Raw genomic sequence first — 111,048 nt, 5'->3', positions numbered from 1 at the left:
CCTCGTCTCCAACGCGGCGCGACACGCCAGCACGGTTTCGATCACCGGCCACCGCGATCACCGCTACCTGACGGTGACGGTCGATGACGATGGCCCGGGCATTCCTGCCAACATGCGCGAGGAAGTGTTCAAGCCGTTCCTGCGGCTCGACGATGCCCGCAACCAGGACGAAGGCGGCACCGGCCTGGGGCTCGCCATCGCCCGCGACATCGCCCGCTCGCATGGCGGCGACATCACGCTCGGCGACAGCCCGATGGGCGGCTTGCGCGCGGCAGTAAGGGTGCCGGTGTAGGTCCCAGCCTACTTTGCATGGGGTTGTTTTCGATATTTTGTGTCGGGACCCTGCGGCGTACCACCGAAGCCAACGGCGGGTCCCGATCCGCTCTGGATTACTGCTTCGCCGGTGCCTTCGGAATCAGCGCCTTCAGCTTTTCCATGTCCTTGATGTTCATCTTCATGCCGCCGGGCATCATGATGTCGCCGACCTTCTGGTCGGGCTTGCAGGCGCCGAGCCATTTGGCCTCGATCGTCGTGGTTCTGTCGCGCCCCGCGCCGGCCGCGCCGCCTTCGCTGTGCGAGGTCGATTTCACGCTGTAGGCGGAATTGAAGTCGCCGGTAATCTCGGCATGCGACTTGATCGTCATGCCGGCGATGCCGCAGACGGAATCGGTGACATAGCCTGCTGACGTCTTCTGGATATCCTGCTTCGAGCACATCTCCTTGGCCATCGGCGAGAACGCGGTGCTCATGTCCTTGTCGGTGGTCTCGTCGGTGCATTGCTGCATCGTCATCTCAGGTGATGGCGCGCCTGTGCTCAGCACCTTCATCTCCCACAGTCCGGCCTTGCGGATCGGCAACTCCACGGCGACGGCGCCGCTGACCGGCAACAGGGCAAGCAGACCAACGGCCGAACAAGACACAAGAAGCAGTCGTCTCATGGGTGAGCTCCCCTGGTTTCTTCCACAACATCGTGGCGCGCGAAGTGAACACACGCCTCGCGTGGCAAAAACATGTCCAGCCGGAAAACCAGGGTAGCGGCTACGCTCAGTAAAGCGTGCGCAGCGGCCGCTCGGCGGCGCCATAGGGCACCCAGCGGCAGGCAAAGGAAACGTAGCCGCCGTAGTATGGCTGCACGCCGAGGAATTTCACCACCTTGCCGTAGCGGGCGCAGTGGTCGACGGCGAGCTGGCGGGCATCAGCCTGCGTCGCGAGCGTATAGGCGACGATGCCGCCGGTGTCGTTGCCCTTGAACGCCGGCACCGTGTCGATGTCCAACCACTGCGCCTGCGCCGGCGCGCCCGCCAGCATTCCGCCCATGGCAATCAGGCTCGCGGCCACAATTCTTCGCATCGCAGACTCCGTTTCGCTCGAAGCCCACCATAGTGTGCGCCGAAGGCCATGGAAAGAATGGGTTGCATCACGAGGCGGACTTGGCTGTCAGGTGTTGCCGCGCTGCACTTGACCTTGTCGGGGCTTCGCGGCACCGTCCCTTGCGTTGATTTACTGGCGGATTCCCCATGCGCAACCTGTTCAAATCCTTGAGAGCACTCGGCCCGATGGCGGCGGCGGTCGCCCTGCTGGTCTCCAGCCATGCCGCCCAGGCCGCCAATCCGTTGGAGCTGAATTTCGGCCTGTTCGGCCCGAAGTATGATGGCCGCGTCGCCGAATGCGAGCGGGCGCTGTCGACGATCACATCGCAGTTCCAGGAAAAGGAAGGCAAGTTCTGGAATTCGGCGCTGACGATCACGGCCTATAGCCGGATCCACGAAACCGCGTTCCGGCCCTGGCAGTCCGACAACATTCCGCGCCGCTATTGCAGCGGAGACGTGATGCTGAGCGACGGCAAGATGCGTACCGTGCACTTCTCGATCATCGAGGATGGCGGCTTTGCCGGCTTCGGACAGGGCGTCGAATGGTGCGTGACCGGGCTTGACCGCAACTGGGCCTATAGCCCCGGCTGCCGGGCAGCCAGGCCCTGATTCGCTCAGTCCGCGCCGATTGAACCTACCCTCCACGCCGGGCTTTCGCGGTCGCTTAATTTTGTTCTTGAAATGTTCCGTCTCCCTGCTAGGCTCCCGGTAGTCGAGTAGAGGGGCGTTCGATGCACCGATCCGTTATTATTTCGCGGCTTCTGATTTCGCTGGCGCTTGCTGTCGTCTCCGCCGGGATGGCGTCCGCCCAGGACCGCCGGCAGAACACGCCGGGCGAGTTCGATTTTTATGTCCTTGCCCTTTCGTGGTCGCCCTCGTTCTGCGAGGCGTCGGCCGAGCGCGGCAATAGCGGACGCTCGCAAGTCCAGTGCGAACGGCCCTATTCCTTCGTCGTTCACGGCCTGTGGCCGCAATATGAGCGCGGCTTTCCCGAATATTGCCAGCGGCCGTCGCCGCGGCTCGATCGCAACATCATGACCTCGATGCTGGACCTGATGCCGGCGCCCGGCCTGATCTTCAACGAGTGGGACAAGCACGGCACCTGTTCGGGGCTTGGCGCGCGGGCCTATTTCGAGAGCGTCCGCAAGGCGCGCGCGGCGGTGAAGATCCCCGAGGAATTCCTGCAATTGTCGGAACAGAAGACCATCGCCCCGGCTGATCTCGAAGCGGCCTTCATCAAGGTCAATCCGGGCTTGAGCAGCTCGGCGATTTCGGTGACCTGCTCCAGCCGGCGCCTCAGCGAGGTACGGATCTGCCTGAGCAAGGACATGCAATTCCGCGCCTGCGAGGAACTCGACCGCCGCGCCTGCCGCCGTGACGACGTGGTGATGCCGCCGGTGCGCGGCGGCTGAAGATCCGCTTCCGCCATGCCAAGGGCAATATACCCAAAGCATGGTTGCCCGCCTTTGCGCAGACTGCCCAGAGTTGTCTGCGTCCCCGGTCATCCACGGCCTATTGTCGTCTGCAAGGTACGTGGATGGCCGGGACCCTTCTACGCCGGCGCTGCGTCAGGCGCGAATGTCCACGCTGCTATGATCGGCGAAGCTCAGTCGTGCCGATCCATTGCTGCCGAGATCGAAAACGAGGGAATCGTTCGAGCCCTTGAAGTTTACAGTGGCCCTGCCGTACTGCTGGGTGATGACAACATCATTCAGCGAATAACCACTGATCGAGAAATCAACGCTGTCGCTGCCGTTGTCGAGCCGAACGACATCGTTGCCATCACCCTTGGCAAAATTGATCGTGGAATTATCACCCGTTACCTTGATGTAATCGTCACCGGCGCCGCCCGTCACGGTCGAAGATCCGCCGACCTGGATCATATCGTTGCCAGCGCCCCCATCGACGACAGAATTATCATAGGTCCGAACGTGGTCATCGCCGTCGCCGGCCGACACGGTCGCATGCGAGTATGTGCGGACGGTGTCGTCACCGGTACCGGCGTCGACAACCGCATGGTCATAGGCGTCGATGAAATCGTTGCCCGCGCCGCCGCTCAGGTTGGCGTGATCGTAGGCACTGAGGCTGTCGTCGCCGGCGCCGCCGTCAAGGGTGGAATTGCCGTAGGTTTTGAGCCTGTCGTTGCCGTTGCCACCCGAAACGCTCGAATACCCATAGGTGTAGATGTGGTCATCGCCGTCACCGCCGGTTACCGTCGAATGATCATACGTGCTGACAAAATCATTGCCGGCGCCGCCATCCACGGTCGAATGGCCATAGGTCCTGACGAAATCGTCACCCTCGCCGGCGACGACGTTGGCCCGGCCATCGACATCGATCACATCGTCGCCCGCGCCGGAATCGATCGTGGCGTTGCTGGCCTGAACCCTGATGCTGTCGTCACTGGCTCCGGTGATAATCTCGAACAGATCCATGCCGACCGACAGGCCGTTGTTGGTACCGCTGCTGCGAAGCGCCGCCGCCGACCCGCCGGTGCGAAAGGCATCGAGCTGTGCATGCAGCTGATCGACCACGGATCGTTCTGCCGACGCCCGCGCCAGCAACAGCTTGGCGCGGTACGAGATGCTGACCGTGGTGACCGAGACATCGAGCGTCGATGACGAGGCCCGGCTGAATACACTTGCCGTGCTGACCTTGGTGCTTGAATCCGCTGCCGCGGCGCCGACCTGCGAAAGGGACCAAGTGGTGTACGATGAATAGGCGGCAGCAATCACACTCATGGGTCACTTCCTGCTATGTCACGGTACTAGAATACACATACACCCTTGAATAGAAGGTTAGCGACTGCCTGCATTTTGCAGTCATCCGCTGAAATGCAATGGTTTTGGCCGTCTCTATGAGTGTACGACCTAAAATCATCTCGCGATGAGGCGGCGCCTCGCCAACGCAATTGGAGACGTCGCCCGCCGCACGCATGTTCGACGATATGGGTTACTTTCCTCGCCCCAATGTCGTAACCCCTGCCACCATGAACTACCGACACGCCTTCCACGCCGGCGGCTTTGCCGATGTCATCAAGCACATCGTGCTGGTGCGCATGCTGATCTATCTGCAGGAAAAGCAGGCCCCGTTTCGCGTCATCGACACCCATGCCGGCGCCGGCCGCTACGATCTCACAGGCGACGAAGCGCGCCGCGGCGGTGAATGGCTGACCGGCATTGCAAGGGTGCTGCAGGCGCGGTTTTCGGAAAACACGCTGCCGCTGGTGACCCCCTATCTCGACATCGTCAGGGCTTTCAACGCGCCGGGCAAGCTTGAGGCCTATCCGGGATCGCCCCTGATCGCCCGCGCGCTGCTGCGGCCGCAGGACCGTCTCACGGCCTGCGAAATCGAGCCCGGCGCCCGCCGGCAACTGATCGATGCGCTGCGCCGCGACAGCCAGGCGCGGGTGGTCGATCTCGACGGCTGGACGGCGTTACCGGCCTTCGTGCCCCCCAACGAGCGGCGCGGCCTGGTGCTGATCGATCCCTCGTTCGAGCAAAAGGACGAATTCGAGACGCTGGCCGGCGGGTTCGCCGAAGCCTATGCGAAATGGCCGACCGGCAGCTATCTGATCTGGTATCCGGTGAAGAGCCGGCGGGCCGCCGACACCCTGGCGCGCCTTGTCGCGGGCGCTGCCGCCGCCAGCAAGCCGACAGGCAAATGTCTGCGGCTCGAATTTTCCGTCGCGCCGCAGGCGTCGGGCGGCCCGCTCGCCTCCACCGGGCTCCTGATCGTCAATCCGCCGTGGACGCTGGGGGGTGAGTTGAAGACAATTCTGCCCGAACTCGAAAAACCGCTCGGCCAGGGCGGGGCCGGCCGGTTCAGGCTCGAGACGCCCAAGCCCTGAATACCCCGGCGCACGCGGTGAAAAGTGCGAATCGCCATAGGCAATTCGCGCAAATCCGTATTATGCTCAGGCCGTTGGGACTGGCTTTACGTTCCGCTTCCGCGAATGGTTGCGGCGGAGTGATCAAGGCCTAATAAAATCCAGGCCGGTCGGCGGCATTAACCCGATCGGCCCAGGTGGCCAAGCTTCCGGCAGCGAATGTCCGGTCGGCTGATACGCGAGATGCGCGTAGCGGCAGAGCAATACGGGGGAGGAGTTTCCCGATGGCCATGACTGGAACAGTCAAGTTCTTCAATGGAGAACGCGGCTACGGCTTCATCAAGCCCGATGATGGCGGCCGCGATGTGTTTGTGCATATTACCGCTGTCGAGCGGGCCGGATTGAAGGATCTGACAGAAGGACAGCGCATTACGTTCGAGGTCGAACCGGACAAGAAGGGCAAAGGCCCCAAGGCGGTCAACCTGGTGATTTCATCGTAAGCTTGCGCTCGCGCCGGACCTTGGATTGAGTTTTTGGTTGTGAAGATTGCGCCGGGCACGGCATCGCCGTCCAGAGTGTTGGGGCGTGCGGCGCCCGCGCGCGTACCCCCGAAACGAAGGCAAAAAAATCCCGGCGGCTTGCTGCCGCCGGGAGATGATAGCCGACAGTTTCTTTGTTCTCAGAAGCGATAGTTCACGCCGGCCCGGATCAAGCCGAACCGATAGCCATTTGACGCCCCTGTAATGACGAAGTTGCTGTTGGCCAGATCGACATAGAGATATTCGATCTTGGCGCTCCAGTTCGGGGCCAAGCCCATTTCGGCGCCGGCGCCGAGCGTCCAGCCCGCATTGGTATGGGATTCCGATACGCCGAAAGTGGTGGCGCGCAGTTCGCCAAAAGCGAGACCGCCGGTGCCGAAGAACAGGATGTTGTTGAACGCGTAACCGGCGCGGCCGCGAACCGTGCCGAACCAGGGGTTGGAAAATTTCCACGGGGCGAAGGTTTCTTCAGCGCCCGTCGCCTGGATGTCGCCTTCCAGGCCGAACACAAAAGCTCCGCTCTGCCAATTGTAGCCGGCCTGGACACCCCCCACGAAACCGGACGGCTTGGTCGGATTGTTGGCGACCGAGCCCCAGGCATAGCCGAGGTTGACGCCGAGATAGGGACGGGCCCAGCTAAAGCCGTCGAACAGCTGGTTGCCGGTATAGGCCGGGCGTCCGTAATTGAGGTCGGCGGCCTGCGCCGACGTGGTCAAGCCTGCAGCGATCAGCGCCAGCGTGCCCCACACAAACCTGCTCATCACGCAACTCCACGCAACCGCCGCGACCAAGCCGGGCGAGACGCCGGTTTGGTTACGGAACTCCAACTTTTCCGATAAGATTTATCGAGAGTTTCAAGTTAAAGGGTTGTTAAGCCGGGTTACCGCCCGCTCATCATTCTTAATAATGCGTTACCGGCGCCTCTCCCCGGCAAGGCGTGCCGCGAGCGCTGGCGATGCCGCCCCGCAGCGCTTAATTTAGGCCCATGGATCACGATTCTACCGACCATCCGAAGCCTCCGCGCAAGGCGCGACGGGGTTCCCAGCCGGATTTGCCGCCACAGGACCTGACCGCCGCCGACGTCGATCCCGCGACATCCGCCGCCGAGGAGGACGACGAGGCGCGCCTGCCGGAAGCCGCTGAGGACGCTGGTGAGGAAGCTGCCGAGGCGATCGCCGAAGGCCCGCTGGCGGTCGGCCACGCGGCCATCGAAAACGCGGTGCGGCTGGCGCCGACCTCTCCCGGCGTCTACCGCATGCTCAATGCCGCCAGCGACGTGCTGTACGTCGGCAAGGCGAAAAACGTCCGCAAGCGGCTTGCTTCCTACGCCCGCGTCAACGCGCCGCTGCCGGCGCGCATCCTGCGGATGATCGCTGCGACCGTGACGGTCGAGATCGTCTCGACCACGACCGAGACCGAGGCGCTGCTGCTGGAAGCCAACCTGATCAAGCAGCTCCGGCCACGCTTCAACGTGCAACTGCGCGACGACAAGTCGTTTCCCTATATCCTGATATCAGGCGACCATTGGGCGCCGCAGATCCTCAAACATCGCGGCGCGCAATCAAGGCCGGGACGATATTTCGGGCCGTTCGCATCCGCCGGCGCCGTCAACCGCACCATCACGGCGCTGCAGCGCGCCTTCCTGATCCGCTCCTGCACCGACGGCTTCTTCGAGAGCCGCACCCGCCCCTGCCTGCTCTATCAGATCCGCCGCTGCTCGGGCCCCTGCACGCGCGAGATCGACTTCCCCGGTTATACCGAGCTGGTGCGCGAGGCGACCGATTTCCTGTCCGGGCGCAGCCATGCCGTGAAGTCGCTGCTCGCCGGCGAGATGGAAAAGGCATCCACCGAGCTCGAATTCGAGACCGCGGCGCTGTATCGTGATCGCCTCGCCGCGCTGTCGGCGATCCAGTCGCAGCAAGGCATCAATCCGCGCACGGTGGAAGAAGCCGACGTGTTCGCCATCCATCAGGAGGGCGGCTATTCCTGCGTCGAAGTGTTCTTCTTCCGTACTGGCCAGAACTGGGGCAACCGCGCCTATTTCCCGAAGGCCGAGAAGTCGTTCACGCCGGAAGAAGTGCTGGCCTCGTTCCTCGCGCAATTCTACGACGACAAGCCGCCGCCGAAGCTCATCCTGCTGTCGCATGAGATCGAGGAAGCAGCACTGCTGGCCGACGCCCTTTGCGTGAAGGCCGGCTACAAGGTCGAAGTCTCGGTGCCGAAGCGCGGCGAGAAAAAGGAATTGGTCATGCATGCGCTGACCAACGCGCGCGAGGCGCTTGGCCGCAAGCTCGCCGATACGGCGACGCAGAGCCGGCTGCTGGAAGGGATGGCCACCACGCTCGGACTGCCGCAGGTGCCGAAGCGCATCGAGGTCTACGACAACAGCCACATCCAGGGCACCAACGCCGTCGGCGCGATGATCGTGGCCGGGCCGGATGGCTTCATCAAAAACCAGTACCGCAAGTTCAACATCAAGTCCGAGGGACTGACGCCGGGCGACGACTACGCGATGATGCGCGAGGTGCTGGAACGGCGCTTCAAGCGGCTGTTGAAGCCGCCGGAGGGCGATGCCGTCCAAGGAAAACCTGGCGCGAAGGCCGACGATGATTCGTTTCCGCAATGGCCCGACCTCGTCATCATCGACGGCGGCCGTGGCCAGCTCAATGCCGTCAGGGAGATTTTCGAGGGTCTGGGACTTGCCCAGGTCTCCCTGATGGCCGTGGCCAAAGGCCCGGACCGCGATGCCGGGCGGGAGACCCTGTTCATGCCGGACCGCGAAGCCATCAAGCTCGAACCGCGCGATCCGGTACTGTATTTCATCCAGCGGCTGCGCGACGAGGCGCATCGTTTCGTGATCGGCTCGCACCGCAAGCTGCGGAAAAAAGACATCAGGGAAGCGGGCTTGCAGGAAATCCCGGGCATCGGCCCGTCACGCAAACGTGCCTTGCTGCATCACTTCGGAACGCTGAAGGAAATCGAGCGGGCCTCGATCGCGGACCTCGGGAAGGTTCCAGGCGTTAGCGCCGAAAGCGCCCGCAAGATTTTCGAGTTTTTTCATGCACAGCCGGGCTAGGGGGACTTCGAGTCGAAGGCTTGTCATTTGGGCGTCGCCTGCGACAGATGATCTAGGTCCGCACGGTTGACCTTCACGCTCCAGCGGTATTGGTAAGACGGATGAACATCGCAACAGCCAGGGGACAGGGCAAAACCCTGTCCCTGCCGAATATCCTGACCTACGCCCGTATTGCCGCCATTCCGGTGGTGGTCGGCTGCGTTTTTGCCCAGTCCATCCTGGACGGCCCGCTGTGGCTGCGCTGGGTAGCCCTGGCCGTCTTTATCGCCGCCGCGGTGACCGACTACCTCGATGGCTACTATGCACGAATCTGGGATCAGCAGTCCGCTTTTGGTCGCATGCTCGATCCGATCGCCGACAAGCTCCTGGTGGCGTCCTGCCTGTTGATGCTGGCAGCCGATAGCAGCATCCACGGCTGGACCCTGTGGGCCGCTATCGTGATCCTGTGCCGCGAAATCCTGGTCTCGGGCTTGCGGGAATATCTGGCGGCATTGCGGGTCAGCGTGCCCGTGACCAAGCTGGCGAAATGGAAGACCACGATCCAGCTGGTCGCGATCGGCTTTCTGATCGCGGGCGAAGCCGGTGAGCAGATCCTGCCCGCGACCACCCTGATCGGCATCGTCCTGTTGTGGATGTCGGCGATCTTCACGATCTACACCGGCTGGGACTATTTCCGCGCCGGCATCCATCACCTCATCAAGGAGGATGAGGGATGAAGGTGAAATATTTCGCCTGGGTACGCGAGCGGGTCGGCATGGCGGAGGAGACCGTCGAGCCGCCGGCCGATGTGCGCACGGTGAACGATTTGATCGGCTGGCTGTCCAGCCGCGGCGAGGCTTACGCCTACGCCTTCGAAAAGCCGAAGGTGATCCGCGCCGCCATCGACCACGCCCATGTCAAGCCCGACGCTGCGATCGCTGGCGCGCGCGAGATTGCATTCTTTCCGCCGATGACCGGCGGTTGAGCTTCACATGTCTGTCACGGCGACCATTCGCATCCAGGAAGCGGATTTCGACGTCGCGCAGGAAATCGCGGCGCTGAGCAAGGGCCGCACCGATGTGGGCGCGGTCGTCACGTTCAGCGGCGTCTGCCGCGGCAGCGAGAACGGCGAACCGATCGCCGCGCTGACGCTTGAGCATTATCCCGGGATGGCCGAGGCCGAGATCGGGCGCCATGCCGACGAGGCGCTGTCGCGCTGGCCTTTAAAGGGCCTCACCATCATTCACCGGTTCGGCCGCATCGCGCCGGGCGAGAACATCGTGCTTGTCGTGACGGCGTCGTCGCATCGCCAGGCAGCGTTCGAGGCGGCGGAATTCCTGATGGACTATCTGAAGACCAACGCGCCGTTCTGGAAGCGCGAGGAAAGCGAAAAAGGCACGAGCTGGATCGAAGCGCGCGACCATGACGACGATGCCGCCGCGCGCTGGACCAAACCCTGATGGCCAAACGGACCAAGCCGGCAGCGAAGCACGGCCAGACCATTTCGACACCGCAAAAGGTCGGCGCGGGTGAATTGCTGACGCTGCTCGATTTCGTCCGCTACGCCGTCAGCCGCTTCACCGAGGCCGAGCTGGTGTTTGCGCATGGCACCACCGATCCGGTTGCCGAGGCCGCCTTCCTGATCTGCGAGGCACTGCATCTGCACCCTGACCAGTTCGAGGCGTTCGCCACCGCGCGCGTCACGACGGCCGAAGGCAAGAAGATCCTCGATCTGATCGCGCGCCGCGTCACGACGCGAAAACCGACGGCCTATCTCGTCAACAAGATCTACATGCGCGGCCTGCCGTTCTATGTCGACGAGCGCACCATCGTGCCGCGCTCGTTCATCGGCGAACTGCTGGAGCAGCATTTCGGCGGCGACGGCGATGAGGAGGCCGGCTCGCTGATCTCGGACCCGGGCGTGGTCGAAAGCGTGCTCGACCTTTGCACTGGCTCGGGCTGCCTTGCCATCCTGGCCAGCCGGACTTTTCCGAATGCCGAAATCGACGCGGTGGATATTTCAAAAGATGCGCTCGACGTCGCCGCGCGAAATGTCCGGGATTACGGGCTGACGAACAGGCTGACGCTGTACCGCGGCGATCTGTTCAAGCCGCTGGACGGCAAACGCTACGACCTCATCATTTCCAATCCCCCCTATGTCGATGCGCAAGGCATGGCCGGCCTGCCGCGCGAATGCCGCGCCGAACCGAAGCTTGCCTTCGATGGCGGCGCCGACGGGCTCGACATTGTCAGACGGATCCTCGACGAGGCAGAAGCGCACCTGACGCCGCAGGGTGGGCTGCTATGCGAAATCGGCCGCTGCCGTCCGCAGCTCGAAGCCGCCTATCCGGAACTGCCGCTGCTCTGGCTCGATACCGAGGATTCCGAGGGCGAAGTGTTCTGGATCGCCGCCGCCGATCTTTGAGCCCCTGGTCGGGGCTCCATTTTTTGCTTTGACGCGTTTTCTTCACGCGAACCGGGAGCCACCCCCGGATCAAGTCCGAGGGCATGCTTCGCTCGAAACGCTATGGCGTATTGCGCGGAAATATCACGGCCTGTTGGCGTTCCTGTATCGCGGCGAAGCTGATACTTTGGGGCCAATCCGACGTTCAAAACAGAAAAGAGGCCGCCCATGCTGGACAAGAGCCCCCGCCCAACCCCCGTCGCGGTTCCGAACGATCTCGCCGCGCACTGGATGCCATTCACCGCGAACCGGGCGTTCAAGAAGAACCCGCGACTGCTCGCCGGCGCCAAGGACATGCATTACTTCACCGTCGACGGCCGCAAGATCATCGACGGCGCCTCGGGCATGTGGTGCACCAATGCCGGCCACGGCCGTACCCAGATTTCGGCGGCGATCGCCAAGCAGGCCGAGGCGCTGGACTATGCGCCGCCGTTCCAGTTCGGCATCCCGCAGGCGTTCGAACTTGCGAGCCGCATCGCGGAACTGGCGCCCGCAGGCCTCGACCACGTATTCTTCTGCAATTCCGGCTCGGAGGCAGCCGACACCGCGCTCAAGATCGCGCTGGCCTATCACCAGATCAACGGCCAGGGCAGCCGCATCCGCCTGATCGGCCGCGAGCGCGGCTATCACGGCGTCGGCTTTGGCGGCACCTCCGTCGGCGGCATTGTCGGCAACCGAAAGATGTTCGGCTCGCTCTTGACCGGCGTCGATCATTTGCCGGCGACCTACGACCGCGACAAGCAGGCCTTCAGCAAGGGCGAACCCGAATATGGCGCGCATTTCGCCGACGAGCTCGAACGCATCGTCAACCTGCATGGCGCCAACACAGTTGCTGCCGTGATCGTCGAGCCGATGGCGGGATCGACCGGCGTGCTGCCGGCGCCGAAAAACTATCTCAAGCGGTTGCGCGAGATCACCCAGAAGCACGGCATTTTGCTGATTTTCGACGAGGTCATCACCGGCTATGGCCGGCTCGGCTTCGCCTTTGCCGCCGAACGCTATGGCGTGACACCCGACATGCTAACGTTCGCCAAGGGCATCACCAATGGCGCGGCCCCGATGGGCGGCGTGCTGGTGCGCGACACCATCCATGACGCCTTCATGAGCGGCCCGGAACATGCGGTCGAACTGGCCCATGGCTACACCTACTCGGCCCATCCGCTGGCCTGCGCGGCGGGTCTCGCCACGCTTGACATCTACCGCGACGAAAAGCTGTTCGAGCGTGCGAAAGAACTCGAGCCGAAATTCGCCGAGGCTGTGATGTCGCTGCGGAAGGAGCCTGATGTCGTGGATATCCGCACCGTCGGCCTGACCGCCGGCATCGATCTCGCGCCGGTCGCCGACGCGCCGGGCAAGCGTGGCTTCGCCGGGCTCAACAGCGCTTTCCACGACAATGATCTGATGGTGCGGGTGGCCGGCGACACGCTGGTGCTGACCCCGCCCTTGATCATCACCGAAGACCAGATCGGCGAGATCATCGAAAAAGTCACGAAGGTGATCCGCGCGACGGCGTAAGCGCGCTTAGGAACATTCGAAACAACGAAGCGTTCATTCCGGCGGCAGAGGCGATCATGTCTCTACCGCTGGAGGAAATGCAGAGATGCTCGCGCCTTCGAGCGACCTGCTGCGCGCCGGGATCGGACTGAAACTCAACCAGATCAAGCTGGCGACGCGGTCGTATCTGCGTGACCGGACCAACCAGGCGACCGGGACCATGGCATCCTATGCCGTCGCCGCCGCGCTGTTCACCGCGGCCGGCATTTTCCTGATCGCAGCCTGCCTTGTCGGCATCACCGCGCTGTTTCGCTGGATCGAAATCCACTACGGGCAATTTTGGGCGTTCGGTGCGATCGGCGGACTGCTTGCCGCCATTGCCGCCATCTGTGGCGGGCTCGGTGCCGCAAGGCTCAAGCCGTCGCCGCCAAATTTTCCCTCGCTCACCAGCCGCTTGCGCGTGGCGATCAAGTCCAATCCGCTCGAGCCGAACCAGATCGAAGCCGCCCGAGATACCGCAGCTTCGATCCTGCTGGCACCTTCAGTGCCACCGTCGGGAATTCGCGCGCGGCGATCGCGAGCGGCGCGGAACAACAGGAATATTCAGGCCGGCCTGATCGTGATGGCGACGCTACTCGGGTGGGCCGCCACGCGACGGCGATCGCAGGCCCGTCAAACGGACGCCTGATGCCCCGCCCCCGCTCCGAGCAGCAGGATAATCTTCTTCTGATGGCGGCTACTGCCATTCTTATCCTGACGGCGCAGCACTTCTTTCAGGCTGGCACGAGAGCTGGATCGACGGGATTGCCGGCTGCGCCCGCCGGCCCTCTGCCGCACCAACACAGCGCGCGATCCGACAACCTTCGCACGGTCCGGCAGGCGAACTGGAAGACCATCCTGTGGCGTATCTACGAGCGCTCCAATGATGACCGTTTGCCCGCCACCGCGGCCGGCGTCGTGTTCTTCGGGCTGCTTGCGGTCTTTCCGGCGGTGACGGCGCTGGTCTCCTCCTATGGCCTGTTCACCGATCCCGGAACCATCGGCGCCAACCTGGAAACGCTGGCGCTGATGCTGCCCGAGGGCTCGTTCCAGATCGTCCAGGATCAGATCGCCCGCGTGCTCGCCCAGGGCCCCGCCGCGCTCAGCGGAGCGTTCCTGTTCGGCCTTGCGCTCGCCCTCTGGAGCGCCAATGCCGGCGTCAAGGCGATCATCGACGCGCTTAACGTCGTCCATGAGGTGAAGGAAACGCGCAGTTTCATCCGGCTCAACCTGCTGTCGCTTGCGTTTACAACCGGCGGCATTGCGACGCTGCTGCTGATGGTGAGCGCGGTGGTGGCGTTTCCGCTGGCGTTCAATCATATCGGCCTGAGCCCCGAGGGCCGCTTCATCCTTGGCCTGGCCCGTTGGCCGCTGTTGTTTGTGATCCTGCTCGTCGCGCTGAGCGTCCTGTACCGGTTTGGACCGAATAAGCCCGCAGCGCGGTGGGAGTGGACGGGGGCCGGCACGCTCGCTGCGGCTCTGCTCTGGATCGCCGGCTCTGTCATGTTGTCCTGGTACCTCTCGAATTTCGGCAAGTACAACGCGACCTACGGCTCGCTTGGCGCCGCCATCGGCCTCATGATGTGGATGTGGATGTCGGCCACGGTCGTGCTGTTCGGAGCCGAGCTTAATTCGGAAATCGAGCGTCAGACCGCGGCCAGCAGCGCACGCCCCCGATTGGCAGGACAGCCGTCGCGCGGAACTGCTTAGGTTGGTGCGGCCAATTCCGGCCGTGTCCAAAGAACATTAGCTCTGCGAATCAACATTGGTGCTAAGGTTGCGCTGCTCGGGGAGCGCAAGGTGGACCGTGCCTGAAATCTCCGTATTTTCCCGGGTGAATACAGTTCCGACCTGAGGGCGTAGCGCGCGACATGATTCGCATTTCGACGATTTTCATCGCCATCTGCATGGTGCTGGTTGCAGCCTCCCTCGGCCTCGTCCTGCATGCGGTGGCCGGCTTCAGCGGCACCGATTCCGCGATCGTGGCGCTCACCGCGCTGACCTTCCTGATCCTCTACAACGCCGTGTCGATGCGGCTGCGCGACCGCTCCGACGTCGGCGGCCAGATCGCCGATCTTTCCCGCGGCACCGCCGACCTCGCCCGCCAGGTCGCCGAATTCGGCCGCCGGCTCGCCGCGGTCGAGGGCCGGGTGGTGTCGGCGAACTCTGCAAGCTCCGACCGCATCCAGGCCGTCCTCGGCGAGATCAACGAGCTCGGCGGGCTGGTCAAGCAATTGGCTATCTCGGTGGCGGGCCATGAGGAACTGCTGGCCTCAGGCGCGGCGGCCGCGCCTCCTGCCTCGGCGGGCAGGCCGCATTCCGAACCGCCGGAACAACTGGAGATCGCCCCGGAGCAAGCGGCGCCCGCCGTCAGGCCCGCGCCGGTTGCAGCTGCAAGGCCGGCACCTTCAGCGATCACCGCCGAAGCCGCTTCGCCCTCGCGCAGCCAGCCGCAACTGCTTGCCGCGGTGAAAAATGCCGTCGAGGAAAGCCGGCTCGACATCTACCTGCAACCGATGGTGACGCTGCCACAGCGCAAGGTGCGTTTCTACGAGGCGGTGACGCGGCTGCGCGACGAAAAAGACCAGATACTCGCACCCGATGATTTTATCGCCACCGCCGAAGCCGGCGGGCTGATCGGCAAGATCGATCACATGGTGATGCTGCGCTGCATTCAGGTGTTACGCCGCCTGATGGTGCGCAACAAGGACGTCGGCGTGTTCTGCAACGTCTCGGCGGCGACGCTCGGCAATCCCACCAATTTCGCGCAATGCCTCGACTTCCTCGAGGCCAACCGGGCGCTGGCGCCGTCCTTCGTACTCGAATTCAAGCAGGCGACATTCCGCCGCCTCGGTCCGATCGAAATCGAGAATCTCGCCGCATTGTCGCAGCGCGGTTACCGCTTCTCGATCGATCACGTCACCGATCTGCGGATCGAGCCGCGCGACCTCGCCGACCGCGGCGTCCGGTTCATCAAGGTGCCGGCGGCATTGTTGCTCGATCCCAAGCAGAGTTCGACCTCGGACATCCACCCTTCCGATCTGTCCGACCTGCTCGGCCGTTTCGGCATCGACCTGATCGCCGAAAAGATCGAGGGCGAGCGCGCGGTGGTGGATCTGCTCGACTATGACGTGCGGTTTGGACAGGGCTTCCTGTTTGCGCCGCCACGGCCGTTGCGGCCCGAGGGGGCATCTGCTACCGGCGGGGCGACAGCGAACAAGGAATCCGGCACTCCCAATGGCTCCAGCAACACCGTTCCCATCGCCGGCCCGGCCGCAGAGCCCGCGATGCGGTCGACCGGCAATGCCGCGCTGGCGCGCCGCGCCGCGGGACCCGGCTAACAGGCTTCCGCAATCATGACCTCATTGCGTTTCGCGGAGCGGCTGAGCGACCTCGTGGACGGCGTGGAGGTGATCCTCTCAGACATCTGGGGCGTGGTGCATAACGGGCTGGAGTCCTTCCCCGAAGCCTGCGAGGCCCTGCACACCTACCGCCAGCGCGGCGGCACCGTCATCCTGATCACCAACGCACCGCGGCCGGCCGATTCCGTGCAGCGCCAGTTGCGCAAGCTCGGTGTCGCCGACGAGACCTACGACGCCATCGTCAGTTCAGGCGACCTCACCCGGAATTTCGTCGCCGACCATCCCGGCAAGAAGATGTTCTGGATCGGTCCAGATCGGGATTCGTCGATCCATCGCGGGCTCGATGCCGTGATGGCGCCGCTGGAGCAAGCCGACTACATCGTCTGCACCGGCCTGTTCGACGACGAAATCGAATCGGCGGAAGACTATCGCGCGATGATGCTGCAGGCGCGCGAACACAAGCTGCCGTTGATTTGCGCCAACCCCGACATCGTCGTCGAACGCGGCGACCGCTTGATCTATTGCGCAGGCGCCGTCGCCGAGCTCTATCGCGAACTGGGCGGCGAGGTGATCTTCTACGGCAAGCCGCATCGGCCGATCTATGAACGCGCCATGGCGCTCGCCGCCGAACGCCGCGGCAAGCCGACCCCGCTCGATCGCGTGCTGGCGATCGGAGATTCGGTACGCACCGATCTCACCGGCGCGCTCGGTTTCGGGATCGATTGTCTTTTCCTCACCCGCGGCATCCATTCCGAGGAATTCGAGGGCATCGACCAGCTCGACCCGGCCTCGGTGAAAGAGCTGTTCGGCCACCCGCCCCGCGCGCTGATGCGCGAGCTGCGGTGGTAGGTGCATCGCTGCACCGGACTCAAAATTGCGAAAACAACCCCATGCAAAGTAGGAATGGGCGTCACGTCATCCGAAAACGCAAGACCTGGTAGGACGTAGACTCATCAGAGCGCAGCAGGCCCGGGATTGAGGCCGCACCGCGAGAATTGGAGCGAGTTGGAGACCAGGCGCCTTAGGCCGTCGCCATGTCCGGGAAGACCGCCTCGATCTTGGTCTTCAGCGTCGCCGCGTTGAACGGTTTGACGATGTAGTTGTTCACGCCGGCCTTCTTGGCGGCGATCACGTTCTCGGTCTTGGATTCCGCCGTGATCATGATGAAGGGCGTGGTAGCCAGATTGGGGTCGGCACGGACTTCCTTGAGCAGGTCGTAGCCGGTCATCGGCTCCATGTTCCAGTCGGAGATCACCAGCCCGTATTTCTTGCCGCGCATCTTGTTCAGCGCCGCCGAGCCGTCGCTGGCATCGTCGATGTTGTCAAAGCCGAGCTGCTTCAGAAGATTTCGGATGATGCGGATCATGGTGCTGTAGTCATCGACCACCAGAACCGGCATGGACAAATCAACCGCCATCTTTCCCCCACTCAATGCTTACGTCACAAATTATCGGCAGGCCTGCGCGACCCGCAGTCCTCCCCTGAAGCACTAGCACCTGCCGTTAAACAGCGCGTTAATCGGGCGATAGCGGATTGCATGCGTTTTGGTCCAACCCGCCCCGCTTGACTTCGGCGGGGGCACCGCGTCACGGTCCCGGCCGCGCCGAGACCCAAGAATCTCTGAAAAATCCCTGAAGAATCCGTGCAGAACCCTGAAATGACCACTGGTTTTACCGTTATCCGAGACAGCACCCCTGCCGCCGAGATCCCCCGCGGAGCCGTGGTCGCCATGGGCAATTTCGACGGCGTCCATCTGGGGCACCGGGCCGTGATCGATGCGGCCTTACGGATGGGCCGTGCCCATGGCAAGCCGGCGTTCGCCGTTACCTTCGAGCCGCATCCGCGCAGCTTTTTCAGCCCGAACAGCCCGCAATTCCGCCTCTCCGACGAGGCCAACAAGCTGCGGCTGCTGGCCGGGACCGGGCTGGACGGCGCGGTGGTGATGACCTTCGACAAGACCCGCGCCGGAACCTCGGCGCAAGATTTCATTCACTATGACCTGATCAAGCGCCTCGGCATCAGCGGCATTGCGGTCGGCTACGACTTTCATTTCGGCAAGGGCCGTGCCGGCTCGCCGAGCCTGCTGGTCAGCGAAGGGCCGCGGCTCGGCATCGAGGTCGACGTCCAGGCCCATGTCGATATCGAGGAGCGACCGGTGTCCTCCAGCGCGATCCGCATGGCGCTGGCGGAGGGCCAGATCGACCAAGCCACCGCCATGCTGGGCGGGCCGTGGTTCGTCAGCGGCGAGGTGATCCATGGCGAGAAGCGCGGCCGCGATCTCGGCTACCCCACCGCCAACATTCGCCTCGACAAGAATTGCAGCCTCAAGCACGGCATCTATGCGGTGCGGGTCGGCCGTGGAGCCGAGCGCTTCGATGCGGTGGCGAGCTTCGGCCGCCGCCCCACCTTCGATAATGGCTCGCCGCTGCTCGAAGTGTTCCTGTTCGACTTCAAGGGTGACCTCTATGGAGCCGTGCTCGACGTCGCCTTCATCCGTTTCATCCGTGACGAGCTGAAATTCGACACCATCGAAGCGTTGATACGCCAGATGGATGACGACAGCGCCAGGGCGCGCGCGGCACTGGCCGCGGCGCCGGACGCGTTTCCCAGGCTCGGAGCGATTGGTTGAACAAAACTGAAAAAGAAAAAATGCTGGCCGGCGAGTTGTACCGCCCAGGCGATCACGAACTGCAGGCGGACGCCGCCGCGAACAAGGCCTGGCTCGCACGCTACAATGCGGCGCTCGCAGCCCCCGTGGCCGAGCGTCACGCGCTGCTCTCGGCCCATTTCGGACATGTTGGCGCCAGCGCGGTGATCCGTCCGCCGTTCTTTTGCGACTACGGCTACAACATCCGGCTCGGCGACGAGGTGTTTCTCAACTTCAACTGCGTCATCCTCGACGTGGTCGAGGTCACGATCGGCGACCGCACCCAGATCGGGCCGGCAACGCAAATCTACGCCGCCGACCACCCGCGCGACGCCGAGACACGGCGGACCGGCCTTGAATTCGGCCGCCCGGTGCGGATCGGCAGCGACGTCTGGATCGGCGGCGGCGCCATCATCCTGCCCGGCATCACCATCGGCAATGGCGCCGTGATCGGTGCCGGCAGCGTGGTGACGCGTGATGTCGCCGCCGGCCACATAGTCGCCGGAAACCCTGCCCGGCCCCGTTCGGGGTGAATTCGCCCTTCATGCCGCCGGGCTTTGCGATTTTTCCGGTTGGCTGCTATGGAAAGCTCCATGTTTGCGCGGCGCACCATCAGCATTAGCGGCCCGGCTTCCGCCTGAGCGTTCTGCTCGGCGCAAGACCGGGTTTTCCTGCTCAGCCGCTTTCCCCACGTTTCAGCGCCGTTTACGAGCCAAACCAGAGCGTTCATGTCCCAAAATCCACAAAAGTCCGAAGCTGCCGACTATTCCAAAACCTTGTTCCTGCCGCAGACGGAATTCCCGATGCGCGCCGGCCTGCCGCAGCGCGAGCCGGAAATCCTCAAATACTGGAACGAGATCGACCTCTACGAAAAGCTGCGCCAGGACGCCGCCGGCCGCGCCAAATTCGTGCTGCATGACGGGCCGCCCTACGCCAACGGCAACATCCATATCGGCCATGCCCTGAACAAGATCCTCAAGGACGTCGTGACCAAGAGCCAGCAGATGCTCGGCTTCGATTCCAACTACGTGCCGGGCTGGGACTGTCACGGCCTGCCGATCGAATGGAAGATCGAGGAAGAGAACTACCGCTCCAAGGGCAAGCCGAAGCCGGATTTTCGCGACTCCACCGCGATGGTGGCGTTCCGGAAAGAGTGCCGGGCCTATGCGACGCACTGGATCAACGTGCAGCGCGAGGAATTCAAGCGGCTCGGCATCATCGGTGACTGGGACCATCCCTACGAGACGATGAGCTATCCGGCGGAAGCACAGATCGCGCGTGAGCTGATGAAGTTCGCCGCCAACGGCACGCTCTATCGCGGCTCCAAGCCCGTGATGTGGAGCGTGGTCGAGAAGACCGCGCTGGCCGAAGCCGAGGTCGAATACGAGGACTACACCTCCGACATGGTGTGGGTGAAATTCCCGGTCACCTCGCCGGCGCATGGCGCGCTGGCCGAGGCTTCCGTGGTGATCTGGACCACGACGCCATGGACGCTGCCCGGCAACCGCGCCATCTCGTTCTCGCCGAAGATCGCCTATGGCCTCTACAAGATCACCGACGCGCCCGCTGACAATTGGGCGAAGACCGGCGATCTCCTGATCCTCGCCGATGCGCTCGCAGGCGAAGTCTTCAAGCAGGCGCGCGTCACCGCCTATGAGAAGGTGCGCGACCTGCCAGGCGACACGCTCGACGCGGTGGAATGCGCCCATCCGTTGAAAGGCTTTAGCGGCGGGTACGAATTCACAGTGCCGCTGTTGCCCGGCGACCACGTCACCGACGACACCGGTACCGGCTTCGTGCACACCGCACCGGGCCACGGCCGCGAGGACTTCGACGTCTGGATGGCAAACGCGCGCGAGCTGGATGCCCGCGGCATCAACACCGCGATCCCCTACACCGTCGACGAGAACGGCGCCTTCACAGACCATGCCCCGGGCTTCACGGGAAAGCGCGTCATCAACGACAAGGGCGAGAAGGGCGACGCCAACGAGGCCGTGATCAAGGCGCTGGTCGAGGCCGGCAAGCTGCTGGCGCGCGGCCGGCTCAAGCATCAATACCCGCATTCCTGGCGCTCGAAGAAGCCGGTGATCTTCCGCAACACGCCGCAATGGTTCATTGCGATGGACAAGGACATTGCGGACAACGGCAAGGCCAAGCCCGGCGACACGCTGCGCGCCCGCGCGCTGCATGCGATCTCGGTGACGCAATGGGTGCCGCCCGCCGGACAAAACCGCATCAACGGCATGATCGCCGGCCGCCCGGACTGGGTGATCTCGCGCCAGCGCGCCTGGGGCGTGCCGATCGCCGTGTTCGTGCGCGAAAAGGGCGACGGCTCCGCCGAGATCCTGCAGGACGAAATCGTCAATCAGCGCATCGTCGAAGCCTTCATGGAGGAAGGCGCCGACGCCTGGTACATGGACGGCGCGCGCGAGCGCTTTCTCGGGGAACGCGCGGCCGAGGAATGGAAGAAAGTCGACGACATCTGCGACGTCTGGTTCGATTCGGGTTCGACGCACGCCTTCGTGCTCGAGGACCGCCAGAATTTCCCCAATCTCGGCAACATCGTCCGCAAGATCGATGGCGGCGACGATACCGTGATGTATCTGGAAGGGTCGGACCAGCATCGCGGCTGGTTTCATTCCTCGCTGCTGGAAAGCGCGGGCACCCGCGGCCGCGCGCCGTATGACGTGGTGTTGACGCACGGCTTCACGCTGGATGAGAACGGTCGCGCGATGTCGAAGTCGCTCGGCAACGGCGTCGAGCCGCAGAAGGTGATCAAGGATTCCGGCGCCGATATCCTGCGTCTGTGGGTCTGCGCCACCGACTATGCCGACGACCAGCGCATCGGGCCGGAGATCCTCAAGAACACCATCGAGACCTACCGCAAGCTGCGCAACTCGGTCCGCTGGATGCTCGGCACGCTGCATCATTTCCATCCTGCCGATGCGGTCGCCCACGCTGACATGCCCGAGCTTGAACGCTTGATGCTGCATGAGCTGGCGAAACGCGCCTCGATCGTGCGCCAGGCCTATGCCGAGTTCGACTACAAGACGGTGGTCGCGACGCTGGCGGCGTTCATGAACACCGAATTGTCGGCGTTCTATTTCGACATTCGCAAGGACGCGCTCTATTGCGATCCGCCGTCCTCGGTCACGCGCAAGGCGGCGCTGACCGCGATCGACATCATCTGCGATGCGATCCTGCGCTGGCTGGCGCCGGTGCTCAGCTTCACCTGCGAAGAGGCGTGGCGGATGTACCGACCGGACGCCGAGCCGTCGGTGCACCTGACGCTGTTTCCGGAAAGCTTCGACCAGTTCCGCGACGATGCGCTGGCCGCGAAATGGGAAATCATTCGCGATGTCAGGCGCGTGGTTACCGGTGCACTTGAGCTCGAACGCGCCGCCAAGAACATCGGCTCCTCACTGGAGGCTTCGCCTTTGATCCATGTGTCGGACACGAACATCTTCAACACGCTGTTCGACGTCGATCTGGCCGAAGTCTGCATCACTTCGAACGCAATGGCGACCAACGACGACGCGCCGGCCGGCGCGTTCACCCTCCCCGACGTTCCCGGCGTCGCCGTCGTGGTCGAGAAGGCGGTGGGCACCAAATGCGCCCGGTCGTGGAAGATCCTGCCGACCGTCGGTGAAGACGCCGAATATCCCGACGTCTCCCCGCGCGATGCACAGGCCTTGCGCGAATGGAGGGCACTTGCCGAAGGCGAGAAGCCGGTTGATGCCGTCGAGGAGCCCGCCGCACCTGTCGCCTTGATCGAGCAGCAACACGTCAAGCAAGAGCAGCAATTAGAGGAGCCGCTTGCGCAAGCCGGCTCGGAAAACGTGACGGCCAAGCCAGACAGGAAGGTCAGGGCCAGGAAGACTTCAGAAGGCACGGAGCCTGACCAGACCAAGAGTCCCGTCAAAGCCAAGAGGGTCGCCGCGGCCAGGAAGGCTGTCGAAGCCGAGAAGGCCATCGAAGCCGAAGCCAAGAAGCCCAATACCGAGAAGCCCAAGACCAAAAAGGCCAAGGCCAAGAAAACTGTAGCGAAGAAAGCTGCTGCCAAGAAAAACGTAGCCAAGAAAGCCAAGGCCAAGAAGGCTGCCAAATCCAGGAAAGCTTCTTCGGCAACGAAGGGAGTCAAGAAGGCAGCTAAAAAGACGGCGGCCAAGAAGGCGAAGAAGAAAAAGACGGCCAAGAGGCCGCCGCCTGCGACCAGGCAGAAAAAGAAGAAAAAGAAGGCCAGATAAGTGTCTGGCCTAGAACACTCACGTACCCCTCATCTCCACGCCGGCGCCCTTGCCGCGATCGTCACGCTGGTGATCGACCAGGCCTCAAAGCTCTGGCTGCTCTACGCGTTCAACCTCGCCGATCGCGGCGTGGTCAGGGTCACGCCGTTCTTCGACCTGGTGCTGGCCTGGAATGTCGGGATCAGCTTTGGCTGGTTCCAAACCGACAACCAGCTCGCCCAGGTCGCGCTGATGGCGATCAAGGCGATTGCGGTGATCGTGCTGGGGATCTGGATGGCACGCTCCAGCACGCTCGTGGCCACGCTGGCGCTGGGCCTGATCATCGGCGGGGCGGTGGGCAATGGCATCGACCGCTTCCTGCATGGCGCGGTGGTCGATTTCGCCCTGTTCCATATCGAGATCGGCGGTAAAACCTACAATTGGTATGTGTTCAATCTGGCCGATGTGGCCATCGTTGCCGGGGTGGCGGGCCTGTTGTATGACTCGTTCCTGGGGGTATCGGCCGCAAAAGCGCCCTGATCCCGGTCGATACGGACCATTGCGGTACGGTGCCACAATGCGTCCTCAAACCGGCCCCCCGCGTGTTGCAGAAATTGTGAATGGGAACAGCGCGATGCGCGAGACCGAAGCCCGCTTTTGGATGCTGCAGACCAGCTCGCTGAGCCGGGCCCTGCGGTTTGCCGCCATTGCCCTCGGCGTTGGCCTGGTGATGGCCGCCGGCCCGGTGCGCGCGGGTGACGACGAGGACGAGGACGACAAGACCTTCGAGGAAAAGATCATCGAAGGCATCATGCGCGGCATCGGCGGCACCAACATGGAAAACCGCGGTATCGAGTACCGCGAGCGTTCCCCCCTGGTGGTTCCCCCCAAGCTCGATTTGCCGCCGCCGGCCGGGACCGCCGCCGACGTGAAGACGCCGAACTGGCCAAAGGATCCCGATGAGCAGCGTCGCAAGGCTGCCGTCGCCGCGCGCAAGAAAGAGAACAAGGACCCGCGCGAACAGGCCCGCATCCTGACGCCGGCCGAGCTCGCGGTGGGCAAGACCGCGGCGCCCTCGCGCAAGGACAACGATCCGGTGCAACCTGGTACCTCGAACAACAATCCGATCCTGAGCCCGTCGCAGCTCGGCTACAGCGGTGGCTTCAGCGGCCTGTTCGGCGGCAACAAGAGCGAGACGGCGCCCTTCAAGGGCGAGCCGACGCGGGAATCGCTGACCCAGCCTCCGCCCGGCTACCAGACGCCTTCGTCGAACTTTGCCTACGGCACCGGGCCGAAGGAATCGCTCAACAAGGAATACAACCCGGCCAAAGGCCAATATGGCGAATAGTTAAGCCCATCTCTCGCCTTCGTGACGATTGTTGGTACCGGCGCGGTGTACGATGCCGCAGCTTGATCCCGAACGGTTTGGTCGGGTTACTTCTAACGTTTGCGCGAAATCCTATCGCAGGACCGGTCACCGGTTTTGCGGCATGCGCGCCAGATAGGTCATGATGTCCTCACACCGTTTTGCCGCCCCGTTCGTTGCAGCCCTCATCTCAACGTTTGCTTTCTCCGCCGGTAGCGCGATCGCCCAGACCACGGTCACGTCGGAGCGTCCCGCCAGCTTCACCCTCGACAATGGGCTGCAAGTGCTCGTGATCCCCGATCACCGCACGCCCGTCGTCACGCAGATGATCTGGTACAAAGTCGGCTCCGCCGACGAGACGCCGGGCAAATCCGGACTGGCGCACTTCCTCGAACATCTGATGTTCAAGGGGACGGCCAAACATCCCGCCGGTGAATTCTCCCAGACCGTGCTGCGGATCGGCGGTAACGAAAACGCCTTCACCTCGCTCGACTACACCGGCTATTTCCAGCGCGTGCCGCGCGAGCAGCTGGCGAAAATGATGGAGTTCGAGGCCGACCGCATGACCGGCCTCATTCTCAAGGATGAGAACGTACTTCCCGAGCGCGACGTGGTGCTGGAAGAGTTCAATATGCGCGTCGCCAACAATCCGGACGCGCGGCTGACCGAACAGATCATGGCGGCGCTGTATCTCAACCATCCCTATGGCCGCCCCATCATCGGCTGGCGCCAGGAGATCGAGAAGCTCGACCGCGAGGATGCGCTGGCGTTCTACAAGCGTTTCTACGCGCCGAACAATGCGATCCTGGTAATCGCGGGCGACGTCGACGCCAAGGAAGTCCGCCCGATGGTGGAAAAGGCCTATGGCGCCATTCCCGCCCAGCCGGCGATATCAGCACATCGCATCCGTCCGCAGGAGCCGGTGCCCGCCGCGCCGCGCACGGTGACGCTATCGGATCCGCGCGTCGAACAGACCGGCCTGCGGCGCTATTATCTCGTCCCCTCCTCCACGACGGCTGCGGCCGGCGAAGGCGCAGCGCTCGACGTGCTCGCGCAATTGATGGGCGGCGGCTCCAACTCCTATCTCTACCGCGCACTGGTGATCGACCGTCCGCTCGCGATCAGCGCCGGCGCGGGTTACCAGGGCACTTCGCTGGATCCCTCGCAGTTCTCGATCTCGGTTTCGCCAAAACCCGGCGTGGAGTTTTCGCAGATCGAGCAGGCGATCGACGGCGTGATTGCCGACGTCATCCAGAATCCCGCCCGCGCCGAGGATCTCGAGCGGGTCAAGACCCAGTTGATTGCTGAAGCGATCTACGCCCAGGACAATCAGGCCACGCTGGCCCGCTGGTATGGCGGCGCGCTGACGACCGGGCTTTCCATCGACGATATCAGGAGCTGGCCGGACCGGATTCGCGCCGTTACCGCCGAACAGGTCCGCGACGCCGCACAGAAATGGCTCGAAAAGAACCGCTCGGTGACCGGCTATCTCATCAAAGACGCCACGCCGAAACGCGAGGAGAAGCGCTCGTGAACTATTTTCAAATGGGCGCGCAGCGCTTCGCCTCCATCCTTGTCGTCGGTGTAGCGCTACTGTCGGTGGCCGCAACGCCGTCGCACGCCGCGGCAAAGATCCAGCGGCTGATCTCGCCTGGAGGCATCGAGGCGTGGTTCGTGCAGGACGCCACCGTGCCCCTGATTGCGATGGAATATGCCTTCGGCGGCGGCGCCGCCCAGGACCCGTCAGACAAATCCGGCGTCGGCAACATGGTCGCCGGCCTGCTCGACGAGGGCTCCGGCGATCTCGACTCCAAGACGTTTCACGAGCGCCTCGAGCGCCGCGCCATCGAGCTCAGCTTCTCCTCGACCCGCGATACCTTCCGCGGCTCGCTCCGCATGCTCAAGGACAACAAGGACGAGGCCTTCGATCTGTTGCATCTGGCGCTGACCTCGCCGCATTTCGACGCCACCGACGTCGAGCGCATTCGCGCACAGGTGCTCTCCGGACTGCGGCGCGACACCACCAACCCGACCTCGCTCGCGAGCCGCAAATTCCTCGAAGTCGCCTTCGGCGATCATCCCTATGGCAGGCAGGGCAACGGCACGCTCGACAGCGTGCCGAAGATCGACGTCGCCGACATGAAGGATTACGTTCGCCGCGTCATCGCCAAGGATACCTTGCGCATCGCCGTGGTCGGCGATGTCGATGCCGACACACTCGGCAAGCTCCTGGACAAGACCTTCGGCGCACTGCCGGCCAAGGCCAGTCTGACGGCCATCGCCGAGGTCGAAGCCACCAAGCCGCCGCAGCGCGCGTTCGTGCCACTCGACGTGCCGCAGACGGTCGTGACGTTCGGCGGCCCCGGCGTTCGCCGCCACGATCCGAATTTCATGGCCGCCTATGTCGTGAACCACATCCTCGGCGGCGGCGGATTGTCGTCGCGGCTCTACAAGGAAGTGCGCGAGAAGCGCGGCCTCGCCTATTCGGTCTATGAATCGCTGCTCTGGATGGATCGCTCCGCCCTGTTCATCGGCAATACCGGCACCCGCGCCGACCGCGCCGGCGAGACCGTCGACGCGATCGAGAAGGAAATCCGCCGCATGGCCGAAGAAGGCCCGACCCAGAAGGAACTGGACGAGGCCAAGTCCTACCTCAAGGGCTCGCAGATGCTGGCGCTCGACACTTCCTCGAAGCTCGCCCAGGCGCTGCTGCAGTACCAGCTCGACAAGCTGCCGATCGACTACATCGAGAAGCGCAATGCCCTGGTCGACGCCGTGACGCTCGACGACGCCAAAAAGGCCGCGCAGAAGCTGTGGGGCCAGGGCCTGCTCACCGTCATCGTCGGCCGCGCCCCGCAGGCCGCCGCCCAGCCGGCTGCGGCGGCGCCGAAGGCGAATTAAATAGGTGGCCTCAGCCGTCATGGCCGGGCATAGCCGTCCGAAGGACGGCGTCGCTTCCGCTGGCCTATGTCCCGGCCATCCACGTTTCCTTTTCTTCAGACACTGGTAAGACGTGGATGCCCGGGACATCTGGCGCGAAGACGCGCTTCTGCCCGGGCATGACGACTACCGGTGAACGCCATGCTGCGGGTTTCCCGCGACCTCACGATCGACGAGAACGATATCGAGATCGGCTTCGTCCGCGCCTCCGGCCCGGGTGGGCAGAACGTCAACAAGCTCGCGACTGCCGCGCAGCTCCGCTTCGATACGCGGAAGATCACGCTGCCGGAGGACGCAGCCCTGCGGCTGAACCGGATTGCCGGCCAGCGCATGACCAAGGAGGGCGTGATCGTGATCCACGCCCAGCGCTTCCGCACCCAGGAACGCAACCGCGCCGACGCCATCGACCGCCTGCTCGAAATGCTGCGCGAAGCCATGGTAAGGCCGATCCCGCGGCGCGCCACCAAGCCGACCTTCGGCTCGAAGCAGCGAAGGCTGGAAGGCAAGAAGCGCCGCAGCGACATCAAGGCGAAGCGCAACACCGCACGCTTCGACGATTGAGCTCCGCTCAATCCCGCACCAGATACTCCCGGATCATCAATCGCGCGCGGTGAATGCGGGCCTTGACGCTTTCGCGCGTCAGGGCGAGGACACCGGCGATCTCGTCGATCGACAGTTCCTCGATATCGCGCAGCAGGATCACCTCGCGATAATGGTCGGGCAAGGACTGGATGGCGCGGCAAAGATCGATGCGAATGTCCTCGGGCGCGAGATGCGACAAACGCATTTCCACGTCGTCAGCCGGAGCCTCAGCTATTCCCGCCGACCGACGCAGCAGGCGCAGGCAGGCGCGGCGGGCGACCGCGAACAGCCACGCCGAGAACGACGTCACGGCGCGCAATGTTCCGACCCGCCGGTACAGCAAGAGCAGCGTTTCCTGCACGGCGTCGTCGATGTCGGCCGCGCGGCAGTTGCGCGCGGCATAGCGGCGGATGTCGGGCTGGGCGGCAGCGATCAGCGACCCTAGCGCGTCGGCGTCCCCGCCGCGGGCCGCCTCGATCAGGGAAGCATCGCAACGGCTTGCTCGAGCCAACACGGTCATGGCGTGGCCTGCCTCATGAAGAAGGCAGCCTCCGGCCTATCATGGCGCACATCGGGCAAAAGCCGAAAAATCCCGTCATGATGGCAGTCACACCGGTGGCCGCGACCACATAGCCGCCAATCGTCTCCGGCATACCGAGTAGTCCGTATGCAATCATCACGACACCTCCGGCCGATCGCATGACCCGCTCCCAGCTCGGCAAATTCTTGCGATAAAACATAACAGCTCCTTTTGTTTCAGCGAGAGAACCTTCAAACGTTCTCATCGAATAGAGCCACCCGGCCACGCTTTCGGTTCGCGAGCCGCCGCCCCAAACGCAAAAAACTCCGGCCGTGGCGCGGCCGGAGTTTCTGTTTTGGCGAGCAACCCCGCGGAGGGCGCGGGTTTCCTCTCGTGATGGTTTACCGGCCCGTTGCTGGAGCCATCGCCCCACCGGTGACCTTTCCGCTGCCGGCTCCCACGGTGCCCTTCGTGCCGGTCTTCGCGGTCGCGCCAGCCTTGCGGCCGGCGCCGCCCGCGTCGACATCCTCGTCGGCGCTGCCGGATGCCCCGCTTTGCATCTGGGTTTTGCCCTGCGCGCTGCCACGGACCTTCGCATCGGGCGAGGCGCCTTGCGCCAGAACAGGACCGGCGAGCAGGGCCGAGATTGCAACGGCAATCGCCGAGGTTTTCACTAGTTTCATCCATGTCTCCAGGTTTGGTTGACGATGAGCGGTTCGGCTTCACGCGCCGTTCGCACCGAACATGCTCATCGCCGGATCACGCGTGGGGCGGACGGCGCATTCGCCATGCAACCCGCGCGATGTGGTGATCGTGCAGGGATTTCGGGGTCATTTTGCGAATGCTTGGCCACGGACCGACCGCATATGCGGCGAGTGGAACTTCGCACATGCGATGTGAAGATTGGGAGCCCGTTCCGGCCACTTTTGTTCTGTCGTGAAACAGCCCGCTACTACCACCGCCTATTTTCCGCGACTTACAGTCTGCGCACGTCAACGGTGAAGCACATGACGAAGCTGCGCACGATATGGGCGATCGGGCTGGGATTTTGCGCCGCGCTGCCTTTCGTGACGATGGCCGGCGCGCAGATACCGCTGCCGGCCGCCAAGCCACCTGACGGTGCGACGCTGTTCAAGCAGCAATGCGCGACCTGCCATACCACCAATACATCCGACCCGGCCCGCCAGGGTCCGTCGCTGTTCAAGATCGTCGGCAGGACGGCGGGCAAGGCGGACGGCTTCCACTACTCCGCCGGCTTCGCCAAGGCCGACTTCGTCTGGGACGACACCAGGCTTGATGCCTATCTCGCCAATCCGCAGGCGATGGTTCCAGGCTCCATCATGGCCTACCGCCAGTCCAAGCCGGAGACCCGCGCCGCCATCATCGCCTATCTGAAGGAGCTGAACTGAATGGCAAAGCCCGTTCACTCAATGGTCCGCATATTCGACGCGGCGAAATCGCTGGACTTCTACGCACGCGCCTTCGGGCTCGAGGTCGCCGACCATCTCAAGTTTGCGGATTTCGCGCTGATCTATCTGCGTCATCCCTCCTCGCCGTTCGAGGTCGAACTGACCGTCAATTTCGATCGCAAGGAGCCCTACGCGCTGGGTGACGGCTACGGCCATCTTGCCGTCGTTGTCGATGATGTCGACGCCGAACACGCGAGATTTTCGCGCGAAGATCTCGCGCCCGGGCCGCTGCGCGACTTCAAGCATGACGGCAGGACGCTCGCGCGCTTCTTCTTCGTCTCCGACCCCGACGGCTACAAGATCGAAGTGATTCAACGAGGTGGCCGCTTCGGTTAATCGCAATCAACAAGCATCTAATGGAGGACACAAATGAGAGAAGTCGATCGTCGAAGCAAATATGATCGCCGCGTCTTCCTGAAGGGCGCAGCCACGGCCGTGCCGACCGTCGCGATCGCGACAAGTGCGGGCCTTACTGTCAGCGACGCATGGGCCGACGACGCCACCACGCTGACGCCGGCGACGCTCAAGACGCTGGTGAAGGTCGCGCGCGATATCTATCCGCACGACTTCCTGGGCGACAGCTACTACATTACCGCAATCAAGCCGTGGGACGGCAAAGCGGCGAAAGATCCTGCCACCAAGGCGCTGATCAATGACGGCGTCGCGCGTCTGGATCAGGAAGCCAATGACCGCCACAAGATGCCTTACGCCCAGGTGGCGTGGGAAAATGATCGCGTGGCGTTGCTGCAGCGCATCGAGCAGACCGCCTTCTTCCAGAAGGTTCGCGGTGACCTCGTCGTCTCCCTCTATAACCAGAAAGAGCTCTGGCCGAAATTCGGCTACGAGGGCTCCTCCGCCGAACACGGCGGCTACATCAAGCGCGGCTTCGCCGACATCGATTGGCTCCCGAAGGCGTAAAGCGCCACCGGCAACGAACCCTCAGGGAGGAAACCCACATGGCAAAATTCGATCTGAATGACAGCGGCGTGGTCGTGATCGTTGGCTCCGGCGCGGGCGGCGGAACGCTCGGCAATGAGCTTGCGCAAAAGGGCGTCAAGGTCGTGATCCTTGAAGCCGGTTCGCGCATCGAGCTGCAGGACTTCGTCAACGATGAATGGGAGAGCTTTACCCAGCTCGCCTGGTCCGACATGCGCACCACATCGGGAAGCTGGCGGGTCGCAAAAGATTTTCCGAACCTTCCGGCGTGGATCGTGAAGGCGGTCGGCGGTTCGACCACGCACTGGGCCGGCGCCTCGCTGCGCTTCGACGAGCACGAGTTCAAGGACAAGAGCACCTACGGCAACATCCCGGGCGCCAATCTGCTGGATTGGCCGATCACGCTCGCCGAGATGGAGCCGTGGTACGCCAAGGCCGAGGACAAGATGGGCGTCACCCGCACCAACGGCATTGCGGGACTGCCCGGCAACAACAATTTCAAGGTGATGGAATCCGGTGCGAAGAAGCTCGGCTACAAGGAGGTGCACACCGGCAACATGGCGATCAACAGCGCGCCACGTGACGGGCGCGGCGCCTGCCAGCAGATCGGCTTCTGCTTCCAGGGCTGCAAGTCGGGCGCGAAATGGTCGACGCTTTATACCGAGATCCCCAAAGGCGAGGCGACCGGCAATCTCGAGGTACGCCCCAACAGCATGGCGATCAAGATCGAGCACGACGCGTCCGGCAAGGTGACGGGCGTGGTCTATGCCGACCAGAGCGGCGCGATGCAGCGCCAGAAGGCGCGCGTGGTGGCGGTCGCGGGCAACTCGATCGAGAGCCCGCGGCTATTGCTCAACAGCGCTTCGACCATGTTCCCCGACGGCCTTGCCAACGCGTCCGGGCAGGTCGGCCGCAACTACATGCGGCACATGACCGGCAGCGTGTACGCGGTGTTCGAGAAGTCGGTGCACATGTACCGCGGCACCACCATGGCCGGCATCATCCGCGACGAAGCGAAGAACGACCCCAAACGCGGCTTCGTCGGCGGCTACGAGATGGAGACGCTGTCGATCGGCGTGCCCTTCATGGCGGCGTTCCTGAACCCCGGCGGGTGGGGACGCTCCTTCACGTCAGCGATGGAATCCTATCCGCGCATGGCCGGCATGTGGCTGGTCGGCGAGGACATGCCGCAGGAAACCAACCGCATCACGCTGGATCCGAAAGCCAAGGACAAGTTCGGCATGCCGGTGGCGAGCGTGCATTTCGACGATCACCCCAACGACGTCGCGATGCGCGATCACGCCTACAAGCAGGGTGCCGCGGTCTACGAGGCCGTCGGCGCCACCGTTACCTATCCGACGCCGCCCTACCCGAGCACGCATAACCTCGGCACCAACCGGATGAGCGAAAAGCCCAGGGATGGCGTGGTGAACAAGTTCGGCCAGGCCCACGACGTCAAGAACCTGTTCATCTCCGACGGCAGCCAGTTCACCAGCGGTGCGGCCTGCAATCCGACGCTGACGATCGTCTCGCTGGCGATCCGGCAGGCCGACCACATCGCCGGCGCGATGCAGCGCAAGGAGATCTAACGCCTTGTCTGCCTCAGTGGCGATCTCGAACTGATTCGCGTAGGCCTCAAGCAGGTCCCGGAATCGGCGTTCGGAGCGTCCGCCGGTAGGCACGTGCTCGAAAAGCTTCTTGCCGTTCGCTATTTTCGATCTTGCTTGGGCCGTGGCCCTAGCTGTCTGGTGTCTGAGGCGCATCTTTCCCGCCTATCGGACGGAGTGAGAGCGCGGCTTGTTCCTTTTTCTCGTTATTTCAGGCGATGCCGCTCTCAAGAGGGTGCCGGATTAGACCTAGGGTGTACTAAAGGCACGAATAATCAGCGTGCGGTCTCGCGAGAGCGTAAGGCCCATCTTTGTATTTGAAGGACTCGATGATGTCGGTCCTTACAGTGTTTGGGTTGGACGGTGCAACGACTCAACTGCCTTTGAGCCGCTGCCAGCGAACGGAAAAGATCAGATACTTCTGTTCAGAAGTAACGTTCGGCCTCACGAAACCTACCTTCGTTTAGGTATTTACTTCTTTCTCGACCGCGACTTTGATGATCTGAAGGGATACGCAACAGGACCAGATCTATTCCTGACCGAGATGTATTCTATCGAGAATTACCTCGCCTCAGAACGCGTTCTTGAGAGCATTCTAGTCGATGAATTAAAGTGCGCAGGAGAGCCGATTGATCGTGCCCTTTCCCTCTTTCATGCTGCCATGGAAAGCTTTTTTGCAGCCATGTCGCCCGCCAACAGGCGCGTTTTCCATGCGCGTCGCCTCTCAATCGGATTGAAGGGCAGCGGAATTGAAAATCGAATCGCGAAATATGTCGTCGCCGAGCTTGAGTCGGCTAGAGCCATTACGGATTCTGACAGTCTTAAGATTTTGATCCCGCTCGAACGCGAACCCGATACCGGGGAGACGACGAATATTGATATCGAATTCGAGGAGTTAGACCCTCACTCACGACATCGTGGGAAATTTATTCTGGCGTTCTTCCTGAAGTGGCTTGATCTGCTGGCTGAGGAACGATCTGCTGCAAGGAAGGGAATTTTCGATACCTCTGTTCGACCGCGCTTTTCAGCACAGCAGCTTAGTCGGCCGTGAAGAATCCTGGATTTTCAGGCTGGATTGACCCGGGGAAGGTGGCGATGATTTGCCACAACAAGAGCCTGAGCCAGCAGATCAGGCGGCGGAAGTTATAGCCGACGGCGGCGAGGACGGCGTTGATGGCGTCGCCTTCACGATGCCAGAGGTAGTTGCGGCCCATGCGGTGCTCGGATTTGAGGTGGCCGATGACCGGCTCGACGGCGGAACGCCGTCGCAGCTGGCGCTTGATCTGTGGCGTCACCCGCCGCTTCTGTCCTGAGATGAACACCCTGAACTTGTAATCGGGCGGAGCGTTGTGGCCGCGATAGCCCTTGTCGAGGAGCGCGCGCTCGATGGTGTTGCCGATCAGCGCCTCCATCTCGGGGATGACGGTTGCAAGTGTGTGGCCGTCATAGGGGTTGCCGGGCAGCGCCTTCACATGGCTCACGAACTGCCCGCCCTTGGCGTGCGCCAGCGTAGTGGCGACCGAGACCTTGACGCCGAACTCGTAAGGCCGGTGCGCCTTGCCCTTGCCGATGCATTCCACCTCCGGCGCGTGCAGCGAGTAGAGCTTCGGGCCACGCTGGCGCTGCTTCTGCTCGAGCACTTGTCGCGCCCGCGCCAGCATGCGCTCCAACACGACCCCCCCGAGCAAGTCGGCGTTGCCGCCGAGTTTGCGGCCTATGTCGCGGATGATGCGGCCGAGATAGATTTTGAGCTTCTTCAAGGCTCTGTTGGCGCGCTTGAACTGCTTGGCGTGGGCATAACGCTGGTGCTTGATCAGCGCGAACTTGCCCACCCTGGCATAGGACTGGCGCAGCTTGACACCATATCGCTTCGCCAGCCGGACCAGGATCTCGCGGGCGCGGTTCAGCAGCCTGGCATCGGTCGGGAACATCACGTTCTTGGGCTGCACCGTCGTATCAATGATGACCCGATTAAGATCGGCCGGTTTGATCGCCTCGGTCTTGCTGGCCACCGCAAGGCTCTCCTGCAGCAAGGCCTGCAACTTCTCCTCGCCCATCCGCTGTCGCCAGCGCGTCAGCGAAGAGCGATCGAACACCAACCGGTGCTGGAAGAACTCCTCGCCGCAGAAGAACTGGTAATAGGGGTTCTCCACCCAGCGCTCGCACAACACCTCATCAGAGAGGTCGTAGGTGTGCTTGAGGATCGCGAGTCCCGCCATCAGGCGGGTCGGTAATGGCGGCCGGCCCGGCTTGTCCTCATAGACCGCCCCGAACCGCTGCTCCAGGAACGACCAGTCGATCGTCTGTGCCAGCTTCACCAGCGGGTGGCCCATGTCGATGATCGCGTCCAGCCGCGAGCGCAGAAGATCGGCTTGTCCCGTCTCTCGTCGTTCCCTTGGTCGCATCGCTCCCTCCGATGCGATGACGGAATCACGGCTCGCGATTCGACGGAATCCTCAAAAATGAAATTGCAAGCTTTTGGGCAGTCAAAGCCCCAAAGCTTGCAATCTCAAAGCCAATCTCGCCCGGAAAATCGATTCTTGATCAACCGCTTGGATGGTTCTTCACGGACGACAGCTTACTTTGCGTTCACTCGCGACAAGGTCCGAGATCCCGAATGGTCTGCAGGATTTTATTACACAGCCGACCGGCGTTCTTATCATTCCAACTACTAGCTGAAATTGCCTGAGATCTCTCTAGGTCATTTTCGTATCTTGTTGGCGCAACCGCTTTACATCGGTAGACCGACGTCCCGCGTACGAATTGGCGGGGCCGGGTTACCGACCTGTAGAGCACCACCTATCGACGGCGCTACCTAGTTCCCACAAATGGAAGCGGCCCGATCCGAACGGGTCGAGCCGCTTTGGATTTTCTGATCGATGGAAACCTATTCGGCCGCGTCGAGGATGGCGGCGGCACCGCCGCGAAATTCCGGAACGGGAACCGCACTCTTGGCGCGATAGATCAGGCACGAGCAGCGCAACAGCGAGGCAAAATTCTTGACCTCGCCGTGGTGGTCGAGGACCTCGTCGTGCAGCGTGGTAAGGAACTTCGCGAGGCTCATCCCCTCCTTCGCCGCGATCTCCTCCAGCGTGTCCCAGAACGACATTTCCAGCCGGATCGAGGTGGAATGGCCGCCCATCCGCAGCGATCGGGTCTGCGATTCATAGTCGCGTTGAGGCTGGTGCGCGAACAGATGGCACATGGCGTCCCTCCCGTCAGATTATAATTTTTCTAAACGATATACCGACGAAAGCGACCTCACAATCCCAAGTCCAATCTCTGGTCCCGGCGGCCCGCCGAGAACGAACCTGAGCATCTTCAAGGCGATAGTCTTATTTCATCCCCAGCCGGGCATGGCTTCGGCTTCTTCCCATGCATTTGCCGCCCCTAGCGCCTACAATGGTGGTTCAGCCTCGAATCGACGCATCAGCCCCCGCCCCATGCCCGTCCGCCAGCTCCCCGAACAGGTCGTCAACCGCATCGCCGCCGGCGAGGTGGTCGAACGTCCCGCGAGCGTGGTCAAGGAACTGGTCGAAAACGCCATCGATGCCGGCGCCAGCCGGGTCGACATTTTCACCGATGGCGGCGGCAGGCGGCGGATCGGCATCACCGACGACGGCAGCGGCATGACCCATGCCGATCTCGCGCTCGCGGTCGACCGCCACGCCACCTCCAAGCTCGACGACGAGGATCTGTTGCGCATTCGCACGCTCGGGTTCCGCGGCGAGGCGCTGCCCTCGATCGGCGCGGTTGCGAGGCTTGGCATCACCACGCGGCATGCCACCGAGCCGCACGCCTGGTCGCTGTCGGTCGAAGGCGGCGCGAAATCCGACATCATGCCCGCGGCGCTGTCGCATGGCACCCGCGTCGAGGTCAGCGATCTCTTTTTCGCGACGCCGGCGCGACTGAAATTCCTCAAGACCGACCGCACCGAGGCCGAAGCAATCCGCGAAGTGGTGCGGCGGCTGGCGATGGCGCGGCCCGATATCGCTTTCACGCTCGCCGGCGAGGAACGCGCCCCGGTGACCTGGGCCGCGGCGCTGCCGGGCGCCGCCGGCCGGCTGACGCGGCTTGGCGATATCCTGGGCCACGATTTCCGTTCAAGCGCGATCGAAGTGCGCGCCGAGCGCGAGGGCGTTGTGGTCGAGGGCTTTGCCGCAGCCCCCTCGCTGACGCGGGCCAACGCGCTCGGGCAATATCTGTTCGTCAACGGCCGCCCGGTCCGCGACAAGCTCATCCTCGGTGCGGTGCGCGCGGCCTATTCGGACTACCTGCCGCGCGACCGTCATCCTGTCGTGGCGCTGTTCGTGACGCTGGAGCCGCAGGAGGTCGACGCCAACGTGCATCCGGCCAAGACCGAGGTACGCTTCCGCAACGCCGGCCTCGTCCGCGCGCTGATCGTGCATGCGCTGAAAGACGGTCTCGCCCGCGAAGGCAGGCGCACCGCCGCCAATACCGACGGCGCGGCGCTATCGGCGTTCCGCCCCTCCTTTGCGCCACGTCCGAGCAACTGGGACTGGCGGAGTTCGCCGGCCTATCCGGTCAACCCCGCGCCTTCATTCGGAGGCGCGATGGCATCTGCGCTCGCCGAAGCGGGGCAAGCCGCCTTCGATGTCGGCACGCCGACCGCCGACGTGCGCTTCGAGGCGCAGCCCTCCGCCGACCTGCTCGACCGCCCGCTGGGCGCGGCGCGGACGCAGATCCACGAAACCTACATCGTCTCGCAGACCCGCGATGGCCTGATCGTGGTGGACCAGCATGCCGCGCATGAGCGCATCGTCTATGAGAAACTGAAAGCGTCGCTGGCCAAGAATGGTGTGCAGCGGCAGATATTGCTGATCCCCGAGATCGTCGAGCTGGATGAAGCCACCGTCGAGAAGCTGCTCGCGCGTGCCGACGAACTGGCGTCGTTCGGGCTTGCAATCGAATCCTTCGGCCCCGGCGCGGTCGCGGTGCGCGAAACACCGTCGCTGCTCGGCAAGGCCAATGCGGCGGCGCTGCTGCGCGATCTCGCCGAGCACATGGCCGAATGGGACGAGGCGCTGCCGCTGGAGCGCCGCCTGATGCACGTCGCGGCCACCATGGCCTGCCACGGCTCCGTCCGCGCCGGGAGACGCCTCAAGCCGGAAGAGATGAACGCGCTGTTGCGCGAAATGGAAGACACGCCGAATTCCGGCCAGTGCAACCACGGCCGGCCGACCTATGTGGAGTTGAAGCTGAGCGATATCGAGAAGCTGTTCGGGCGACGGTAGTCGATTCTGCGCACTCATCTGTCATCACCCGCGAAAGCGGGTGATCCAGTATTCCAGAGACGCGAGCATTTGAGCCGATAGGCCGCGGCGTACTGGATCGCCGGTCAAGCCGGGCGACGACAGTTGTGGTTGCGGAAAGCAGCGCGGTCACCTGCTCCGCAAAAACACAAACTCCGTATCGTCATATGCCCGCCGCTCCAGCTCCTCGAAACCATCGGGTGCCGCAAACGCCGCAGCCTTCGCTTCCTCCACCACCAGCAGCGCGCCCGGCGTCAGCCAGCCGCCATCGCGCAGCGAAGCCAGCGCCTTCTCCGCAAGACCCTTGCCATAGGGCGGATCGAGGAAGGCCAGCGAGAACGGTTCCATTGGATGCGCCGGGCCGAGATTGGTGGCGTCGCGGCGATAGACTTTTGTCACGCCGCCCAGGCCCAGCGCCTCGACATTGTTGCGCAACAGCGCGCGGGCCTCGGCCCCGTTGTCGACGAACAGCGTGAAGCTCGCGCCGCGCGATACTGCCTCGATGCCGAGCGCGCCGGTGCCGGCAAACAGATCCAGCACGCGCGCGTCTTCGATCGGGTCGTCGTAGGCGTGGACCAAAATGTTGAATACGGACTCGCGCAGGCGGTCCGCCGTCGGGCGGATCGCTTGCGAGGAAGGCGAGGCCAAGTTACGGCCCTTCAATCGTCCGCCGACGACACGCATTGCGCCTCTACTCGTCCCGTGGCGTCAGGTCGCGCTTGCCGTGATAGCCGCGCTTGGGGCGGCGCGGCGGGCCGTAGCCGTTGGCCTCGTCCTCGTTGCGGGCTCGGGCCTCCTCGCTGCCGGTGCGCTGCACCAGCACGCGGCGGCCCTTGCGATCGGCGATCAGCGCGCTTTTTCCCGCCGGCTTGAACGGCTTCTTGCCGCGCGGCGCTTCGGCCTCTTCGTCGTCGGACCTTTCGCCCGGCATCGGCCGGTTGAAATCGGCACCGGCAAGGCTTGCGATCTTCTCGCCGAGTTGCTCGCGCAGCACGCGGGTCTTGACCTCCTCGACCGTGCCCTCGCTGAGTTCGCCGAGCTGGAACGGCCCGTAGGAGACGCGGATCAGCCGGTTCACCTCGAGGCCGAGATGCGCCATGACGTTGCGGACCTCACGGTTCTTGCCTTCGCGGATCGCAAACACCAGCCAGACATTGGCGCCCTGGTCGCGCTCCAGCGTCGCGTCGATCGAGCCGTATTTGACGCCGTCGACCTCGACGCCCTTCTTCAGTTCATCGAGCTGCGCCTGCGTGACCTCGCCATGGGCGCGGACGCGATAGCGCCGAAGCCAGCCGGTGTCGGGCAGTTCGAGCGCGCGCGCCAGACCACCGTCATTGGTCAGCAGCAGAAGGCCTTCGGTGTTGAAGTCGAGCCGGCCGATCGAGATCAGCCGCGGCAGGCCTTCCGGCAGATTGTCGAACACGGTCGGCCGCCCCTCGGGATCAGCGTGGGTGGTCATCAGGCCGCGCGGCTTGTGATACATGAACAGCCGCGTCCGCTCGCGCGGCGGCAACACCTTGCCATCGACGGCGATGGTGTCGTTGGCGGTGACGTCGAGCGCGGGCGAGTTGATCACACGGCCGTTGACCGTGACGCGGCCCTGCGTAATCCACTCCTCGGCATCGCGGCGCGAGGCGAGACCCGCACGGGCCACCACCTTGGCGATGCGCTCGCCGGCCTTTTTCGGCTTCGGCTCGGGACGGGCTGCGCGCTTGTCGAAATCAGGCGTGCGCTCGCGGTAGGCGCCGCGGCCGCCAAAGGCGGGGCGCTTTGCAAAGATCTTGCTGTCGTCTTCATTGTCGCGGCGGGGACGATCGCCTTCGCTGCGCGGATGCTCCTGCCAATCGGTGCGGCCGGCCGGCCTCTCCCGGGGACGATCGAATTTCGGTCGATCCTCGCGCGAACGCGAAAAGCGCGGACGCTCCTCGCCGCCGCGGTCGTCGCGCGCAAAGCGCGGCTTGTCGAAATTGCGTGCGCCGTCACGGGCGGGACGGGAGTCACGCTCGCCGCGATCCTCACGCTTCTGCCACGGCTTCGAATCGCCGCGGTCGGTGCCAAAATTCTTGCGCGGGCCGCGGTCGGGCGCGCCGCGCGAGAACTTCTTGTCACCGCTAAATTTTCTCTCAGGCCGATCGCCGCGTGGACGATCGCCATCTCGCGACGGCCGGGCATTGAAGGGCCGATCGCCACGCGGACGGTCGCCGTCTTTACGAAAACCTTCGCCACGCGGCGTGTAGGGCCGTTTCTCGCCACCTTCGCGCGGCGTATAGGGCTTCTTGTCGCCAAATTTCCGATCGGAGAAACGTCCAGCCGGACGCGCATCATCGCGATCCCCAGGGTCGCCCTTGCGATCCCGGCGCGGGGGGCGGTCGTCGCGATTAAAATTCGGCCGGTCGCCGCGCGGCGTGTACGGACGCTTGTCGCCACCACGATCTTCGCGCGGCTTGAATGAACGCTTTTCACCGTCGTCACCGCGTGACGGACGGCCAGCAAATGGCCTATCGCCGCGCGGACGATCCCCGGTGTCACGATTGCGATCCCCGGTGTCGCTCTTGCGATCCCGGGTAAACGACCGATCGCCGCGCGGGCGCGGCGCGTCGCCAAAATCCCGGCGCGGCGGACGATCATCGCCATCGCGCTTGCCGGCATAAGGTTTTCCACCGCCGGAATAAGGCTTCTTGCCAAATGATTTTGCGCCGTCGGATTTCCCGGCATAGGGACGCCGCTCGCCGTCGTCCTTGCCTGCAAATCCACGCTTGGCGAATTTCTTCTCAGGTCCCCTCGCCGCCCCCGAGCGGCCCTTGCCTCCGTCGGCGCGGCTCTTGCCGTCGCCGGGACGGTCCCGCCGGCCGCGGGAATCGTTGTTTTTGTCGTTGTCGCGGGGCATGAATGGTCTCTCGGGTACAGATGAATTGGCTATCAGGCCGATGCGGATGGGCTGTCAAAGCGGTAACGCGCGCGCGCTTCGCTCAAGGCGCATTCTCACGCAAAACCGGCATCCACGTTTGCTGAAGGCGCAGCTAGTAGCAGGTTTCTTCCGATGATACGAGGCATGACTGCCCCTTCTTTCATGGATTTGGCGCTGAAAACCGCCGAAAACGCCGGAAAAGCCGGTGAAGTTCCGATCGGATGCGTAATCGTCAGGGGTTACGAGGTGATTGCCACGGCCGGCAACCGGACACTGACCGACCGCGATCCGACGGCACACGCCGAGATTCTCGCGATCCGGCAGGCGGCCGAGGCCATCGGGACCGAGCGACTGGTCGATTGCGACCTCTACGTCACCCTGGAGCCCTGCACGATGTGCGCGGGCGCGATCTCGTTCGCCCGGATCCGGCGGCTCTATTACGGCGCCGCCGATCCCAAGGGCGGCGCGGTGGATTCCGGCGTACGGTTCTTTGCACAGCCGACCTGCCACCACGTGCCGGAGGTTTATTCGGCGGTAGGCGAGACCGAGGCGGCGACGCTGCTCAAGGAGTTTTTCAAGGTGAGAAGGTAGGCCCACGCGCCTCACACACCGCTGTCATCATCCGCGAAAGCGGATGATCCAGTATTCCAGAGACAGTCGTGATCAATCGAGGGGCCGCGGCGTACTGGATACCCGCCTTCGCGGGTATGACGAGCGGTGTGCTGGTTAAGGCGCCAGGAAAAACTCGCGCAACAACTTCGCCGTCACATCCGGATTCTCTTCGGGCAAAAAATGTCCGGAGTCCACCGGCGCACCGCTTACATTGGTCGCCCATTTCTGCCACGTATCGAGCGGCGTCGTTGCCGCAGACGCAACCCCGGCGTCGCCCCACAGCGCCAGCATCGGGACCGTGATCTTCTTGCCCGCATCGAAATCTTTCTTGTCGATCTCGTAGTCGGCATAGGCGCCGGCGCGATAGTCCTCGCACATCGCGTGCACGCGGGACGGATCGCGGAATGGTGTGAGGTAATGTTGCAGCGCGCGCGGGTCGATGGCGTCGAGCGTCTTGCTTTTGGTCTGGCTCGCCATCTTCTCTTTAAGGAAATACTCTCCATGGCCCGAGATCAGCGTCTCCGGCAGCGGGTATGGCTGCGCCAGAAACGCCCAATGGTAGATCTTCAGCGCGGAGAGCCGGTTCAGCTTCTCCCAGTAATCATAGGTCGGCGCGATATCGAGCACCGCGAGTTTCGACAGCCGGCCGGGATGATCGAGCGCCAGCCGATACGACACCCGCCCGCCGCGGTCGTGACCGGCGAGTGCGAAATGCACATGGCCGAGCTGCTCCATCGCCTCTACCATCGCTTTCGCCATCGCGCGCTTGGTGTAGGGCGTATGGTTGTCGTCGCTATCAGGCATGTCCGACCAGCCATAGCCCGGCAGGTCGGCGATGATCAGCGTGAACCTGTCGGCCAGTTGCGGCGCCACCTGGTGCCACATCACATGCGTCGACGAAAAGCCGTGCAGCAGCAACAGCGGCGGCCCCTTGCCGCCGACGCGGGCAAAGATGCGGCCCGACGAGGTGTTGATCCATTCGGAAGCGTATCCGGGAAACAGATCGGCAAGATCGGGCATGGGCGCTCCTTCCTGGGCCACGGCGCTTGCTTCAAACTTTGTTTGTGTTGCCGCTGGCAGACCGCAGGTTTATGCCATCCGCGAAGCCCGACCAAGAGCAACAAGACGCGAGGAGACCACCGATGTCGATCGATTTCGAAATCCCGTCTGAGGCCAAGGCGATCCGCGAAAAAGTCCGCCAATGGGTGCATGACGAGTGCATCCCCGCGGAAAAGGAACTCGATACCAAGCCGCTCGCCGAGGTGCTCGGCCCGCTACGGGCCAAGGCCCGCGCGCGCGGCCTGTGGTGCCCTTGGGTGCCGAAGGAATATGGCGGCATGGGCCTGGGTCCGCTGGCGAACGCACTGGTGCAGATGGAGCTCGGTGAGAGCATGCTCGGGGCGCTGTCGATGAACACGCAGGGCCCCGACGATGCCTCGATGATGACGATCCTCGCCCACGGCACGGAATATCAGAAAGAAAAGTTCCTCAAACCCCTGCTCAACGGCGACAAGCGCATCTGCTTCTCGATGACGGAAAAGGCCGCCGGCGCCGACGCCACCGGCATGCAGACCACGGCGGTAAAGGACGGCAACGAGAATTACGTTCTGAACGGCGAGAAGTGGTTTTCCTCCTCCGCCAGCGTCGCCGACATGGCGCTGGTGATGGCCAAGACCGATCCGAACGCGCCGCGGCAGAAGCAGTATTCAACCTTCCTCGTCGAACTGCCGAACCCTGGTTACAAGATCAAGCGCAATGTCGCCAACATGGCGATCGAGGGACCGCATGACGATGTGATCCACGGCGGCCACTCCGAAATCGAGATCAGGGACCTGAAGGTGCCGGCGGACAATCTGGTCGGCGGCGAAGGCAACGGCTTTGCCATGGGACAGCACCGCCTCGCCTATGGCCGCCTGCGCCATGGCATGCACAACGTCGCCAAGGCGCAACGCGCGCTCGACATGGCGGTCGCCCACATCACCAAGCGCTCGACCTTCGGCCAGTTGCTGTCCGACCGCCAAGCGGTGCAGTTCATGCTCGCCAACTGCGCCGAGCAACTCTATATCGGCCGCCTGATGCTGCTGCACATCGCCTACAAGGCGGAAAAGGGCCTCGATATCCGGCAGGAGAACTCGATCGCAAAAATCTTCCATGCGCATATGGTGCACAAGGTGATCGACACCGCGATCCAGCTCCACGGCGCGCTCGGCTTCAGCCAGGATACGCCGCTCGCCAAATGGTACACCCAGGTGCGCGCGCAGCGGCTGGTCGATGGTCCGGACGAAGTGCACAAGTGGAAGATCGGCAAGAATGTCATCAAGGCGTTCCGCGAGCATGGCACGACGGCAAGCGCCGTGGGCGGGGATTTGCTGTAGTCGTCATCGCGAGCGAAGTGAAGCAATCCATAGTTCCAGATAACGGATTGGATTGCTTCGGTCGCTTCGCTCCCTTGCGTAAACGCTTCGCATTTGTCGCAGGCAATGACGGAGGAAAGCATCTTCGGCACAGGATAAGTCACGCCCGCTGACCTTTCCGATCGGTGGCAGTGCCGCAGGCGCTGTGGCAACCTCATCCCGTTGTGTAGGGTCCTAACCGGGAGAACGGCCATGGCAACCTATGTGGTGCTGGGGAATTTCACGGATCAGGGAATCCGAAACGCCAAGGAGTCGCCGAAGCGAGCGGAAGCCTTCAAGGCAATGGCGAAGACGTTCGGAGTGACAGTGAGAGAAATCTTCTGGACGCAGGGGCGATATGACATTGTGACCATCCTCGATGCGCCGGATGAATCATCCTTCATGTCGCTCACGCTGAGCCTCGGTGCGCTCGGCAATGTTCGCTCCGAATCGCTACGTGCCTTTTCTGCAGCCGAGATGACGAAGGCCGTCGGCAGCATGCTTTGAGGGGTGCGCTGGCTTGACTGGCAGTCTGCAGCGAGGCTGGCGGAATTTGCGGTAGCTTAAGTCGTCATTCCGGGGCGGCGCGCAGCGCCGAACTACGGTGCGCAATTGCGCACCTGAGAATCCAGTGGTAAGGGCCACAGGCGCCAACCAACTGCGAGATTCCGGATCGACGCGCGTGGCGCGCCGTCCGGAATGACGGGTTGGACCTACTGCGCCCGCTCGCTCTCCACCGCCTGCCAGGCAATGTCATGGCGGCAGAAACCGTCGGGCCATTTGATGCGATCGACGGCCTGGTAGGCACGCTGCTGTGCCTCCAGCACGGTTTTGCCCATTGCGCACACGTTCAGCACGCGGCCGCCATTGGCGAGGATGGCACCGTCCTTTGCCACCGTGCCGGCATGAAAGATTTCGACGCCCTCGATCTTGGCGGCGTCCTCGAGGCCGTCGATGCGCGTGCCCTTCTGGTAATCGCCGGGATAGCCCTTCGCCGCCATCACCACGGTCAGCGCGGGCTCCTGATACCAACGCAGGTCGAAATGTTTCAGTTCTCCGTCACAGGCCGCCAGAAACGCCGGCACGATGTCGGACATCATCCGCAGCATCAGCACCTGGCATTCGGGATCGCCGAAGCGAACATTGTACTCGAACAGCTTTGGCCCCTGCTCCGTCAGCATCACGCCGGCGTAGAGCACGCCGCGAAACGGCGTGCCGCGCTTCTTCATGCCCGCGACGGTCGGCAGGATGATCCGCGACATGATCTGCTCGTGCACCTCAGGCGTCACGAACGGCGTCGGCGAATAGGCGCCCATGCCGCCCGTATTCGGGCCCTCATCATGATCGAACACGCGCTTGTGGTCCTGCGCGGAGGCAAGCGGGATCGCGGTTTCGCCGTCGCATAGCGCAAAGAAGCTGATCTCGCGGCCTGCGAGAAATTCCTCGATCACGACTTCAGTGCCGGCCGAACCGAACGCGCCGTCGAACATCATGGCGATCGCCGCTTCGGCTTCATCAAGCGTTTTGGCGACGACGACGCCCTTGCCGGCGGCCAGGCCATCCGCCTTGACCACGATCGGCGCGCCCTGCTTGCACACATAGGCCCGCGCGTCGTCAGCCGTCGTGAAGCGGCCATACGCGCCGGTCGGAATGTTGAACTCGGTGCAGAGCGCCTTGGTGAAACCCTTGGATCCCTCGAGCTGCGCCGCCTGCTTGCCTGGTCCGAACGCCTTGATGCCGGCTTTCGCGAGATCGTCGACGATGCCGGCAGCGAGCGGCGTCTCCGGGCCGACCACGACAAGATCGACAGCGTTGCGTTGGCAGAAATCGATCACCGCGGCGTGGTCGCCAATATCGAGCGCGACGCATTCGGCCTCGCGCGCGATGCCAGCATTGCCCGGCGCACACCACAATTTGGTCAGGAGCGGGGACGCGGCGATCTTCCATGCGAGAGCGTGTTCGCGGCCGCCGGAACCGAGCAGGAGAATGTTCATGACTGAAGCCAGATGCAGGGACTAGATGCGGCCTCGGTTGCACAAAACTCCCCCTCGCCGCAAGGGGATATCAACAGCGGTCATTCCGGGGCGGCGCGAAGCGACGAACCCGGAATCTCGATATTGTTTTGCACTGGCCCAAATCAGCTCGGGATTCCGGGGTTCGATGCTCCGCATCGCCCCGGAATGACGGCGACTATTTGGCACTTGACCCGGCGATAATCTCCTGCAGCGTGGCGACATGGCGGGCGAAGGCGCCGCGGCCGGCCGCAGTCGCGGTTACCGTGGTCTGCGGCTTCTTGCCGACAAAGGCCTTTTCCACCGCGACATAACCGGCCTTGGCCAGCGTCTCGATATGGGCGCCAAGATTGCCGTCGGTGGCGCCGGTGAGTTGCTTCAGTTTTGGGAATTCCAGCCCGGTGCCGACCGGCAGCGCGTTCAGCCCCGCCATGATCCGCAGGCGCAGCGGTTGATGGATGATATCGTCGATCTCGGCCATGGCGCTAGCTCCGGCGCATCCACCAGCCGCCGAGCATCAGCCCGCCGCCATCGACAAAGGCCATCCACAGGTCGAACCAGTCGCCGACCAGGAAGTATCCCACCAGCGCCAGTGCGCTGATGCAAAGGCCGATCACGACAAAGGCGTGTCCGAACCAGAGTCCGGCGATGATGTAGAGCAGCATGAAGTAAATTGGCCAGAACGTGCCCATCTGGCGCGGCGTGAAGTGGCCGAGCACGCTCGTGCAGAGGAAACCAAAGGCGAAGAACAGCACGAACGCGATCAGCATCCTGAAATCGAAGGTGCGGATGCCTGTCTTGCGATATCCGAAGGCGCTGATCGCAAACGATCCCGCGACGCCCGCGGCGTTCAGCGCCGCCCAGAAATAGCCGGCCTGGCGCGGCAGCAGAAACGAGCCGAGATAGCCGGCAAATACCAGCGCACCCCACATGATCAGCATCAGGCTGGCGAGATTGTAGATCCGCGATTGCCGGACGCGGCGCGTCATCTCGTTGATTTCAGCGAGCGCCTCGGAGGCCTCGCGGCTGTCGATCATGTTGCCCATCCCCGCCCCATCGCCGCTATGAGCCCGCCATGGCGCGCGTGGCAACATCTTCGGCGACGATGGATACCGCCTTCGGCGCGGCGACGATGCCCATGTGGTTGATGCCGTCGAGCACCCTGACGTCGACCGCGACCTTCGCGCCACGCACGGCTTCGGCGTATTTGTCCGAAAACATCAATTCGTCGTCGGCGCCGGAGATGATCGTGAGCGGTCTCGTCGCCGCGGCGAGATCCCGGCGAAAATCGCCCCGCACCGCAAAGTTGCGCATCAACCGGTCGGTATAGGTCGACACCAGCGTCTTCTTGGAGTTCGCTGGCACCGCGAGCGCCAGCACCGGCAGCGCCTCACAGCAGTTGACGCCGATTGCGCGCAGCGCCTCCAGGCCGAGGATGCGGGGGATATCGGCGCGGGCCCAGCCACCGGAACTCGGCCGGGTGGAGGGAGCATCGTAGCCGAGATAGGGCGCGAGCAGCACGAAACGCTCGAACAGGTTTTGAATCGGCGAGCCGGCCACGCGCATCGAAAAGCCGCCGCCGGCGGAATGGCCGATCAGGGTCAGCGGCGCTGACGGCACGGTTGTGCGCAACACCGCGACGAAATCGGCGAGATCGTCCTCCAGCTGGCCGACATAGCCGATATCGCCGCGCGTGCCTGACGTGCCGTGGCCGCGCATGTCGACCGCAAAGGTTTCCACGCCGTGCGCAGCCAGTGCCTGCGACAGCGCGTGGATGGTGCCGCCGCTGGACCCGGAGGAGCCATGGATAACGACTGCCACGCGCCCCGTCGGCGCGCCACCCGCGCCATAGTGGCGAAAGCCGAGCCATGTGCCGTCGCGGGCCTGGAACCGCTCAATCGCAGGCAGGCTGGTAAGATCGACGGTGGCTCGCGCCCGCGAGATCGATTGCAGTTCCGGCACGGGCTGCAGCGGCGTTGCCAGCAACGCCAGCACCACCAACGCCAGCACGCCGATGCCGCACAGGACCCATTTCAGGAGGCTCACGGAGCCACGTATCAGGGATCTGAACATCGATCTCGCCTCGCCAAAATGAAATACAGAGAACTCTGTATCATAGAGTATATGAGTTCCACAAGAGCCGGATTGGCGGGGACGGCCAAAAATCCCTACGTTGCGGCAACGCCTCCAACGCCCGAATCAGTTGCCTATGCCTACTGCCGAAAACCTGATCAACGCGCCCGAATTCACCGTTTCCGAGCTGTCCACTGCCCTGAAACGGACGGTGGAGGACGCCTATGGGCATGTCCGCGTCCGCGGCGAGATCTCCGGCTTCCGCGGGCCGCACTCCTCCGGCCACTGCTATTTCGCGCTGAAGGACGAGAGCGCCAAGATCGAGGCGGTGATCTGGAAATTCGCCCACGCGCGGATGCGGTTCAAGCCGCAGGAAGGGCTCGAGGTCATCGCCACCGGCAAGCTCACGACCTATCCGGGCTCGTCGAAATACCAGATCGTCATCGAGGCGCTCGAGCCTGCCGGCATCGGGGCGCTGATGGCGCTGATGGAGGAGCGCAAGCGGAAGCTTGCCGCCGAGGGCCTGTTCGACGAGGCGCGCAAGCAATTGCTGCCCTGGCTGCCGGAGGTGATCGGCGTCGTCACCTCGCCGACCGGCGCCGTGATCCGAGACATCCTGCACCGGCTGCAGGATCGCTTTCCCCGTCGCGTGCTGGTGTGGCCGGTGAAGGTGCAGGGCGAAGGCTCCGCCGAGCAGGTCGCCGCCGCCATCCGCGGCTTCAACGCGCTGCCCGAAACGGGAAAGATTCCGCGGCCGGATCTGTTGATCGTCGCGCGTGGCGGCGGTTCGCTGGAAGATCTGTGGTCGTTCAATGAGGAGATCGTGGTTCGCGCCGCCGCTGACAGCATTATCCCGCTGATTTCGGCCGTCGGTCACGAGACAGACATCACGCTGATCGATTTCGCCGCCGACAAGCGCGCCCCGACGCCGACGGCCGCCGCCGAAATGGCGGTCCCGGTGCGCAGCGAATTATTCGTCGAGGTCGAAAGCCTGGCGCGGCGCACGATGGTGTGCTGGCAGCGGGGCCAGGAAAGCCGCCGCAATGAATTGCGCGCCGCCGCGCGTGCGCTGCCGGGTTTAAGCGAACTGCTCGCGATCCCGCGGCAGCGGCTGGATCATCTCGGCGCCGCCCTGCCCCGCGGATTGAAGGCCAATACGCACGCCCATCACCGCCGCTTTTCACATCTCAGCGCCGGCCTGACGCTGAAGGTTTTGCGCGGACAGGTTGCCCAAGCCAATCACCGCCTCACGGTGTCGGGCGAACGCATCCGGCTGTCCGCCCGCGCGCTGCTGCGCAGCCGGCGCGACCGCTTTGCCGGGCTGGAGGTCAGGCTAAAGGCCTCAAAGCTCTCCAACGCCCAGGCGCAGCGCCATGCCATCGCGCGCGACCGCGAACGCACGCAACGGCTGGCCGAGCGCGCCCGCCGCGCGCTCGAGACCGCCATGCAGCGCCTCGACGCGCGCGTCGCCCATAGCGGCCAGCTGTTGTCGGCGCTGTCCTATCGCGGCGTGCTCGCGCGCGGCTTTGCCCTGGTGCGCGATGAACGCGGCCACGCCGTCCATGCCGCCGCCGCGGTCGGGCCGAGCGCGCATCTCTCGATCGAATTCGCCGACGGCCGCGTCGGCGCCACCTCGGATGCCGATCGGCCGCAGGCCACGGCGCCCGCCGCGAGCACGCCGAGAGCCGCGCCGCACGAGGCGAAGCCGGCGACGCCGAAGCGCGTCGTCAAGCCGGTCGATCAGGGCAGCCTGTTCTAGAGCCTCGTTCCGACGGGATCGGAACGTGGCTCTAGATTTTTGTTTTGACGCGTTTTCTTAACGCGAACCGGTCGCCACTTCGCTGGAAAACGCTCATCTAGCGCGCCAGCCATTCGGTGACGCGCCGCTGCGCGTCCCTGCGCGCGTCCGCGTCCGTGCCGATATGACCGCGTTCGGGCAACGCGGCGTCGGAGCCTGCGATCGACCGCAGCGGCAGGTTGGCGCGGTCGAAATCGTGGGAGGCCCCGGGATAGACCACGATCTGCGCCAGCGCGCTGCGGCCGCGGGCCCCCTCCACCATCTGGCGGCAGGCCGCCGGCGAACTGACGTCGTCCTGCGCGCCGATCAGCAGCAGCGTCGGCACCCGCGTGCTCCAGCCGAGGCCGGACGAGATCCGGCAATCCGGATAGAACGCGATGGCCGAGCGGAAATCCGGTTCAGCGCTGCGCGACGCCAGTTGCGGACGCACCGCCCACAGCACCGCGCTGGCGCCGTTCGCCCATCCCATCAGGCTGATGCGGTCACGCGCGGCCCAGGGCTGCTGCAACAGCCATTGCCGCGATGCGTTGACATCGGCCACCCGCTCGCGGCGGGCGAGCACACGGCGCTCCTTGTCGCGGCATTGCGGGCCGAACTCCCGCGAACCGTAACTGTCCGGCAGCAGCACCGCATGGCCGGTCTTCAACAGCTGTTCCGCCCAGTCGCGGTAGCGCGGCTGCACGGGCTCGGACTGCCCACCCAATCCGCCGCAGGCGTGCAGCGCGATCACGGTGGGAAACGGGCCGTCACCATCGGGCTTGTAGAGCTGGGCATGCAGGGTCAGACCGCTCGCCGGGATATCGACCTGATGCGGGGCCGGCAACGGCGCGGCATAGGCCGTGCAGGCCGCAGCAAGGAGCGTCAGGGATAGCGTGGCTGACAACAGGCGCATCGGTCTCTGTCGGATCGGTATGACGCTGCGGACACGGTAAAATTCACGCTATCATGCAGGTCGGCACAAAATCATCACAAGTAGGTCAGTTTCCGGGGCGGACAGTACGACCTATTTATGATAGATCGAATTTGGAAAATATACTTAAGGCCAGCCCGCGCGCGGCCAATCGGAGAGTTTTACAGTGCTGAATAAATTCGGTCCCTCGGGCCATGGCGAAGCGCAGGTGCAATATCTGGACGGCGATTTCCGCGTGATCTCGCCCGGAACCTATGTGCGCTGCGCCATCACCGACGTGCGGATCCCGCTCGACGAATTGAAATACTGGAGCGTCGATCTGCAGGAGGCCTATTCGCTTCCGACCGCCGTGCTGCAGCGGCACTTTCCGGGCGCGCTGAAGACGCAGGGCTAGGTTTGCCTGGTAGCCCGGATGGAGCGAAGCGCAATCCGGGGTCAGCGCCGCGCGATTTCCCGGATTTCGCTTCGCTCCATCCGGGCTACGGTTCTTTACTCGCGCGCGCTTTGAACAACCGATCAGTCACGAATTTCCGCAGCAGCGCCGGATCGTCGAATTCGAGCGTCACAGGGAACGGCACGATTTGCTGCGACCAATCCCGCAACCGCGCCAGGTCTTTTTCCGTCGTCACCGGCGTCAACGCGTCGCGCCTGGCCTCGGCGATCAGGCTTTCGATCTCGGCTTGCGAATACGCATGATGATCGGCGAAGGCGCGCTGTCCGGCCACTTCGATGCCACTGGTGCGCAGCGTGTTGAAGAATCGCGTGGGATCGCCGATGCCGGCAAACGCCAGCACGCGCTTGCCCCGAAGCTGTGCGACCTGCGCCTCATCCGGCTTCAGATGCGCTGATAGCACCGGCTTACCTTGCGCGCCGATCTCGGCTGCCACCGTTTCCGCAGCACTGCCGTTGCCGACGATGATCAGCGCGTCGGTGCGCGCCAGTTGCGGCCGCAGCGGCGCACGCAGGGGGCCGGCGGGAAATACCTGCCCGTTGCCGAGCCCGCGCACGCCGTCGATGACGATCAGGGACGCATCCTTAACGACCGCAGGATTCTGAAAACCGTCGTCCATCAGGATCACGGTCGCGCCTTGCGCCCGCGCCAGCGGCACGCCATCCGCGCGCTTGCGCGACACTACCACCGGCAGCGCGGCTGCCAACATCAAGGGCTCGTCGCCGACATCGGAAGCCGTGTGCCTGACAGGATCGACCCTTACCGGGCCGCGTAATTTTCCACCATAGCCGCGGCTGAGCACGACCGGCGTCTCGCCAAGCTCGCGAAGCAGCTTGGCCAGCGCCAACACGGTCGGCGTCTTGCCGGCGCCGCCGACGTGATAATTGCCGACGCAGAGCACCGGAATGCCGGCATTCAATCCCTCGCGCCGCAGGCGCTTTGCGGCGATGGCGCCGTAGAGGGCGGCGAGCGGTTTCAGGAGATGCGCGTTGAGCGAGGCCGGGCCGTGCCAGAAGCCCGGCTCACGCATTGGCGGCTCCCATCTCGATCCGCAATTGCAGCAAATACGGCTCGAGTGCGCTGAGCGTTCGCTCCAGCGCGCCGCCGAGCTGCCCGACCACACGCTCGGACGCGGTCAGCACGGCTTCGCGCGCCCTGGGATCGGCGAGCATCTGGCCGAACTGCTTGACCAGCGCTTCCTGCGTATCGGCCCGCCGCGCGCCGCCGGCGGCATCGAGGGCTTCATAGACGTCGGTGAAATTGAAGACGTGGGGGCCGTGGACGACCGACGCACCGAGCTTGATCGCCTCGATCGGATTCTGCCCGCCATGCTCGACCAGCGAACCGCCCATGAACACGATCGGCGCCAGGCGGTAGAACAAGCCCAATTCGCCCATGGTGTCGGCGACATAGATGTCGGTCGTGGCGGTGGGCAAGTCCTCGTGCGAACGGAGTGTCGGATTGAGGCCGGAAGCCGCGATCATGCGCGCGATGGCCTCGCCGCGATCGGGATGTCGCGGCACGATCACAGTCAACAGGCCTGGAAAATAGCCGGCAAGCGTCCGGTGCGTTTCCGTCAAGATCTCTTCTTCGCCGGGATGCGTCGAGGCCGCTACCACGACCGGGCGCCCGCGCGTCATCGACATCAACATATCCAGCTTGTTCGCATCGGCCGGCGGCGCGGGAACGTCGAGCTTGAGATTTCCCGTAACCACGACATTGCGGCTGCCCAGCGTCGCAAAGCGATCCGCATCGGTCTGCGACTGCGCCAGGCAGACGTCGAACTTTTCAAGCAGCGCCGAGATGGTCCCTTGCACCCGCTGCCACCGTGGAAACGAGCGCTGCGACATCCGGCCGTTGATCAGCACCATCGGCAGCCGCCGCGCGGCGCTCGAGAGGATCAGGTTCGGCCACAGGTCGGATTCGATGAACAGCGCCAGCGAGGGCCGCCAGTGATCGAGAAACCGCGCGACGTAGCGCGGCGAGTCGTAGGGCACATATTGATGGATGACGTCGGGCGGGAACCGCTTTGCGACGATGGCCGCCGAGGTCACCGTGCCTGAGGTCAGGAGGATGCGCAGGTTGAGCGCCCGCAGCCGCTCGATCAGCGCCGCCGCTGCCAGCACCTCGCCGACACTGGCGCCATGAATCCACACCAGGGGACCTGCAGGGCGAACGTCGGCGCTCATGCCGCGGCGCTCGCCGAAGCGCGCCGGGTCTTCCTTGCCGAGCTTCAACCGGCGGCTGATCAGCGCAGGCGACAACGGCACCATCGCGTACGACAGTTTCCGGTAGACGCGCAACGTCATCGGCAGCGAATTAGCCAAGAGCGGCCTCCGGACGCCCGACCGCCTTATAGGCGCGACGAGTCGCTTCGTTCAGATAAGATTCTACCTGAAGACGCAACTTTTCCATAGTCTCGGCATCGGCATCCGGCGGCACGTATACATGTTCAATGCCTACCAAGGCGCCGCGGCCGAATGGCAAATTGATGGTGGTAGAGTCCCAGTTCTTCAACCGGATGAACCTGGAGGTCACCATCGCGAAGGGCATGATCGGCCGTCCGGACTCCCGCGCCAGCATGATGACGCCGAGTCCTACGACGCGCGCGCGCTTCGGCACATCGGCTGTGGTCGCGACGTTCCAGTTCTCCTCCAGCGCCTGCACCATCTCTCGGAACGCGCCGACGCCACCCTTGCGGTGAAAGGCGCCACCATGATCGCCGGAACCTCTGATGGTTCCAATGCCGAGCCGCTCGGCGGCGATGGCGTTGAACTCGCCGTCGCGATGCCGCGAGATCAGCACCTTGGCGCGGTAGCTCTCCTTGGTCTTGATGAATGGCGTCATGAAATGCTGGCCGTGCCAGAACGCGAAGATCGCCGGCATCTCCGGTTCGACCCGCTCGTAGACGTCGGCCGGGTGGTAGCTGAAGCGGTTGGTCAGCCAGACCAGCCGCAGATATTCGGCCGCGAGCACACCCAGCGCGCGCTGAACCCAGCTGCTGCGCAGCAAATCGCGAAGGAATCGTTTCAACTGCAGGACTTCTTAACTGGAGGACTTCGTGTCTTGACCTGGATCGAGCAGCCGGTGGAGGTGAACCACGAAGTAGCGCATGTGAGCGTTGTCCACGGTCTGCTGCGCCTTCGCCTTCCAGGCCGCGTGAGCGGATGCATAATTGGGATATACGCCGACGATATCGACCTGGTCGAGGTCCTTGAACGTGATGTGTTCGAGATCGGTCAATTCGCCGCCGATGACGAGATGAAGCAATTGCTGCGGGGCACTATCTGGCATGATGGTCTTTCCTAATGAGATGCCCGGCAAGCAAGAGCGACAGCTGATATCGCGGCGTGGACGGGATGAATTGTGGCGCCGATTTCGACCGATTCAGGGCAGCGGACGAACCCGGAAATGCTCGACAATGCGCGCATGTCGATCGTGTCCCGCCGCCACCAGCACCCCGTGCACCACCTCCCGGCGATTATACTCAATCGCATCCCCCGAGAGCGCGGTCATTCTACCATTCGCTTCCTGCACGATCAAATTCGCCGCGGCAAGATCCCAGTCGCGGCTCTGGCCGCCTGCAAAAGCGGCATCGAGGCTGCCGTCCGCGACCCGGCACAGCCGAAGCGCCAGCGATCCGATCCGCGGATGCAGCGTGATTTCATCCGGCGACGGGCTCAGCCGTTGCACCAGCGGCTTTGGTCCGGCCATGCGGGGGAAATCAAGTTCGGTGCCTCCGGTCGCGTGAACCGGCCTTTCGTTGCGCGTGGTGCCCTGCCCGTGCACCGCGAAGAAAAACTCGTCGGTGACGGGGGCGAACACCGCCGCCAGCACCGGCGTGGAGCCCGCGACCAGAGCCACGCTAACGCACCAGTCCCCGCGGCCGGCGAGATAGGCGCGGGTGCCGTCGATCGGGTCGACGATCCAGACCAGTTCCTTGCCGAGACGCGCGTCATCGTCGACGCTCTCTTCCGACAGCCAGCCGTAATCCGGCGTCGCCGAACGCAGCCGGCGCTCGACGAGGTCGTTGACAGCGATGTCGGCTTCCGAGACCGGCGACGAGGCGCCCTTGGTCCAGTTCTTCAATTCGGTGCGAAACAGCGACAACGCGAGCGCGCCGGCTTCTCGCACCGTGTCCGTCAACAGCGCGGCATCGCGCGCCCAGATCGCATCGGCGATATCAGCGTCCGCCAAGCGTCAGGCCCTCGATGCGCAGCGTCGGCGCGTTGACGCCGTAGCGAAATTCCAGATCGTTGGCAGGAACCAGCGATTTGAACATCGCCAGCAGATGGCCCGCAATCGTCACCTCGCTGACCGGGTAAGTGATCTCGCCGTTCTCGATCCAGAAGCCGGAGGCGCCGCGGCTGTAATCGCCGGTCACGCCGTTGACGCCGGAGCCGATCAGGTCGGTGACGTAAAAGCCCTGCTTGATGTCGGAGATCAGCTCCTTCGGCGTCATCTCGCCGGCCTCGAGGTGCAGATTATACGATCCCGGCGACGGCGAGGACGAGACGCCGCGATGGGCATGTCCGGTCGTGACCAGCCCGAGTTCGCGCGCGGTGGCGCAATCGAGCAGCCAGGTGGTCAACACCCCCTCGTCGATGAGCGCGAGCTTTTTCACTTTGACGCCCTCGGCGTCGAAGGTCTGCGACCGCAGGCCGCGCACCCGCAAGGGATCGTCGATGATGCGGATGTTCTTCGAAAACAGCTGCTCGCCCATCCGGTCTTTCAAAAAGCTCGTCTTGCGCGCGATCGAGGCGCCGTTGATGGCGCCGACGAGATGGCCGACCAGCGATCCCGACACCCGGGGGTCGTACACGACCGGCACCTTGCAGGTCTCGACCTTGCGCGGATTGGACCGCGCCACGGTGCGCTCGCCCGCCTTGCGGCCGACGCTTTCAGGCGACGCGAGGTCGGAGGCATGCGGCGCCGAGGTGAAATCGTAATCGCGCTCCATGCCCGTGCCTTCGCCCGATATCGCGGTCATCGAGATGCCGTGGCTGGAGCGCAAATAGGAGCCCTGGAAGCCCGTCGAGGTCACCAGCACCATGCCGCCGATGCCGCTCGAAGCGGACGCGCTGCCTGATTTGGTCACGCCCTTGACCGCAAGGCCCGCGGCTTCGGCCTCGCAGGCGCGGCGTTCGAGTTCGGATGTCGAGGGAACTTCGCGATCGAGCAGATCGAGATCGGCGAATTCGTGCGCCAGCAGCGCGGGATCGGCGAGACCGACATATTCGTCGTCGGGCGCGACGCGGGCCATCGCGACCGCCCGCTCGGCGAGCTTGGCGATGCCATCGCCGGAAATATCGTTGGTCGAGACCACGGCCTGACGTTGCCCGACCAATACGCGCAATCCAACATCGTCGCCTTCGGAGCGCTCGGATTCCTCGACCCGGCCATCGCGCACCTCGACGCCTTGCGAGACGCCGCGGACCGCTACCGCGTCGGCGGCATCCGCGCCCGCGCGCTTTGCAGCCTCAACCAGTCGCTGCGCCAGCGTCGAGAGCGCCGATTGATCGAACAGGTCAGAGGTCGCCGTGGCCGGCTCGGCCTTCGAAAGCGACGAAGCCGTGGATGGTGAAGAGTTCACAAACAAAATCCCTGACAATTGAAGGGGCTTGGGCGCAAATCGGCAGACCCACCAGATGTGCCTGATTCACAGGGAGTTCAAGCATTTTGCACCGCCAAATGCCAAACAATTTCGGCATTTCCGCAAGGTCTCGTCAATCATGCGTGCCAAGGTCTTGTCAATCATGCGGTAAGATCCGGGGCGGGTGACCTCTCCTTAACCAGGCTTTTTAAGGCGAAACGGAAATCGATCGGCTAAGGTCTCGCGTATCGACCGGGAACATAATCCCGGCGGGGAGATGAGAGCCGTGAGGCGTCAAACAGCAACAAGCGGGATCAATCCCGCCGGGTCGAGCCGTGTCATGCGGCTCGACCCTCTTTCTCTGCCGCTCAGCTTTCATGCGCACGATACCCGCGCAGACGGCGGCGTGCGGAGGATCGAACTTCATCGCGAACGCGTCGTGCTGCACCGTGCCGTCAAGGGCATGCGGATGGCGATCAACGTTCGCGTCAGCGATTTTCTCGGCATAGCTCTGCGCGGCCTCGACGACGACGCGCAGATGCTGGTGCTGGCGCATCGCGACCCTTCGCTGAACATTCCGCTGTGCGTGAGCTCCGATCACGAGGAAATCGCCTCCGCCTGGCAGATCTGGAGCGACATCTTCGCGCTGCCGCTATTGGCGGAAGATGACCACGACGAACCGGCCGCCCGCCGCCGCCGCCACAACGCGATCCGCGCCCGCCGCCCGAAATTTCTGGTACGCCGCCGGGGCGGCAACCTGACCAATCTTGAGAACATCCATCAGGACGAGCGCGAGATCATCGCGCGGGATTGAGTTTCTGAAGCCTTACCGCACAAAGGTCGTCATGCCCCGCGAAGGCGGGGCATCCAGTACGCCGCGGCCTATCGATTCCATCATTGCAGTCTCTGGAATACTGGATCGTCCGCCTTCGCGGACGATGACGACTGAATATGAGGCCGCATTCTCGCGACGCCTTTCGCCCGAGGTTTGGATCTTCGTTTGGCCCTCTTGAAATAGAGGGCGCAGGGAAGACCGGGTGCTTGCTGCACCCGCGGTCTCGCGTGCGATTTGCGCAAACAAAAATGCACACGAGCATACAGGGCAGCGGGAGCATTCCGGCCTTCCCTGCGCAATGGCTTTACGGCTTACTTCGTGCTCTTCCCGGAGAACGGCTCTTTTGCCTCCGTCGCCTGCGCTTCTTATCGCACGCTTAACGCCAGCACCGCGGCGCCCGAACCACACGACTTCACCGTACGCTTCCGGCGCGCAACGTCCAGCGCGCCATCCGCGTCCATCGCATCCCACCGCGCGTTCGTGACGTTCGCGAGCGCCCCTCCATCGGGTGAGACGGGCGGAGACATGCCGCTGATTTGCCCTGCAAGTGAAGCGGAATATTTTTGATTCCTGGGCTTGACGAGATTTCTGAAAATCAGAAGTGATTTGCCGTCGTGTTGATTTGTCGCGGTTACGCATCGCGATTGTGCTTGCGCGCGAAAGCAAATCAGTTCGCAGCAAGTAGCCCGCATGAGCGCAGCGATATGCGGGAGTCGGGGAAATGACGAAGGCTCCGGATGTCGCTACGCTCATTCGGGCTACGCGCCCATGTCCGCTTCACAGCCAAAGCGACCGAATTATTGCGCCGCCGCGAAATGACGCGATGTGCCATGAACGGACTCATACAGCGCAGCAAGATCACCTCGTCCGCGGTGACAAGCACCGTTGGTGGAAAGGTCGATCCCCGTCGGAACTTTTTCCCTGAAGAAAGAGCCCGCGCTCTCCACTAAAATAGCCGGCGCTACGCATTGCATCGCATCTCGGCGCGGCGTGGGAGGGCTCCGCCTCTTCAACCCGGGCGGGACCTTTCTCGCGCGCCCCGCCGCGCGGAAGAGGGATTATTCCTTTCGCCAAGTGACATTTTCGCCCTATCCCATTGCGGCAGGAATGCTAAGTTCCGTCCAGCGATTAATCGGCGTTTTCGCTGGAAGTAGACGCTCTAAGTCGCTCGGGGATAACGTGGGCATCCTTGCAAGAAGGCAGTGCAGGCTATTGCCAAGGCGGATGATCGTCTTGATCGCCGCCTATGCTCTAGGGCTGCAATCAGTTATTACTCCCTTGATCGGAGGTCCGTTCACTCCGGGCAGCGTCGGCGGGTTTGAACTCTGCCTTGCCAGCAACGGCGCTACGCCTCCCGTCAAGCGGGGCGTGCCCTCTGGCACCCATGATGAGGATATCCATTGCAAGTTGTGCGTTCATGGCGGGATGGCCTTCCTTGATGCTCCGCCGATCGCTGCTGGATGGGTTGTACAGGCTACCAGCGTTTCGATCAGATGGGCCGTTATCGACAATCCTATTCCCGGCGCCGCCGGGTTCATCGGAAAACAGGCGCGAGGTCCTCCGTTGCTGACATGAGGTTGGGCGGCCCGATCGGGACCGTCAATTCATGCATGTTTTAACGACCGCAGAGAGACCTCTCATGTTTATCCGTCTTCTTATCCGCGCGGGCCTCCCCGGGCTCGCAATTGCGCTCGTTCCTGGTGGCGGCAGCATCGCCCACGAAATCGTCGGCAACCGCTTCTTTCCTGCGACAATCGGCATCGATGATCCCGGGGTCAACGATGAGTTGAGCTTTCCCACTGTGTCCAGTTTTAAAACCGGCGACGATCCGTCATTTAGGCAACGCGATTTTTCCGGCGAATTTTCCAAGCGGATCACGGAGGCGTTCGCGATTTCGATCGGTTCAACCTACAGCAGTTTCAGACCACCCGGAGGACCGACCGGGATGGGAGCAAACGGATTTCAGAATCTTGAAACCACGTTCAAATACCGACTCTTCAAGGACCCAGAGCACGAGTTTGTGATGTCGGTCGGTCTCAGCATTGAATGGGCTGGGACAGGCGCGCAAAGCGTCGGAGCGGAGCCGTTCAATGTCTACACTCCGACATTGTACTTCGGCAAAGGGTTCGGTGATCTTCCTGACACCCTGCCTTGGTTTCGGCCGGTCGCTGTCACTGGACAGGTTGGCTATGCGATCCCGGGCCGACGCTCGACCACCACGTTTGGCATCGATCCGGATACCGGCGATCCAACGATCGACACTGAGTTCAACCCGCGAGTTTTGAATTGGGGCGGGACAATCCAATACAGCATGCCCTATCTCAAATCGGCAGTTATCGATTTAGGTCTGCCGGAATTCATCAATCATCTGATACCGCTGGTCGAAGCCACACTCCAAACGCCGGTCTCGAACACCCTCACTTCCGGCACGGCAACCACTGGCACCATCAATCCGGGAATTCTCTGGGTCGGAAACAAGTTTCAGGTGGGCATTGAAGCACTCATTCCGATTAATCGGCAGAGCGGGACGAATGTTGGCGTGGTCGCGCAGTTGCACTTCTACCTTGACGATATCGATCCGCATGGGATTGGCAAACCGATCTTCGGCCCCGCCGTCCAGCCCGCAAGCCCGTTTCCAAGGAACTGATAATGCGCAATTCAGCCATCGTCCTAACAATCCCTCTCCTGATTTTGCTTGCGACGGGTGAAGCAACCGCACACGCATTTCTCGATCATGCCGAACCGCGCGTCGGCAACACCGTCGCAACTGCACCTCGTGAGGTGACACTGTGGTTTACGCAAAAATTGGAGCCTGCGTTCAGCACAGTGACAGTCACCAACTCCGCAGGCCAGCGCGTTGATACGGGCAAGGCCCGCGTCAGCGGCAGTCAGATGACAATCGCGCTCCGCCCCGGTGGGGCGGGAACGTATCGTGTCACGTGGCGAGTCTTGTCGGTGGACGCGCACACCACCGACGGCAGCTTCTCGTTTCAGGTCGGCAAGTAGAAGTCGCGGGACCCCCCAATGGATTTGGGTGCGAACGACGTGCATAATTCGCTGATCGTCGTTCGCGCAGTGCATTTCGCCGCCGCCACGATATTGGCCGGAAGTCTCATATTCTGGACGGTGGTGGCGCAGCCCATTTTCCGGTCATCGGAAGAAGCCACCATTGTCCGGCTGCAAACCCTACGCATTGCATGGATAACCCTCGCAATCGCCGTAGTATCCGGCGTGATCTGGGTTCTATTGCAAGCAGCCTCCATGAGTGGTCTCCCGCTCGGTGATGCCATGACAGCCGATGTGATGTCGGCCGTGGTGAACGAAACGCAATTCGGATTCGTCTTGGAAATTCGCTTTGTGCTCGCAATTATTCTGGCTGCTTGCTTGGCGTATGACCGGCTTCAGTGGGTACGTTGGCTTGCGGTGGCATCGGCCCTCGGCCTGATCGCAGCCATAGCATGGACAGGCCATGCTGGTTCCACCGCGGGTGAAGCAGGACTCCTTCATCTGACGGCCGACGTATTGCACCTCGTCTTCGCCGCAACCTGGATTGGAGGCCTTGTTTCGCTAGTATTTCTGCTGGCCGTGGCGAGACGGTACGAGGCTGACTCGTGGGCCCATGTTGCGCTTAGAACGACGCAACGTTTTTCGACTTTGGCCCTCATCAGTGTGGGCTCAATCGTTGCGACCGGTATCGTCAACGCATGGATTTTGGTCGGTTCCTTACACGCGCTGATCGTCACCGAATACGGCCGTCTCCTAATGTTGAAACTCGCGCTGTTCGCGGCCATGCTGATGATGGCTGCGGCGAATCGATTTTGGTTGACGCCCCGGCTTGCGTTGCCATCGGGATGCGGGCCGCAGCTCAAAGCGCTGCGTCAGCTTAAGCGCAACAGCGTTATCGAAATCGTATTAGGACTGATGATTTTCGGCATCGTCGGGTTGCTTGGCATGCTGCATCCCGCCATTCATTTCGACAATTTGTAACCATCAGTCCAAATCAGCGCACATTCGGAATGGGATGCACTTCTGCTACGGGTCATTCGCGACCGGGTCGAACCGGCAGCAAGTCCGGCCATGTCCGCTGTGCCGACGAAAGCGGACGTAGGCAGAGCTGCAGCGTGCGCCCACCCTCACGAGCGGAATGCTTGATGGTGGGCACATCGCTGACGCGCCTTTGCCCACCCTACGAGACCGAACGCATCACCGCGTCTGCGAGCAATCCCGCGAACAGCAACAGCCCCGCATCGCGGTTGGACCTGAATATCCGCAAGCACAGCGCGGGGTCGCTGATGTCCAAGCGCCGGATCTGCCAGACCAGATGTGCAGCAAAAGCCACGAGCCCGATCCATGCCGGCCAGCGTGCGCCGCCCAGCACCAGCGCCGCGCCGATCAGCATCACCGCGAGTGAATAAAACACTGCGAGCGCCCGGTGGGTGCGCGCGCCGAACAGGCGTGCGGTGGACTTGATGCCGATCAGCGCATCGTCCTCGGTGTCCTGGTGGGCGTAGATCGTGTCGTAGCCGATCACCCAGGCGATCGAGCCGGCATAGAGCGCGAGCGCAGTGAGATCGAGCCGCCCGAGCGTGACGGCGAATCCCATCAGCGCGCCCCATGAGAAGGCGAGGCCCAGCACGACCTGCGGCCACCAGGTGATGCGCTTCATGAAGGGATAGACCGCGACGATGACGAGCGAGGCGACGCCGGTCATGATCGCAAAACGGTTGAACTGCAGCAGCACCGCCAAGCCGATCAGCGCCTGCAGGACCAGGAAGGCAAACGCCTGCGCCACGCTGATCTGCCCGGCAGGCAATGGCCGCGACCGCGTCCGCTCGACGCGCGCGTCGAGATCGCGGTCGGTGATGTCGTTCCAGGCGCAGCCCGCCCCGCGCATGACAAAGGCGCCGATGAAGAACAGCACGATCACGAGCGGCAATTGCGAGACGTCGCGCGCGACGCCGGCGGCCAGCGCCGCCGACCACCAGCACGGCATCAGCAACAGCCACGATCCGATCGGACGGTCGAAACGGGAAAGCCGCAAGTAAGGCCGCGACCACGACGGCGCGCGCGTATCGACCCAGTTGCCGGTCGCATCAGCAACGCGGGCGGTCGCGCCGCTCATCGGGCCAGGGTCATCGCTGGAGAACGTTGCCGTTCAGCGTATCGAAGGTGCTGCCACCCTTCTTGACGGCCTGCGCTTCAGGCAGCGCCGCCGAGGAGCCAAGCACTTCGCTCAGGCTGGGACCGGCCGGCCCGCGCGTTGCCGCCTGCTGCGCGACGTTACAGACCTGAGTCTGCATCTTCTCGGTGTTCTTGTGGCCGTTCTTGAGCTGGTCGGCGATCTGCGGCGGAATTCCACACTTGGCGGAATTGGTCTGGACATATGAGATCATCTTCAATTCGGCCTGGCCGAAATTTTTGATCAGCTTGCAGGCCTCGTCCGGCGGCGCCTTGCGGTCGCTCGCGGCCTTGATCATCTTGCCGCGTCGCTCGGCTTCCTCGCGCAGGGGAACGAACCCTTTCATGCAGGCGTCTGCCCCACCGCTGGCCTGTGGCGGCGGCCCACTGAATCCGCTGGAAACCGGAGCGGCCCCCTGTGACGGGAACGGCGACGGGGCGCCGACCGAGGCCGACGGCGCAGCGCCATTCACCGGCGGAAACGGCGAAGCATTCGCGGGCGCGGCGCTCTGGTTGGGCAACGGCGCTGGAAACGCGCCCTGCGCAAAGACGTGGCCTGCATGAAGGCTCACGACGGCAGCGGTCAACGGCACAATCAGGCGGCGGATCATCAAGGGTGGTTCTCCGGCAAGGTCAGGCAAAGCCCCAACGTGTCCGAACGAAGCAGATTTGCGAAACGGCTTTTTACGATTCCTGCCGTCGCTTAACAACCCGTCGATTGGGGCAGCAGCGCGGCGCACGGCCGCATCGAAAGTTAAAAACAGCTCCGGATTCTAGCGCTTTAGGCTAAAAGCGCCCGGAAACGGAACATTAGGGGTGTCCGACCCGGTTTCCGCGACGCGTTTCAACCACGTCTCAGGGGTCAACGGACGATCCAGAAGTGGCCGACCGGACCGGCCGGTTCTCTGCTGGATGCGGGCCAGAAGTCGCCAACCGGTCCCGCTGGTTCTCTTTTCTGCTGCGCGATGGCACAGACCTGCTTCTGCATCTTCTCGGTGTTCTTGTGGCCGTTCCTGAGCTGGTCGGCGATCTCAGGCCGAATTCCGCATTTGGCGGCATTGACCTCGACAAATTTGATCATCTTTTCGGCCTGGCTGAAATTACCGATCAGCTTGCAGGCCTCGTCCGGCGGCGCCCTGCGGTCGCTCGCGGCCTTGATCAACTTGCCGTGTTTCTCCGCTTCCTCGCGCAACGGAGCAAATCCATTCATACAGGCATCGGTTCGCCCGCCCGACGGAAACACCGCGGAAGCACCAGGGGAAGCCGATGGCGCCGCGCCGTTCGCGTGCGGGACCGGCGAAACGTTGCTGGCGGGCGCTTCGGCCTGCCCTGGCAACGGCGCGGGAAACGCAGCTTGCGCAAAAACCTGCCTGGCACCGACGATCGCCATGGCCAAGGTCGATGCAACAATCAGGCGGCGGACTATCAAGGGTGTTTCTCCTGCGAGAACCATAGAATCTGAATCATCTGCCAAGTGAAGCGTAATCTTCGATTTTGCAACCCAGAATGGCCCGTGGAATGAGGCATCAGCGCGTCGTCGAGTGACACCAACAGGCAAAAATAGCCTCCGGATTCTCATGCGTTGGGCTAAAAGCAGGCCCGGTTGGATCATCACACATGCCTGAATTCGATTTTCGCGCGCCCCGCCTGTTCGTCGACGCTCCCTTGCGCGAGGGCGAACGAATCGCGCTGGAGCGGAACCAGAGCAATTATCTGGGCAACGTACTGCGGCTTTCGGCCGGTGAAACCATTTTGGTGTTCAACGGCCGCGACGGCGAATGGCAAGCTGCGATCGAAGGCCGCAAGCGGCCCGACGGCTTGAGTATCGTCGCGCAAACGCGGCCGCAGGATCGCTTGCCCGACATCGCCTACGTCTTTGCGCCGCTCAAGCACGCAAGGCTCGACTACATGGTGCAAAAGGCGGTCGAGATGGGGGCCTCCGTGCTGCAGCCGGTGTTGACGCGCCACACGCAGGTTTCGCGGGTCAACGTTGAGCGGATGCGCGCCAATGTCATCGAGGCCGCCGAGCAATGCGGCATCCTGAGCCTGGCCGAGGTTGCCGAGCCTGTTGCGCTCGACCGCTTTCTCGACAAGCGAGCGACCAGCCGCCTGCTGGTGTTCTGCGACGAAGCGGCCGACATTGGCAATCCCATCGAAGCGCTGCAACGGGGATTAACGGCCGCCGACGGGATCGACGTCCTGATCGGCCCCGAGGGCGGATTTGCCGAGGAAGAACGCGCGCTGCTGCTGCGGCAGCCGAAGACGCTGCGGCTGTCCTTGGGCCCCCGCATCCTGCGCGCGGATACCGCCGGCGTCGCCGCGCTGGCGCTGGTACAGGCGGCGCTGGGGGACTGGCAGGGGCCACTTAAGGGCTGATCGGCCAAGACGGCGCAATAAAGCACCGGCCATTAATTCAGTTGGCCAATCCCTGTCGAAACCCCGCCCCGGCCATGCTAAGGCCTGCGCCAACAAGCCCCTGGAACCCCCCGGGGGAACCCGAAACGAACCCCAGAACCCGGTTTTTCCGGATATTTGGAACCTGAAATGACCGCGACTGCCGCCACCCGAGGTGCTGCCGGATCCGCCGCCTGGGCGGATGCGCTCCTATTGTCGTTTGCACAAGGCGGCTACGTCCAAGCCCACCCGGGCATCCTGCAGCCGGCGGAGCCGTTCCTCGACCTCTCCGGCGAGGACATTCGCAAGAGCCTGTACCTGACCACCGACGCGTCAGGCGAAGAGCTCTGCCTGCGTCCCGACCTCACGATTCCGGTGGCGCGCGACTATCTCGCCTCTGATCGCGCCGGACAGCCCGCGGGCTTCAGCTATCTCGGGCCGGTATTTCGCTATCGCGGCGGCCAGCCGAGCGAATTCCTGCAGGCCGGGATCGAATCCTTCGGCCGGCAGGACCGCGCCGCGGCCGATGCCGAAATGCTGGCGCTGGCGCTGGAAGCGACCACCGCCTTCGGATTGAAGGACGTCGAAATCCGCACCGGCGACGTCGCTTTGTTCAATGCGCTGATCGACGCGCTCAACCTCTATCCGGTGTGGCGGCGGCGGCTGATCAAGGATTTTAACCGCAAGCTCAGTCTCACCGACGATATCGAGCGGCTGACGCTCGCCACCGCGCCAGGCCGCAACGAATATGAGGGCGTGCTGGCGGCGCTTGCCGGCTCCGACCGCAAGGCGGCGCTGGCGCTGGTCACCGATTTGATGTCGATCGCCGGCACCACCAATGTCGGCGGACGGACGGTGGCCGAAATCGCCGACCGCTTCCTCGAACAATCGACGCTGAAGGGCGGCGCGCTGCCGCGCGACGCGCTCAACATCATCAAGCGCTTCCTCGCGATCGCGGGCGATCCGGATGAATCGGTGGCGCAACTGCGCGCGCTCGCCACTGAGGCCAAGCTCGATCTTTCAGCCGCCATCGATCAGCTCGAAAGCCGCGTCGGCTTCATGGCCGCGCGCGGCATCGACACGAAGCTGACGCGGTTTTCCACCTCGTTCGGCCGCGGGCTCGATTATTACACCGGGTTCGAATTCGAGCTGCATGCAAAGGGAACTGTCAATGGAAAGGGCAACGGCGTCGAACCGCTGGTGGCGGGCGGGCGCTATGATGGCTTGATGACGCAGCTCGGTTCACCGACGCCGATCCCTGCGGTCGGATTCTCGGTGTGGATCGAGGCGCTGACGCAACTCGGAAAACCCGTCTCGCAAGGGAGCGCCGCATGACCGCCCCCTTCGTTCTCGCCGTTCCTTCCAAGGGCCGCCTGCAGGAAAACGCCGAAGCGTTTTTCACGCGCGCCGGGCTCTCGCTGGCGAAACCGCGCGGCGCGCGCGACTATCGCGGCACGATTTCCGGCCTCGACAATGTCGAGATCGCCTATCTCTCGGCGAGCGAGATCGCTTCCCAGCTCGCGCGCGGCATGGTGCATCTCGGCGTCACCGGCGAGGACCTGCTGCGCGAAAGCATCGCGGACGCCGACAAGCGCGTGCTGCTGATCGACAATCTCGGCTTCGGCAGCGCCAATGTCGTGGTCGCGGTGCCGCAGGCCTGGATCGACGTCCGCACCATGGCCGACCTCGACGACGTTACCACCGGCTTCCGCGCCCAGCATAACCGGCGGATGCGGGTCGCGACCAAATACATCAATTTGACGCGCAACTTCTTTGCCTCCCACGGCGTGGTCGACTACCGCATCGTCGAAAGCGCCGGCGCCACCGAGGGCGCGCCGGCCGTCGGCACCGCCGAGATGATCGTCGACATCACCACGACGGGCGCGACGCTGGCCGCCAATGGCCTCAAGGTGCTGGACGACGGCGTGATCCTGCGCAGCCAGGCCAACCTCGTCGCCTCAAGGGACGCCGACTGGTCGTCTGACGCCCGCGAGACCGCGCGCGTCATCCTCGACCACATCGCGGCACGCGCCCGCGCCAGCAAATTCCGCGAGGTGCGAACTCGTTTCGCCGGCTGCAACGATGCGCTGCTGGCGGAGGCGCATAACCGGTTTGGCGTGGTGACGCCGTTCGGCGGGCCGACCTCGTCGGGCATGCTCACCCTGCACTGCCCGCCGATGCAGCTTTACGCGCTCGGCAGTTTTCTGCGCGAACACGGCGCCGACACGGTTTCGATCGCCTCGCTCGACTATGTGCTCGACCGCGAAAACCCGTTATTTGCCAGGCTCGAGGCGTTCTTGCGGCAATAAGGCTGCCGTTTCGTTCATCGTTGCGACAGGTGGCAGCAAGTAGCATATACGGTTGGATGATCTGGGACCTGATCGATGACGCTCGGCTCTGACGTTTCCCGCCTGTCGACGACCGCAGCCGGTGCCGCGGCGCAAGGCCTGTCGATTGTCGTGCCGCTGTACAACGAGGCGGCAGGGCTCGCTTTGCTGCACGAACGGCTGGTCGGCCTCGCCCGCACGCTGAAGGCACGTTACGGCCTTGCCAGCGAAGTGGTCTATGTCGACGACGGCAGCGCCGACAATACGCTGGCGATCGCGCACACGCTTAACGCCGATGCGCTCGACATCCAGGTGGTGTCGCTGTCGCGCAATTTCGGCAAGGAGGCCGCGCTGATGGCGGGGCTGGACCATGCCCGCCGCGGCGCGATCCTGTTCATGGACGGCGACGGCCAGCATCCGCCTGATCTGGTCGAAAAGCTGGTCTCGCACTGGATCGATGACGGCTACGACGTCGTCTATACCGCGAAGGCGCATCGCGACAATGAATCGTTCCTGCGCCGCAAGGCGGTGCACGGCTTCTACGCGCTGATCAACTGGGGCGCGCGGCAGAAGATCCCCGAGGACGCCGGCGATTTCCGCCTGCTGTCGCCGCGCGCGGCCAAGGCGCTGCGGCAGCTTCCCGAGCGCAACCGCTTCTTCAAGGGCCTGTCGAACTGGATCGGTTTCCGCCAGATTCGCGTCGCTTACGAGCCGGCGCCGCGCGCGCACGGCGTCACGACGTTCAGCCCGGGCCGGCTGATCGGCCTGTCGATCGAGGGACTGACGTCGTTCTCGGTGGCGCCGCTGCGCTTTGCCAGCCTGCTCGGCGTGCTGCTGGCGATCAGCGCTTTCCTGTTCGGCCTGACCATTCTCTGGGAGGTCTGGACCACCGGCAAGCAGGTCCCCGGCTATCCCTCGCTGATGATCGGGTTGATGACGATCGGCGGCGTGCAGCTCATCATGATCGGCATCGTCGGCGAATATATCGGCAAGATCCTCTCCGAGTTGAAGGCGCGTCCAATCTACTTCGTCGCCGAGCATTCCGAAAAACGCGCCGATGGCGAGACGACGGCGAGCGCCACCGAGCGGACCGCCGCGGAATGAATGACGTTGCGCTGCGCCGGATCTGGCTGTGCGCCGACGACTACGGGCTGGCCGATGGCGTCAACCGCGCCATTCGCGATCTGATCTCCTGTGGCCGTCTCAACGCCAGCTCTGTCATGGTGGTAGGCTCAGCGATCGGGCGCGCCGAGGTCGCCGCGTTGCAGGATGTCGCGGCGAACAGCCCGCGTTGTGCGATCGGCCTGCACGCAACGCTGACCGCGCCGTTTCGTCCGCTGACGATGCACTTCCGTCCGCTCAATGGCGGCCTGTTCCTGCCGTTTCCGGCCATGCTGCGATCGGGGCTGTTGCGGCGGCTCGATCCCGGCCTGATCGAGGATGAGCTCGCAGCCCAGCTTGCCGCCTTCAAGGAGCTGTTCGGCCGGGCGCCCGATTTCGTCGACGGCCACCAGCATGCGCAATTGTTTCCGCAGGTGCGCGACGCTTTTCTGCGCGCGGTGAAAGAAGCTGCCCCTACCGCCTGGGTCCGCCAGGGTGGACGCCCCAAGCCGCTGGCCGGGCTGCTCGGTGCGCCCAAGGCGCTGGTGCTCGACGTTCTCAGCGCGCAATTCCGCAAGCGCGCCGCCGGTGCCGGCATCCCGTTCAATCCCGCCTTTGCCGGCGCCTATGATTTTTCGAAAGCGCCCGATTTTGGCGGGCTGATGGGTGAGTTCCTCGAAGGGATGCCGGACGGCGGGCTGGTGATGTGCCACCCTGGATTCGTCGACGAAACCCTCGAAAGCCTCGACCCCTTCACCACCCAGCGCGAGGCGGAACATGCGTATCTCGCAAGCGATCGATTCCCGGCATTGCTGGCGGCGAATAAAGTTACATTGGGTTGATAAGGTCAGGGAAATCCCGGCGTTTTGTCGCATACCAAAATTTAATTCGGCCACCCACTACTTGCGACACAAAGCCCGCCCTACATCTGACCCGCGCGTCGACGACGATCCGACGCGAGGGAGAGGGCAATGACACCGCAAGAACGCCAACTGATTGACGATCTTTTCAACCGGCTCACCAAGCTGGAGAATGCCCCGCGCGATGCGGAGGCGATGTCCGCGATCATGCAGGGCCTGCGCAACGCGCCCAATGCGGTCTATGCACTGGTGCAAACGGCGCTGGTGCAGGACGAAGCGTTGAAGCGCGCCGACATGCGCATCCAGGAACTGGAGGCGGCGGCGGGTCCGCAAAATCAATCCGGCGGCTTTCTCGATTCGATGCGCGATGCGATCTTCGGGCAGAACCAGCCGCAAGGTTCGTCACATGGTTCGGTGCCCAACGTTCGCCCGCCCGACATGGGCGGCAATTCGGGCGGCAGCCGGCCGGCCTGGAACACCGGTCAGGTGCTGCAGCAGAGCCAAACGCCCGGACAATATAATCAGCCGGCCTACGCCCAGCCCTATGGCGCACAGCAACCCTATGGCGCGCAGCAGCCGGCGTTCGGCGGCGGTGGCGGCTCGTTCCTCGGAACGGCGGCGGCAGCCGCAGCCGGCGTGGTCGGCGGATCGCTGCTGGCCAGCAGCATCCGCTCGATGATGGGCGGCGGCGGCAGCCACCAGTCGTTCGGTGACACGGCGGGCCGCAGCGGCGGCGTCGAAGACCGCAGGCCGTGGGGCGACCAGTCCGGCGGCGATCTCGCGCGCGACGCCGGGATCAACGACGTCGGCTCGTCAAGCCGGCGCGCCGACAACAACGATAATGATTCCGGTTCGCGGCAGGGATTCTTTGATCAGGCCTCGAATGACGATGATGACCAGGATCACGATTCCGACGGCTTCGACGTCGATGATGGCGATAGCGACGGCGATTACGCCTGAGCGAGGTCGGATTTGAAACAAGAACGGCCGCCCCATCAGGCGGCCGTTTTTGTTTTGTAGCCCGGATGAGCGAAGCGACATCCGGGGACTATCTTGCCGCGGCACGACCTCTCCCGGATATCGCTTCGCTCATCCGGGCTACAAGAAGGCCTCAGATCACCACAACCCTGGCGCCGACGCCGACGCGGCCGTAGAGATCGATGACGTCTTCATTGCGCATCCGGATGCAGCCGGACGACACGTTGGTGCCGATGGTCCAGGGCTCGTTGGAGCCGTGGATGCGATAGAGCGACGAACCCAGATACATCGCCCGCGCGCCGAGCGGATTGTCCGGGCCGCCCTCCATGTGCCGCGGCAGGTCGGGACGGCGCGCCAGCATTTCCGGCGGCGGCGTCCACGCCGGCCATTCCTTCTTCGCGGAAACGGTCTTGACGCCTGACCAGGTGAAGCCGGGCCGGCCGACGCCGACGCCGTAACGCAGCGCCTTGCCGTCGCCCTGCACCAGGAACAGGAACTTGTTCGGAGTATCGATCACGATGGTGCCAGGGCTTTCCTTGCCGTAATACTCGACCACATGCTTTTCGTATTTCGGATCCATCAGCCGCTGCGCGGGGTCGACCGCCTCTTCCTCCCGGCGCATCGACTGCTGCGGATCCATCGGTGGCAGCAGCGAGCGCCGCCCGCCATAGCCGTAATCCGGCTGCGGCTGATAGGCCGGCTCTCGCTGATAACGCCCGCCCTGCGGCGCATCGCCGAACAGGAATTCGATGAAGCCGCCGCCCATGTTGGAGCGTTCGGAAGAAGCCATGCGCACCGGCGCCGGCTGCGTGGGCTCACGGGCGTAGATCACGGAGGGTTCGGCAATTGGCGAGGCGTCGATCGCTGAAGCCTCACTGGCGAAGCAAAGGCAAGACACGCTCGCAAGGAGCGCAAGGGAGATTTTTCCGGACATCGACGTACTCTGTACTGTTCGTCATTGCGGGGTCGCGGCAGCAGTTCGACAAACGCCGCTGCACGCGATCAATACAAATCAAAACCTAATCGGTTTGGTAAACAGAAGCGGCGTTTCGATTCACCATTTCGGCAATCACGCGTGGATTTGTCCGGTAGCGTTTATTTTGCGTGAACGCAGTCCCCTCATGGTTAATCGTTGGTATGCGGCCGCGGGCAAACCGCCACCACGACGTGTTCCGGCGTGAACCTCACGTTAAATCGCATCGGTTTAAAACACACCGGAAGTGAAGGGGTGGGAAAAACTCATGTCGGTCAATCGCAAACGTTTTCGTATCGAACAAGCCCTTCTGGGCGACGCGCCAATTGTCATGCCTGCCGTCGAAGGCGGCGAGATCGGCCCGCTGCATCGTGAGATCATGGCCGAGTTGCGCGCGATCCGCGCACAGATGGCCGGCTTCGGCCACACCCCCGCCGCTTCGACCGAGCAGTCGGAGATCACGCGCGAGATTGCCCAGTCGCACGCGCTGCTGGAAACCTATCGCGCCCAGATCGAGCAGTGCGCGAAGCTCAAGGTCGAGCTTGACCTGATTCACGATGCCATCAACCGCACCAAGCGGGAAATCGCAACCCTGCACGGCAAGAGCTTTGACGGCCAGGAAATGGCCAAGGTCAATGGCGAACTCGGCGCCGTCGTCGGCGGCACCGAACAGGCCACCCAGCAGATTCTCGAAGCCGTCGAGGCGATCGACCAGGCCGCCACCGCATTGTCCAAGAACATCTCGCCCGATCAGCAAAAGCTGCTCAGCGAAGAAATCCAGGAACGCGTCGTCGCGATCTTCGAGGCCTGCAATTTCCAGGACTTGACGGGCCAGCGCATCAGCAAAGTGATGACGACGATGAAATTCATCGAAAAGCACATCATCGAGATGATGGAAATCTGGGGTGGCGTCGACGCCATCAAGGCGCATGCCCCCCCGATCGTCGATACCCGCGAAGGAGACGCCAAGCTGCTGAACGGCCCGAAGCTGGACGGCGACGACGGTCACGCCTCGCAGAACGACATCGACGCGTTGTTCGATTGATCGGACTGGTTAACGCAGACTAAATAGAAACGCCGGCTAGACGCCGGCGTTTTTATTTTCGCACCGTCATTCCGGGGCGACGCGAAGCGGCGAACCTGGAATCTCGAGATTCCGGGTCTGGTGCTAACGCACCATCCCGGAATGACGGCATCGAAAAGCAGCAGCTCACGCCCGCGGCGCGCAGCGCACGTAGACCATGTTGCCGTAACGGACCGCGGCATCCTTGTCGATGAAGCGGGTGATCAGCACGCGGCCGTCGAACGAGACGATCTCGCGGTCCTGCTCGCCGGGCGTCGGGCCCGCCGGGCCGATATAGTTCTTGCCGCTCGGGCTACCCTTGAGGCGCAGCTCCTGCGGGGTGGCCTGGTCGGCCAGATGCATGACGACGCCGCCGCTCTGGCCGGCGCTGATCACATAGGGCTGCTTGCACTGCCCGCGCGCCGCGGCTTCGGTCCGGGCGCGGTCGTTGGGATTTTGGAACGAGGCGAGGCCCCAGCGGCCGACGATCTCGTCGGAGCGGATGGTGGCCGGCATTTCCGGGGCGACGCCGGGCTCGGCGTCCGGTGCCGGATTGGATGACAACGACGGCAGCGTGCTGCTGCACGCCCCCAGCAAGATCGTCAGCGCCGACGCGATCGCCAGATTGGCAACCGTACGCGCATTACGTGAGCTGATCATCGCATTCCCCCGAGCAATTCCTTGGCCGCTCCCGTCAAGCAGCCAACCGCAAAAAGCCTGCCGGAGCAATGACGTCCGTTAAAATTACGCCGCTGCACCGATTTGGTTTCCGAAGCACCATCCTATATTGGCCTCACCAAGGCCTTAACCCCCTTGTTTGCTTGACAGGAACAGTGCCAAGCCATATTCCCCGGCCCCACGTTTAGCACTCAAATACAAAGATTGCTAAGGGTCGTGCTGTCCCGCCCGGGGCGGCGTCGAATCGACGGTATTCCAAGCCATTTTCGATGGCACAGACCTGAAACCACGCCTTCCAAAGGAACTTCAAGAGGAGACGTCATGGCCAAATCCAAATTCCGTCCGCTGCATGACCGCGTCGTGGTCAAGCGCATCGATGCCGAAGAGAAGACCAAGGGCGGCATCATCATTCCCGACAGCGCCAAGGAAAAGCCGTCGCAGGGCGAAATCACCGCCGTGGGTCCGGGCGGCCGCGACGAGGCCGGCAAGCTGATTCCGATCGACCTCAAGGTCGGCGACCGCGTGCTGTTCGGCAAATGGTCAGGCACCGAGGTCAAGCTCGACGGCGAGGAACTCCTGATCATGAAGGAGAGCGACATCATGGGCGTGCTGGCGTAAGGCAAACCAATAGCCGTCGAGCACTGCTCGCCGGCGCACTCTCTTCTTCCCTTCTCCCATCGAAGTCGGATTTATCCGACTTCGAAATTTAAGATGCCCAACTCGGGTAAACCCGAGTTGGGGTGGGAGAAGGTGGCGCGCAAAGCGCGCCGGATGAGGGGTCTCTATCCGCGGAGACAGACCCCCTCACCCGTCCGCGATGCTTCGCATCGCGTCCACCCTCTCCCACAAGGGGAGAGGGGGAAAGACCCGGCGACGACAAGCGGCACGCAACCGTATTCAATCAATCAGGAGCAACACAAATGGCTGCCAAAGACGTTAAATTTTCCGGCGACGCCCGCGACCGCATGCTGCGCGGCGTCGACGTTCTCGCCAACGCGGTGAAGGTGACGCTCGGTCCGAAGGGTCGCAACGTCGTGATCGAAAAGAGTTTTGGCGCACCCCGCATCACCAAGGACGGCGTCACCGTCGCCAAGGAAATCGAACTCGAGGACAAGTTCGAGAACATGGGCGCGCAGATGTTGCGCGAGGTCGCCTCCAAGACCAACGACACCGCCGGTGACGGCACCACCACCGCCACCGTGCTGGCGCAGGCGATCGTGCGCGAAGGCGCCAAGTCGGTTGCCGCCGGCATGAACCCGATGGACCTCAAGCGCGGCATCGACATCGCGGTGCATGCCGTCGTCAAGGATCTCGAGAAGCGCGCCAAGCCGGTCGCCGCTTCCTCCGAGGTCGCGCAGGTCGGCACCATCTCGGCCAACGGCGACACCGCCATCGGCAAGATGATCGCGCAGGCGATGCAGAAGGTCGGCAATGAAGGCGTGATCACGGTCGAGGAAAACAAGTCGCTCGATACCGAGGTCGACATCGTCGAGGGCATGAAGTTCGACCGCGGCTACCTGTCGCCCTACTTCATCACCAACGCCGAAAAGATGACAGCCGAACTGGAAGACGTCTACGTACTCTTGCACGAGAAGAAGCTCTCCGGCCTGCAGTCGATGCTGCCGGTGCTGGAAGCCGTGGTACAGTCCGGCCGTCCGCTTTTGATCATCGCCGAGGACGTCGAAGGCGAGGCGCTGGCGACGCTGGTGGTCAACCGCCTGCGCGGCGGCCTGAAGGTCGCCGCCGTCAAGGCGCCGGGCTTCGGCGACCGCCGCAAGGCCATGCTGGAAGACATCGCGATCCTGACCGGCGGTCAGCTGATCTCGGATGAACTCGGCATGAAGCTCGAAAGCGTCACCATCAACATGCTCGGCCGCGCCGGCAAGGTGGTGATCGACAAGGAGAACACCACGATCGTCAAGGGCGCCGGCAAGAAGAAGGACATCGAAGCCCGCGTCACGCAGATCAAGGCGCAGATCGAGGAAACCACCTCGGACTACGACCGCGAGAAGCTGCAGGAGCGGTTGGCCAAGCTCGCCGGCGGCGTCGCGGTGATCCGCGTCGGCGGCGCGACCGAGGTCGAGGTCAAGGAAAAGAAGGACCGCGTCGAGGACGCCCTCAACGCGACCCGAGCGGCCGTTCAGGAAGGCATCGTGCCGGGCGGCGGCGTGGCGCTGCTGCGCGCCAAGAAGGCCGTCGGCCGCATCAACAACGACAATTCCGACGTCCAGGCCGGCATCAATATCGTGCTGAAGGCGCTGGAAGCTCCGGTTCGCCAGATCTCGGAAAACGCCGGTGTCGAAGGCTCGATCGTGGTCGGCAAGATCCTCGAGAACAAGTCCGAGACCTTCGGCTTCGACGCCCAGACCGAGGAATATGTCGACATGGTCGACAAGGGAATCATCGACCCGGCCAAGGTGGTTCGTACCGCGCTGCAGGACGCTTCCTCCGTGGCCGGCCTGCTGGTGACCACCGAAGCCATGGTCGCCGAACTACCGAGGGAGCCGGCAGCCCCGATGCCCGGCGGTGGCGGCGGCATGGGTGGAATGGGCGGCATGGGCTTCTAAAGGGCTCTGGATTTCTCGTCGAACAAGGATGCTAGGGGGTGCGGCAACCGCCGTCCCCCCTTTTTTCGTAACCTTCCAGGAGGACAGTTGATTTCGCCACCCCGCAACTTATGATTGTCTCTATCAATCTACAGGGGGTGGAAAATGATAAATATAAATAGTGTAATCGCTTACTTTGACTTGCAGTCCGAACGACGTTCCAACGTTCCAGTTGGCCATAGCAGTGATAAACACGAATACGCACCGGTAGTGCCACAATACCTAGCGCTCGCGCTTGGTGTGCTGACCGATCCATTCTTGCGGAATTACATCGCGGCAGGCGCTTTTAATTTCAGTCTGCAGACGGCGGGTGGCCGATCCATTTTCGCCCTGCTAATCGCACTGGTCTTGCTTCCTGCGGTGTACCGCAATGCCTTCGATCCAGATCGTCCGATTTCCGTGCAGCTATGCGCGTTGTTCGTGTCCGGTTTAGGCTGGCAATCCGTTTTTCAGACAGCAGTCAAAGCTGTATCTTAGAGGATTTCGCAATGTCTCTCGATTTTCTCCGATCCCTTGCGTTCTCTGGTGAGCTATTTGAGTTCTTTCGTGAGGATCCATTTGGACTCAATGAGAAAGGAGCAAACGGGATCCAACTCCGCTTTGATGATGGCTTCATGAAAGCTGTGTTCTACGGCATTCGCGATGGGCACGACGAAGCAACGAAGAATTCCTATCAGGGTCGGCCCGCTAGCGCTCAGGTATCAAGTATAATTCAAGAAATGTGGTACGGAAACCGCACCGCGATAGAACAACGAAGCCAAGGATTCCACACGCTCGCAGGTTGGCTGAATAATAATGAAGGTAATAAGAGAAAAGCCGTCACCATCTTAGTGGACGTCGCAGATCCCAAAAATCCACTATTTTCAGACGGACCCACACAATATGAAGGTTTTCGCATCAAATATCGAGTGGCGGGTCCTATTGAAGCGCAATACGTCTGCGGTGATTCTATCAAGGCAGGCGCCGCAAGATTAGAGGGTACTGTCTGCGGATTCTTCCGCGACACACTTGCAGAAACTACATACGCGCTGACGTGTGGTCACGTCGGACGGAAGAAAGGGATCGCGATAACGGGCAATGCGCGGCGCCAAGCGGTCAAGCTGGGAAGAGTGGATTCTGTCATTTTTCCAACCGGAACAGGACCGTGTAATCGCTTTGCTGAGCCTGCGGCAAATGGCGTTGATGCTGCCTTGATCAGGGTTGATCCGCACACATCGATTGAGACGGGAGAACCGCGAAGGATTCATCCAATCTCCGCCATTACCCAAGGAGATCTAGTTGAGTTCAGAGGACGAGGGCGCCAGAGGCAAGCACAGGTGCTCTCAGCTACAATTTGGAAGCAGATTGACTTATTCAAAACCAAGACAATGTATTGTTGCGGAGATATTTTTGAGATTGGATATCGTGAACCAGTTTACTTCCAAACGCGCTTGAGCCAACCAGGCGATTCTGGAGCAGCAGTGCTTCGTCCAGGTCTCCCAGACGAGTGGTTCGGAATGCTAATAGGTGGTCACGGATCTTCTTCGTACGCGAGCTATGCAACGCATATTGTCGATTGGGCGGCAGGTATTTATCCAAATATTGTTCCAATCCCGTGACATTGAGCTATCGTCATCCGGTTGTTCGGGTGGTCGGCAAGATCCTCGAGAACAAGTCCGAGACCTTCGGCTTCGACGCCCAGACCGAGGAATATGTCGACATGGTCGACAAGGGCATCATCGACCCGGCCAAGGTGGTTCGTACCGCGCTGCAGGACGCTTCGTCGGTCGCAGGCCTTCTCGTGACCACCGAAGCCATGGTCGCCGAACTGCCGAAGGAGCCGGCTCCGGCGATGCCCGGCGGTGGCGGCGGCATGGGTGGAATGGGCGGCATGGGCTTCTAAGGCCCAGCTTTCCCAGTCAACAGACCAAAGGCCGCCTCCGGGCGGCCTTCTTTTTTGGCCAACCCTACCCGCAGAAGAGGCGTCATTTCCGGCGCGGATTGATGCTCCCGTCGTTGTCGTCAATCGGCATGACAATCGAGACCGCTTGCGGTGACGTATGAAGTAAAATCGTTATCTCGCTGTCATGGGGCCACGAACGGACGTTAGCCTCCCAACGCCCCGGCGCGTGAGCGCTGGCTGCGACCATGATGATTGCTGCCGACAAGTTTGTTCGTCCGGCGGCTCGGAATGATTGTCTCGATACTCACCGCCGCCCGCGCTCCTGCAGTTTTTTTTCGCCGATCAGACAGGGCACCCGGGGCGCTTTCTCGGCGGCTGGGACGATGCCGCCCTCCGGCGTGAGGCCCGCAACTTCGAGAACAAGCTTGGTCCGGATCGCTTCCTGGAATTTTTCGCGATCTTTGATCGTCATGATGAAGGCGCCCGGCCCTCCGATCACGCAGTCCTCGTAGTAGAGATCGAGATTCTCGATATCGATCGTCGAATAGGATGGCTCCTTCACCATGATCGGCAGGCCGTTGATGATGATACCCTTCTCCAGGGCAGCGTCGCGCGCGCCGGTTACGGGGGCTCCATCGTTGTTCGGCCCATCGCCGGAAATATCGATGACGCGCCGCAACCCGCGATAGGGATTTCTTTCGAACAGCTGCACTGCGAAATTAATCGCGCTGGAAATCGAGGTACTCGAACCTCGGCGAACCGGCGTTTTCATAATCTCGGCCGCCACGGCATCCGCCGATTCCGGGCCGTCGATCACTCGCCAGGGAATGATGATCCTCTCGTCGCCCGACATCGACCACTCGAAATAGGTCACGGCCACCTTGCTGCCCGGCCCGGCCCTCAGCGCCTGAAGGAAGTCTTTCGAGACGAGGGCCTGTGCATAGCCCTCGCGCTGAACGGCAAGTTCGTCCATATCCATCGAATAGGAGACGTCGACGGCGATAACGAGCTCGACATTGACGGACGGTACATGCTTGGTGTCGGCGAATCGAGATTTCGGGCTCGGCGCGGCAATGCCCGCAACATCACCTCCGACTATCGCCCCCGCAATAAGCACCGCCCCGACCGAGACACACAAGCGCATGGCGGCCCTCCTGTCCTTTCACGAGGATGGTGACACCCAAAACGCGCCGCGAAAAGCGGAAACACGCAATTGTCGTTCACGTTCGCAGCAATCGAGGACATGCCCAGTCCGACCTTCGAGGTCCGCTTTGCCTCCTACGGCGGATACTGGTTATCGCGGCCACTGGATTACTTTTCAGTCGGCTTTATGAGTACACGCCCCCGTAGGGCTCCGTCGCCGCCCCCCTTGCGGGGTCGAGACAAGCGGAGTGTATGACATCAAGAGAAAGCCACGATCTCTTGTGAGGTGGGCACGCGGGGTTAAGGGCGCACCAAGGCGTCCCGACGCAGGATTTGACCGCTTTCTTTTGGCGAAAACACTGAGGTTTGCTAGTTACGACGACGCCAATTCTGTCCCGTCTGAGGAACTTCCATATGCGCGCGCTCTTGCCCTGCCTGCTCGGTCTGATGATGGCTTCCCCGGACCTCGCCTTCGCCCAGATGAAACTTCCCTCCAAGACAGCGCCCGGCGCCATCGAGACGCGCTATTTCACGGCCATCGACGGCCTGATGGACGGCAACGCCGATGTCATCCTGAAGGAAACCCGCCAGGGCAAGAATGTCACCGCGGCCGTGCTCGACGTCTGCTATCCCGCCGCAAAAGGCTCCGACCGCAAGGACCGCTTCGTCGCCAACCTCGCCGTCAACGGCCAGAGCCTGACCGGCACGACGCAGAGCGTCGGCGACAAGCTGCCGGTCACCATCAAGCTGGCCCGCAAGCCCACCGGCGACACCTTCGAATTCCGCGGCCAGATCACGATCGGCCAGGCCGTAACCGAGGTGACCTCGACGGACAATTCCGATCTCAGCGAGAAGGAATTTCTGGACAACCAGACCAGCGACGACGGCATCACCCCGGCACCAAAGGATTTTACCGAGGTTTCGCCGGAAGCGTTCGGCGTGCGGGTCAAGCTCGACGCCGCGCTGGATTTCCTCAAGAGCCTGAAGGGCGAGGCGGTCGAGGTCGGGCTCTCGAGCCTTTCGATCTCCTGCGATGCGCTGCGCGCCGGCGAGCAGACCATCAACCTCACGGCCGACCCGGAGCACGCGGCCGCGCTGATTGCGAAGGCCAAATCGATGCCGGGCGTGGTCGCGGCGGGATGGACCAGCGGCAGCGTCGAGATGGACCGCACCATCCGCTTTGCCGCCGCCGAATGGCGCGACGGCGACAAGATCAACAAGGACAAGATCGCATCGGCGATATCGGGCGTGCTGGCCAAAACGCTTGCCGCCAAGGCGGCGGGCACTGAGTGGAACGCCAATACCGGAAAACTGAACCTGACCTTCAAGCGGCCGAGCCCGGTCTATCCGCCGCTCGGCCTCACCGAAAGCGTCGAGGTCACCGCGCTGGTCTCGCCGGACAGGCCGGGCGCGTCGGACAGGCTGATGCTGTGGATATCGAGCCCGGTGATCACGACCGCGGATGAAGGCACGGGTGCGAAGCTGAACCTGTCGGAAGAATCCACCGGCGACGAGGAAGGCGGCGAGCCGAAGGACGACAATGGCTCGGTCGAGGCGCTGGCCAAGGAGTTCAAGGGCCAGCGCTGGGATGCCGACAAGTCGGTGTGGAAGTGAACCGCAAGCCGGCACGATATCGACGCCTCGCTCGGGATCTTTTGCAGCAACCTTGAATCAACGTGATCCGTCACCCTGAGGTGGCCGCGCGCAGTGCGGCCCTCGAAGGGCGACGGCCACCAGCCGGGCCGCTCATCCTTCGAGGCTCGCTTACGCTCGCACCTCAGGATGACGGAAAACAGCCCCGCGCTCAGATTATTAAGATTCGATTCAGCTTAGAGGGACATCATCGGTTCGCTGAAACGTGGGCCATGCCATGCAACACCGCGAGCCGAGTACCTTTGATATCTGGTCGGGGAATGTCGTTCGCGACCGGCGGCCGCAGCAACCCGCGGGCCTGTGGAATTTCCTGAAGTCCGATCGCGACGAAGTATTGGTGGTGCGGGAGCCATTTGGCGATCGGGCACGCGCCGCTGTGCTGGTCGCCGCAGCGCTGGTGGCAAGTTTTGGGCTGGGATGGGCCGGCGGCCTGAACTGGCCGCAGTTCGCAAGTGAACTCGGTCTTGTGGAAGTTGCGCAGAAAGAGACGCCCTCGCCGCGAATTTCCGAAGCAAGATCAAGCGGCAGGATTGAAGGCGCTCGAAAGACGGCATCCGCGTCAGATTCACCCGTCATTGTCGGAAGCATTCCCAAGCCATCCGCCCTGTTGCCGGGCGGTGCGCGCCCGTCTGCGGGCCCGACCCCCCAGGCCAATGCGGGCCCTTCGGCCGCTGCGATTGCGATGCGGCAGCCCCTGGTGGCGGCGCCGGAAACCAGGCCGGCGACGATTCCCGGCTGGACGGTTGTCGATGTCCGGGACGGCACCGCTGTTCTCGAAGGTCCTGACGGGATTCGGATGGCCGCGCGCGGCGACACCATTCCCGGCCTCGGCCGCGTGGAGTCCATCGTGCGCTGGGGCAGCCGCTGGGTCATTGCCACCGCCAGCGGATTGATTGCGACGCCGTAACCGCGCGCCCGAGCTAGTTCGTATTGATGCGAAACCGCAGCGTCTTTGCGCCGACGAACGAGACGAAATCGCCCTGCCGCTTCCAGGTGCCTGCATCGGTCAGCGCCGCGATCAACTCGTCATCGGCCTGAGCCCGGTCCGGCGGACAGGGCCGGTTTTCCATCGCGCCGGCGACGAAGATCACGGTGTTGCCCGCCACCGAAAACTGGCCCTTGCCGCCCTTGCACCAGAGTTCGAGCACCACCTCGCCGGCATCGCCGATCTCCAGATTGGGAATCCGCTTGGAGCCGGGCTGGCGGCCCACATCGAGTTGCATTTCCGTCCCGAACGGAAAGCCGTCATCGGCCAGAGCTGGGCAGAATTGCAGGGCGGCGGTCATCAGCAAGACCGGGGCGATGCCGGCCCGAAACATACGCGCGAATGAAACCATGCAACCTCTCGGAAATATACGAACGCCCTTCACGAATCGACGCGCCGTTCTATTGAACAACGATGTGATTGGCTAGGGCGCGCACTGATAAATTCCGATGGTAGCCACTCGGCTCGGTGGAAGCCGCGGTTATTCCTCGCAGCAGGGTTCGAGGCTGCTATAATGCGCAGATTGCGACGTTACCAGGCGAATGAGCCATGGCGGTAACGAACGGTCAGACCGTCACCGTGTTCGGCGGAACCGGCTTTCTGGGCCACCGCATCGTTCAACATCTGCGCGCTCGCGGATTTCCCGTTCGGATCGCGTCAAGGCGTCCGGATCGGGGACACACGCCGCGTGGCCCTGATGATCCGCAACTTCAATCTGTAAAGGCCAACATTCACGACGAGCGGTCCGTCGCAGATGCGCTTGCCGACACCTACGGCGTTGTAAATGCGGTCAGTCTTTACGCCGAGCGCGGACAGGCGACTTTTCATTCCGTTCACGTCGAGGCCGCCCGACGGGTAGCAGTTCAAGCACACAAGGCCGGAGTCGAAAGACTCGTCCACCTTTCAGGAATCGGCGCCGATGCCGCCTCACAATCACGCTATATCCGAAAGCGTGGCGAGGGCGAACTGGCGGTCCGCGCCGCGTTCGTCGAGGCAACTTTCATCCGTCCGGCGGTGATGTTCGGACCGGACGACGCATTTCTCACCGTCATCCTCAAGCTCCTCCGCCAGCTTCCCGTCTATCCGATGTTCGGCCGCGGCGTGACCAGATTGCAGCCGGTCTATGTGGGAGATGTTGCGAACGCGATTGGACGGATCATGCAGCGCGCCGAGACGCCAAGGATCTTCGAGTTCGGCGGCCCTCGCGTCTACTCTTACGAGGAGTTTGTTAGAGCCGTGGCGCACCAAGCCGGACTTGTGCCCCGACTGGTTCCAGTGCCGTTTGCCGTTTGGCATGCACTCGCATGGGCCTCCGAAATGCTCCCGAGCCCACTCCTCACGCGCAATCAAGTGGAACTGGTGCAAATCGACACCGTATCATCGCCGGAAATGCCTGGAATTGTTGAACTCGGGATTTCGCCGCACACGGTCGAGGCAATACTCCAGGAGATGCTGTCGAATTCCGGAGGATGAGGCTCCCCCGCGGCACCGCCGCGGGGTTGGATGTCCGCGTCGATGACCGCCCTATTTCAGGACCATCTCCGTAAACGGGTAGACATAGGCCTGCAACATGACGAGAAGGCCGACGAGACAGGCCAGCGCGATCGAATGCTTGAACACGAAGCGCAGGATCGTGCTTTCGTGTCCGTACCAGTTGGTTGCGGTGGAGGCGACCACGATCGATTGCGCGTCGATCATCTTGCCCATCACGCCACCGGAGGAGTTGGCGGCGGCCATCAGCACCGGGGACAAGCCGAGTTGTTCGGAGGTAATCTTCTGCAGATTGCCGAACAGGATGTTCGACGCCGTGTCCGATCCCGTCAACGCCACGCCGAGCCAGCCGAGCAGCGTCCCGAAGAAGGGATAGAGCACGCCGGTTGCAGCGAAGGCGAGACCGAGCGTCGCATCGACGCCCGAGAGCCGCGTCAACGTGCCGATCGCCAGCATCGCCGAGATCGTGATCAGCGAGATCGCGCACAGCTTGATGGTTCGGCCATATTCCCCGATCATCCTGGCCGGACCAAAGCCCGCCAGCAGGCCGGAAACGATCGCGGCAATCAACATGCCGGTGCCGGTGAACGACAGGTAGGTGAACGCGAACACCGCCCCTTCCGGTGTCGGCTTGGCCGCCACCGGCGGCACCTTGTTGATCATATTGTGCAGGTCGGGAACGGGATAATTCCAGGTGAAGATCGAGTTCGCCCAGGTCTTGAACGCGCCATTGCCCCAGATCAGCATCACGACGCAGACGATGATCCACGGCAACAGCGCGCTCCAGAGCTGGCTCTGGGTCAGCGGCGTCGTGTCCATGGGTTTCGGCGCGGTCATGGTCGCCGCCGATTCATCCCGGCCGCGCAGCGCCGCCGACAGCCAGAGTTGCTTGGGCTGCCACACCCTGAGGAACAGGATCAGGCAGCCCATCGAGATTAGCGAGGCGCCGATATCGACGATCCAGGGGTTGATGAAGTTCGAGATCACGAATTGCGGGATCGCGAACGAAAGGCCAGTCACCAGAATGGCCGGCCAGACCTCCTTCATGCCGCGCCAGCCGGCGAAGGCCCATACCACCCAGAACGGCACGATCAGCGAGAACACCGGCAATTGCCGACCGACCATCGCGCCGAGGATGTAGGGATCTAGCCCCGTGACCGAGGCGAGACCCTGGATCGGCGTACCGAGCGCGCCATAAGCCACCGGCGCAGTATTGGCGATCAGCGACAGGCCGGAGGCGGCCAGCGGAGAGAAGCCGAGGCCGATCAGGACCGAGCCGGTGATCGCGACCGGCGTACCAAAGCCGGAAGCGCCCTCGAAGAACGCGCCGAACGAAAACGCGATCAACAGCAGTTGCAGGCGCCGGTCCTCGGTGACGCCGCCGACCGCGCGTTTCAACAATTCGAATTGGCCGGTTGCAACCGTGAGCTGGTAGAGAAAGATGACGTTCAGCACGATCCAGCCGATCGGGAAGAACCCGGCGACGACGCCGAGCAAGGAAGCACGGATCGACATCCCCGCTGGCATGGTGAAGATGAAGATCGCAATCAGGTTGGTCAGGATCACGGCAATGATCGCCGCGACGTGCGCCTTGACCTTGCCGCTGGCGATCAGCACCAGCAGCGTGACGACAGGCACGGCGGCGGCGATCGTCGACAGCGCCGTGTTGTCAAGCGGGTTATAGATTTGATTCCACATTGCGGTTCTCCCCCACATTGTTATTGGCGAGGCCGCCAGCGTGGACGGTCAGGCACGTTCTTCGGCGATCGCGGGAGCGGTTCCTGCATGCGGGATTGGGGGTTGATCCGGCTTCGCCAAAATCCGCTCACAACCTCGCGAAGTTCGATGGCCGCCGCCCCTCGCCGTTATGCCCATGCTAGGGTCTAGTCGAAGGGCGCGACAAGCCGCCGCAGGCCACGAATTCTACAACCTTCGTAGCAGACCTTAATTCTTCCATTCTATCAGTGCGTTAAGCCCCATCCCCCGGAGACGGTAATCTGTGAACAACATCCGCTCGACGCTCGCGACGGTGTGGCGCATCGCCGCTCCGTATTTCAATTCCGAGGACAAATGGGCCGGCCGCGGCCTGCTGGCCGCGGTGATCGCCATCGAGCTGGCGCTGGTCGGAAACGCCGTGCTGATCAATCTGTGGCGCGCACGCTTCTACAACGCGCTGCAGGAGAAGGACTGGAACAGTTTCGCCCACGAAATGCTGGTGTTTTGTGTGCTCGCCACGATCCTGGTCGGGCTCCAAGTCTATCAGCTCTATCTGAACCAGTGGCTCCAGATCCGCTGGCGTAGCTGGATGACCACGAAATACCTCGGCGAATGGCTGCATGACGCCAATCACTACCGCATGCAGCTGCAGGGCGACGCGGCCGACAACCCCGACCAGCGCATGAGCGACGACGTCAAGCTATTCGTCAGCCAGACGCTCGCGATAGGGGTGGGGCTGCTCAGCTCCATCGTCTCGCTGGCGTCCTTTGTCGTCATCCTCTGGGGATTGTCGGCGGCGGCACCGCTGGTGCTGTACGGCATCGATTTCTCGATCCCCGGCTATCTGGTGTTGGCCGCGCTGATCTACGCCATCTTCGGCACCGCGTTGACGCAGTGGATCGGCTCGCCGCTGGTCACCCTCGATTTCAACCAGCAGCGGCTGGAGGCGGACTTCCGCTTCAACCTGGTGCGGGTGCGCGAAAACTCCGAGCAGATTGCACTGCTCAAGGGCGAGCCCGCCGAACGCCAGCGGCTGTCGGAGCGCTTTTCCCGCGTCATCTCCAACTGGTACGGCATCATGAGCCGCACCAAGCGGCTGACGGCCTTCACCCAGAGCTATGGACAGGCGGCGGTGGTGATTCCCTTCTGGCTGGTCTCGCCCGCCTACTTCGCCAACAAGATCCAGTTGGGTGCACTGACCCAGACCGCGGAAGCCTTCGGCCAGGTGCAGGACGCGTTGTCCTTCTTCGTCACGGTCTATCGCACCATGGCGGAATGGCGTGCGGTGGTTGCCCGTCTCGACGGGTTTGAGAGCTCGATCAAAAGCGCCGAAAAGCTCGCGGTCGATCCCGCCTCGATCCACAGCGTCGCCTCGCCCGAGCGCGAGATCACGCTACCGCAGCTCGTGGTCAAGCTGCCGAACGGCGCGCCGCTGGTCGCGGCCGACCATTTCAGCCTGCGTCCCGGCGAACGCACGCTCGTCACCGGCCCGTCAGGCGCCGGCAAGTCGACCCTCTTCCGCGCGATCGCCGGCATCTGGCCGTTCGGCAGTGGCGCAATCGAGATTCCCGCCAACGCGGCCCTGATGATGCTGCCGCAGCGTCCGTACTTGCCGATCGGAACACTGCATGCGGCAGTCGTCTATCCCGGCGAAGACGCGAGCTTTAGTGCCGACAGGATCCGAGAAGTCCTCAAGGATGTCGGCCTGCCGCAGTTCGCGGCGCGATTAGAGGAAGAAGCGCACTGGAATCGCATGCTCTCGCTCGGCGAGCAGCAGCGCCTCGGGCTGGCGCGCGCGCTGTTGCACGCGCCGGACTATCTGTTCCTGGACGAAGCCACGGCCTCCCTCGATGAGCCGTCGGAGGCGGCGCTTTACAGGCTGGTCGCGGAGCAACTGCCGGCGACCACGATCATCTCGATCGGCCACCGCTCGACGCTGGATGCGTTCCACCAGCGCAACATTACGATGGTGCGTGACGGCGATCGCTTCACGCTGAAGGACGGCAAGCTGGCGTCGGTTCAGTAGCGCCGAGACTCGTAGCCTGGATCTACCACCATTGCCGCGGCCATGGCTGGCCGCGCACGCCGCGGTGCCAGAGATAGGAGAACGCGGTCAAAAGCACCGCGCCGGCCAGCACCGGTGCCAGCAGGAATGTCGATGGCAGATTGCCTGACACTACCAGCAGCGGGTTGATCCCCGCCGGCGGGTGAAAGGTCCCGGTGACGTACATCGCCAGAATGGAAAGGCCGACGGCTGCGGCCGCGGCCCAGCCGTGCGGCCCGGTCAGCTTGAGCACAGCGAGGCCGACCAGCGCCGATATCAGGTGGCCGCCGATCAGGGCGCGCGGCTGCGCCGGCTCGACGTCCGGCGATCCGATCACCAGCACGATCGAGGTGGCGAACGGAATCACCGCGAGCGGATAATGCGCGGCGAACGAGAACAACTCCATGGCGCCGATGGCAATGGCGCCGCCCAGCCCCGCGATCGCGCCCGCCACGACATTGCGGTGATCGTTGCGAGCGATCGCTTGCCGCACCACGCGCCGCCAATCCCGTTTCATCCGCGCCACCCAAAAGAAAAGGGGCGGCAGATCGCTCTGCCGCCCCCTCGTCTTCAACAGGAAGATCTTATTTCAGATTGGTCATCGCGGTCAGGTCAGCCGACAGCTTGACGATACCGGCGGCGCCGCACCAGTTCGAACCAACACCGGTCGGATTGATCGGGGTCACGAAGGTACCTGACGATGCAGTGATGTTGCCGCGAGCCGCAAAGTCGCTGGTGAAGGCGTTGCAATCACCCTTCGACAGGTTGGTGTCGGAGTAACGGAGGTCCAGCGTGAACACCTTGTAGGTGAAGCCGATGCCGATGTTCCAGGTGTTGTAGTCGGCATAGTTGATGCCGTTCGGGAAGACTGCGGTCCCATAGAACGAGTCGGACGTGCCCAGCCACTGGCGGCCGAACTCACCCGACACATACATGCCGATGCCGCTGGTGCCGAACCAGGCGCTCGGCGCAATCGCCTTGCCGACGATCGAAGCGTAGGTGCCTTCGGCGCCGCTGTTGAGGAAGCTCGGCGTATAATAGACGTTGCCGCCCATCGAGAAGTTGTCGTTGAAGGTGTAGTTCACCTTGCCATAAACCTCGAAGAAGCTGAGGTCCTTCTTGATGACGTTGCCGTTGACCAGCGTGTTCAACTGGCATTCGGCGCTGAGCGGAACGCCAGCGGGAGTGGCGGCAGCGCCGTTGAAGCAGGTTCCGCCCGGATAGAGGTAGCCCCAAGCGCCGACGTCGAAGGCGAAGGCGCCGAGCGTCACGCGCGCACCGCCGTAGACGTCGACTTCAGCCGCCGCACGGTTCGGGAACGAGATGCTCTCGAAGGACGTGCCGACATAGAGCTGGACGTCCTTGGTCACATTGTAACGTGGCTCGAAATAGGCGGTCACGGAAGGTTTGTGGTTGGACTGGGTGATGCCGCGAAAGATGTAGTCGTTCATGATCGCGCTGCCGAAGGCGATATCCCACGGCTCGAAGGCCGGCGGCGGCGGAGCCTTCACGGCCTTCACAGGCATATCCGCAGCGAGAGCCGAACCCGATACCATTGCCAGCGCCGTTGCTAACAAAGCCAGTTTCTTCATGACAATCCCCATCACCCTTCTTGACAGTCCAGTTCCGGGGCCCCCCCGGGGCAAGCGATAACCGACTGCGGCCAAATGTCTTAACGCAGTCTCAGAGTGGTCTGCGGAGTGACGATCGTGAAGCAAAAAAGGCAAGCATCTGCCGCCTTTTTAGGCGTTCTGACCATTTCGACAAATGTTGTCAGGGTGTGTTGCATTCTCACAACAATTTTGCGGGGTTTCGCGCCGCCGGCACGGTATCGGAAACCGGAAAAGCAGCAGCGGCGACAGACCGGCGGAAGCTTTTTTTTGCGAATCAGCTTCTCCGTGAAAACACGGCTTCGGTCACCTTCGAAAGCCCTCACGAACTCAGGGATGGCGGGCACGAAAAAGGCCGCAGCGGGGACGCTGCGGCCTCTCTGAAACGTTGCTCCGGCAGGCGACCGTCTAGTTGTGGTCGCCGCCGTTGGACGAGCCGGAGCCCCACGAGGGTGCGGACGGTTCCGGGGTAGCCCAGCTCGGCGCCGGTGCGGGTTCCGGCTCTGGCGCCGCCATCGCGGGCTCCGCCTTGGGAGCGGCGGGCTTGGCAGCCGCCCTCTTTTTCTTTGCCGGGCTCTTCTTTGCAGCCTTCTTCGGCGCGGCAGCCTTTGACTTCTTGGCAGCCTTCTTGGCGGATTTCTTTGCGCCCTTCTTCGCAGCCTTCTTTGCCGATTTCTTCGCGGCCTTCTTGGCGGACTTCTTCGCCGCTACGGCCTTCTTGGCCTTTTTAGCCTTCTTGGCCTTCTTACTCTTCTTCGCCATCTGGTCCTCCTGTTGACGCTGTCCATGTGTGTCGAGCGCTTCGAATAGTCCGTGGGCCAGACCGGGGCGACACTTCTTCGAAGTGTCCTCCCGCTCCATCCCTTGTCCGGGCGCGATCTCCGGGCAAACGTTTTCGCGTCTGTCCCGAGGAAACCGGATGCCGATCCCGCCATCCACACGCGGGGGGCAGACGTTCCGGATCTCGCCCGTAGGCCGATCGATCAATTCAATCCCTGGCCGATCGATCCAGGCTTTGGACCTCCTGTCGCCCAATCGAGAAGCTCAATCGTGTGCACCACAGGAACTGACGTACCGCCGGCAATTTGCACCATGCACCCAATATTGCCCGCAGCGATCATGTCCGGTTTGACTGTCGCAAGATTGGCGATCTTCCGATCGCGCAATCTGCTCGCAATGTCGGGCTGGAGAATGTTGTAGGTCCCCGCCGAACCGCAACACAAATGGCTCTCGGGCACATCTTTCACCACGAATCCATTCTTGGAAAGCAATTCTTTCGGAAGGCCTGTGATTTTCTGCCCATGTTGCAGCGAACAGGCGGAGTGATAGGCGATCGTGACGTCGCCTTTTTGTGTCGTTGGCGCGAGTTCAATGCCGCCGAGAAACTCCGTGATATCCTTTGCCAGCGCGGAGATTTGAGCTGCAGGACTAGCGAATTCGCGATCCTCGCGCAGCATGAAACCATAGTCCTTGATGACCGTGCCGCAGCCCGATGCCGTAATCAGGATGGCGTCGAGGCCGCCTTGTTCCGCTTCCTTTTTCCACACGTTGATGTTGGCGCGCGCTCGTGCCAGCGCGTCGCCATCCTGCCCGAGGTGATGGGTGAGCGCGCCGCAGCATTGCTCGTCCCTGACGAGGACGACCTCGATGCCATGGCGCGTCAGGAGATTGATGGCGGCCTGGTTGATGCGCGGCGCCAGCACCTGCTGGGCGCAGCCCTGCAGCAGCGCGACCCGCCCACGCCGTTCGCCCGTGGCCGGAAAGACGCTGCCACCCGTGGGCCCCGGCGCCGGCAGGCCGTTCGGCGCGAGCGCCAGCATCGCCTTGATCCGCCGCAACAGGCCGGGGGTCGTGGCCACCTTCGGCGCCGGCAACAGGCCAGCAAACGGCCGGGCGAGCCGCGCCATGATCATGCTGGCGCGAAACAGCCTTGGCCGCGGCAGCACCAGCGCCAGCACCGCGCGCAAGGCCCGCTCCGCCAGCGGCCGCGAATAGTCCCGCTCGATCCGGACCCGCGCCTGATCGACCAGGTGCATGTAGTGCACGCCCGATGGACAGGTCGTCATGCAGGCAAGGCAGGACAGGCAGCGGTCGATATGCTTGACCACTTCAGCGGTCGGCGGCTTGTCCTTTTCCAGCATCTCCTTGATCAGGTAGATCCGCCCGCGCGGGCTATCGAGTTCGTCGCCGAGCAGCACATAGGTCGGGCAGGTCGCGGTGCAGAAGCCGCAATGCACGCAGGCGCGCAGGATCTTGTCGGCTTCGGCGATATCGGGATCGGCCAGTTGGGTGAGCGAGAATTCGGTTTTCATGTCGCTGATCCCCGCACCATCCGGCCACGGTTGAGGATGATCTTGGGATCGAAGCTGTGGCGCACCCGCTGGCTCAGCGCGGCAAGGCCGCCGGCCTGCGGATGGAAGACTTCGACATCTCGCCTGGTCTGCTCGGACGCCCGGATCAGCGAGGCGTGGCCGCCGGCCGCCTCGACGCGCTGCCGCACCAGACCGGCTAGCGCATCCGGCTTGGGCGGCAATGCCGCCCAGATCAGGCCGCCGCCCCAGTCGTAGATCACATCGCCCCCGCTATCGCGCGCCAGAGCCTGACCGAGCACCCCGCCCGACGCCGGCGGACAGACGATCCGCCACACCGGCCACGCACCGAGCGATCCGCTTGCGGCAAAGGCTTCGACGTCGCGGATCGCGCGCCAGACCGCAGCCGACGCCGCATCCTGCAACATTTCCACAGGCCCAAACGCGGCAAGCGTCTTGCCGAGAGAATTGGCGCGGTCGGCTACCGACGCCGCGATGCCCTCCAGCCGTAGCAGGGTCATCGCCCGGCTCTGCGAGGAAAGGCTTGCCAGCGCGCCCGTCGCCGGCCGGAACGCCGAATTCGGCAGATGCGCCGCGCCCGAAACGTCGAACGGCGAGCCGAGTGCGGCGGTCATCGCGCGATTGGCGGTCACATCGTCCAGCCCACCCAGCACCAGCGTACGCTCGCTCTCGGGCTTCGGCATCACCTTCAAGGTCACTTCCGTCATCACAGCCAGCGTGCCCCACGACCCCGTCAGCAGCTTGCAGAGGTCATAGCCGGTGACGTTCTTCACCACCTTGCCCCCGGTCTTGAAGCTGTCGCCGAAACCGGACACCGCATGCGCCCCCAGCAGGTGATCGCGGGCGCCGCCAGCCTTGATGCGGCGGGGACCGGCGAGCCCCGCGCCGATCATGCCGCCGATGGTGCCGTTGCCGGACACGCCCAGCAGCGCAGAGGTATCCATCGGCTCGAAGGCGAATTGCTGGTTCTTGGAATCGATCAGCGACTGCACGTCGGCCAGCGGCGCGCCGGCCTGCACCGTGATGATCAGCTCGTTCGGCTCATAGGATATGACGGCGTTGAGCGCCGAGAGATCGAGCACCGCATTGGTCGCCATCGGATGGCCGATCGCGCGCCTGGTGCCATGACCGATGATCTCAAGCGGCTGCTCGCTGGCAATCGCAGCGCGCACCACTTGCTCGACGTCTTTGGCGTCTCTTACCTTGAGCGTATCCACGCCTTTAGCGGGTAGCCAAATTTGGCTCCGAAATCAAATGCGCGCACCGAACAGATTTTTGAACGCCGCAAGCCCCGCCGCGGTGATTTCGACGGAGCGGCCCTGTGGCCGGCGGCGGATCCAGTCCCGCTGGAACGCGAGGTCGGCGATCGAGGCTCCTGCCCGTCCGGCGAGATGCGGAAGCCGCTCGCTCCAGTCGAGACAGGGTCGGCACAGCGCCCGCCGGCGCCGCGCCGGTGATCGCAGGTCGAGGCCGAGACTGCCAAGAAATGCCAGGCCCGCGGCGGTCAGTTCGCCGGCATCCTGGTCCAGAACGAGATAACCGCGTTCCCGCAGCGCATCGGTGACCGCGACGCCAAGTTCGCCCGCAAGGTGGTCGTAACAGGTCCGGGCCCGCCGCATCTGATCGTCGATCCGTGCCGACGGCCGGGAGGCTTGCGGACCGGTGACGGCAACCGTCATCATGCCCTCGAGCATCTGCGCGACCAGCGGGGTGGCCAGCCGGTAGAGCCGCCGCGGACCGCGCCTCTCCACCTTCAGAAGCGCGCGCTGAACCAGTCTGGAAAGATGCCAGCTCGCCGTCTGCGGCGTGACGCCCGCGAGCAGCGCCAGTTCGCTCGCTGTCTGCGCGCGCCCGTCCATCAGCCGCGACAGGATGCGGGCGCGCCCGGGATCGGCGATCAGTCCGGCCAGTTCGGCAAGCTGCGGTGCGATGGTCGGCATGGCCAACTCCTGCTTCCGGCGAAATCCACCATGCTTGTCGCATGCCATTCGGACGCAACGTTTCGATCATGATCGAAATGTTCACGACATCGATACTTCGATCGCAGGCGAATCGAGGCCGCCAGGCGATCGCTACAAGGGTCGCGCTGATCGCGATCGAAACGAACCGATGGAGACAGACATGGAGCGATCGATAACAGCGCGGCCCACGCCGCGATCTAACGAAGTGTTCAGCCGAAGGTCGGTGATCACTGCATTCGGAGCGGTCCTGGCGATCTATCTCTCGCCATGGACGATGTCGTCATCTCGATCCCAGGAGCAAGGAGCCCAGACAATGAATCAGTATGCAACGAAGAAATCGATCAGTGACGCCGTCGACGGCGGCGGGCTGCTCGTTGTTGCGCAATGGGAAGCAAAACAAGGCGAAGCCGACAAGGTCGCCGCGATCCTCGACCGCTTTCTGCCCGAGGCGCAGCGCGAGGAAGGCGTCAAGTTGTTCCTGATATCGAGGGCCAAGGACAATCCGGCCCAGTTCCTGTTCTATGAACTGTTCCGCGACGAGGCCGCCTTCAAGGCGCATCAGGACAGCGCGCATTTCAAGACCTACATCGCGGGCGAAGCGCTGCCGTTGCTGGCGAAGCGCGAACGCACGCAATACGCGCTGCTGTAGGCGTTTCGGCACAGCCGGATGGCGCGGCCCTGGCCGCGCCATCCCGCGCTAGACGATGGCGCGCAGCGGCGATTTGCGCAGCACGAAGGCGGAGGCCGCGAAACTGCCGATAGCGGCAACCACGGTCAAAAGCAGCGCTTTGGCAATGGCGTTCAATGCCAGCGTGTGCAGCAGGATGGCGGCGCCGATCAGGACCGGCGGGTGAATGAGGTAGACGCCGAAGGCGTTATCGGACAACCATTTTGAAACCGGTCCCTGCCAGTCGAAGCGACGCCGATAGACGGCGAGCATCAACAGCCCCATGCCGACGCAAACCAGCGCCTCCCACAGGCATTTGCCGGCGCTGACCCAGTTGAAGCCGCCCGAATATTGCTGCGTCTCGCCTTGCAGGCCGCCACCAAACAGGATCAGGACTGCCATCAGCGGAACCGACGCCGCAAGCGCCAACGCTCCAAAGCGGATGCAAAAGCGCTCGGGCAGTGCGGTCAGCCAGTTGCCGCGGCAGCCCAGCGCGCCGGCGGCAAACATCAGGATATATTGCGGGAAGTCGCCGGGGTGGACGTTGAGCACCGAGGCGCCCTCGTCGACCCCGACGCGAACCAGGAACGTCGATGCCGCCATTGCGATGACGAAGGCGACCAGCCAGAGACTGCTCGCACGATCGTCCCCCGGCGATATCTGAGGTTCGCTCCGGCCGCTGCGGCGGATCAGGCCGTAAACGATCGAGAACACGAGCAGCGCCGCGCAAAACCACATCGGCCCGGTTTCCGACAGCCACTCCCCGTTCCTGATATGCTTGAACCATTGATGGCCGAAGCCGCCGCTGCCCCAGGTCCACGACAGGAAATATTGCGTCAGCGGGCCGATGACCAACATGAAGAGCAAGGTCGGAACGCCAAGCCGCAGAAAGCGGTCGCGGACGAACGGCGCAAAGCCCTTGCGGTCGTAGGCCGCGGCCGCGAAATAGCCGGCGATGAAGAACAGCGCGGCCATGAAAAAGGCCTGCAGGAAACTCTGGTAGACGCCAAAGAAGAGCGCCGTGCCGAGGCCGGTCGGACGCCGGTCGACATAGTACCAATTGCCGAACGGGCTATAGGTGTCACAGGCGTGCATGCTGAGCACGAGGATGATCATCGACCAGCGGATGTTGTCGATGAACAGCAGCCGCGGCGCGCTTCGCGCTCCGGTCACCGCGCCCATCGCGTCGCCCGCCGTGGTGTCAGCCGTATCGCGCCACCGGGACCAACGCCAGCTCCAGCCGCTAGAACCGCGGCAATTCAGGAAACGCCAGTCTGCCACCATGCACATGCACCCGGCCGAGCTCGGCGCAGCGATGCAGCGTCGGAAACACTTTTCCGGGGTTGAGCAGGCCCTGCGCGTCGAAGGCGCATTTCAGCCGCTGCTGCTGGTTCAGGTCGATCTCGGAAAACATCTCGCCCATCAGGTCGCGCTTCTCGATGCCGACGCCGTGCTCGCCGGTGAGCACGCCGCCAAATTCGACGCACGCACGCAGGATGTCGGCGCCGAAGGCTTCGGCCCGCTCCATCTCGCCGGGCTGGTTGGCATCGTAGAGGATCAAGGGATGCAGATTGCCGTCGCCGGCGTGAAACACGTTGGCGACGCGCAGATCGTATTTGGCCGAGAGGTCGCGGATGCGCGCGAGCGTCTTCGGCAGCGCGCCGCGCGGAATGGTGCCGTCCATGCAGAGATAGTCGGGCGAAATCCGGCCCACTGCCGGGAATGCCGCCTTGCGGCCGGCCCAGAACAGATTGCGCTCGGCCTCCGACGTCGAAATCTGGCAGCTCGTCGAGCCGCAGCCTTGCGCGATCGACTCGACCCGCTTGATCAGTTCATCGACTTCCACACTCGGTCCATCGAGTTCGATGATCAAAAGCGCCTCGACATCGAGCGGATAGCCGGCATGCACAAAAGTTTCGGCGGCGTGGATCGCGGGCTTGTCCATCATTTCCATGCCGCCCGGAATGATGCCGGCGCCGATGATGGCAGCCACGCATTCGCCGGCGGCCTCGACCTCGGCGAAACCCACCATCAGGGCGCGGGCCGTCTCCGGCTTCTGCAGGATCCGCACCGTGATCTCGGTGATGACGCCGAGCAGCCCCTCCGAACCAGTGATGATGCCCATCAAATCGTAGCCGGAATTTTCGGCGGCCTTGCCGCCGATCCGCAGGATCTCGCCCGACATCAGCACGATCTCGCAGCCCAGCACGTTGTTGGTGGTCATGCCGTATTTCAGGCAATGCACCCCGCCGGAATTCTCCGCGACGTTGCCGCCGATCGAGCAGGCGATCTGCGAGGAGGGATCGGGCGCGTAGTAGAAACCCGCATGCGCCACCGCCTGGCTGATGGCGAGGTTGGTGACGCCGGGCTCGGTCACCACCACGCGGTTGTCGAAATCGATCTCGCGGATGCGCTTGAACTTGCCGAGCCCCAGCAGCACGCCGTCGGCCAGCGGCAGCGCGCCGCCTGACAGCGAGGTGCCGGAGCCGCGCGGCACCACCTTGATGCCCTGCTCGCAGCAGTATTTCAGGACTTGAGAGACCTGTTCGGTGGTGTCGGGCAGCACCACGACCATCGGTGGTTGCCGGTAAGCCATCAGGCCATCGGACTCATAAGGCAGCATTTCGGCCGCGCTGTCGATCACGCCCTCACCCGGCACGATCGCACGGAGCGCGGCAACAATGGCGTCACGCCGGTTCAGAACCGCCTGATCGGCAGCCGGCATCATGATGGCCATGCGTATTCCTCCAAGCCCAGCGAATAGCGATTTGTGGTGGCAAATCAAGCACGTCTACCAAGGTTTGGGTAGGCCATCCGAAGGTGGCATTGCCACGCGTCAAACGATCAGTTCTCTCTGGGACAAGTCGGCAATGCTGAAACCTGTCAAGGTTTCGTGGGTTGTCCAATCCAAGCGGGCCTGCCACAAGAAATCCGCCTATCTCCCCGGGAAGAAACGAAGAGCACCACATGAAAACATCGACTTTGAGCGCGCTGATTGTCGTTACCTCATTGGCCACAGCAACGGGCGCGCTGGCGCAGGACGCCGCCGCCGGCAAATCCTCGTTCAACAAATGCCTGGCCTGCCACGCGATCGGCGAAGGCGCCAAGAACAAGGTGGGCCCCGTGCTCAACGGGCTCGATGGCCGCCATTCCGGCTCTGTCGAGGGTTACTCCTATTCCGACGCCAACAAGAATTCCGGCATCACCTGGGGCAAGGATGTATTCCTCGAATACATCAAGGAGCCGAAGGCGAAGATTCCGGGCACCAAGATGGTGTTCGCCGGCATCAAGAACGAGAAAGAGGCTAACGACCTCTGGGCCTATGTTTCCTCGTTCGACAAGGACGGCAAGACGAAGTGAGATTGTCGGCGGCTCTGCACGTGTGGCGGAGCCGCGTCGCCTCCCGTTCCTGCGTTCGCCCGATCAAGCCAGCGTGTGCACGATCACGGGTCCGGCCATCGCGGTGGCTGGCCCGGTCAACAGCGGCGCCAGCTCATGCTCGATCCACGCCAGTGCGCGCTTGTTGGATTCCTCGGCGGCGGCAAAATTGTTGAACAGGCTGATCGCGATCACCGTGTCGTCGGGCGCATAGACCACGTAATAGCCCATGAAGCCCTCGACCTCGCTGATGACGGGAATCGCGCCCTCCTTGATCCGGCGTGTCAGCTCTTCGGCCTTGCCGGGCTTGGCCTTGCCCTGACGAATGGCGGCGTACATGGGGCTCTCCCTCGAACGTAAGCTGCCCAGTTCGCAACCTCTCACACGTTCATCCCGAGCGGGACGAGCAGCGAGATCCCGCTCAGCGATCGTATCCCATCCGGAGCCGTCAGGCCACGTGCGGTGTCACGGTCGTGCTTGACCGCGCAAGAACGCTCGTCGGATAGAGCACCGGCTCCCGCACGGCTCAATGGGCCGCCGCTGCCGCACCCGGCGCCATCGCTGATATCATCGCCTCAACTTCCGCAATGATGAGATCGGGCGCGGCCTGCTGGATCATGTGGCCGACGCCCGGCAGCACGATCAGTTTCGCGTTCGGCGCGGTAGCCGCGAACGGCCGTGAGTGGATGTTGGTCGACACCGTCTTGTCGGCGTCGCCGGTGATGATGGCGACCGGCGCCTTGATCTGCGCATAGCGCGGTGCCTGCTCGGCGACCGCCGCCTTCAGTGTCACCAGATCGCGCGCATTGGCGATGAATTCGCGCGGCCGCAGCAACAGGGGTGTCGCGGTGTTCCGAACAAATCCGTCCGGCATCGTCTGCGGCAGGAACACGCTGCGCGCGCCCGGTTCCGCCAGCAAAAGGCCGAGCGGCAGCGTGACGGTGTAGGCGAATAGCGGACCGATCACCGGCGTCGCGATCAACCTGTTGTAGCGCCCGGCGCCGCCGGGCCACGGATAGGCCACCGGCGCCAGCATCACCAGGCCGGCGACGGCTTGCGGGTAATCCAGCGCGATGCGCGCACCCAGCGCGCCGGACCAGGAATGCACCACAAAGATCGCGCTGGTGACGCCGAGCTTTGCCAGCGCGTCGGCGATCATGCGGGCCTGAATTTCGGGCGTCGAGTCCTCGATGCGGGCGCGGGTGCTCCAGCCATGCCCGGGACGATCGATCAGGATCACGCGGTGCTTCCTGGCCAGCCGTTCCCCGACCGGCTGCCGCATCACTTCGAGATTGGAACTCGCGCCGTGCAGCATCACGATCGGCGGACCGGCCGCATCGCGTGGGCCGATATCGAGGATGTGGAGGGTTCCACCCGCCACCTCGACGATCCGGCCTTGGGCCGGATGGGCCCGCTCGCTGAGAAAAACGCCGGCTTGCGTAACCAGCGCCAGCACCGCCAGCGCCGCCACGACAATCACTACCACCATCGACGATTTCCGGCTGATTTTCTGCACCAGCGAGCTACGGCCCGGATCGGCGCAGGTTTCGTGGGTTGTCCACAGGGGACCCGTTCTGTGGATAGCGGGGTCATACTGACGTCATCGGCAAATTTGTACAGTCGCGCTGACACTTTCGCCATTTGTGCGCGTGCCTGATTAGGGGGTTAGTCGGGCGTCTGCATTGTACCCAACATCCACAGGAACAGGGGCGCTCACTACAAATTGTTCCAGCGTACAATCGAAGGGAATACCCATGATTTCCGACGCAAGCGAAGCCGCCATCGATCAGATCGTAGCGAGTTGCAATGGCGATATCCGCGGCGCCCTCAAAGCGCTGTTGCGGGTCAACGAGCAGCTTGAAGCGGAACTGGCGCAGTTCTACGCGGCCGTGGGCCTCGACGGCATGGCGCGCGGCAGTAACGCCGTACATTAGAGCGTTTTGGGTCGACGCGTTTTCCTGACGCGAAACGGCTCCAAAAACGCTCTAATCGGATTTCTTCTCGTCATTCTGCGTGTCTGCGGGCGGCTCTTCTACCGCCGGGCAACTGGAGATGGTCGAACGGGCCCGCTTGGCGTCGTCGAACGAGCTGTACGGTCCGGTTCCGAACCAGATATTGCCGCCGACCTGAGCGTTGACGACGGGATTGCTCGTGACGATCTCGCATTTGCTGGTCGTGCGATTGCCGACCACCCAATAGCCGCCTTGCGCGAAAACGCAGGTTCCGGTCGCGATCATCATCGCGCCGGCCAGCAGCAATGATTTCATGGCTCGCTCCTGTAACGCAGTCAGCCGATAATACCGCGTTAGCGACGCGGCGTTCCTGCCTGAAGTATGTCGTCGGGAATCAGGGTTAACCGCCATCTTCTTGATTGAGCATGATCTCGGACAAATGCTTCGCATTTGCCTCGGGAAAACCGGTGCCCACCTTCCCTCGCGACAATCGCCGAACGCGTTTGCGCGGAGACCATGCTCGAAATCAGATATCGCGGCCTTCGACCTTTTCGGTCAGCGTCTTGACCAGTTCCGGCACCTTCTCAAGATGCGGATTGACGGCCAGCGCCTTGCGGAACGCTTCCAGCGCGCGCTTTTCGTCGCCGATGTCCTGCATGATCATGCCGAGGCCAGCCAGCGCACCGAAATGCCGGGGCTCGCGGATCAGCACCTGCCGGATGTCCTCCAGCGAATGGGTGTAGTCGTTCTTCAGGTAATACAGCGTTGCGCGCCGGTTCCATCCCTCGACATAGTCGGGGCGGAGCTTGATGACGGCATCGAGCAGTTTCAGCGCGATATCGACCTTCTGCGCCTCCATCGCGGCCTTGGCGCGCAGCATCAGCAGCGCAGCCGTGTCGCTCGAGGTCTGCATCCACAGCGCCCAGATCCGCGCCTCGACATGCTTGGCGCTGGCTTCGTCTGGGGCCGCCTTCAGTGCGCCGAACAGGAAATCCAGCCCGCGGGTACGATCGGCTCCGACCTTGGGAAGCTTGCTCGGCGCTTCCGGCAATTTCTTTTGGGCTTTCGGCGGGGGAACGACTTGAGTGTTGTTCTGGGCAAAAGCGGTGACCGGCACGGCTGCCATGACAGCAGCTGTCATCACAATCCGGCAGTTACGGGCGCCCGGGAATCTCAAAACCATGAGCCAAGTCTAGACGCACAAAATCGAGCCGCAAAGCAGCACGTCGTCAAAGACCTGTGAAACGAAGAAGAAAAAGCCGGCTCAGCGCCCAAGGCTTAATCTCGCCGGCCTGACCTCGGCGGCTTAACCCTGCCGGGCCTTGAAGCGGCGCTGCACCTTGTTGATCACGTACACCCGGCCCTTGCGGCGGACCAGACGGTTGTTGCGGTGGCGACCACGCAGCGATTTCAACGAGTTACGGACCTTCATGGGACAATCCTGATGCTTTGAAAGGCCGTGTTGAAGGCCGAACCTGAGCTACCCAAAAGTGGCAAAATGGGATTTATCCCGAAAGCGGCCAACCGCCCGGGACGGGGCGGTTTCTAAGCCATGCGGGCCCCGAATGTCAATCCGAATGGGCCCGTTTTCGGGCCGATCCGTCCCGTTCCGGATCTAACGCCGGGTGGATTGATAACCCGATAGAATGCTTGGAAATCACTGGCAAAACAGGTCGCGCGGGAATTCAACCAGGGCCTCGCCGGTCGCGACCTTTTCGCCCGCCTGATTCTTCACCACCACGTCGATCAGAACCCAGCGGGATTTTTCAGTCGTCTGCTTGGCCTTGATAATCCCCGAAGGCTGGATGGTATCGCCGGGCCGGACCGGCTTGACCCACCGCGTCTCCAGCCGCCGGTGGACCGCGCCGGCGGGGCAGGCCCAATCGGTGATCATGCGGGAGATCAGCCCGAAATTGTTCATGCCGTGCATGATGATGCCGCCAAAATTGGTCTTGCCGAAATTGCCCTTCATGTAGTCGTCGTCGAGATGCAGCGGGTTGTAATCGAGCGAGGCATCGCAGAACAGGCGGATCGATTCGCGTGAGACGGCGAATTTCGGGCCGTCGATGACATCGCCGGCGGAGAGATTGTCGAACGTAGCGGTCATTGATCGCTCCCCTCTCACACCGGCCGAATCGTCCAGCCGCGGCCGGAACAGATTACATCGCCACGCTGGTTGAAGAAGACGTTGTCGTGCACCACGAACAGTCGCTCGCGCTTGATGAACTTGTCGAGCGCGCGGGCCTGCAGGGTGATCACGTCATTGGGCCGCGCCGGGATGTTGTAGCTCCAGGACTGCCCGGCATTGACGGTTCCCGGCGAGCGCATCCAGTCATCCGCCGGCGTGCAGGAGAACATCAGGAGGATATGGATCGAGGGCGGCGCGATCAGCCCGCCATAGCGGGTGGTTTTGGCATAGGCCTCGTCGAAATAGACCGGATGGGTCTCGCCGACCGATTTGCAGTAGAGTTCGATCGCCTCTTTCGTCAGCGTGTAGGGAATGGTTTTGCGCGGCTCGCCGGGGACGATGTCGTCCCAGACCTTGCGCAAATTGGCGTCTTTCCAGAAATCGGTCTCAAAGGCCTCGGCCTGCGCCATGCCACACTCCCCTATTTTCTGCCTTTTGTTTCTGCCGTCTTGCGGAATTCGTTATATAGTATAATCAATTTTCCAGATCCAAAAATCAAGCCGCCCGGGGAAGCCCAATGCCCAAGCTCAAATTGCCCGATATCGAGAAAGTCACAGCCATCGACATCCATACCCATGCCGAAGAACCCTGCGGCATGCATGGTGACGACGGCTATGACGATTTCCAGGAGCGCATGGCGGACTATTTCAAGTCGCCGCACAAGCATCCGCCAACCGTGCCGGAAACCGCGGCCTATTATCGCTCCAAGAATATCGCGGCCGTGATCTTCCCGGTCGACGCCGAACGCGAGACCGGCTTCCGCCGCTACAACAATTACGAAATGCTGGAAGTGGCTTCCGACAATCTCGACGTCCTGATCCCGTTCGTCTCGATCGATCCGCACAAGGGCAAGCTCGGCGTGCGGGAAGCGCGCAAGCTGATCGAGGAATACGGCGTCCGCGGCTTCAAATTCCATCCGACCATGCAGGGTTTTTACGCCAACGACCGCATGGCCTATCCGCTCTACGAAGCCATCAACGACGGCGGCGCGATCGCGCTGTTCCACACCGGACAGACGGGTGTGGGCAGCGGCATGCCCGGCGGCATGGGGATGCGCCTGAAATATTCCAACCCGATGTACATGGACGACGTCGCGGCGGATTTTCCGGACCTCAAAATCATCCTCGCGCATCCCTCCTTCCCCTGGCAGGAAGAGGCGCTGTCGGTCGCGACCCACAAGCCGAACGTCTATATCGACCTCTCCGGCTGGTCGCCGAAATATTTTCCGCCGATCCTGGTGCGCTACATCAACTCGATCCTGCAGGACAAGATGCTGTTCGGCTCGGACTGGCCGGTCATCACGCCGGACCGCTGGCTGGCGGATTTTGCGAAACTCGACATCCGCGAGGAAATCAGGCCGAAAGTATTGAAGGCCAACGCGCGGAGGATTTTGGGTATATAACCAAGGCTCCCTCATCGGCGAAGCGTTGAGATGGCCTGTGACGAAATTCGCCAAAACCATCGCCCTCCTCGCCGCGCTCCTGACCGGAGGCGCGGCTGATGGCCTTACGGGTGAATCTTCCGCGATCGTGGTCGAAATCGAGAGCCCGCTTGCCAGCCCACATCCGCTCCAGGGTTATCTGAGGCGAGCCAACAATGCGGGACGCGCCCCCGCAGTCGTGTTGTTGCATAGCTGCCATGGAAACTGGAAACGGCTCGATGAACGCTGGGGCCAGCAGATCGCATCCTGGGGCTATGCGGTGCTCACCGTGGATAGCCTGGGTCCACGCGGCCTTAAAACCTGCGAAGGCAGGGCTCCGAACGATTCGGCCGACGACGCCTACCGCACCCTGAACTTTCTGGTGCGCGATCCATTGGTCGATCCCGATCGTATTGCTGTGATTGGTTTTGCGAACGGCGGCCGGGTGGCCCTGATGTCGGTCGAACGTGGCTATCTGGAAGAGGCAGCGCCGGCCAAGTTCCGCGCGGCCGTTGCGTTCTATCCGTTCTGCCTTGGATTGAAGGGCGAGATGACCGCGCCGGCGCTGATCCTGATCGGCGAGCTCGACGATTGGGCCTTGGCCAGGGAATGCCGCAATCTGGTCGAGGGCCGCGGCGACTGGGGTATCTCGCGGCAGAAGGACAAGGGCGTGCCGATCAAGCTGACGGTGCTTCCCGACGCCTATCACGCATTCGATGCGCCGCAGCTCACGCCGCCGCTGCTGTTGCAGGGGCACCATCTCGAATTCAACCAGGCGGCGACGGATCAATCGATCGCCACATTGCGCGAATTTCTCAATGCGACGATCGGCGTCAAAGAGTAGTTACAAATGACCATCAAAGCCGTTGTGTTCGATGCCTATGGAACGCTTTACGACGTCCAGTCGGTGGCTGACGTTACCGAGGACGCGTTTCCCGGCTATGGCGAAATCATCACCCAGGTCTGGCGCATCAAGCAGCTCGAATATAGCTGGTTGCGTTCGCTGATGCGGCGCTACCAGGATTTCTCTGAAGTCACGCGCGACTCGCTGGCCTACGCGCTGCGCAGCCTCGGGCTGGAATATGACGACGACACTTTCGCGCGCATCGTCGACAAATATCTGCATCTCGAACTCTATCCGGATGCACTCGCTGCACTGTCAGCGATGAAGGATCGCAAGCTTGCGATCCTGTCCAACGGCAGCCCCGATATGCTCAACGCGCTGGTGCGCAACAGCGGGCTCGACCGCCTGCTCGATGCGGTCATCAGCGTCGACGCCAGGAAGATCTTCAAGCCCAGTCCCGAGGCCTACACGCTGATCGAGGAAGTGCTCCACGTGCCGCCTGCCGAAGTACTGTTCATCTCCTCCAATCCCTGGGACGCCTGCGGCGCCAAGGCGTTCGGGCTCAATGTCGCCTGGATCGAGCGGGTGACGCCGGAAGCGATGGCGCTGACCTGCCTCGAAAGCGAGACGCTGCCGCCGTTGACAATGTTCAAGATACTGCGCACCCAGATGGATGAGCTCGGTGTTGCGCCCGACCATCGCATCCACGGCCTCTCCGAGCTTCCCGCACTGGTGTCTGCCCAAAGGTCCTGAGAAACATGAGTCTTGAGTCCGTCCGCGCCTTCTTCGCAGAAAAGGCGCCCGATATTTCCGTGATCGAATCCCAGATGAGTTCCGCCACCGTCACGCTCGCCGCCGAAGCCTACGGCGTCGAACCGGCGCGGATCGCAAAAACGCTGAGCTTGCGGATCGGCGAGCGCGTGGTGCTGATCGTGACCGCCGGCACCTCGCGGATGGACAACAAGAAGGTGAAGGCGCTGTTCGGCGGAAAGCCGAAAATGCTCGGCCTCGAGGAAGTCGCCGACATCACCGGCCATGAAGTCGGCGGCGTCTGTCCGTTCGGATTGAAGACGCCGCTGCCGGTCTATTGCGACGTGTCGCTGCAGGCGTTCGACATCGTGGTGCCGGCCGCGGGCTCGACCCACAGCGCGGTGAAAATCACGCCGGCGCGCATGGCGGAGTTGACCGCCGCCGAATGGGTCGACGTCTGCGAGCTCAGGCCCGCGCAGGAAGCGACGTCCTATTCGTCTTCCTCGTAGTACGGTCGCGGCTGGGGCTGCACCGCCTGCGGCTGCATTTGTTGCGGCGCGCGGCCACGTGGCGCCGTCTGCTGCGGCACGCGCTGCGACGGCGCGCGATTGGCCTGCTGCTGTTCGGCGCTCGAGTCAAATACCGCGCGGCAATTGCTGGAAAGCTGCGGCGTGTTCTGCCGCAAGCAGGCCACAATCCGGCTGACATCGGGGATCTGATCGCCGCAAAGGCGCCAGACGTCGGGCGTGCAGGCCATCTGCTGTTCCCAGGTTCCGCGATACTCCTGCGACGACGCGGGAGCGATGACGGCCGTTCCGGCGATCGCGATGGCAAGGCCGAGGACAATCCGCTGCGTTCGCATGTCCGGGTCCTTTCGTTCGATTTCAAACTAGACGCGAAAAACTCCGCGCGGCGATAGGCGCAAGCCTGTCAAAGGAATGCGGCCACGCGACGTTGGTGCGAACAAAAAAATGTGAAGCGGGTTCCCTACTCCACCTTGCCGATCTTCTTCACCGCCGCAACCAGCCGCGCGCTGTCCTCCGCGACGAATTTTGAAAATTCCGGTGCGTCCTGATAGGCGACCGGGCTGCCCGCGGTTTCAAAAGTCCTGACTACCTCTGGCGCCTTCACCGCTTCCGCCATCGCTTCGCGCAGCCGCGTCATGATCGGCGCCGGCAGGGCCGCTTGCGCGAACAGTCCCGCCCAGATGTAGAACTCGACATCCTTGTAGCCGAGTTCCTTGAAGGTCGGCAGATCGGGGAAACTCTTGACGCGCTCAGCGCCCCAGTTGGCGAGCACGCGCATCTTGCCGTCATCGACCTGCTGCTTCAGCGTGCCCGGCGCCGAGGCCATCGCTTGCACGGTGCCGCCCAACAGCGCGGCCAGCGCGGGGCCCGCGCCGCGGAACGGCACGTGCAGCAGCTTGATGCCGGCGCTCGCAGCAAACATTTCCATCGCTACATGCAGCGTGCCGTAGGGACCCGATGAGCCATACGGAATTTGTCCGGGACGCTTCTTCGCATCGTCGACGAATTCCTGCAGCGTCTTCCACGGCGCAGACGCCGGCACGGCGAGCAGCGTGGGATCGGCGAGCACGCGCGCAATCGGCGCGAATTGCGAAACTTCATATGCCACCGGGCGGTCGAACAGCCGGTCGGCTTCGGGCAATACGGCAAGCGAGGACAGCGTCATCAACAGCGTGTGGCCATCAGGCTCGGCGCGCGCCGCCGCCGCATTACCGACCGATCCGCCACCGCCGCCGGCGCGGTTGTCGACGATGACGGGCTTGCCAAGCATCCGCTCCAGCGCCTGCGCAACGGGGCGCGCCGCGAGGTCGGCCTGGCCGCCGGGCGGAAACGGCACGATCATGGTGACGTTGCGCGAGGGGTATGGGCTTTGCGCGAAGGCGGGATTGGAGAGCGCGGTTTGCGCGAGCGGCAATGCGGCGGCGGCTTTCAGAAGTTCGCGGCGGTTCATTCGTAGTTTCTCCCCGAGCAGTTTGTTTTGGTTATCCGGTGAGCCTAGCCGATACATGGCATACGGCGATAGCGCACGTCGTCTCACCCTCCCCTTGCGGGTCCCTCCAGGGGAGGGTGAAGAAGACGTTACGTCGGCGTTACTTCCGTTTCTTCGCCTTCGCAAAATGCTTCGCCAGAAAATCCGCCAGCACTTCCACGCGCGCGGGCCGCGGGCCGCCGGGCGGGGTAACTAGATGCACCGCGCCTTCGGGCTGGTGCCAGCCTTTCAGGATCACTTCGACTTCGCCCGATGCAATCGCATCGCCGACGATGAAGTCCGGCAGATCGGCGATGCCGAGGCCGGCGATGACGCTCGGCAACACGGCTTCGCCATTGTTGACGCGGAGCTGGCCCGCGGGACGGACGCTCGCCTGCTCTCCGGCCGCATTGCTGTAGTGCCAGACACCTGGTGTCGAGAGATAGGCGTAGCCGAAGCATTTATGCTCCGCGAGATGCATGGGATGTGTCGGCCTGCCATGTCGCTTCAAGTATGAAGGTGCCGCCACCGTGTAGCGCGGCATGGCGCACAGCCGCCGCGCGATCAGTGAAGAGTCCGGCAGCCGCGCGATGCGCAGGCCGGCATCAAAACCCTCGCCAATCAGATCGACCGTTGCGTCGCTCAGGTGCAGATCGATCGAGACTTCCGGATACTTCTCAAGAAACTCCGGCAAGATCGGCGCCACGGCCTTCACCCCGAACGTCATCGGCACCGCGAGCCGCACCAGCCCGCGCGGCGTCATCGATTGCGACAGCACCTCGTTCTCGGCGTCCTCGCCGTCGGCCAGCAGGCGCGCGGCGCGCTCCGCCAGCTTTTGGCCGGCATCGGTCAGCGCCAGCCGCCGCGAGGTGCGGTTGAACAGCCGCGCGCCGAGCCGCTGCTCCAGCCGGCTGACCGCCTTGGACACGGTGGCCTTGGACAGCGCCAGTTCGCTCGCCGCTGACGCAAACGACCGTAACTCCACGACTTTCGCGAAAATCGCGAGCGCCTCGAAATCCGGGAGCTTTGACATTCGGAAAACCTCCAAGTCTTCATTTTGGAAACAATGAGTTTCAATAGTTTCTATTTCTATACCACGTCGGGCGACATATCCAATGGCCATCGGAATTCAAGCAACGGAGAAATCCAATGACCAAGAAGCTCTCAGGCAAGGTTGCCCTCGTCACCGGCGGCTCGCGCGGCATCGGCGCAGCCTCTGCCCGCGCCCTCGCCGATGAAGGCGCCAACGTCGCGATCAGTTATGTCGCCTCCCCCGACAAGGCCGAGGCGGTTGTGGCCGAACTGAAGGCCAAGGGCGTCGAAGCCCGCGCTTTCAAGGCCGACCAGGCGTCATCGACAGAAGTCGAACAACTGGTCAAGGACGTCGCCAAGGTATTTGGCAGGCTCGACATCCTCGTCAACAACGCCGGCGTTGCCGTGAGCGGCGCGGTCGACGATCCCAATGCCGATACCACGGCACTGGCCCGCCAGGACGCGATCAACGTTCATGGCGTCGTCGCTGCGATCCGCACCGCTTCAAAGCTGATGGGCGAAGGCGGCCGTATCGTCACCGTCGGCTCCGGCATCGCCACCCGCGCATCGTTCCCGGGGCTTGCCGACTACGCCGCCACCAAGGCTGCGATCGTCGGCTATACCAAGGGCGCATCGCGCGACCTCGGACCGCGCGGCATCACCGTCAACGTGCTGCAGCCGGGCTCGATCGACACCGACATGAACCCGAAGGACGGCGGCGATTTTGCCGAAGCCCAGCGCACCCAGCATGCACTGCAGCGCTACGGCACCGCCGAAGAGATCGCCGCCGGCGTCGTGTTTCTCACCAGCCCGCAGGCCTCGTTCGTGACCGGCACGGTGCTCAACGTTGATGGCGGCTTCGGCGCATAACTCAAATCCAGCAAGGCCGGGCGCATGCCGCCCGGCCGCCTCATTCAAGAAAAACTTTCAACGAAGGAATATCCCATGATCGAACTCAGACCATTTGCAAAACTCGGCAGCGCAGATCACGGCTGGCTGAAAGCAAAGCATCACTTCTCGTTCGGCAGCCACTATGACCCCGATAATATGGGCCATGGCGCCTTGCGGGTGTGGAACGACGACGAGATCGCGCCGAACACCGGCTTTCCCGCCCACCCCCACGCCAACATGGAAATCATCACCTATGTTCGCGAAGGCGCGATCACGCATCAGGACTCGCTCGGCAACAAGGGCCGGACCGAAGCCGGCGACGTGCAGGTGATGAGCGCCGGCAGCGGCATTCGTCATTCCGAGTACAATCTCGAACCCGCGAAGACCAAGATCTTCCAGATCTGGATCGAGCCGACGACGAAGGGCGGCCAGCCGACCTGGGGCGCGAAACCGTTTCCGAAGTCCGACCGCTCCGGCAAGCTCGTCACCATCGCCAGCGGCATTGCCGGCGACAAGAATGCGCTGCCGATCCGCGCCGATGCGCGGGTGCTCGCCACCACGCTGAAGGCCGGCGAAAGCGCGGAATACGAGCTGCACAACGCGCGCCACCTCTATCTGGTGCCGGCGGCGGGTAGCGTCGAAGTCAACGGCGTGCGCGTCAACGCCCGCGACGGCGCCGCGATCCGCAACGAGGCGAAGCTCACGATTACCGCGCTGGAAGATTCAGAACTGGTGCTGGTCGACGCGGCGTAGCGCAACGCAACTCCCCCGCCGTCATGGCCGGGCTTGTCCCGGCCATCCACGCCTTGACGCGAAGGAAAACGTGGATGCCCGGCATCTAGCGCGAAGACGCGCTTCGCGCTTTTGGCCGGGCATGACGACTGATTTTTTATCGAACACCTCACATCAACCCCAAACCAAAAGGACCACCCATCATGGCCAAAGTACTTGTGCTCTATTATTCCGCCTACGGTCACATCGAGACGATGGCGAATGCCGTCGCGCAAGGCGCGCGTGAGGCCGGCGCCACTGTCGACGTCAAGCGCGTGCCGGAGCTGGTGCCAGCGGAGGTCGCAAAGGCGTCGTACTACAAGCTCGATCAGGCCGCCCCCATCGCCAAGATCGAAGACCTCGCCAATTACGACGCCATCATTGTCGGCACCGGCACCCGCTTTGGCCGCATGGCGTCGCAGATGGCGAATTTCCTCGATCAGGCCGGCGGCCTCTGGGCCAAGGGCGCGCTGCACGGCAAGGTCGGCGGCGCCTTCACCGCATCCGCGACCCAGCATGGCGGACAGGAAACCACGCTGTTTTCGATCATCACCAACCTGCTGCACTTCGGCATGACCATCGTCGGCCTGAACTACGGTTTTGCCGGCCAGATGAAGCTCGACGAAATCACCGGCGGCGCGCCCTACGGCGCCACCACGATCACCGGCGGCGACGGCAGCCGCCAGCCGAGCGAGAACGAACTCGCCGGCGCGCGCTATCAAGGGCGCGTGATCGCGGAGACCGCGAATAAACTGCATGGCTGATGCGATACAGGCGGCATTCTCATTCGAGGATGCCGCCATATCTGGTCCATTGGGGACGATGGATCGAGCTATGGTGGAGATTATCTTTTTCGCTCAACTGGCACGTCGGCCGCTGCAGGCGATGGCGCGGCGCTGGTGGTGCAGGAGCCTCTTCCGCGCCTCGCGCGGACAACGGCGCTGCCCGGAATGCACGAAATCGTGAGGCCTGGTTTCTAAAGACCTCGTGGATTCGTGGTAGGCCTTCGGCCTTCAGGGCAGCACGCGCAGGGTTCCGGCATGAGCAATAATTCGCAAACCCCGTGGCCGGAATTGCCGACCGCGGCGTGGCGTGACACCTGTGCGACGGTTCAGCTCTGGACCCAGATCGTCGGCAAGATCCGGCTCACGAAATCACCGTGGCTCAATCATTCCTGGCATGTGACGCTCTATGTCACGCCGCGCGGATTGACGACGTCGCCGGTGCCTGACGGTGCGCGAACCTTCCAGATCGATTTCGATTTCATCGACCATCGCTTGCGCATCTCGACCAGCGACGGCACGCATCGGCACTTTGCGCTGCCGGGCCACTCCGTTGCGAGCTTCTACGCCGCCACACTTGCCGCGCTTGCCGAACTCGGCATTGCTGTTGCCATAGACGAGATGCCAAACGAACTGCCCGATCCGGTGCGGTTCTCGTTAGACACGGCGCATGCCTCCTACGACCCCGAAGCCATCGGACGTTTCCTGCAAATCCTCGTCAACTGCGACCGCGTCTTCAAACAATTCCGCACCGGCTTTCTCGGCAAGGCGAGCCCGGTGCATTTCTTTTGGGGCAGTTTCGATCTCGCAGTGACGCGCTTCTCCGGCCGCCGCGCGCCGCGTCATCCCGGCGGCGTGCCGCATTTGCCCGACGCAGTCGCACATGAGGCCTATTCACACGAAGTCAGCAGCGCCGGCTTCTGGCCAGGCAGTGGCGCGATCGATTATCCCGCGTTCTATTCCTATGCCTATCCCGAGCCATCAGGCTTCCGCACGACCAAGGTGCGCCCCGACGCGGCGTTCTTCAGCGAAGCGCTCGGCGAATTCATTCTGCCCTACGACGCCGTGCGGACGGCTGCTGATCCCGACACCGCGCTGCTCGATTTCCTGCAGAGCACGTACGAAGCCGCGGCGATCGCGGCGAAGTGGGATCGCGACGCGCTGGAATGCGATCCGGGCAAGCCGGGCGTGGTGCGGCAGGTTTAGAGCTGCTGTGTAGGGTGGGGCGAAGCGCGTGCCCACCATCCCCGTCCAAATTGCGATGGGAAGGTGGGCACGGCGCACCGCCCCTTCTGCCCCCTACGATTCCCGGGCTAATGCCGCAGTTGCGGCTTCACGATGGTCTGGCGAACTTCGGCGCCGCAGTCGGCGCATTCATAAGTGAAGTCGATCTTCGCCATGCTCCAATGCGGCTCGACGTCCCGCACATACATTTCGAGCCCCACACAGCTCGGGCAGATGACGAAGCCCGGCTCGATATCGTCGTGATGATGGATGTAGGCTGGCATGTTGGCTCTCCCCAAATACACCCAAGAAAAGCATTCACCAGTAGTCCCTGACCCGAAGCGGAGCCTACGCCTCTGGCGCACCGGCGATCATGAACTCTCGCGAACACAGGGAGAACGTCCCCACTATCCCGGCATGTGTGACAGATTTGCACCGCTGTGGAACTCCAGCGGCACACGTCAATTCTCTTCGTGTGACAACGGCTTACCGAGTGTGCGCTTCAGCCAGCCATCGAGCCGCGGATAGTTGCGCACTGCACGCACCATACGATCGCGCAGTGTGTAGGGCCATCCGCGCCAGCTCAAGGCGGCGCTGACGTCGATCAGCGGCAACCGCGTCACGCCAAAGCGGCGCTTGTAGGCGTAATTGCCGACACTGAAATCGAACTCGCGCACGCCGTCCCTGTGCAGGGCGGCCATGGTGCGTTCGATGATCAGCCGGCCCGGCGAGCAGTTCGACCATTTCTCGCCGGCATTGCTGATGCGGATCATCACGTAGCGTGAGCCGGTCCTGATGCCGAGCAGCGTCGCCACGACCTCATCGCCGGCCGTGAGCGCCGAGACCAGCGCGTAGCCATTACGGACGCCGTCGCGAAT

At 63.1% G+C, this 111,048-nt stretch carries 116 protein-coding genes and 2 pseudogenes (2 of these 118 running past the window's edge); 66 read left to right on the top strand and 52 right to left on the bottom strand.

From position 1 onward, the window contains the following. Positions 1–292, top strand: the end of a protein-coding gene (locus tag V1283_RS44345; RefSeq protein ID WP_334392876.1) for an ATP-binding protein. It extends 1,094 nt beyond the left edge of the window; only the last 292 of its 1,386 coding nucleotides appear in the window; the start codon falls outside the window, past its left edge; its stop codon occupies positions 290–292. A gap of 97 nt (positions 293–389) precedes the next feature. Here V1283_RS44345 and V1283_RS44340 read toward each other — a convergent pair whose 3' ends face one another. Then, entirely contained in the window at positions 390–938 is a 549-nt protein-coding gene (locus V1283_RS44340) for a DUF3617 domain-containing protein (protein ID WP_334392875.1), read from the bottom strand. A 106-nt stretch (positions 939–1,044) separates the two neighbouring features. After that, a complete protein-coding gene (locus V1283_RS44335) occupies positions 1,045–1,350 on the bottom strand; it encodes a hypothetical protein (RefSeq protein ID WP_334392874.1) in 306 nt (101 codons plus the stop codon). A gap of 167 nt (positions 1,351–1,517) precedes the next feature. Here V1283_RS44335 and V1283_RS44330 point away from each other — a divergent pair, with 167 nt between their 5' ends. Then, complete coding sequence (locus V1283_RS44330; protein ID WP_334392873.1) at positions 1,518–1,979, top strand: hypothetical protein; 462 nt, start codon at positions 1,518–1,520, stop codon at positions 1,977–1,979. A gap of 122 nt (positions 1,980–2,101) precedes the next feature. Beyond that, positions 2,102–2,782: a ribonuclease T2 gene (locus V1283_RS44325; RefSeq protein WP_334392872.1), complete on the top strand. Its 681-nt coding sequence runs from the start codon at positions 2,102–2,104 to the stop codon at positions 2,780–2,782. 156 nt (positions 2,783–2,938) lie between these two features. Here V1283_RS44325 and V1283_RS44320 read toward each other — a convergent pair whose 3' ends face one another. Next, positions 2,939–4,111, bottom strand: a complete 1,173-nt coding sequence (locus V1283_RS44320; RefSeq protein ID WP_334392871.1) for a calcium-binding protein — start codon at positions 4,109–4,111, stop codon at positions 2,939–2,941. Between the two features lie 248 nt (positions 4,112–4,359). Between V1283_RS44320 and V1283_RS44315 the strand changes: the two genes are divergently transcribed. Both V1283_RS44315 and V1283_RS44310 read left to right on the top strand, forming a co-directional pair. Next, positions 4,360–5,220, top strand: coding sequence for a 23S rRNA (adenine(2030)-N(6))-methyltransferase RlmJ (locus V1283_RS44315; protein WP_334393399.1), 861 nt, complete (start codon positions 4,360–4,362; stop codon positions 5,218–5,220). A gap of 263 nt (positions 5,221–5,483) precedes the next feature. Next, entirely contained in the window at positions 5,484–5,699 is a 216-nt protein-coding gene (locus tag V1283_RS44310) for a cold-shock protein (protein WP_028350729.1), read from the top strand. Positions 5,700–5,878: 179 nt separating this feature from the next. Here the strand turns inward: V1283_RS44310 and V1283_RS44305 are convergent, their stop codons facing one another. Next, on the bottom strand, positions 5,879–6,499 hold the full coding sequence (locus V1283_RS44305) for an outer membrane protein (protein WP_334392870.1): 621 nt from the start codon (positions 6,497–6,499) through the stop codon (positions 5,879–5,881). Between the two features lie 224 nt (positions 6,500–6,723). On the opposite strand from V1283_RS44305, the gene uvrC reads away from it, so the two are divergent. From uvrC to V1283_RS44255, 10 genes are all read left to right on the top strand, one after another. Next, positions 6,724–8,814 carry an excinuclease ABC subunit UvrC gene (uvrC, locus tag V1283_RS44300; protein ID WP_334392869.1) on the top strand — a complete coding sequence of 697 codons (2,091 nt, stop codon included), beginning with the start codon at positions 6,724–6,726 and terminating at the stop codon, positions 8,812–8,814. A 101-nt stretch (positions 8,815–8,915) separates the two neighbouring features. Continuing rightward, on the top strand, positions 8,916–9,530 hold the full coding sequence (gene pgsA, locus V1283_RS44295; protein ID WP_334392868.1) for a CDP-diacylglycerol--glycerol-3-phosphate 3-phosphatidyltransferase: 615 nt from the start codon (positions 8,916–8,918) through the stop codon (positions 9,528–9,530). Further along, on the top strand, positions 9,527–9,778 hold the full coding sequence (moaD, locus tag V1283_RS44290) for a molybdopterin converting factor subunit 1 (protein ID WP_334392867.1): 252 nt from the start codon (positions 9,527–9,529) through the stop codon (positions 9,776–9,778). The genes pgsA and moaD overlap by 4 nt, the downstream gene beginning before the upstream one ends. A 7-nt stretch (positions 9,779–9,785) precedes the next feature. Continuing rightward, positions 9,786–10,253, top strand: coding sequence for a molybdenum cofactor biosynthesis protein MoaE (locus V1283_RS44285; RefSeq protein WP_334392866.1), 468 nt, complete (start codon positions 9,786–9,788; stop codon positions 10,251–10,253). Further along, positions 10,253–11,218 (top strand): 50S ribosomal protein L3 N(5)-glutamine methyltransferase, encoded by a 966-nt coding sequence (prmB, locus tag V1283_RS44280; protein ID WP_334392865.1) that lies wholly within the window; start codon positions 10,253–10,255, stop codon positions 11,216–11,218. The genes V1283_RS44285 and prmB overlap by 1 nt, the downstream gene beginning before the upstream one ends. A gap of 207 nt (positions 11,219–11,425) precedes the next feature. Then, positions 11,426–12,772, top strand: coding sequence for an aspartate aminotransferase family protein (locus V1283_RS44275; RefSeq protein ID WP_334392864.1), 1,347 nt, complete (start codon positions 11,426–11,428; stop codon positions 12,770–12,772). Between the two features lie 85 nt (positions 12,773–12,857). Continuing rightward, positions 12,858–13,439 carry a phage holin family protein gene (locus tag V1283_RS44270; protein ID WP_334392863.1) on the top strand — a complete coding sequence of 194 codons (582 nt, stop codon included), beginning with the start codon at positions 12,858–12,860 and terminating at the stop codon, positions 13,437–13,439. Continuing rightward, positions 13,439–14,500: a YihY/virulence factor BrkB family protein gene (locus tag V1283_RS44265; RefSeq protein WP_334392862.1), complete on the top strand. Its 1,062-nt coding sequence runs from the start codon at positions 13,439–13,441 to the stop codon at positions 14,498–14,500. The genes V1283_RS44270 and V1283_RS44265 overlap by 1 nt, the downstream gene beginning before the upstream one ends. A gap of 161 nt (positions 14,501–14,661) precedes the next feature. Beyond that, the gene (locus tag V1283_RS44260) at positions 14,662–16,131 is read left to right on the top strand and encodes an EAL domain-containing protein (protein ID WP_334392861.1); all 1,470 of its coding nucleotides are present in this window, start codon (positions 14,662–14,664) and stop codon (positions 16,129–16,131) included. Between the two features lie 15 nt (positions 16,132–16,146). Further along, positions 16,147–17,001: a TIGR01459 family HAD-type hydrolase gene (locus V1283_RS44255; RefSeq protein WP_334392860.1), complete on the top strand. Its 855-nt coding sequence runs from the start codon at positions 16,147–16,149 to the stop codon at positions 16,999–17,001. Positions 17,002–17,173: 172 nt separating this feature from the next. Here V1283_RS44255 and V1283_RS44250 read toward each other — a convergent pair whose 3' ends face one another. Then, positions 17,174–17,569 carry a response regulator gene (locus tag V1283_RS44250; RefSeq protein WP_057835874.1) on the bottom strand — a complete coding sequence of 132 codons (396 nt, stop codon included), beginning with the start codon at positions 17,567–17,569 and terminating at the stop codon, positions 17,174–17,176. A gap of 240 nt (positions 17,570–17,809) precedes the next feature. Here V1283_RS44250 and V1283_RS44245 point away from each other — a divergent pair, with 240 nt between their 5' ends. The 8 genes and pseudogenes from V1283_RS44245 (at position 17,810) to arfB (ending at position 27,892) form a co-directional block, all read left to right on the top strand. Next, positions 17,810–18,781, top strand: a complete 972-nt coding sequence (locus tag V1283_RS44245) for a bifunctional riboflavin kinase/FAD synthetase (protein ID WP_334392859.1) — start codon at positions 17,810–17,812, stop codon at positions 18,779–18,781. Then, positions 18,778–19,332, top strand: coding sequence for a sugar O-acetyltransferase (locus tag V1283_RS44240; RefSeq protein WP_334392858.1), 555 nt, complete (start codon positions 18,778–18,780; stop codon positions 19,330–19,332). The genes V1283_RS44245 and V1283_RS44240 overlap by 4 nt, the downstream gene beginning before the upstream one ends. Positions 19,333–19,527: 195 nt before the next feature. After that, positions 19,528–22,512: pseudogene (ileS, locus tag V1283_RS44235) on the top strand (isoleucine--tRNA ligase); the annotation flags it as partial. 534 nt (positions 22,513–23,046) lie between these two features. Further along, entirely contained in the window at positions 23,047–23,565 is a 519-nt protein-coding gene (lspA, locus tag V1283_RS44230; protein ID WP_334392857.1) for a signal peptidase II, read from the top strand. 187 nt (positions 23,566–23,752) lie between these two features. Then, positions 23,753–24,373 carry a hypothetical protein gene (locus V1283_RS44225; RefSeq protein ID WP_442895925.1) on the top strand — a complete coding sequence of 207 codons (621 nt, stop codon included), beginning with the start codon at positions 23,753–23,755 and terminating at the stop codon, positions 24,371–24,373. 160 nt (positions 24,374–24,533) lie between these two features. After that, entirely contained in the window at positions 24,534–25,925 is a 1,392-nt protein-coding gene (locus tag V1283_RS44220; RefSeq protein ID WP_334392855.1) for a M16 family metallopeptidase, read from the top strand. An 11-nt stretch (positions 25,926–25,936) separates the two neighbouring features. Next, positions 25,937–27,292 (top strand): M16 family metallopeptidase, encoded by a 1,356-nt coding sequence (locus V1283_RS44215; RefSeq protein ID WP_334393397.1) that lies wholly within the window; start codon positions 25,937–25,939, stop codon positions 27,290–27,292. 180 nt (positions 27,293–27,472) lie between these two features. Continuing rightward, positions 27,473–27,892, top strand: a complete 420-nt coding sequence (arfB, locus tag V1283_RS44210; RefSeq protein ID WP_334392854.1) for an alternative ribosome rescue aminoacyl-tRNA hydrolase ArfB — start codon at positions 27,473–27,475, stop codon at positions 27,890–27,892. A 7-nt stretch (positions 27,893–27,899) separates the two neighbouring features. Here the strand turns inward: arfB and V1283_RS44205 are convergent, their stop codons facing one another. From V1283_RS44205 to V1283_RS44195, 3 genes are all read right to left on the bottom strand, one after another. Next, on the bottom strand, positions 27,900–28,433 hold the full coding sequence (locus V1283_RS44205; protein WP_334392852.1) for an RNA polymerase sigma factor: 534 nt from the start codon (positions 28,431–28,433) through the stop codon (positions 27,900–27,902). A gap of 13 nt (positions 28,434–28,446) precedes the next feature. After that, the gene (locus V1283_RS44200; protein ID WP_334392851.1) at positions 28,447–28,653 is read right to left on the bottom strand and encodes a YgaP family membrane protein; all 207 of its coding nucleotides are present in this window, start codon (positions 28,651–28,653) and stop codon (positions 28,447–28,449) included. A 181-nt stretch (positions 28,654–28,834) separates the two neighbouring features. Then, positions 28,835–29,116, bottom strand: a complete 282-nt coding sequence (locus V1283_RS44195) for a hypothetical protein (RefSeq protein WP_334392850.1) — start codon at positions 29,114–29,116, stop codon at positions 28,835–28,837. Between the two features lie 390 nt (positions 29,117–29,506). Between V1283_RS44195 and V1283_RS44190 the strand changes: the two genes are divergently transcribed. The 5 genes from V1283_RS44190 to V1283_RS44170 all read left to right on the top strand — a co-directional run bounded on the left by V1283_RS44190 (position 29,507) and on the right by V1283_RS44170 (position 33,496). Continuing rightward, complete coding sequence (locus tag V1283_RS44190; RefSeq protein ID WP_334393396.1) at positions 29,507–29,842, top strand: c-type cytochrome; 336 nt, start codon at positions 29,507–29,509, stop codon at positions 29,840–29,842. Beyond that, positions 29,843–30,238: a VOC family protein gene (locus tag V1283_RS44185; RefSeq protein WP_334392849.1), complete on the top strand. Its 396-nt coding sequence runs from the start codon at positions 29,843–29,845 to the stop codon at positions 30,236–30,238. Positions 30,239–30,271: 33 nt separating this feature from the next. Beyond that, positions 30,272–30,820: a gluconate 2-dehydrogenase subunit 3 family protein gene (locus V1283_RS44180; protein WP_334392848.1), complete on the top strand. Its 549-nt coding sequence runs from the start codon at positions 30,272–30,274 to the stop codon at positions 30,818–30,820. 38 nt (positions 30,821–30,858) lie between these two features. Then, positions 30,859–32,427, top strand: coding sequence for a GMC family oxidoreductase (locus V1283_RS44175; RefSeq protein WP_334392847.1), 1,569 nt, complete (start codon positions 30,859–30,861; stop codon positions 32,425–32,427). A 298-nt stretch (positions 32,428–32,725) separates the two neighbouring features. Next, positions 32,726–33,496, top strand: a complete 771-nt coding sequence (locus tag V1283_RS44170; RefSeq protein ID WP_334392846.1) for a DUF4435 domain-containing protein — start codon at positions 32,726–32,728, stop codon at positions 33,494–33,496. Here V1283_RS44170 and V1283_RS44165 read toward each other — a convergent pair. Together V1283_RS44165 and V1283_RS44160 are read right to left on the bottom strand one after the other, a co-directional pair. Then, positions 33,483–34,850 (bottom strand): IS5 family transposase, encoded by a 1,368-nt coding sequence (locus V1283_RS44165; protein WP_334385573.1) that lies wholly within the window; start codon positions 34,848–34,850, stop codon positions 33,483–33,485. The genes V1283_RS44170 and V1283_RS44165 overlap by 14 nt on opposite strands. A gap of 482 nt (positions 34,851–35,332) precedes the next feature. Then, positions 35,333–35,650 carry a ribbon-helix-helix domain-containing protein gene (locus tag V1283_RS44160; RefSeq protein WP_334392845.1) on the bottom strand — a complete coding sequence of 106 codons (318 nt, stop codon included), beginning with the start codon at positions 35,648–35,650 and terminating at the stop codon, positions 35,333–35,335. Between the two features lie 238 nt (positions 35,651–35,888). Here V1283_RS44160 and mutL point away from each other — a divergent pair, with 238 nt between their 5' ends. After that, positions 35,889–37,700: a DNA mismatch repair endonuclease MutL gene (mutL, locus tag V1283_RS44155; protein ID WP_334392844.1), complete on the top strand. Its 1,812-nt coding sequence runs from the start codon at positions 35,889–35,891 to the stop codon at positions 37,698–37,700. A gap of 147 nt (positions 37,701–37,847) precedes the next feature. Here the strand turns inward: mutL and rsmD are convergent, their stop codons facing one another. Continuing rightward, positions 37,848–38,402 (bottom strand): 16S rRNA (guanine(966)-N(2))-methyltransferase RsmD, encoded by a 555-nt coding sequence (gene rsmD / locus V1283_RS44150; RefSeq protein ID WP_334392843.1) that lies wholly within the window; start codon positions 38,400–38,402, stop codon positions 37,848–37,850. A 7-nt stretch (positions 38,403–38,409) separates the two neighbouring features. After that, on the bottom strand, positions 38,410–40,605 hold the full coding sequence (locus V1283_RS44145) for a pseudouridine synthase (protein ID WP_334392842.1): 2,196 nt from the start codon (positions 40,603–40,605) through the stop codon (positions 38,410–38,412). Between the two features lie 165 nt (positions 40,606–40,770). Between V1283_RS44145 and V1283_RS44140 the strand changes: the two genes are divergently transcribed. Beyond that, complete coding sequence (locus V1283_RS44140; protein WP_244608499.1) at positions 40,771–41,217, top strand: nucleoside deaminase; 447 nt, start codon at positions 40,771–40,773, stop codon at positions 41,215–41,217. Between the two features lie 135 nt (positions 41,218–41,352). Here the strand turns inward: V1283_RS44140 and V1283_RS44135 are convergent, their stop codons facing one another. After that, entirely contained in the window at positions 41,353–42,258 is a 906-nt protein-coding gene (locus V1283_RS44135; protein WP_334392841.1) for an alpha/beta fold hydrolase, read from the bottom strand. 122 nt (positions 42,259–42,380) lie between these two features. Here V1283_RS44135 and V1283_RS44130 point away from each other — a divergent pair, with 122 nt between their 5' ends. Together V1283_RS44130 and V1283_RS44125 are read left to right on the top strand one after the other, a co-directional pair. After that, on the top strand, positions 42,381–43,613 hold the full coding sequence (locus tag V1283_RS44130; protein ID WP_334392840.1) for an acyl-CoA dehydrogenase family protein: 1,233 nt from the start codon (positions 42,381–42,383) through the stop codon (positions 43,611–43,613). Between the two features lie 231 nt (positions 43,614–43,844). After that, a complete protein-coding gene (locus tag V1283_RS44125; protein WP_334392839.1) occupies positions 43,845–44,138 on the top strand; it encodes a GYD domain-containing protein in 294 nt (97 codons plus the stop codon). 206 nt (positions 44,139–44,344) lie between these two features. Here the strand turns inward: V1283_RS44125 and purD are convergent, their stop codons facing one another. From purD to V1283_RS44105, 4 genes are all read right to left on the bottom strand, one after another. After that, a complete protein-coding gene (purD, locus tag V1283_RS44120; RefSeq protein ID WP_334392838.1) occupies positions 44,345–45,625 on the bottom strand; it encodes a phosphoribosylamine--glycine ligase in 1,281 nt (426 codons plus the stop codon). A 196-nt stretch (positions 45,626–45,821) separates the two neighbouring features. Then, positions 45,822–46,124 (bottom strand): winged helix-turn-helix domain-containing protein, encoded by a 303-nt coding sequence (locus V1283_RS44115; protein ID WP_334392837.1) that lies wholly within the window; start codon positions 46,122–46,124, stop codon positions 45,822–45,824. Positions 46,125–46,128: 4 nt separating this feature from the next. Then, positions 46,129–46,680, bottom strand: a complete 552-nt coding sequence (locus V1283_RS44110) for a hypothetical protein (RefSeq protein ID WP_334392836.1) — start codon at positions 46,678–46,680, stop codon at positions 46,129–46,131. 25 nt (positions 46,681–46,705) lie between these two features. Continuing rightward, on the bottom strand, positions 46,706–47,716 hold the full coding sequence (locus V1283_RS44105) for an alpha/beta hydrolase (protein WP_334392835.1): 1,011 nt from the start codon (positions 47,714–47,716) through the stop codon (positions 46,706–46,708). A gap of 136 nt (positions 47,717–47,852) precedes the next feature. Between V1283_RS44105 and xseA the strand changes: the two genes are divergently transcribed. Beyond that, positions 47,853–49,475, top strand: coding sequence for an exodeoxyribonuclease VII large subunit (gene xseA / locus V1283_RS44100; protein WP_334392834.1), 1,623 nt, complete (start codon positions 47,853–47,855; stop codon positions 49,473–49,475). A 97-nt stretch (positions 49,476–49,572) separates the two neighbouring features. On the opposite strand, the gene V1283_RS44095 is transcribed toward xseA, so the two are convergent. Further along, positions 49,573–50,406, bottom strand: a complete 834-nt coding sequence (locus tag V1283_RS44095; protein ID WP_334392833.1) for a dienelactone hydrolase family protein — start codon at positions 50,404–50,406, stop codon at positions 49,573–49,575. Positions 50,407–50,590: 184 nt separating this feature from the next. Here V1283_RS44095 and V1283_RS44090 point away from each other — a divergent pair, with 184 nt between their 5' ends. Then, the gene (locus V1283_RS44090) at positions 50,591–50,818 is read left to right on the top strand and encodes a DUF2093 domain-containing protein (RefSeq protein ID WP_334392832.1); all 228 of its coding nucleotides are present in this window, start codon (positions 50,591–50,593) and stop codon (positions 50,816–50,818) included. An 85-nt stretch (positions 50,819–50,903) separates the two neighbouring features. Here V1283_RS44090 and lpxK read toward each other — a convergent pair whose 3' ends face one another. The 6 genes from lpxK to V1283_RS44060 form a co-directional block, all read right to left on the bottom strand. Next, positions 50,904–51,905, bottom strand: a complete 1,002-nt coding sequence (gene lpxK, locus V1283_RS44085; protein ID WP_334392831.1) for a tetraacyldisaccharide 4'-kinase — start codon at positions 51,903–51,905, stop codon at positions 50,904–50,906. Next, positions 51,898–53,184: a 3-deoxy-D-manno-octulosonic acid transferase gene (locus tag V1283_RS44080; protein ID WP_334393395.1), complete on the bottom strand. Its 1,287-nt coding sequence runs from the start codon at positions 53,182–53,184 to the stop codon at positions 51,898–51,900. The genes lpxK and V1283_RS44080 overlap by 8 nt, the downstream gene beginning before the upstream one ends. A 10-nt stretch (positions 53,185–53,194) precedes the next feature. Beyond that, a complete protein-coding gene (locus tag V1283_RS44075; RefSeq protein ID WP_334392830.1) occupies positions 53,195–53,908 on the bottom strand; it encodes a lysophospholipid acyltransferase family protein in 714 nt (237 codons plus the stop codon). Positions 53,909–53,920: 12 nt separating this feature from the next. Next, a complete protein-coding gene (locus V1283_RS44070) occupies positions 53,921–54,169 on the bottom strand; it encodes a DUF4170 domain-containing protein (RefSeq protein ID WP_214487863.1) in 249 nt (82 codons plus the stop codon). A gap of 93 nt (positions 54,170–54,262) precedes the next feature. After that, entirely contained in the window at positions 54,263–55,072 is an 810-nt protein-coding gene (locus tag V1283_RS44065; protein ID WP_334392828.1) for an inositol monophosphatase family protein, read from the bottom strand. Beyond that, positions 55,059–56,468, bottom strand: a complete 1,410-nt coding sequence (locus tag V1283_RS44060; RefSeq protein WP_334392827.1) for a TldD/PmbA family protein — start codon at positions 56,466–56,468, stop codon at positions 55,059–55,061. Before V1283_RS44060 ends, V1283_RS44065 begins: the two co-directional genes overlap by 14 nt. A 286-nt stretch (positions 56,469–56,754) precedes the next feature. On the opposite strand from V1283_RS44060, the gene V1283_RS44055 reads away from it, so the two are divergent. The 5 genes from V1283_RS44055 (at position 56,755) to copD (ending at position 61,290) form a co-directional block, all read left to right on the top strand. After that, on the top strand, positions 56,755–57,282 hold the full coding sequence (locus tag V1283_RS44055) for a DUF6101 family protein (protein ID WP_334392826.1): 528 nt from the start codon (positions 56,755–56,757) through the stop codon (positions 57,280–57,282). Between the two features lie 1,254 nt (positions 57,283–58,536). After that, positions 58,537–58,878 carry a hypothetical protein gene (locus tag V1283_RS44050; protein ID WP_334392825.1) on the top strand — a complete coding sequence of 114 codons (342 nt, stop codon included), beginning with the start codon at positions 58,537–58,539 and terminating at the stop codon, positions 58,876–58,878. 64 nt (positions 58,879–58,942) lie between these two features. Continuing rightward, a complete protein-coding gene (locus tag V1283_RS44045) occupies positions 58,943–59,950 on the top strand; it encodes a hypothetical protein (RefSeq protein WP_334392824.1) in 1,008 nt (335 codons plus the stop codon). 2 nt (positions 59,951–59,952) lie between these two features. Then, the gene (locus V1283_RS44040) at positions 59,953–60,309 is read left to right on the top strand and encodes a copper resistance CopC family protein (protein WP_334392823.1); all 357 of its coding nucleotides are present in this window, start codon (positions 59,953–59,955) and stop codon (positions 60,307–60,309) included. An 18-nt stretch (positions 60,310–60,327) separates the two neighbouring features. Beyond that, on the top strand, positions 60,328–61,290 hold the full coding sequence (copD, locus tag V1283_RS44035; protein WP_334392822.1) for a copper homeostasis membrane protein CopD: 963 nt from the start codon (positions 60,328–60,330) through the stop codon (positions 61,288–61,290). Positions 61,291–61,489: 199 nt separating this feature from the next. Here the strand turns inward: copD and ubiA are convergent, their stop codons facing one another. The 3 genes from ubiA to V1283_RS44020 all read right to left on the bottom strand — a co-directional run bounded on the left by ubiA (position 61,490) and on the right by V1283_RS44020 (position 64,093). Further along, the gene (gene ubiA / locus V1283_RS44030) at positions 61,490–62,425 is read right to left on the bottom strand and encodes a 4-hydroxybenzoate octaprenyltransferase (protein ID WP_334392821.1); all 936 of its coding nucleotides are present in this window, start codon (positions 62,423–62,425) and stop codon (positions 61,490–61,492) included. Positions 62,426–62,435: 10 nt separating this feature from the next. After that, positions 62,436–63,092, bottom strand: coding sequence for a hypothetical protein (locus V1283_RS44025; protein ID WP_334392820.1), 657 nt, complete (start codon positions 63,090–63,092; stop codon positions 62,436–62,438). 251 nt (positions 63,093–63,343) lie between these two features. Then, the gene (locus V1283_RS44020) at positions 63,344–64,093 is read right to left on the bottom strand and encodes a hypothetical protein (RefSeq protein WP_334392818.1); all 750 of its coding nucleotides are present in this window, start codon (positions 64,091–64,093) and stop codon (positions 63,344–63,346) included. A gap of 5 nt (positions 64,094–64,098) precedes the next feature. Here V1283_RS44020 and V1283_RS44015 point away from each other — a divergent pair, with 5 nt between their 5' ends. The 6 genes from V1283_RS44015 to V1283_RS43990 all read left to right on the top strand — a co-directional run bounded on the left by V1283_RS44015 (position 64,099) and on the right by V1283_RS43990 (position 70,123). Further along, positions 64,099–64,857: a 16S rRNA (uracil(1498)-N(3))-methyltransferase gene (locus tag V1283_RS44015; protein WP_334392817.1), complete on the top strand. Its 759-nt coding sequence runs from the start codon at positions 64,099–64,101 to the stop codon at positions 64,855–64,857. 168 nt (positions 64,858–65,025) lie between these two features. Continuing rightward, on the top strand, positions 65,026–66,210 hold the full coding sequence (locus tag V1283_RS44010) for an ATP phosphoribosyltransferase regulatory subunit (RefSeq protein ID WP_334392816.1): 1,185 nt from the start codon (positions 65,026–65,028) through the stop codon (positions 66,208–66,210). Beyond that, positions 66,207–67,184 carry an ATP phosphoribosyltransferase gene (gene hisG / locus V1283_RS44005; protein WP_334392815.1) on the top strand — a complete coding sequence of 326 codons (978 nt, stop codon included), beginning with the start codon at positions 66,207–66,209 and terminating at the stop codon, positions 67,182–67,184. The genes V1283_RS44010 and hisG overlap by 4 nt, the downstream gene beginning before the upstream one ends. 75 nt (positions 67,185–67,259) lie before the next feature. Beyond that, entirely contained in the window at positions 67,260–68,306 is a 1,047-nt protein-coding gene (locus tag V1283_RS44000; RefSeq protein WP_334392814.1) for a glycosyltransferase family 2 protein, read from the top strand. Next, positions 68,303–69,145, top strand: coding sequence for a ChbG/HpnK family deacetylase (locus V1283_RS43995; protein WP_334392813.1), 843 nt, complete (start codon positions 68,303–68,305; stop codon positions 69,143–69,145). Before V1283_RS44000 ends, V1283_RS43995 begins: the two co-directional genes overlap by 4 nt. A gap of 129 nt (positions 69,146–69,274) precedes the next feature. Beyond that, positions 69,275–70,123 carry a DUF2076 domain-containing protein gene (locus tag V1283_RS43990; protein WP_334392812.1) on the top strand — a complete coding sequence of 283 codons (849 nt, stop codon included), beginning with the start codon at positions 69,275–69,277 and terminating at the stop codon, positions 70,121–70,123. A gap of 151 nt (positions 70,124–70,274) precedes the next feature. On the opposite strand, the gene V1283_RS43985 is transcribed toward V1283_RS43990, so the two are convergent. Continuing rightward, positions 70,275–71,075 (bottom strand): L,D-transpeptidase, encoded by an 801-nt coding sequence (locus V1283_RS43985; RefSeq protein WP_334392811.1) that lies wholly within the window; start codon positions 71,073–71,075, stop codon positions 70,275–70,277. 307 nt (positions 71,076–71,382) lie between these two features. Here V1283_RS43985 and V1283_RS43980 point away from each other — a divergent pair, with 307 nt between their 5' ends. Then, positions 71,383–72,159, top strand: a complete 777-nt coding sequence (locus V1283_RS43980; protein ID WP_334392810.1) for a protein phosphatase CheZ — start codon at positions 71,383–71,385, stop codon at positions 72,157–72,159. A gap of 165 nt (positions 72,160–72,324) precedes the next feature. On the opposite strand, the gene V1283_RS43975 is transcribed toward V1283_RS43980, so the two are convergent. Then, complete coding sequence (locus V1283_RS43975; RefSeq protein WP_334392809.1) at positions 72,325–72,837, bottom strand: hypothetical protein; 513 nt, start codon at positions 72,835–72,837, stop codon at positions 72,325–72,327. A gap of 339 nt (positions 72,838–73,176) precedes the next feature. Between V1283_RS43975 and V1283_RS43970 the strand changes: the two genes are divergently transcribed. From V1283_RS43970 to V1283_RS43950, 5 genes and pseudogenes are all read left to right on the top strand, one after another. After that, the gene (locus V1283_RS43970) at positions 73,177–73,473 is read left to right on the top strand and encodes a co-chaperone GroES (RefSeq protein WP_291852798.1); all 297 of its coding nucleotides are present in this window, start codon (positions 73,177–73,179) and stop codon (positions 73,471–73,473) included. A 302-nt stretch (positions 73,474–73,775) separates the two neighbouring features. Continuing rightward, positions 73,776–75,422: a chaperonin GroEL gene (gene groL / locus V1283_RS43965; protein ID WP_334392808.1), complete on the top strand. Its 1,647-nt coding sequence runs from the start codon at positions 73,776–73,778 to the stop codon at positions 75,420–75,422. A gap of 144 nt (positions 75,423–75,566) precedes the next feature. Next, positions 75,567–75,938, top strand: coding sequence for a hypothetical protein (locus V1283_RS43960; RefSeq protein WP_334392807.1), 372 nt, complete (start codon positions 75,567–75,569; stop codon positions 75,936–75,938). A gap of 11 nt (positions 75,939–75,949) precedes the next feature. Further along, positions 75,950–77,059 (top strand): hypothetical protein, encoded by a 1,110-nt coding sequence (locus tag V1283_RS43955; protein ID WP_334392805.1) that lies wholly within the window; start codon positions 75,950–75,952, stop codon positions 77,057–77,059. Positions 77,060–77,088: 29 nt separating this feature from the next. Beyond that, positions 77,089–77,343, top strand: a pseudogene (locus V1283_RS43950) (TCP-1/cpn60 chaperonin family protein); the annotation flags it as partial. Positions 77,344–77,647: 304 nt separating this feature from the next. Here V1283_RS43950 and V1283_RS43945 read toward each other — a convergent pair. After that, positions 77,648–78,487, bottom strand: a complete 840-nt coding sequence (locus V1283_RS43945) for a DUF1194 domain-containing protein (protein ID WP_334392804.1) — start codon at positions 78,485–78,487, stop codon at positions 77,648–77,650. A 413-nt stretch (positions 78,488–78,900) separates the two neighbouring features. On the opposite strand from V1283_RS43945, the gene V1283_RS43940 reads away from it, so the two are divergent. Continuing rightward, on the top strand, positions 78,901–80,100 hold the full coding sequence (locus V1283_RS43940) for a hypothetical protein (protein ID WP_334392803.1): 1,200 nt from the start codon (positions 78,901–78,903) through the stop codon (positions 80,098–80,100). A gap of 256 nt (positions 80,101–80,356) precedes the next feature. Beyond that, positions 80,357–81,046, top strand: coding sequence for a hypothetical protein (locus V1283_RS43935; RefSeq protein ID WP_334392802.1), 690 nt, complete (start codon positions 80,357–80,359; stop codon positions 81,044–81,046). A gap of 13 nt (positions 81,047–81,059) precedes the next feature. On the opposite strand, the gene V1283_RS43930 is transcribed toward V1283_RS43935, so the two are convergent. Next, positions 81,060–81,476: an META domain-containing protein gene (locus V1283_RS43930; RefSeq protein ID WP_442895831.1), complete on the bottom strand. Its 417-nt coding sequence runs from the start codon at positions 81,474–81,476 to the stop codon at positions 81,060–81,062. 197 nt (positions 81,477–81,673) lie between these two features. Here V1283_RS43930 and V1283_RS43925 point away from each other — a divergent pair, with 197 nt between their 5' ends. Further along, positions 81,674–82,597, top strand: coding sequence for a complex I NDUFA9 subunit family protein (locus tag V1283_RS43925; RefSeq protein ID WP_334392801.1), 924 nt, complete (start codon positions 81,674–81,676; stop codon positions 82,595–82,597). A gap of 51 nt (positions 82,598–82,648) precedes the next feature. Here V1283_RS43925 and V1283_RS43920 read toward each other — a convergent pair whose 3' ends face one another. Then, positions 82,649–84,313 (bottom strand): L-lactate permease, encoded by a 1,665-nt coding sequence (locus V1283_RS43920; protein WP_334392800.1) that lies wholly within the window; start codon positions 84,311–84,313, stop codon positions 82,649–82,651. A gap of 301 nt (positions 84,314–84,614) precedes the next feature. Between V1283_RS43920 and V1283_RS43915 the strand changes: the two genes are divergently transcribed. Beyond that, on the top strand, positions 84,615–86,357 hold the full coding sequence (locus V1283_RS43915) for an ABC transporter ATP-binding protein/permease (protein WP_334392799.1): 1,743 nt from the start codon (positions 84,615–84,617) through the stop codon (positions 86,355–86,357). Positions 86,358–86,379: 22 nt separating this feature from the next. Here the strand turns inward: V1283_RS43915 and V1283_RS43910 are convergent, their stop codons facing one another. The 6 genes from V1283_RS43910 to V1283_RS43885 form a co-directional block, all read right to left on the bottom strand. Then, positions 86,380–86,892 (bottom strand): HPP family protein, encoded by a 513-nt coding sequence (locus V1283_RS43910; protein WP_334392798.1) that lies wholly within the window; start codon positions 86,890–86,892, stop codon positions 86,380–86,382. Positions 86,893–86,959: 67 nt separating this feature from the next. Further along, complete coding sequence (locus V1283_RS43905) at positions 86,960–87,967, bottom strand: TorF family putative porin (protein ID WP_334392797.1); 1,008 nt, start codon at positions 87,965–87,967, stop codon at positions 86,960–86,962. 426 nt (positions 87,968–88,393) lie between these two features. Further along, positions 88,394–88,747, bottom strand: coding sequence for a hypothetical protein (locus tag V1283_RS43900; RefSeq protein ID WP_334392796.1), 354 nt, complete (start codon positions 88,745–88,747; stop codon positions 88,394–88,396). Between the two features lie 221 nt (positions 88,748–88,968). Next, on the bottom strand, positions 88,969–90,297 hold the full coding sequence (gene glcF / locus V1283_RS43895; RefSeq protein WP_334392795.1) for a glycolate oxidase subunit GlcF: 1,329 nt from the start codon (positions 90,295–90,297) through the stop codon (positions 88,969–88,971). Beyond that, positions 90,294–91,532 carry an FAD-binding protein gene (locus V1283_RS43890; protein WP_334392794.1) on the bottom strand — a complete coding sequence of 413 codons (1,239 nt, stop codon included), beginning with the start codon at positions 91,530–91,532 and terminating at the stop codon, positions 90,294–90,296. Before V1283_RS43890 ends, glcF begins: the two co-directional genes overlap by 4 nt. Before the next feature lie 33 nt (positions 91,533–91,565). Then, positions 91,566–92,255 carry an ArsR/SmtB family transcription factor gene (locus V1283_RS43885; protein ID WP_334392793.1) on the bottom strand — a complete coding sequence of 230 codons (690 nt, stop codon included), beginning with the start codon at positions 92,253–92,255 and terminating at the stop codon, positions 91,566–91,568. Positions 92,256–92,589: 334 nt separating this feature from the next. On the opposite strand from V1283_RS43885, the gene V1283_RS43880 reads away from it, so the two are divergent. Then, a complete protein-coding gene (locus V1283_RS43880; RefSeq protein WP_334392792.1) occupies positions 92,590–92,925 on the top strand; it encodes a putative quinol monooxygenase in 336 nt (111 codons plus the stop codon). A gap of 48 nt (positions 92,926–92,973) precedes the next feature. On the opposite strand, the gene V1283_RS43875 is transcribed toward V1283_RS43880, so the two are convergent. Together V1283_RS43875 and V1283_RS43870 are read right to left on the bottom strand one after the other, a co-directional pair. Then, complete coding sequence (locus tag V1283_RS43875; protein WP_334392791.1) at positions 92,974–94,227, bottom strand: acyltransferase family protein; 1,254 nt, start codon at positions 94,225–94,227, stop codon at positions 92,974–92,976. Then, a complete protein-coding gene (locus tag V1283_RS43870; protein WP_334392790.1) occupies positions 94,187–95,680 on the bottom strand; it encodes an FAD-linked oxidase C-terminal domain-containing protein in 1,494 nt (497 codons plus the stop codon). The genes V1283_RS43875 and V1283_RS43870 overlap by 41 nt, the downstream gene beginning before the upstream one ends. A 230-nt stretch (positions 95,681–95,910) precedes the next feature. Here V1283_RS43870 and cycA point away from each other — a divergent pair, with 230 nt between their 5' ends. Further along, entirely contained in the window at positions 95,911–96,303 is a 393-nt protein-coding gene (cycA, locus tag V1283_RS43865; protein ID WP_334392788.1) for a cytochrome c-550 CycA, read from the top strand. Between the two features lie 63 nt (positions 96,304–96,366). Here cycA and V1283_RS43860 read toward each other — a convergent pair whose 3' ends face one another. Both V1283_RS43860 and V1283_RS43855 read right to left on the bottom strand, forming a co-directional pair. Continuing rightward, positions 96,367–96,660 (bottom strand): antibiotic biosynthesis monooxygenase, encoded by a 294-nt coding sequence (locus V1283_RS43860; RefSeq protein WP_334392787.1) that lies wholly within the window; start codon positions 96,658–96,660, stop codon positions 96,367–96,369. A gap of 187 nt (positions 96,661–96,847) precedes the next feature. Continuing rightward, positions 96,848–97,810, bottom strand: coding sequence for an alpha/beta fold hydrolase (locus V1283_RS43855; protein ID WP_334392785.1), 963 nt, complete (start codon positions 97,808–97,810; stop codon positions 96,848–96,850). A 265-nt stretch (positions 97,811–98,075) separates the two neighbouring features. Between V1283_RS43855 and V1283_RS43850 the strand changes: the two genes are divergently transcribed. Then, positions 98,076–98,255 carry a hypothetical protein gene (locus V1283_RS43850; protein ID WP_212417885.1) on the top strand — a complete coding sequence of 60 codons (180 nt, stop codon included), beginning with the start codon at positions 98,076–98,078 and terminating at the stop codon, positions 98,253–98,255. A gap of 51 nt (positions 98,256–98,306) precedes the next feature. Here V1283_RS43850 and V1283_RS43845 read toward each other — a convergent pair whose 3' ends face one another. The 5 genes from V1283_RS43845 to V1283_RS43825 all read right to left on the bottom strand — a co-directional run bounded on the left by V1283_RS43845 (position 98,307) and on the right by V1283_RS43825 (position 100,871). Then, positions 98,307–98,588: a hypothetical protein gene (locus V1283_RS43845; protein WP_334392784.1), complete on the bottom strand. Its 282-nt coding sequence runs from the start codon at positions 98,586–98,588 to the stop codon at positions 98,307–98,309. 211 nt (positions 98,589–98,799) lie between these two features. After that, positions 98,800–99,399 carry a tetratricopeptide repeat protein gene (locus tag V1283_RS43840; protein ID WP_442895924.1) on the bottom strand — a complete coding sequence of 200 codons (600 nt, stop codon included), beginning with the start codon at positions 99,397–99,399 and terminating at the stop codon, positions 98,800–98,802. A gap of 180 nt (positions 99,400–99,579) precedes the next feature. Continuing rightward, entirely contained in the window at positions 99,580–99,705 is a 126-nt protein-coding gene (gene ykgO / locus V1283_RS43835; RefSeq protein WP_002718645.1) for a type B 50S ribosomal protein L36, read from the bottom strand. Between the two features lie 225 nt (positions 99,706–99,930). Next, positions 99,931–100,380 (bottom strand): MaoC family dehydratase, encoded by a 450-nt coding sequence (locus tag V1283_RS43830; RefSeq protein WP_161849804.1) that lies wholly within the window; start codon positions 100,378–100,380, stop codon positions 99,931–99,933. A gap of 14 nt (positions 100,381–100,394) precedes the next feature. Continuing rightward, positions 100,395–100,871 (bottom strand): MaoC family dehydratase, encoded by a 477-nt coding sequence (locus V1283_RS43825; RefSeq protein ID WP_334392782.1) that lies wholly within the window; start codon positions 100,869–100,871, stop codon positions 100,395–100,397. A gap of 107 nt (positions 100,872–100,978) precedes the next feature. Here V1283_RS43825 and V1283_RS43820 point away from each other — a divergent pair, with 107 nt between their 5' ends. From V1283_RS43820 to V1283_RS43805, 4 genes are read left to right on the top strand one after another with little or no spacing between them, the layout of a single operon-like run. Further along, positions 100,979–101,863: an amidohydrolase family protein gene (locus tag V1283_RS43820; RefSeq protein ID WP_334392781.1), complete on the top strand. Its 885-nt coding sequence runs from the start codon at positions 100,979–100,981 to the stop codon at positions 101,861–101,863. Positions 101,864–101,900: 37 nt separating this feature from the next. Beyond that, positions 101,901–102,725 carry a dienelactone hydrolase family protein gene (locus V1283_RS43815; protein WP_334392780.1) on the top strand — a complete coding sequence of 275 codons (825 nt, stop codon included), beginning with the start codon at positions 101,901–101,903 and terminating at the stop codon, positions 102,723–102,725. Between the two features lie 6 nt (positions 102,726–102,731). Beyond that, positions 102,732–103,478: a haloacid dehalogenase type II gene (locus tag V1283_RS43810; protein WP_334392779.1), complete on the top strand. Its 747-nt coding sequence runs from the start codon at positions 102,732–102,734 to the stop codon at positions 103,476–103,478. Between the two features lie 5 nt (positions 103,479–103,483). Then, the gene (locus V1283_RS43805; RefSeq protein ID WP_334392778.1) at positions 103,484–103,984 is read left to right on the top strand and encodes a YbaK/EbsC family protein; all 501 of its coding nucleotides are present in this window, start codon (positions 103,484–103,486) and stop codon (positions 103,982–103,984) included. Here V1283_RS43805 and V1283_RS43800 read toward each other — a convergent pair. The 3 genes from V1283_RS43800 to V1283_RS43790 form a co-directional block, all read right to left on the bottom strand. Next, entirely contained in the window at positions 103,966–104,337 is a 372-nt protein-coding gene (locus V1283_RS43800; RefSeq protein ID WP_334392777.1) for a hypothetical protein, read from the bottom strand. The genes V1283_RS43805 and V1283_RS43800 overlap by 19 nt on opposite strands. 125 nt (positions 104,338–104,462) lie before the next feature. After that, a complete protein-coding gene (locus V1283_RS43795; RefSeq protein ID WP_334392776.1) occupies positions 104,463–105,452 on the bottom strand; it encodes a tripartite tricarboxylate transporter substrate binding protein in 990 nt (329 codons plus the stop codon). Between the two features lie 139 nt (positions 105,453–105,591). Next, the gene (locus V1283_RS43790) at positions 105,592–106,503 is read right to left on the bottom strand and encodes a LysR family transcriptional regulator (protein ID WP_334392775.1); all 912 of its coding nucleotides are present in this window, start codon (positions 106,501–106,503) and stop codon (positions 105,592–105,594) included. 116 nt (positions 106,504–106,619) lie between these two features. Here V1283_RS43790 and V1283_RS43785 point away from each other — a divergent pair, with 116 nt between their 5' ends. The 4 genes from V1283_RS43785 to V1283_RS43770 all read left to right on the top strand — a co-directional run bounded on the left by V1283_RS43785 (position 106,620) and on the right by V1283_RS43770 (position 110,152). Continuing rightward, entirely contained in the window at positions 106,620–107,372 is a 753-nt protein-coding gene (locus V1283_RS43785; RefSeq protein WP_334392774.1) for an SDR family NAD(P)-dependent oxidoreductase, read from the top strand. Positions 107,373–107,447: 75 nt separating this feature from the next. Beyond that, on the top strand, positions 107,448–108,146 hold the full coding sequence (locus tag V1283_RS43780; protein ID WP_334392773.1) for a pirin family protein: 699 nt from the start codon (positions 107,448–107,450) through the stop codon (positions 108,144–108,146). Between the two features lie 182 nt (positions 108,147–108,328). Beyond that, positions 108,329–108,928 (top strand): NAD(P)H:quinone oxidoreductase, encoded by a 600-nt coding sequence (gene wrbA / locus V1283_RS43775; protein WP_334392772.1) that lies wholly within the window; start codon positions 108,329–108,331, stop codon positions 108,926–108,928. A gap of 276 nt (positions 108,929–109,204) precedes the next feature. Then, positions 109,205–110,152 carry a DUF5996 family protein gene (locus V1283_RS43770; protein ID WP_334392771.1) on the top strand — a complete coding sequence of 316 codons (948 nt, stop codon included), beginning with the start codon at positions 109,205–109,207 and terminating at the stop codon, positions 110,150–110,152. A 107-nt stretch (positions 110,153–110,259) separates the two neighbouring features. Here the strand turns inward: V1283_RS43770 and V1283_RS43765 are convergent, their stop codons facing one another. Beyond that, a complete protein-coding gene (locus tag V1283_RS43765; protein ID WP_212417900.1) occupies positions 110,260–110,454 on the bottom strand; it encodes a hypothetical protein in 195 nt (64 codons plus the stop codon). Between the two features lie 177 nt (positions 110,455–110,631). After that, on the bottom strand, positions 110,632–111,048 hold the 3' portion of the coding sequence (locus V1283_RS43760; protein ID WP_334392770.1) for a GNAT family N-acetyltransferase. Its footprint extends 771 nt past the window's final position; the window shows 417 of its 1,188 coding nt (coding positions 772–1,188); the start codon falls outside the window, past its right edge; it ends in the stop codon at positions 110,632–110,634.

The sequence above is a fragment of the Bradyrhizobium sp. AZCC 2262 genome (assembly GCF_036924535.1).
Classification (GTDB): domain Bacteria; phylum Pseudomonadota; class Alphaproteobacteria; order Rhizobiales; family Xanthobacteraceae; genus Bradyrhizobium.
This window is presented reverse-complemented; position numbering and strand designations above follow the sequence as displayed.

What these genes read in the sequence shown, in the direction of transcription:
- V1283_RS43905 (WP_334392797.1), bottom strand. Translation starts at nt 87,967, where the DNA reads ATGAAGAAACTGGCTTTGTTAGCAACGGCGCTGGCAATGGTATCGGGT.
- ubiA (WP_334392821.1), bottom strand. Translation starts at nt 62,425, where the DNA reads ATGAGCGGCGCGACCGCCCGCGTTGCTGATGCGACCGGCAACTGGGTC.
- V1283_RS44340 (WP_334392875.1), bottom strand. Translation starts at nt 938, where the DNA reads ATGAGACGACTGCTTCTTGTGTCTTGTTCGGCCGTTGGTCTGCTTGCC.
- V1283_RS44310 (WP_028350729.1), top strand. Translation starts at nt 5,484, where the DNA reads ATGGCCATGACTGGAACAGTCAAGTTCTTCAATGGAGAACGCGGCTAC.
- V1283_RS43960 (WP_334392807.1), top strand. Translation starts at nt 75,567, where the DNA reads ATGATAAATATAAATAGTGTAATCGCTTACTTTGACTTGCAGTCCGAA.
- V1283_RS44135 (WP_334392841.1), bottom strand. Translation starts at nt 42,258, where the DNA reads ATGCCCGATCTTGCCGATCTGTTTCCCGGATACGCTTCCGAATGGATC.
- V1283_RS44145 (WP_334392842.1), bottom strand. Translation starts at nt 40,605, where the DNA reads ATGCCCCGCGACAACGACAAAAACAACGATTCCCGCGGCCGGCGGGAC.
- V1283_RS43900 (WP_334392796.1), bottom strand. Translation starts at nt 88,747, where the DNA reads ATGGCGAAGAAGAGTAAGAAGGCCAAGAAGGCTAAAAAGGCCAAGAAG.
- V1283_RS43995 (WP_334392813.1), top strand. Translation starts at nt 68,303, where the DNA reads ATGAATGACGTTGCGCTGCGCCGGATCTGGCTGTGCGCCGACGACTAC.
- V1283_RS43940 (WP_334392803.1), top strand. Translation starts at nt 78,901, where the DNA reads ATGCGCGCGCTCTTGCCCTGCCTGCTCGGTCTGATGATGGCTTCCCCG.
- hisG (WP_334392815.1), top strand. Translation starts at nt 66,207, where the DNA reads ATGACCGCCCCCTTCGTTCTCGCCGTTCCTTCCAAGGGCCGCCTGCAG.
- V1283_RS43825 (WP_334392782.1), bottom strand. Translation starts at nt 100,871, where the DNA reads ATGGCGCAGGCCGAGGCCTTTGAGACCGATTTCTGGAAAGACGCCAAT.
- V1283_RS44205 (WP_334392852.1), bottom strand. Translation starts at nt 28,433, where the DNA reads ATGACCGTGTTGGCTCGAGCAAGCCGTTGCGATGCTTCCCTGATCGAG.
- V1283_RS43880 (WP_334392792.1), top strand. Translation starts at nt 92,590, where the DNA reads ATGAATCAGTATGCAACGAAGAAATCGATCAGTGACGCCGTCGACGGC.
- V1283_RS44255 (WP_334392860.1), top strand. Translation starts at nt 16,147, where the DNA reads ATGACCTCATTGCGTTTCGCGGAGCGGCTGAGCGACCTCGTGGACGGC.
- V1283_RS44105 (WP_334392835.1), bottom strand. Translation starts at nt 47,716, where the DNA reads ATGTTCAGATCCCTGATACGTGGCTCCGTGAGCCTCCTGAAATGGGTC.
- V1283_RS43805 (WP_334392778.1), top strand. Translation starts at nt 103,484, where the DNA reads ATGAGTCTTGAGTCCGTCCGCGCCTTCTTCGCAGAAAAGGCGCCCGAT.
- V1283_RS43970 (WP_291852798.1), top strand. Translation starts at nt 73,177, where the DNA reads ATGGCCAAATCCAAATTCCGTCCGCTGCATGACCGCGTCGTGGTCAAG.
- V1283_RS43800 (WP_334392777.1), bottom strand. Translation starts at nt 104,337, where the DNA reads ATGCGAACGCAGCGGATTGTCCTCGGCCTTGCCATCGCGATCGCCGGA.
- V1283_RS43785 (WP_334392774.1), top strand. Translation starts at nt 106,620, where the DNA reads ATGACCAAGAAGCTCTCAGGCAAGGTTGCCCTCGTCACCGGCGGCTCG.
- V1283_RS44110 (WP_334392836.1), bottom strand. Translation starts at nt 46,680, where the DNA reads ATGATCGACAGCCGCGAGGCCTCCGAGGCGCTCGCTGAAATCAACGAG.
- copD (WP_334392822.1), top strand. Translation starts at nt 60,328, where the DNA reads ATGGATTTGGGTGCGAACGACGTGCATAATTCGCTGATCGTCGTTCGC.
- V1283_RS44330 (WP_334392873.1), top strand. Translation starts at nt 1,518, where the DNA reads ATGCGCAACCTGTTCAAATCCTTGAGAGCACTCGGCCCGATGGCGGCG.
- groL (WP_334392808.1), top strand. Translation starts at nt 73,776, where the DNA reads ATGGCTGCCAAAGACGTTAAATTTTCCGGCGACGCCCGCGACCGCATG.
- arfB (WP_334392854.1), top strand. Translation starts at nt 27,473, where the DNA reads ATGCTGCGGGTTTCCCGCGACCTCACGATCGACGAGAACGATATCGAG.
- V1283_RS43985 (WP_334392811.1), bottom strand. Translation starts at nt 71,075, where the DNA reads ATGTCCGGAAAAATCTCCCTTGCGCTCCTTGCGAGCGTGTCTTGCCTT.
- V1283_RS44195 (WP_334392850.1), bottom strand. Translation starts at nt 29,116, where the DNA reads ATGAAACTAGTGAAAACCTCGGCGATTGCCGTTGCAATCTCGGCCCTG.
- V1283_RS43850 (WP_212417885.1), top strand. Translation starts at nt 98,076, where the DNA reads ATGATTTCCGACGCAAGCGAAGCCGCCATCGATCAGATCGTAGCGAGT.
- V1283_RS43845 (WP_334392784.1), bottom strand. Translation starts at nt 98,588, where the DNA reads ATGAAATCATTGCTGCTGGCCGGCGCGATGATGATCGCGACCGGAACC.
- V1283_RS44190 (WP_334393396.1), top strand. Translation starts at nt 29,507, where the DNA reads ATGGCCGGCGCGCAGATACCGCTGCCGGCCGCCAAGCCACCTGACGGT.
- V1283_RS44250 (WP_057835874.1), bottom strand. Translation starts at nt 17,569, where the DNA reads ATGGCGGTTGATTTGTCCATGCCGGTTCTGGTGGTCGATGACTACAGC.
- V1283_RS44160 (WP_334392845.1), bottom strand. Translation starts at nt 35,650, where the DNA reads ATGTGCCATCTGTTCGCGCACCAGCCTCAACGCGACTATGAATCGCAG.
- wrbA (WP_334392772.1), top strand. Translation starts at nt 108,329, where the DNA reads ATGGCCAAAGTACTTGTGCTCTATTATTCCGCCTACGGTCACATCGAG.
- V1283_RS43790 (WP_334392775.1), bottom strand. Translation starts at nt 106,503, where the DNA reads ATGTCAAAGCTCCCGGATTTCGAGGCGCTCGCGATTTTCGCGAAAGTC.
- V1283_RS43930 (WP_442895831.1), bottom strand. Translation starts at nt 81,476, where the DNA reads ATGGTTTCATTCGCGCGTATGTTTCGGGCCGGCATCGCCCCGGTCTTG.
- rsmD (WP_334392843.1), bottom strand. Translation starts at nt 38,402, where the DNA reads ATGCGTGTCGTCGGCGGACGATTGAAGGGCCGTAACTTGGCCTCGCCT.
- V1283_RS44140 (WP_244608499.1), top strand. Translation starts at nt 40,771, where the DNA reads ATGACTGCCCCTTCTTTCATGGATTTGGCGCTGAAAACCGCCGAAAAC.
- V1283_RS43945 (WP_334392804.1), bottom strand. Translation starts at nt 78,487, where the DNA reads ATGCGCTTGTGTGTCTCGGTCGGGGCGGTGCTTATTGCGGGGGCGATA.
- V1283_RS44015 (WP_334392817.1), top strand. Translation starts at nt 64,099, where the DNA reads ATGCCTGAATTCGATTTTCGCGCGCCCCGCCTGTTCGTCGACGCTCCC.
- glcF (WP_334392795.1), bottom strand. Translation starts at nt 90,297, where the DNA reads ATGAAAACCGAATTCTCGCTCACCCAACTGGCCGATCCCGATATCGCC.
- V1283_RS43860 (WP_334392787.1), bottom strand. Translation starts at nt 96,660, where the DNA reads ATGTACGCCGCCATTCGTCAGGGCAAGGCCAAGCCCGGCAAGGCCGAA.
- pgsA (WP_334392868.1), top strand. Translation starts at nt 8,916, where the DNA reads ATGAACATCGCAACAGCCAGGGGACAGGGCAAAACCCTGTCCCTGCCG.
- V1283_RS44265 (WP_334392862.1), top strand. Translation starts at nt 13,439, where the DNA reads ATGCCCCGCCCCCGCTCCGAGCAGCAGGATAATCTTCTTCTGATGGCG.
- V1283_RS43830 (WP_161849804.1), bottom strand. Translation starts at nt 100,380, where the DNA reads ATGACCGCTACGTTCGACAATCTCTCCGCCGGCGATGTCATCGACGGC.
- ykgO (WP_002718645.1), bottom strand. Translation starts at nt 99,705, where the DNA reads ATGAAGGTCCGTAACTCGTTGAAATCGCTGCGTGGTCGCCACCGCAAC.
- V1283_RS43840 (WP_442895924.1), bottom strand. Translation starts at nt 99,399, where the DNA reads ATGGCAGCCGTGCCGGTCACCGCTTTTGCCCAGAACAACACTCAAGTC.
- V1283_RS44185 (WP_334392849.1), top strand. Translation starts at nt 29,843, where the DNA reads ATGGCAAAGCCCGTTCACTCAATGGTCCGCATATTCGACGCGGCGAAA.
- V1283_RS44115 (WP_334392837.1), bottom strand. Translation starts at nt 46,124, where the DNA reads ATGGCCGAGATCGACGATATCATCCATCAACCGCTGCGCCTGCGGATC.
- V1283_RS44095 (WP_334392833.1), bottom strand. Translation starts at nt 50,406, where the DNA reads ATGCGCCTGTTGTCAGCCACGCTATCCCTGACGCTCCTTGCTGCGGCC.
- V1283_RS44040 (WP_334392823.1), top strand. Translation starts at nt 59,953, where the DNA reads ATGCGCAATTCAGCCATCGTCCTAACAATCCCTCTCCTGATTTTGCTT.
- prmB (WP_334392865.1), top strand. Translation starts at nt 10,253, where the DNA reads ATGGCCAAACGGACCAAGCCGGCAGCGAAGCACGGCCAGACCATTTCG.
- V1283_RS44325 (WP_334392872.1), top strand. Translation starts at nt 2,102, where the DNA reads ATGCACCGATCCGTTATTATTTCGCGGCTTCTGATTTCGCTGGCGCTT.
- V1283_RS43955 (WP_334392805.1), top strand. Translation starts at nt 75,950, where the DNA reads ATGTCTCTCGATTTTCTCCGATCCCTTGCGTTCTCTGGTGAGCTATTT.
- V1283_RS43855 (WP_334392785.1), bottom strand. Translation starts at nt 97,810, where the DNA reads ATGGTGGTAGTGATTGTCGTGGCGGCGCTGGCGGTGCTGGCGCTGGTT.
- V1283_RS43780 (WP_334392773.1), top strand. Translation starts at nt 107,448, where the DNA reads ATGATCGAACTCAGACCATTTGCAAAACTCGGCAGCGCAGATCACGGC.
- V1283_RS44335 (WP_334392874.1), bottom strand. Translation starts at nt 1,350, where the DNA reads ATGCGAAGAATTGTGGCCGCGAGCCTGATTGCCATGGGCGGAATGCTG.
- V1283_RS43875 (WP_334392791.1), bottom strand. Translation starts at nt 94,227, where the DNA reads ATGGTGGCAGACTGGCGTTTCCTGAATTGCCGCGGTTCTAGCGGCTGG.
- V1283_RS44260 (WP_334392861.1), top strand. Translation starts at nt 14,662, where the DNA reads ATGATTCGCATTTCGACGATTTTCATCGCCATCTGCATGGTGCTGGTT.
- V1283_RS44000 (WP_334392814.1), top strand. Translation starts at nt 67,260, where the DNA reads ATGACGCTCGGCTCTGACGTTTCCCGCCTGTCGACGACCGCAGCCGGT.
- V1283_RS43975 (WP_334392809.1), bottom strand. Translation starts at nt 72,837, where the DNA reads ATGATCAGCTCACGTAATGCGCGTACGGTTGCCAATCTGGCGATCGCG.
- V1283_RS44010 (WP_334392816.1), top strand. Translation starts at nt 65,026, where the DNA reads ATGACCGCGACTGCCGCCACCCGAGGTGCTGCCGGATCCGCCGCCTGG.
- V1283_RS44180 (WP_334392848.1), top strand. Translation starts at nt 30,272, where the DNA reads ATGAGAGAAGTCGATCGTCGAAGCAAATATGATCGCCGCGTCTTCCTG.
- moaD (WP_334392867.1), top strand. Translation starts at nt 9,527, where the DNA reads ATGAAGGTGAAATATTTCGCCTGGGTACGCGAGCGGGTCGGCATGGCG.
- V1283_RS44270 (WP_334392863.1), top strand. Translation starts at nt 12,858, where the DNA reads ATGCTCGCGCCTTCGAGCGACCTGCTGCGCGCCGGGATCGGACTGAAA.
- V1283_RS44025 (WP_334392820.1), bottom strand. Translation starts at nt 63,092, where the DNA reads ATGATCCGCCGCCTGATTGTGCCGTTGACCGCTGCCGTCGTGAGCCTT.
- V1283_RS44320 (WP_334392871.1), bottom strand. Translation starts at nt 4,111, where the DNA reads ATGAGTGTGATTGCTGCCGCCTATTCATCGTACACCACTTGGTCCCTT.
- V1283_RS44165 (WP_334385573.1), bottom strand. Translation starts at nt 34,850, where the DNA reads ATGCGACCAAGGGAACGACGAGAGACGGGACAAGCCGATCTTCTGCGC.
- V1283_RS44020 (WP_334392818.1), bottom strand. Translation starts at nt 64,093, where the DNA reads ATGATCCAACCGGGCCTGCTTTTAGCCCAACGCATGAGAATCCGGAGG.
- V1283_RS43820 (WP_334392781.1), top strand. Translation starts at nt 100,979, where the DNA reads ATGCCCAAGCTCAAATTGCCCGATATCGAGAAAGTCACAGCCATCGAC.
- V1283_RS43935 (WP_334392802.1), top strand. Translation starts at nt 80,357, where the DNA reads ATGCAACACCGCGAGCCGAGTACCTTTGATATCTGGTCGGGGAATGTC.
- lpxK (WP_334392831.1), bottom strand. Translation starts at nt 51,905, where the DNA reads ATGCGTGAGCCGGGCTTCTGGCACGGCCCGGCCTCGCTCAACGCGCAT.
- V1283_RS44130 (WP_334392840.1), top strand. Translation starts at nt 42,381, where the DNA reads ATGTCGATCGATTTCGAAATCCCGTCTGAGGCCAAGGCGATCCGCGAA.
- V1283_RS44275 (WP_334392864.1), top strand. Translation starts at nt 11,426, where the DNA reads ATGCTGGACAAGAGCCCCCGCCCAACCCCCGTCGCGGTTCCGAACGAT.
- V1283_RS44175 (WP_334392847.1), top strand. Translation starts at nt 30,859, where the DNA reads ATGGCAAAATTCGATCTGAATGACAGCGGCGTGGTCGTGATCGTTGGC.
- V1283_RS44285 (WP_334392866.1), top strand. Translation starts at nt 9,786, where the DNA reads ATGTCTGTCACGGCGACCATTCGCATCCAGGAAGCGGATTTCGACGTC.
- mutL (WP_334392844.1), top strand. Translation starts at nt 35,889, where the DNA reads ATGCCCGTCCGCCAGCTCCCCGAACAGGTCGTCAACCGCATCGCCGCC.
- V1283_RS43795 (WP_334392776.1), bottom strand. Translation starts at nt 105,452, where the DNA reads ATGAACCGCCGCGAACTTCTGAAAGCCGCCGCCGCATTGCCGCTCGCG.
- V1283_RS43810 (WP_334392779.1), top strand. Translation starts at nt 102,732, where the DNA reads ATGACCATCAAAGCCGTTGTGTTCGATGCCTATGGAACGCTTTACGAC.
- uvrC (WP_334392869.1), top strand. Translation starts at nt 6,724, where the DNA reads ATGGATCACGATTCTACCGACCATCCGAAGCCTCCGCGCAAGGCGCGA.
- V1283_RS44045 (WP_334392824.1), top strand. Translation starts at nt 58,943, where the DNA reads ATGTTTATCCGTCTTCTTATCCGCGCGGGCCTCCCCGGGCTCGCAATT.
- V1283_RS44080 (WP_334393395.1), bottom strand. Translation starts at nt 53,184, where the DNA reads ATGACGTTGCGCGTCTACCGGAAACTGTCGTACGCGATGGTGCCGTTG.
- V1283_RS43990 (WP_334392812.1), top strand. Translation starts at nt 69,275, where the DNA reads ATGACACCGCAAGAACGCCAACTGATTGACGATCTTTTCAACCGGCTC.
- V1283_RS44070 (WP_214487863.1), bottom strand. Translation starts at nt 54,169, where the DNA reads ATGCCAGATAGTGCCCCGCAGCAATTGCTTCATCTCGTCATCGGCGGC.
- xseA (WP_334392834.1), top strand. Translation starts at nt 47,853, where the DNA reads ATGCCTACTGCCGAAAACCTGATCAACGCGCCCGAATTCACCGTTTCC.
- V1283_RS44315 (WP_334393399.1), top strand. Translation starts at nt 4,360, where the DNA reads ATGAACTACCGACACGCCTTCCACGCCGGCGGCTTTGCCGATGTCATC.
- V1283_RS44305 (WP_334392870.1), bottom strand. Translation starts at nt 6,499, where the DNA reads ATGAGCAGGTTTGTGTGGGGCACGCTGGCGCTGATCGCTGCAGGCTTG.
- V1283_RS44200 (WP_334392851.1), bottom strand. Translation starts at nt 28,653, where the DNA reads ATGTTTTATCGCAAGAATTTGCCGAGCTGGGAGCGGGTCATGCGATCG.
- V1283_RS44245 (WP_334392859.1), top strand. Translation starts at nt 17,810, where the DNA reads ATGACCACTGGTTTTACCGTTATCCGAGACAGCACCCCTGCCGCCGAG.
- V1283_RS43885 (WP_334392793.1), bottom strand. Translation starts at nt 92,255, where the DNA reads ATGCCGACCATCGCACCGCAGCTTGCCGAACTGGCCGGACTGATCGCC.
- V1283_RS43870 (WP_334392790.1), bottom strand. Translation starts at nt 95,680, where the DNA reads ATGGCCATCATGATGCCGGCTGCCGATCAGGCGGTTCTGAACCGGCGT.
- cycA (WP_334392788.1), top strand. Translation starts at nt 95,911, where the DNA reads ATGAAAACATCGACTTTGAGCGCGCTGATTGTCGTTACCTCATTGGCC.
- V1283_RS43770 (WP_334392771.1), top strand. Translation starts at nt 109,205, where the DNA reads ATGAGCAATAATTCGCAAACCCCGTGGCCGGAATTGCCGACCGCGGCG.
- V1283_RS43980 (WP_334392810.1), top strand. Translation starts at nt 71,383, where the DNA reads ATGTCGGTCAATCGCAAACGTTTTCGTATCGAACAAGCCCTTCTGGGC.
- V1283_RS43920 (WP_334392800.1), bottom strand. Translation starts at nt 84,313, where the DNA reads ATGTGGAATCAAATCTATAACCCGCTTGACAACACGGCGCTGTCGACG.
- V1283_RS44215 (WP_334393397.1), top strand. Translation starts at nt 25,937, where the DNA reads ATGGGCGCGCAGCGCTTCGCCTCCATCCTTGTCGTCGGTGTAGCGCTA.
- V1283_RS43910 (WP_334392798.1), bottom strand. Translation starts at nt 86,892, where the DNA reads ATGAAACGGGATTGGCGGCGCGTGGTGCGGCAAGCGATCGCTCGCAAC.
- V1283_RS43765 (WP_212417900.1), bottom strand. Translation starts at nt 110,454, where the DNA reads ATGCCAGCCTACATCCATCATCACGACGATATCGAGCCGGGCTTCGTC.
- purD (WP_334392838.1), bottom strand. Translation starts at nt 45,625, where the DNA reads ATGAACATTCTCCTGCTCGGTTCCGGCGGCCGCGAACACGCTCTCGCA.
- V1283_RS44125 (WP_334392839.1), top strand. Translation starts at nt 43,845, where the DNA reads ATGGCAACCTATGTGGTGCTGGGGAATTTCACGGATCAGGGAATCCGA.
- V1283_RS43925 (WP_334392801.1), top strand. Translation starts at nt 81,674, where the DNA reads ATGGCGGTAACGAACGGTCAGACCGTCACCGTGTTCGGCGGAACCGGC.
- V1283_RS44220 (WP_334392855.1), top strand. Translation starts at nt 24,534, where the DNA reads ATGATGTCCTCACACCGTTTTGCCGCCCCGTTCGTTGCAGCCCTCATC.